General features: G+C 70.3%; 88 protein-coding genes, 3 rRNA genes, 5 pseudogenes and 1 riboswitch (1 of these 97 cut by a window edge). Of the genes and pseudogenes, 43 read left to right on the forward strand and 53 right to left on the reverse strand.

The features are described from left to right. Positions 1-5: 5 nt before the first annotated feature. Together OIE13_RS13800 and OIE13_RS13805 are read right to left on the reverse strand one after the other, a co-directional pair. Positions 6-1,025: an iron-siderophore ABC transporter substrate-binding protein gene (locus tag OIE13_RS13800; RefSeq protein ID WP_326639616.1), complete on the reverse strand. Its 1,020-nt coding sequence runs from the start codon at positions 1,023-1,025 to the stop codon at positions 6-8. Positions 1,026-1,172: 147 nt separating this feature from the next. Further along, positions 1,173-13,397: a non-ribosomal peptide synthetase gene (locus tag OIE13_RS13805; protein ID WP_326830100.1), complete on the reverse strand. Its 12,225-nt coding sequence runs from the start codon at positions 13,395-13,397 to the stop codon at positions 1,173-1,175. Between the two features lie 139 nt (positions 13,398-13,536). Here OIE13_RS13805 and OIE13_RS13810 point away from each other — a divergent pair, with 139 nt between their 5' ends. Next, positions 13,537-14,847 (forward strand): salicylate synthase, encoded by a 1,311-nt coding sequence (locus tag OIE13_RS13810; RefSeq protein ID WP_326639613.1) that lies wholly within the window; start codon positions 13,537-13,539, stop codon positions 14,845-14,847. A gap of 169 nt (positions 14,848-15,016) precedes the next feature. On the opposite strand, the gene panD is transcribed toward OIE13_RS13810, so the two are convergent. Continuing rightward, the gene (gene panD / locus OIE13_RS13815) at positions 15,017-15,424 is read right to left on the reverse strand and encodes an aspartate 1-decarboxylase (RefSeq protein ID WP_326639612.1); all 408 of its coding nucleotides are present in this window, start codon (positions 15,422-15,424) and stop codon (positions 15,017-15,019) included. A 79-nt stretch (positions 15,425-15,503) separates the two neighbouring features. On the opposite strand from panD, the gene entS reads away from it, so the two are divergent. Next, positions 15,504-16,745, forward strand: a complete 1,242-nt coding sequence (entS, locus tag OIE13_RS13820; RefSeq protein WP_326639609.1) for an enterobactin transporter EntS — start codon at positions 15,504-15,506, stop codon at positions 16,743-16,745. A 152-nt stretch (positions 16,746-16,897) separates the two neighbouring features. On the opposite strand, the gene OIE13_RS13825 is transcribed toward entS, so the two are convergent. The 5 genes from OIE13_RS13825 to OIE13_RS13845 all read right to left on the reverse strand — a co-directional run bounded on the left by OIE13_RS13825 (position 16,898) and on the right by OIE13_RS13845 (position 24,936). Further along, positions 16,898-17,905 carry a FecCD family ABC transporter permease gene (locus tag OIE13_RS13825; protein WP_326647084.1) on the reverse strand — a complete coding sequence of 336 codons (1,008 nt, stop codon included), beginning with the start codon at positions 17,903-17,905 and terminating at the stop codon, positions 16,898-16,900. Positions 17,906-17,907: 2 nt separating this feature from the next. Beyond that, complete coding sequence (locus tag OIE13_RS13830) at positions 17,908-18,924, reverse strand: FecCD family ABC transporter permease (RefSeq protein WP_326639607.1); 1,017 nt, start codon at positions 18,922-18,924, stop codon at positions 17,908-17,910. Positions 18,925-19,257: 333 nt separating this feature from the next. Beyond that, on the reverse strand, positions 19,258-20,649 hold the full coding sequence (locus OIE13_RS13835) for a helix-turn-helix transcriptional regulator (RefSeq protein ID WP_326639605.1): 1,392 nt from the start codon (positions 20,647-20,649) through the stop codon (positions 19,258-19,260). A 281-nt stretch (positions 20,650-20,930) separates the two neighbouring features. Then, on the reverse strand, positions 20,931-22,736 hold the full coding sequence (locus OIE13_RS13840; RefSeq protein ID WP_326639603.1) for a hypothetical protein: 1,806 nt from the start codon (positions 22,734-22,736) through the stop codon (positions 20,931-20,933). Positions 22,737-24,075: 1,339 nt separating this feature from the next. Beyond that, entirely contained in the window at positions 24,076-24,936 is an 861-nt protein-coding gene (locus OIE13_RS13845; RefSeq protein WP_326639601.1) for a DUF4132 domain-containing protein, read from the reverse strand. Positions 24,937-25,131: 195 nt separating this feature from the next. Here OIE13_RS13845 and OIE13_RS13850 point away from each other — a divergent pair, with 195 nt between their 5' ends. Together OIE13_RS13850 and OIE13_RS13855 are read left to right on the forward strand one after the other, a co-directional pair. Beyond that, positions 25,132-25,689 carry a hypothetical protein gene (locus OIE13_RS13850; protein WP_326639599.1) on the forward strand — a complete coding sequence of 186 codons (558 nt, stop codon included), beginning with the start codon at positions 25,132-25,134 and terminating at the stop codon, positions 25,687-25,689. Positions 25,690-25,958: 269 nt separating this feature from the next. Continuing rightward, positions 25,959-26,537, forward strand: coding sequence for an HAD-IA family hydrolase (locus OIE13_RS13855; protein WP_326639598.1), 579 nt, complete (start codon positions 25,959-25,961; stop codon positions 26,535-26,537). Between the two features lie 23 nt (positions 26,538-26,560). On the opposite strand, the gene cydB is transcribed toward OIE13_RS13855, so the two are convergent. Both cydB and OIE13_RS13865 read right to left on the reverse strand, forming a co-directional pair. Next, a complete protein-coding gene (gene cydB, locus OIE13_RS13860) occupies positions 26,561-27,556 on the reverse strand; it encodes a cytochrome d ubiquinol oxidase subunit II (RefSeq protein WP_326639596.1) in 996 nt (331 codons plus the stop codon). 21 nt (positions 27,557-27,577) lie between these two features. Next, positions 27,578-28,963: a cytochrome ubiquinol oxidase subunit I gene (locus OIE13_RS13865; protein ID WP_326639595.1), complete on the reverse strand. Its 1,386-nt coding sequence runs from the start codon at positions 28,961-28,963 to the stop codon at positions 27,578-27,580. A gap of 311 nt (positions 28,964-29,274) precedes the next feature. Between OIE13_RS13865 and OIE13_RS13870 the strand changes: the two genes are divergently transcribed. From OIE13_RS13870 to OIE13_RS13885, 4 genes and pseudogenes are all read left to right on the forward strand, one after another. Beyond that, positions 29,275-29,949, forward strand: coding sequence for a pyridoxamine 5'-phosphate oxidase family protein (locus tag OIE13_RS13870; protein ID WP_326639593.1), 675 nt, complete (start codon positions 29,275-29,277; stop codon positions 29,947-29,949). An 11-nt stretch (positions 29,950-29,960) separates the two neighbouring features. Then, positions 29,961-30,968 carry a zinc-binding alcohol dehydrogenase family protein gene (locus tag OIE13_RS13875; RefSeq protein ID WP_326639592.1) on the forward strand — a complete coding sequence of 336 codons (1,008 nt, stop codon included), beginning with the start codon at positions 29,961-29,963 and terminating at the stop codon, positions 30,966-30,968. 211 nt (positions 30,969-31,179) lie between these two features. After that, positions 31,180-31,743, forward strand: coding sequence for a hypothetical protein (locus OIE13_RS13880; protein WP_326639591.1), 564 nt, complete (start codon positions 31,180-31,182; stop codon positions 31,741-31,743). Between the two features lie 324 nt (positions 31,744-32,067). After that, positions 32,068-33,024 (forward strand): annotated as a pseudogene (locus OIE13_RS13885) (RNA polymerase sigma factor); the annotation flags it as partial. 120 nt (positions 33,025-33,144) lie between these two features. Here the strand turns inward: OIE13_RS13885 and OIE13_RS13890 are convergent. Further along, on the reverse strand, positions 33,145-34,317 hold the full coding sequence (locus OIE13_RS13890) for a UDP-N-acetylglucosamine--N-acetylmuramyl-(pentapeptide) pyrophosphoryl-undecaprenol N-acetylglucosamine transferase (protein ID WP_326639590.1): 1,173 nt from the start codon (positions 34,315-34,317) through the stop codon (positions 33,145-33,147). Between the two features lie 217 nt (positions 34,318-34,534). Here OIE13_RS13890 and OIE13_RS13895 point away from each other — a divergent pair, with 217 nt between their 5' ends. Next, complete coding sequence (locus OIE13_RS13895; RefSeq protein ID WP_326639587.1) at positions 34,535-35,749, forward strand: leucine-rich repeat domain-containing protein; 1,215 nt, start codon at positions 34,535-34,537, stop codon at positions 35,747-35,749. Between the two features lie 153 nt (positions 35,750-35,902). Here the strand turns inward: OIE13_RS13895 and OIE13_RS13900 are convergent, their stop codons facing one another. Continuing rightward, positions 35,903-37,003 (reverse strand): winged helix DNA-binding domain-containing protein, encoded by a 1,101-nt coding sequence (locus OIE13_RS13900; RefSeq protein WP_326639585.1) that lies wholly within the window; start codon positions 37,001-37,003, stop codon positions 35,903-35,905. A gap of 142 nt (positions 37,004-37,145) precedes the next feature. Continuing rightward, positions 37,146-37,943, reverse strand: coding sequence for a GNAT family N-acetyltransferase (locus tag OIE13_RS13905; RefSeq protein WP_326639583.1), 798 nt, complete (start codon positions 37,941-37,943; stop codon positions 37,146-37,148). A 187-nt stretch (positions 37,944-38,130) separates the two neighbouring features. Here OIE13_RS13905 and OIE13_RS13910 point away from each other — a divergent pair, with 187 nt between their 5' ends. The 4 genes from OIE13_RS13910 to OIE13_RS13925 all read left to right on the forward strand — a co-directional run bounded on the left by OIE13_RS13910 (position 38,131) and on the right by OIE13_RS13925 (position 42,712). Beyond that, positions 38,131-39,105: a tyrosine-type recombinase/integrase gene (locus OIE13_RS13910; protein ID WP_326639581.1), complete on the forward strand. Its 975-nt coding sequence runs from the start codon at positions 38,131-38,133 to the stop codon at positions 39,103-39,105. A gap of 114 nt (positions 39,106-39,219) precedes the next feature. After that, complete coding sequence (locus OIE13_RS13915; RefSeq protein WP_326639579.1) at positions 39,220-39,723, forward strand: hypothetical protein; 504 nt, start codon at positions 39,220-39,222, stop codon at positions 39,721-39,723. A 634-nt stretch (positions 39,724-40,357) separates the two neighbouring features. Continuing rightward, positions 40,358-41,008, forward strand: a complete 651-nt coding sequence (locus OIE13_RS13920) for a lysophospholipid acyltransferase family protein (protein ID WP_326639577.1) — start codon at positions 40,358-40,360, stop codon at positions 41,006-41,008. A gap of 72 nt (positions 41,009-41,080) precedes the next feature. After that, on the forward strand, positions 41,081-42,712 hold the full coding sequence (locus tag OIE13_RS13925) for a penicillin-binding transpeptidase domain-containing protein (protein WP_326639575.1): 1,632 nt from the start codon (positions 41,081-41,083) through the stop codon (positions 42,710-42,712). Positions 42,713-42,893: 181 nt separating this feature from the next. Here OIE13_RS13925 and OIE13_RS13930 read toward each other — a convergent pair whose 3' ends face one another. Next, the gene (locus OIE13_RS13930) at positions 42,894-43,184 is read right to left on the reverse strand and encodes a DUF3040 domain-containing protein (protein WP_326639573.1); all 291 of its coding nucleotides are present in this window, start codon (positions 43,182-43,184) and stop codon (positions 42,894-42,896) included. Positions 43,185-43,504: 320 nt separating this feature from the next. Further along, positions 43,505-43,666, reverse strand: coding sequence for a hypothetical protein (locus OIE13_RS13935; RefSeq protein WP_326830101.1), 162 nt, complete (start codon positions 43,664-43,666; stop codon positions 43,505-43,507). Between the two features lie 97 nt (positions 43,667-43,763). On the opposite strand from OIE13_RS13935, the gene OIE13_RS13940 reads away from it, so the two are divergent. Together OIE13_RS13940 and OIE13_RS13945 are read left to right on the forward strand one after the other, a co-directional pair. Next, entirely contained in the window at positions 43,764-43,943 is a 180-nt protein-coding gene (locus OIE13_RS13940; RefSeq protein ID WP_326639571.1) for a hypothetical protein, read from the forward strand. 70 nt (positions 43,944-44,013) lie between these two features. After that, complete coding sequence (locus tag OIE13_RS13945) at positions 44,014-47,238, forward strand: S41 family peptidase (protein ID WP_326639569.1); 3,225 nt, start codon at positions 44,014-44,016, stop codon at positions 47,236-47,238. A gap of 171 nt (positions 47,239-47,409) precedes the next feature. Here OIE13_RS13945 and OIE13_RS13950 read toward each other — a convergent pair. From OIE13_RS13950 to OIE13_RS13960, 3 genes and pseudogenes are all read right to left on the reverse strand, one after another. After that, a pseudogene (locus OIE13_RS13950) lies at positions 47,410-47,673 on the reverse strand (VOC family protein); the annotation flags it as partial. A gap of 22 nt (positions 47,674-47,695) precedes the next feature. Further along, positions 47,696-47,833, reverse strand: coding sequence for a hypothetical protein (locus OIE13_RS13955; RefSeq protein WP_326830344.1), 138 nt, complete (start codon positions 47,831-47,833; stop codon positions 47,696-47,698). Between the two features lie 21 nt (positions 47,834-47,854). Continuing rightward, the gene (locus OIE13_RS13960; protein WP_326639568.1) at positions 47,855-48,805 is read right to left on the reverse strand and encodes a helix-turn-helix transcriptional regulator; all 951 of its coding nucleotides are present in this window, start codon (positions 48,803-48,805) and stop codon (positions 47,855-47,857) included. Positions 48,806-48,888: 83 nt separating this feature from the next. On the opposite strand from OIE13_RS13960, the gene OIE13_RS13965 reads away from it, so the two are divergent. The 5 genes from OIE13_RS13965 (at position 48,889) to OIE13_RS13985 (ending at position 53,488) form a co-directional block, all read left to right on the forward strand. Beyond that, positions 48,889-49,635 (forward strand): alpha/beta fold hydrolase, encoded by a 747-nt coding sequence (locus tag OIE13_RS13965; protein WP_326639566.1) that lies wholly within the window; start codon positions 48,889-48,891, stop codon positions 49,633-49,635. A 286-nt stretch (positions 49,636-49,921) separates the two neighbouring features. Beyond that, positions 49,922-50,809 (forward strand): ABC transporter ATP-binding protein, encoded by an 888-nt coding sequence (locus tag OIE13_RS13970; RefSeq protein ID WP_326639565.1) that lies wholly within the window; start codon positions 49,922-49,924, stop codon positions 50,807-50,809. Further along, a complete protein-coding gene (locus OIE13_RS13975; RefSeq protein ID WP_326830102.1) occupies positions 50,809-51,534 on the forward strand; it encodes an ABC transporter permease in 726 nt (241 codons plus the stop codon). Before OIE13_RS13970 ends, OIE13_RS13975 begins: the two co-directional genes overlap by 1 nt. 100 nt (positions 51,535-51,634) lie before the next feature. Further along, positions 51,635-52,717 carry a sensor histidine kinase gene (locus OIE13_RS13980; protein ID WP_326639561.1) on the forward strand — a complete coding sequence of 361 codons (1,083 nt, stop codon included), beginning with the start codon at positions 51,635-51,637 and terminating at the stop codon, positions 52,715-52,717. Between the two features lie 165 nt (positions 52,718-52,882). Further along, on the forward strand, positions 52,883-53,488 hold the full coding sequence (locus OIE13_RS13985; protein ID WP_326639559.1) for a response regulator transcription factor: 606 nt from the start codon (positions 52,883-52,885) through the stop codon (positions 53,486-53,488). Positions 53,489-53,668: 180 nt separating this feature from the next. Here the strand turns inward: OIE13_RS13985 and OIE13_RS13990 are convergent, their stop codons facing one another. Beyond that, entirely contained in the window at positions 53,669-54,523 is an 855-nt protein-coding gene (locus OIE13_RS13990; RefSeq protein ID WP_326639557.1) for an SGNH/GDSL hydrolase family protein, read from the reverse strand. Positions 54,524-54,701: 178 nt separating this feature from the next. On the opposite strand from OIE13_RS13990, the gene OIE13_RS13995 reads away from it, so the two are divergent. From OIE13_RS13995 to OIE13_RS14015, 5 genes are all read left to right on the forward strand, one after another. Further along, positions 54,702-55,931, forward strand: a complete 1,230-nt coding sequence (locus OIE13_RS13995) for an isochorismate synthase (protein WP_326639555.1) — start codon at positions 54,702-54,704, stop codon at positions 55,929-55,931. A 200-nt stretch (positions 55,932-56,131) separates the two neighbouring features. Continuing rightward, positions 56,132-56,686: a GNAT family N-acetyltransferase gene (locus OIE13_RS14000; RefSeq protein WP_326639553.1), complete on the forward strand. Its 555-nt coding sequence runs from the start codon at positions 56,132-56,134 to the stop codon at positions 56,684-56,686. Positions 56,687-56,800: 114 nt separating this feature from the next. Continuing rightward, the gene (locus OIE13_RS14005) at positions 56,801-57,430 is read left to right on the forward strand and encodes a hypothetical protein (RefSeq protein WP_326830103.1); all 630 of its coding nucleotides are present in this window, start codon (positions 56,801-56,803) and stop codon (positions 57,428-57,430) included. A gap of 144 nt (positions 57,431-57,574) precedes the next feature. Continuing rightward, positions 57,575-57,805 carry a hypothetical protein gene (locus OIE13_RS14010; RefSeq protein ID WP_326830104.1) on the forward strand — a complete coding sequence of 77 codons (231 nt, stop codon included), beginning with the start codon at positions 57,575-57,577 and terminating at the stop codon, positions 57,803-57,805. Further along, a complete protein-coding gene (locus OIE13_RS14015) occupies positions 57,802-58,296 on the forward strand; it encodes an NUDIX domain-containing protein (protein WP_326639549.1) in 495 nt (164 codons plus the stop codon). Before OIE13_RS14010 ends, OIE13_RS14015 begins: the two co-directional genes overlap by 4 nt. Here the strand turns inward: OIE13_RS14015 and OIE13_RS14020 are convergent. The 4 genes from OIE13_RS14020 to OIE13_RS14035 form a co-directional block, all read right to left on the reverse strand. After that, complete coding sequence (locus OIE13_RS14020; protein ID WP_326639548.1) at positions 58,275-58,526, reverse strand: hypothetical protein; 252 nt, start codon at positions 58,524-58,526, stop codon at positions 58,275-58,277. The two genes, OIE13_RS14015 and OIE13_RS14020, sit on opposite strands and share 22 nt — an antisense overlap. 2 nt (positions 58,527-58,528) lie before the next feature. After that, entirely contained in the window at positions 58,529-59,164 is a 636-nt protein-coding gene (locus OIE13_RS14025; RefSeq protein WP_326639546.1) for a DedA family protein, read from the reverse strand. 347 nt (positions 59,165-59,511) lie between these two features. Then, positions 59,512-60,153, reverse strand: coding sequence for a YigZ family protein (locus OIE13_RS14030; protein WP_326639542.1), 642 nt, complete (start codon positions 60,151-60,153; stop codon positions 59,512-59,514). Continuing rightward, entirely contained in the window at positions 60,135-60,776 is a 642-nt protein-coding gene (locus OIE13_RS14035) for a glycosyl hydrolase (protein ID WP_326830105.1), read from the reverse strand. The genes OIE13_RS14030 and OIE13_RS14035 overlap by 19 nt, the downstream gene beginning before the upstream one ends. A 337-nt stretch (positions 60,777-61,113) precedes the next feature. On the opposite strand from OIE13_RS14035, the gene OIE13_RS14040 reads away from it, so the two are divergent. Further along, positions 61,114-62,106 (forward strand): sulfotransferase family protein, encoded by a 993-nt coding sequence (locus OIE13_RS14040; RefSeq protein ID WP_326639538.1) that lies wholly within the window; start codon positions 61,114-61,116, stop codon positions 62,104-62,106. 70 nt (positions 62,107-62,176) lie between these two features. Here OIE13_RS14040 and OIE13_RS14045 read toward each other — a convergent pair whose 3' ends face one another. Continuing rightward, positions 62,177-63,085, reverse strand: coding sequence for a hypothetical protein (locus tag OIE13_RS14045; protein ID WP_326830106.1), 909 nt, complete (start codon positions 63,083-63,085; stop codon positions 62,177-62,179). 235 nt (positions 63,086-63,320) lie between these two features. Next, positions 63,321-64,643, reverse strand: a complete 1,323-nt coding sequence (locus OIE13_RS14050; protein ID WP_326830107.1) for a lanthionine synthetase LanC family protein — start codon at positions 64,641-64,643, stop codon at positions 63,321-63,323. Between the two features lie 381 nt (positions 64,644-65,024). Here OIE13_RS14050 and OIE13_RS14055 point away from each other — a divergent pair, with 381 nt between their 5' ends. Continuing rightward, positions 65,025-67,316, forward strand: coding sequence for a helix-turn-helix transcriptional regulator (locus OIE13_RS14055; RefSeq protein ID WP_326639533.1), 2,292 nt, complete (start codon positions 65,025-65,027; stop codon positions 67,314-67,316). 136 nt (positions 67,317-67,452) lie between these two features. Here OIE13_RS14055 and clpB read toward each other — a convergent pair whose 3' ends face one another. The 8 genes from clpB to menB all read right to left on the reverse strand — a co-directional run bounded on the left by clpB (position 67,453) and on the right by menB (position 77,567). Then, positions 67,453-70,053 (reverse strand): ATP-dependent chaperone ClpB, encoded by a 2,601-nt coding sequence (clpB, locus tag OIE13_RS14060; RefSeq protein ID WP_326830289.1) that lies wholly within the window; start codon positions 70,051-70,053, stop codon positions 67,453-67,455. Further along, positions 70,050-70,484, reverse strand: coding sequence for a chaperone modulator CbpM (locus tag OIE13_RS14065; protein ID WP_326639531.1), 435 nt, complete (start codon positions 70,482-70,484; stop codon positions 70,050-70,052). The genes clpB and OIE13_RS14065 overlap by 4 nt, the downstream gene beginning before the upstream one ends. Next, positions 70,481-71,425, reverse strand: coding sequence for a DnaJ C-terminal domain-containing protein (locus OIE13_RS14070; RefSeq protein ID WP_326639529.1), 945 nt, complete (start codon positions 71,423-71,425; stop codon positions 70,481-70,483). The genes OIE13_RS14065 and OIE13_RS14070 overlap by 4 nt, the downstream gene beginning before the upstream one ends. Continuing rightward, positions 71,422-72,081, reverse strand: a complete 660-nt coding sequence (locus OIE13_RS14075; RefSeq protein ID WP_326639527.1) for a nucleotide exchange factor GrpE — start codon at positions 72,079-72,081, stop codon at positions 71,422-71,424. Before OIE13_RS14075 ends, OIE13_RS14070 begins: the two co-directional genes overlap by 4 nt. Then, positions 72,074-73,981, reverse strand: coding sequence for a molecular chaperone DnaK (gene dnaK, locus OIE13_RS14080; protein WP_326639525.1), 1,908 nt, complete (start codon positions 73,979-73,981; stop codon positions 72,074-72,076). Before dnaK ends, OIE13_RS14075 begins: the two co-directional genes overlap by 8 nt. A gap of 330 nt (positions 73,982-74,311) precedes the next feature. Next, a complete protein-coding gene (locus OIE13_RS14085) occupies positions 74,312-74,794 on the reverse strand; it encodes a general stress protein (protein WP_326639524.1) in 483 nt (160 codons plus the stop codon). Between the two features lie 142 nt (positions 74,795-74,936). After that, positions 74,937-76,595, reverse strand: coding sequence for a 2-succinyl-5-enolpyruvyl-6-hydroxy-3-cyclohexene-1-carboxylic-acid synthase (gene menD, locus OIE13_RS14090; protein WP_326639522.1), 1,659 nt, complete (start codon positions 76,593-76,595; stop codon positions 74,937-74,939). A gap of 117 nt (positions 76,596-76,712) precedes the next feature. Further along, positions 76,713-77,567, reverse strand: a complete 855-nt coding sequence (gene menB, locus OIE13_RS14095; RefSeq protein ID WP_326647082.1) for a 1,4-dihydroxy-2-naphthoyl-CoA synthase — start codon at positions 77,565-77,567, stop codon at positions 76,713-76,715. Positions 77,568-77,683: 116 nt separating this feature from the next. Between menB and OIE13_RS14100 the strand changes: the two genes are divergently transcribed. The 3 genes from OIE13_RS14100 to OIE13_RS14110 all read left to right on the forward strand — a co-directional run bounded on the left by OIE13_RS14100 (position 77,684) and on the right by OIE13_RS14110 (position 80,793). Beyond that, positions 77,684-78,859, forward strand: a complete 1,176-nt coding sequence (locus OIE13_RS14100; RefSeq protein ID WP_326647081.1) for an AMP-binding protein — start codon at positions 77,684-77,686, stop codon at positions 78,857-78,859. Between the two features lie 49 nt (positions 78,860-78,908). Further along, positions 78,909-79,259: a hypothetical protein gene (locus tag OIE13_RS14105; protein WP_326639520.1), complete on the forward strand. Its 351-nt coding sequence runs from the start codon at positions 78,909-78,911 to the stop codon at positions 79,257-79,259. Between the two features lie 190 nt (positions 79,260-79,449). Then, complete coding sequence (locus OIE13_RS14110) at positions 79,450-80,793, forward strand: RNA polymerase sigma factor (RefSeq protein WP_326639519.1); 1,344 nt, start codon at positions 79,450-79,452, stop codon at positions 80,791-80,793. 143 nt (positions 80,794-80,936) lie between these two features. Here the strand turns inward: OIE13_RS14110 and OIE13_RS14115 are convergent, their stop codons facing one another. Continuing rightward, positions 80,937-81,146 (reverse strand): MbtH family protein, encoded by a 210-nt coding sequence (locus OIE13_RS14115; protein ID WP_326639517.1) that lies wholly within the window; start codon positions 81,144-81,146, stop codon positions 80,937-80,939. Positions 81,147-81,518: 372 nt separating this feature from the next. On the opposite strand from OIE13_RS14115, the gene OIE13_RS14120 reads away from it, so the two are divergent. After that, positions 81,519-81,938, forward strand: coding sequence for an SDR family NAD(P)-dependent oxidoreductase (locus OIE13_RS14120; protein ID WP_326830108.1), 420 nt, complete (start codon positions 81,519-81,521; stop codon positions 81,936-81,938). A gap of 20 nt (positions 81,939-81,958) precedes the next feature. On the opposite strand, the gene OIE13_RS14125 is transcribed toward OIE13_RS14120, so the two are convergent. Then, positions 81,959-82,357, reverse strand: coding sequence for a hypothetical protein (locus OIE13_RS14125; RefSeq protein ID WP_326639514.1), 399 nt, complete (start codon positions 82,355-82,357; stop codon positions 81,959-81,961). 214 nt (positions 82,358-82,571) lie between these two features. Here OIE13_RS14125 and OIE13_RS14130 point away from each other — a divergent pair, with 214 nt between their 5' ends. Further along, on the forward strand, positions 82,572-83,159 hold the full coding sequence (locus OIE13_RS14130; protein WP_326639512.1) for a TetR/AcrR family transcriptional regulator C-terminal domain-containing protein: 588 nt from the start codon (positions 82,572-82,574) through the stop codon (positions 83,157-83,159). 406 nt (positions 83,160-83,565) lie between these two features. Further along, a complete protein-coding gene (locus OIE13_RS14135; protein WP_089209664.1) occupies positions 83,566-83,757 on the forward strand; it encodes a DUF5999 family protein in 192 nt (63 codons plus the stop codon). A 17-nt stretch (positions 83,758-83,774) separates the two neighbouring features. On the opposite strand, the gene OIE13_RS14140 is transcribed toward OIE13_RS14135, so the two are convergent. Next, entirely contained in the window at positions 83,775-84,407 is a 633-nt protein-coding gene (locus OIE13_RS14140) for an alpha/beta hydrolase family protein (RefSeq protein WP_326647080.1), read from the reverse strand. A gap of 73 nt (positions 84,408-84,480) precedes the next feature. On the opposite strand from OIE13_RS14140, the gene OIE13_RS14145 reads away from it, so the two are divergent. After that, positions 84,481-84,846 (forward strand): hypothetical protein, encoded by a 366-nt coding sequence (locus OIE13_RS14145; protein ID WP_326639507.1) that lies wholly within the window; start codon positions 84,481-84,483, stop codon positions 84,844-84,846. Between the two features lie 29 nt (positions 84,847-84,875). On the opposite strand, the gene OIE13_RS14150 is transcribed toward OIE13_RS14145, so the two are convergent. The 8 genes from OIE13_RS14150 to OIE13_RS14185 all read right to left on the reverse strand — a co-directional run bounded on the left by OIE13_RS14150 (position 84,876) and on the right by OIE13_RS14185 (position 94,750). Further along, positions 84,876-85,658, reverse strand: coding sequence for a tetratricopeptide repeat protein (locus OIE13_RS14150; RefSeq protein WP_326639506.1), 783 nt, complete (start codon positions 85,656-85,658; stop codon positions 84,876-84,878). Positions 85,659-85,773: 115 nt separating this feature from the next. After that, positions 85,774-88,629 carry an aminomethyl-transferring glycine dehydrogenase gene (gene gcvP / locus OIE13_RS14155; RefSeq protein ID WP_326639503.1) on the reverse strand — a complete coding sequence of 952 codons (2,856 nt, stop codon included), beginning with the start codon at positions 88,627-88,629 and terminating at the stop codon, positions 85,774-85,776. Between the two features lie 180 nt (positions 88,630-88,809). Beyond that, a riboswitch (glycine riboswitch) is annotated at positions 88,810-88,901 on the reverse strand. Between the two features lie 15 nt (positions 88,902-88,916). Further along, a complete protein-coding gene (locus tag OIE13_RS14160; RefSeq protein ID WP_442811584.1) occupies positions 88,917-89,537 on the reverse strand; it encodes a MerR family transcriptional regulator in 621 nt (206 codons plus the stop codon). A 144-nt stretch (positions 89,538-89,681) separates the two neighbouring features. After that, entirely contained in the window at positions 89,682-90,152 is a 471-nt protein-coding gene (locus OIE13_RS14165; RefSeq protein WP_326639501.1) for a bifunctional nuclease family protein, read from the reverse strand. 79 nt (positions 90,153-90,231) lie between these two features. Continuing rightward, entirely contained in the window at positions 90,232-90,882 is a 651-nt protein-coding gene (gene ftsR / locus OIE13_RS14170) for a transcriptional regulator FtsR (RefSeq protein ID WP_442811583.1), read from the reverse strand. Positions 90,883-90,908: 26 nt separating this feature from the next. Next, complete coding sequence (locus tag OIE13_RS14175; RefSeq protein ID WP_030915019.1) at positions 90,909-91,421, reverse strand: FHA domain-containing protein; 513 nt, start codon at positions 91,419-91,421, stop codon at positions 90,909-90,911. 227 nt (positions 91,422-91,648) lie between these two features. Beyond that, the gene (locus OIE13_RS14180; protein ID WP_326639499.1) at positions 91,649-94,150 is read right to left on the reverse strand and encodes a mannose-1-phosphate guanyltransferase; all 2,502 of its coding nucleotides are present in this window, start codon (positions 94,148-94,150) and stop codon (positions 91,649-91,651) included. 3 nt (positions 94,151-94,153) lie between these two features. Beyond that, positions 94,154-94,750, reverse strand: a complete 597-nt coding sequence (locus OIE13_RS14185; RefSeq protein ID WP_326639497.1) for a CDP-alcohol phosphatidyltransferase family protein — start codon at positions 94,748-94,750, stop codon at positions 94,154-94,156. Between the two features lie 272 nt (positions 94,751-95,022). Between OIE13_RS14185 and OIE13_RS14190 the strand changes: the two genes are divergently transcribed. From OIE13_RS14190 to OIE13_RS14200, 3 genes and pseudogenes are all read left to right on the forward strand, one after another. Then, complete coding sequence (locus tag OIE13_RS14190; protein ID WP_326639495.1) at positions 95,023-95,631, forward strand: class I SAM-dependent methyltransferase; 609 nt, start codon at positions 95,023-95,025, stop codon at positions 95,629-95,631. An 80-nt stretch (positions 95,632-95,711) separates the two neighbouring features. Continuing rightward, on the forward strand, positions 95,712-95,933 hold the full coding sequence (locus OIE13_RS14195) for a hypothetical protein (protein ID WP_326639494.1): 222 nt from the start codon (positions 95,712-95,714) through the stop codon (positions 95,931-95,933). 15 nt (positions 95,934-95,948) lie between these two features. Continuing rightward, a pseudogene (locus OIE13_RS14200) lies at positions 95,949-96,104 on the forward strand (acyl-CoA dehydrogenase family protein); the annotation flags it as partial. A 69-nt stretch (positions 96,105-96,173) separates the two neighbouring features. On the opposite strand, the gene OIE13_RS14205 reads toward OIE13_RS14200, so the two are convergent. Beyond that, positions 96,174-97,088 carry an alpha/beta hydrolase gene (locus OIE13_RS14205; protein WP_326830109.1) on the reverse strand — a complete coding sequence of 305 codons (915 nt, stop codon included), beginning with the start codon at positions 97,086-97,088 and terminating at the stop codon, positions 96,174-96,176. Between the two features lie 446 nt (positions 97,089-97,534). Here OIE13_RS14205 and OIE13_RS14210 point away from each other — a divergent pair, with 446 nt between their 5' ends. Beyond that, positions 97,535-98,650 (forward strand): globin domain-containing protein, encoded by a 1,116-nt coding sequence (locus tag OIE13_RS14210; protein ID WP_326639490.1) that lies wholly within the window; start codon positions 97,535-97,537, stop codon positions 98,648-98,650. Positions 98,651-98,994: 344 nt separating this feature from the next. After that, positions 98,995-99,324, forward strand: a complete 330-nt coding sequence (locus OIE13_RS14215; RefSeq protein WP_326639488.1) for a hypothetical protein — start codon at positions 98,995-98,997, stop codon at positions 99,322-99,324. Between the two features lie 206 nt (positions 99,325-99,530). Here OIE13_RS14215 and OIE13_RS14220 read toward each other — a convergent pair. The 4 genes and pseudogenes from OIE13_RS14220 to OIE13_RS14235 all read right to left on the reverse strand — a co-directional run bounded on the left by OIE13_RS14220 (position 99,531) and on the right by OIE13_RS14235 (position 105,722). After that, a pseudogene (locus tag OIE13_RS14220) lies at positions 99,531-101,101 on the reverse strand (IS1182 family transposase). A gap of 62 nt (positions 101,102-101,163) precedes the next feature. Continuing rightward, a complete protein-coding gene (gene thyX / locus OIE13_RS14225; RefSeq protein WP_326830110.1) occupies positions 101,164-101,895 on the reverse strand; it encodes an FAD-dependent thymidylate synthase in 732 nt (243 codons plus the stop codon). 88 nt (positions 101,896-101,983) lie between these two features. Beyond that, positions 101,984-103,309, reverse strand: a complete 1,326-nt coding sequence (locus OIE13_RS14230; protein ID WP_326639481.1) for an amidohydrolase — start codon at positions 103,307-103,309, stop codon at positions 101,984-101,986. A 271-nt stretch (positions 103,310-103,580) separates the two neighbouring features. Further along, positions 103,581-105,722, reverse strand: coding sequence for an anthranilate synthase component I (locus tag OIE13_RS14235; RefSeq protein WP_326830111.1), 2,142 nt, complete (start codon positions 105,720-105,722; stop codon positions 103,581-103,583). A 262-nt stretch (positions 105,723-105,984) separates the two neighbouring features. Here OIE13_RS14235 and OIE13_RS14240 point away from each other — a divergent pair. Further along, positions 105,985-106,122 (forward strand): annotated as a pseudogene (locus OIE13_RS14240) (HTH domain-containing protein); the annotation flags it as partial. Positions 106,123-106,225: 103 nt separating this feature from the next. On the opposite strand, the gene OIE13_RS14245 reads toward OIE13_RS14240, so the two are convergent. Beyond that, complete coding sequence (locus OIE13_RS14245) at positions 106,226-107,929, reverse strand: IS1634 family transposase (RefSeq protein WP_326639544.1); 1,704 nt, start codon at positions 107,927-107,929, stop codon at positions 106,226-106,228. 173 nt (positions 107,930-108,102) lie between these two features. Between OIE13_RS14245 and OIE13_RS14250 the strand changes: the two genes are divergently transcribed. After that, positions 108,103-108,360 (forward strand): hypothetical protein, encoded by a 258-nt coding sequence (locus OIE13_RS14250; protein ID WP_442816054.1) that lies wholly within the window; start codon positions 108,103-108,105, stop codon positions 108,358-108,360. A 161-nt stretch (positions 108,361-108,521) separates the two neighbouring features. Here the strand turns inward: OIE13_RS14250 and rrf are convergent. From rrf to OIE13_RS14265, 3 genes are all read right to left on the reverse strand, one after another. Continuing rightward, a 5S ribosomal RNA gene (gene rrf / locus OIE13_RS14255) occupies positions 108,522-108,638 on the reverse strand. A 71-nt stretch (positions 108,639-108,709) separates the two neighbouring features. Continuing rightward, a 23S ribosomal RNA gene (locus tag OIE13_RS14260) occupies positions 108,710-111,835 on the reverse strand. Positions 111,836-112,243: 408 nt separating this feature from the next. Further along, positions 112,244-113,767, reverse strand: a 16S ribosomal RNA gene (locus OIE13_RS14265). The 16S, 23S and 5S rRNA genes sit together here, the layout of an rRNA operon. A gap of 559 nt (positions 113,768-114,326) precedes the next feature. On the opposite strand from OIE13_RS14265, the gene OIE13_RS14270 reads away from it, so the two are divergent. Then, positions 114,327-114,542: an ATP-binding cassette domain-containing protein gene (locus OIE13_RS14270; protein WP_326639477.1), complete on the forward strand. Its 216-nt coding sequence runs from the start codon at positions 114,327-114,329 to the stop codon at positions 114,540-114,542. A 57-nt stretch (positions 114,543-114,599) separates the two neighbouring features. Next, positions 114,600-115,343 carry the 5' portion of a serine/threonine-protein kinase gene (locus OIE13_RS14275; RefSeq protein WP_326639475.1) on the forward strand. It continues 438 nt past the right edge of the window, so 744 of the gene's 1,182 nt are visible here — the first part of the coding sequence; the start codon lies at positions 114,600-114,602; its stop codon lies off the right edge, out of view.

Raw genomic sequence — 115,343 nt, forward strand, 5'->3', positions numbered from 1 at the left:
GTGTGTCAGGACGCGCCGACGGCCTTGGCCACCTCCGGCACGACCTGGTCGATCACGTAGGGGACCGCCAGCGGCGTCGGCGTGCGCAGCGGCCAGAACGCGGCGAGGTCCAGCGGCACGTAGGAGCCCCGCCTGACCACGTCGAGGCCGGCGAAGAGCTTGTTGGCCTCGATCTTCTTCTGGGTGGCGGCGTCGTCGTTGTAGTGGCTGAGCAGCAGGTCGACGTCGAGGACCTTGATCTTCTCCATGCTCAGCTCGGCCGCGAAGCCGTCACCGGGAAGCGTCCTGATCTCCTCGGGCAGTACCAGCCCGAACTGGTTGAAGAGCTGGACGCTGATGTCCGTGTCGGACTTCAGCACGCCGATGTTCCCCGAGGGGAAGACGCTGGTCAGCGCGAACTTCTTGCCGGCCAGCTCGGGGTAGGCGGTCTTGACCGAGTCGATCTTCGCTTCGACGTCGGTGACGAGCTTCTCGCCCTCGTCGGCCTTGCCGACCGCCTTGGCGACCTGGCGGGCCACCGTCTGCCACGAGTCCTCGGCGGGACCGGTCTCGTAGGCGGTGGTCGGTGCGAGCTGGGAGAGGTTGGCGTACTCCTTGTCGATGTAGTAGTCGCCGCCCGCGAGGATCAGGTCCGGCTTGAGTGCGGCGATCTGCTCCAGCGAGAAGCCCGACTCACCGGCCTTCAGCAGCGCCGGCTTGGCTCCGGAGATCCTGGGGGCGGTCCAGGGGGTGAGCCCGTCGGCCTGGATTCCGGTCAGCTCCGCCATGGCGACCGGCTGCACGCCCAGGGCGAGCAGGGTGTCCTGGTCGACCTCGCCGAGGGCGACGATGCGCTGAGGTGCGGATTCGATCGTGGTGGTGCCGAGTTTGTGCGTGATGGTGACCGGGAATCCGGAGGCGGCCTGGGTCGCCGAGGTGCTCGCGGCGGGTTGTTCGCCGTCACCGTCACCGGCGCACGCGCCCACCAGGCCGAGGCCCAGCAGCAGCGTTCCTGTCGCGGCCAGGCGGCGCATCGTGTCGCGCATAGATATGGATGTCCTCCCAGAGCCCCGAAGGGCACTAAATATTAGGTAAGCCTAACCTAACAATCTTTGCCGATTCTGTGAAGTCCCCCGTACGGGAATCCCGATCCGGGCGAGACCAGGTCCCCGGCTTCAGCCGTGGGGAGGAGGTCACTCCAGGCGGTTCACGAGTTCGGCGACGGTCTGGGCGGTCATGAGTGTCGCGATCCTCACTCCCGCACAGCCCGGTTCCCTCCGGATCCGGCGCACCAGCTCCATGGCGAGCAGCGAGTGGCCGCCCAGCTCGAAGAAGTTGTCGTGCGGCCCGACCGCGTCCACCTGGAGGACCTCGGCGAACGCCCGGCACAGCAGCGCCTCGCGATCGTCGTCGCGCCGGACGGCGTACCCGGTGCCGGCCTGAGTGACCGTACGGGCCTCAAGCGCCACCGGCAGGTCGCTCAGGCGCGTCTCCGGGTCGTCCGCGACGGTCTCCAGCACGTCCACGAGCGCGCGGAGCATCGTGTCGATCGTGGCCGGGTCGAACAGGTCCGCCGAGTAGTCGACGATGAGATGGAGCTCCTCAGCCCGCTCCCTGAAGATGAAGTCCAGGTCGAACTTCGCCGCGGGCGGGCTGAAGAGCGCCTCGCGCTGCCGCAGCCCGGGGAAGCGCACATCCCCCATGGCCTGGTTCTCGTAGCCGACCATCACCTGGAAGAGCGGGTTGCGGCCGGGCACCCGGGGTGGCCGCAGCGCCTCGACGAGCGCCTCGAACGGCAGGTCCTGGTTGGCCAGACCGGCCAGGTCGGTGTCGCGGACGCGGGCGAGCAGCTCGGCGAACGAAGGGTCACCCGAGGCGTCGGCGCGGAGCACGAGCGTGTTGACGAAGAAGCCGACCAGGTCACCGGCCGCCTCGTCGGTGCGGCCCGCGACGGGGCTGCCCAGCGGGATGTCCTCCCCCGCGCCCGCGCGGTGCAGCAGCGCGGCGACCGCGCTCTGGCAGACCATGAACATGCTCCCCTGGGCACCGCGCGCGAGCTCGCGGAGCCGTTCGGCCAGCGCCCCCGGCAGCTGCCTGGTCGCGGTCGCACCGCGCTGGCCGACGGTGGCCGGTCTGGGCCGGTCCACCGGCAGCGGGATCTCCGCCGGCATGCCCGACAGCGCCTTCGCCCAGTAGGCGAGCTGGCGGGCGTGCGGGCTGCCCGGGTCGGCGGGATCGCCGAGCAGCTCGCGCTGCCAGAGCGTGTAGTCGGCGTACTGCACCGCGGGGGGCTCGGTGGCCGGCGCCGCTCCCTCCAGCCGCGCGGCGTAGGCGCGCGCCACGTCCCTGGCGAACGGCCCGAAGGACCACTCGTCGAACGCGATGTGATGGAAGACCGCGAGCAGTAGGTGCTCGTTCTCCCCCTCGGGGATGAGCGCGACCCGCAGCGGGATCCGGGTGGCGAGGTCGAACGGGCGCGCGATCACCTCCTCGGGCGCGCAGGTCGCGATCTCCAGGACCGGGCGCGCCCGCTCCGGCGGCAGGACCCGCTGGTAGGGCACGCCCTCGTGCTCGGCGAAGACGGTCCGCAGGCTCTCGTGCCTGGCCGTCACGTCGCCGAGCGCGGCCTCCAGCGCGGCCAGGTCGATCTCACCGCTCAGGTGCACGGCCAGCGGCAGGTGGTACGCCTCGCGGGGGCCTTCGTCCTCGCGCAGGATCTGGTCGAGCAGCCAGAGCCGGCGCTGCGCGTACGACAGCGGGACGCGCTCGGGGCGCTGCCGGGGAGTCAGCGGGGGCCTGAGCGTGACACCGGCTCTGTCGTGCAGCCGGGTGGCGAGTTCGGCGACGTTCGGCGCCTCGAACAGGTCCCGGATCGCGAGCTCGACGCGCAGCACCGCGCGGACCCTGCCGACCAGCCGGGTCGCCAGCAGCGAGTGGCCGCCCAGCTCGAAGAAGTTGTCGTCGATGCCGACGCCGGCGATGTCGAGCACCTCGCCGAAGAGCGTGCACAGCAGCTGTTCCACGGCGGTCCTGGCGGCGCGGACACTGCCGCGCGGCCCCTGCCGGTCGGGGGCGGGCAGGGCCCGCCTGTCCAGCTTGCCGTTGACGGTCAGCGGGAGCGCGTCCAGCGTCATGACCGCGCTCGGCACCATGTAGCCGGGCAGCCGCCGCCTGAGCCCCTCGCGCACCCGGGCGGCGAGCACCCCGTGGTCGCGGGCGGCCGCCGGGTTGTTCGCGTACGACGCGGGCCCGCGGCCGGGGTCGGCCGGCAGGAAGGCTGCCCCGCCGCCGAATACGGCGTCGTAGTGGCCGATCTCGGCCGAGGGGGTGGTCACCACACCGGGGTCGAGCGCGTACAGCAGTTCGGGTTCGATGCCCTGCGGGGATGCCCGCAGCAGCTCGCGCGCCTCCCGCGCGGAGGCTCCGCCCTCGATCGCGCGCAGCGCGGCCAGCTCGGCCGAGAGCCTGGGGTCGGGGATGGCGCGCACCCTGAGCGGCCCGGGAAGGCGTCCGGCCAGGTCGTCGGGCCCGGCCCAGTCCACGATCGGGATCTCGGCGGCGAGCGATACGGCGGGCAGTGCTGCGAGCGATGCTGCGAGCGATACGGCGGGTGACTTCCGGAGCGTCACGTCGTAGCGGTGCCTGCTGAGCTCGTTGTGGTGGACGCCGCGCTTGGTACGGACCTCCACCCGTGCGTCCAGGTCGAGGGCGGCGAAGAACGCGGGGTCGAGGAGGAGCTCCTTCTCCATCCGCACCGCCCGGTCGATCGCCGCCGTACCGATGTCGCCGCCACCGGCGCCGCCGTCCCTGCCGAGCTGGATCGCCGTGTGCAGGCAGCGCACCGACCGCAGGTCGCGCACGTCGCCGACGAACAGCGCGCCGCCGGGGGCGAGCAGGTCCATCGCGGCGGCGATCACGCCGGCGAGGTATCCGGCACTCGGGAAGTACTGGATCACCGAGTTGATGACGACGGTGTCGAAGTAGCCGGCGGGCAGCCCGTCGGTATCGTGCGCGGGCCGGCAGCTCAGACGTACCGGCGAGTCGGGGCCGAGGTCGGCCTGGAGCTTGGCGATGACGGGGGCCGCGAAGTCGGTGCCCCAGTACTCCTCGCAACCGGGGGCCAGCCGCGACAGCAGCAGGCCGGTGCCGACGCCGATCTCCAGCACCCGCCGGGGGTTGAGGTCCCAGATCCGGGCCACCGTGGTGTCGCGCCACTCGCGCATGTGCTCCAGCGGGATGGGCAGCCCGTCGTAGCTGCTGTCCCAGCCCGCGAAGTCCTCGGTGTGGACCGCCGTGCCGATCTCGGTGTACTCGGCGTCGTAGATCTGCCGCCATTCGGCCAGGTGCTCGCGTTCGGCGTCGGGCCGCGCGGCGCCGTCGGGCACCACGTAGCCGATGAGACGCTTCACGCCGGGCACGTCGGTGCCGACCGCGATGACGGCCGCCTGCCCGACGCCGGGCTCGGCCGCCAGCGCGCTCTCGACCTCCTCCAGCTCGACCCGGTAGCCGCGGATCTTCACCTGCTCGTCGGTACGGCCCAGGAAGTCGATGTTGCCGTCCCGGCGGACCCGTACGAGGTCGCCGGTCCGGTACATCCGGCCGCCGCCGAACGGGTCGGCCACGAACCGTTCGGCGGTCAGGCCGGGCCGGTCGAGGTAGCCTCTGGCCAGGCCCGCGCCGGTGATGTAGAGCTCCCCCGGCGCGCCCGGCGGGACCGGCCGCAGCCAGCCGTCGAGCACGTAGCCCCGGGTGTTCCAGATCGGCCTGCCGACCGTGGGTGTGGCGCTGTCCTCGGTGCCGCCGCCCAGCGTGTTGATGGTGTACTCGGTCGGGCCGTAGAGGTTGTAGCCGAGCACCCCCTCGGCCTGCGCGAGCCGGTCCCAGACCGCCGCGGGGACGGCCTCGCCGCCCAGCAGCACGAGCGGCGGGCGGTGCTCCCCGTCGAGCAGCCCCTCCTCCAGGAGCTGCTGCGCGTACGTCGGCGTCACGTTGATCACGTCGATCCGGTGACGCCGCAGGTACTCGGTGAGCGCCTCGGCGTCGCGCCGCAGTTCCTCGTCGCAGACGTGCACCTCGTGGCCCTCGATGAGCCAGAGCAACTCCTCCCACGACATGTCGAAGGAGAACGACACGGTGTGCGCGATCCGCAGCCGGCGCCCGGCCGAGGCCACGACCGGGTCGAAGATGTTGGCCCGGTGGTTGAACTGCATGTTGGTCAGGCCCCGGTAGGGGGTGACCACGCCCTTGGGGCGCCCGGTGGAGCCGGAGGTGTAGATCACGTACGCCGGGTGGTCCAGCCGGCCCGGCACGTCCCTGCCGAAATCGGGCAGTTCCTCCCCCGCCAGTCCGGTGCCCGGCAGGGCTGCCAGCCTCTCCCGTACGGCCGGGTCGTCGAGCGGGATCGAGGCACCCGGGCAGGTCAGCCCGGCGGCGATGTCCCGGTGCGAGACGAGGCAGACGGGGGCGGCGTCGGCCAGCATGAAGTCGAGCCGCTCGGCCGGGTAGTCCAGCTCCAGGGGAAGGTAGGCGGCCCCCGTCTTGAGCACCGCGAACAGCGCGACGACCATCTCCGCCGACCGGGGCAATGCCAGGGCGACCACCCGCTCGGGGCCCGCTCCGTGTGCCCTGAGCAGCCTGGCCAGCCGGTTGGCCGCGGCGTCCAGCTCGGCGTAGCTGAGCCGCACGTCGGGCTGGGAGACCAGGGCGAGCTCGTGCGGAGTGCGCTCGGCCTGCTCGGCGAGCAGTTCGGCGATGGTGAGGCCGGGCACGGACCGTTCTGCCTCGGCCCAGTCGCGGCGCAGCCGGTCGTGCTCGTCCGGCAGGAGCAGGCCGAGCCGGTGGCAGGGGGTCTCGGGCACGGTGGCGAGGGTCTCCAGGACACGCACGTACCGGTCGGTGAGGCGTTCGGCCTCGGCCTCGGTGAAGGCGTCGCCCCGGTACATGACGCGCAGGCCCGCGCCGGGCTCGACGACCATGGTGATCGGGTAGTGGGTCGCGTCGCGGACCTGGCGGCCGAGCACCCGCACGTCGCCGGCGGGGCCGAAGCCTCGCTCGGTGGGCATGCCGGGGAAGTTCTGGAACACGAAGAGGGTGTCGAAGAGGGTCCCGAGGCCCGCCGCCCGCTGCACGTCGGCGAGCGCGACGTAGGAGTGGTCGAACAGCTCCGACTGGAAGGTCTGCGTCCGTTCCAGTACGGCGCGCAGCGGTTCTGCCGCACCGGCCCGCACCCGGACGGGGACCGTGTTGAACAGCAGCCCGACGACGGACTCGACGCCGTCGACGTCGGGGTGGCGGCCGGACACCGAGACGCCGAAGACCACGTCGTCGCGGCCGGTCAGGCCCGCCAGGAGCAGTCCCCAGGCGCTCTCGTACAGGGCGGCGAGGGTCAGGCCGGACTCCCGGGCGAGGGCGCCGAGCCGGTCGGCGAGGCCCTCGGGCAGCTCGCGGTGGATCTCCCCGGCACCGGCGAGGTCGGCGGGGCGGTCGGCCAGCTCGGGCCTGAGCAGGGTCGGCTCGTCGAGCCCGTCCAGAGCGCGGCCCCAGGACTTGATCGCGGCCTGCCGGTCCTGCCCGTTCACCCAGTCGAGGTAGGCGGGGAAACCGACCACGGGGCGGGCCCGCTCGGCGTCGGCGTCGGTGTAGAACTCCAGCAGCGAGGTGACCAGCAGGCCGCCCGACCAGCCGTCCAGCAGGATCAGCTCGGAGGTGAGCACCAGCCGGAAGTCGCCCTCGCCCACCCTGGCCAGCGCGAAGCGGATCAGCGGCGGGGAGTCGGGGACGAACGGCCGGGCGCGCTGGGCCTCGACGAACGCCTCCAGTGCCTCCGCCCCGCCGGTCTCGGCGTAGGTCCAGTCGACCTCGAACCGCTCCGGGACGAACTGCACGCTCCGGCCGGCGTCGGTGCGGAACCCGGCCCGCAGGTTGGGGAACTTCAGCAGCACCTGGCGCGCGGCCCCGGCGAGGCTGCCGGGGTCGACGGGCCCTGACAGGGTCACCACGGCCTGCTGGACGTAGACGTCCCGGTCCTCGCCGGCCAGCATCAGGTGGAAAAGCAGTCCTTCCTGCAGCGGCGAGAGCGGCAGCTCGGTCCGCGACTCGGATGCCCCGGCCGCCGCGACCTCGCCGGCCGGGCCGTCTGGACGGAGGCTCACGACCTCACCGGACAGCACGTCCGCGTGCTCGGCGGACAGCACGTCCGCGTGCTCGGCGGACAGCACGTCCGCGTGCTCGGCGGACAGCACGTCCGCGTGCTCGGCGGAGCCGGCCGTCTTGGCCTCGGCGGGCGGGGCCGCCGCGATCCGGGCCAGGGCCTCGACGGTACGTGACCGGAAGACGTCGCGGACCGTGAAGGAGAGGCCCGCGCGGCGGGCGCGTCCCACGAGCAGGGCCGCGCTGATGCTGTCGCCGCCGGTGCGGAAGAAGTCGTCGTCGGCGTTGACGCCGTCCCGCCCGAGGATCTCGGCGACGAGCCCGGCGAGGCCGCGCTCGGCGTCGGTCCGCGGCGCCCTGCCCTCGCGGGCGGCGGGCTCGGGCAGCGCCCTCCTGTCAAGCTTGCCGTTGGGAGTGAGCGGCAGCCGGTCGAGGCCGACCAGCACGGAGGGGACCAGATGGTCCGGCAGGATCTCGCCGAGCCGGTCGTGCAGCGCGTCGAGGTCGAGACCGATCTCACCCACGACGTAGCCGACGAGGCGCGGGCCCGAGCGAGCCGCCACGACCGCCTGCCGCACGCCGGGCTGGGCGGCGAGCACCGCCTCGACCTCACCGGGTTCGACCCGGAAGCCACGGATCTTGATCTGGTCGTCGGCCCTGCCCAGGAAGTCCAGGGCGCCGTCGCGGCGGCGGCGCACCCGGTCGCCGGTGCGGTAGAGCCGCGATCCCGGCGGGCCGAAGGGGTTGGCGACGAACCGCTCGGCGGTGCGGCCCTGGTCGCCGAGATACCCGCGCGCCAGGCCGTCTCCGGCGAGGTAGAGCTCGCCGACCGGCACCTCGCGGAGCCCGGCGTCCAGGACGTACGCGGCGGTGTTGGCGATCGGGACCAGGCCGCCGCCCTCGGCGATCAGGCTGTCCCCTGCCGCCTCGGAGCAGCCGTACAGGTTGACCAGCCGGGCGGGTACCCGCTCGGCCAGGGCTGCGGGCAGGGCCTCGCCGCTGCTCACCCAGGTGGTCACCGAGCCGAGCTCCCCGGTCTCCAGGAGCGCGGCCAGCAGGCTCGGCACGACCGTCACCAGGTTCACCCCGTGGCCACGGATCAGCTCGGCCAGGGCGAGCGCGTCGGTGGCCGTGTCGTCGTCCGCGACGACGACGGTGTCACCGGCGATGAGACCGCCGAGCAGTTCGGTGCTGCCGTCGATGAAGGCCGGTGAGCTCTTGGCCACCCGCACGCCGACCGCGGCGAGCTCGGCACCCCAGGCGAGCCGGTTGGCCAGCGCCCGCTGGGTCCCGACGACGGCCTTGGGTGTCCCGGTGGACCCCGAGGTGAAGATCACGTACGCGGGGTGGTCGGGGTGGAGCCGGGGCCGGGCGCGGGGCGGCGCGTCCAGCGGCGGCTCGTCCACGCCGACGACCAGCAGGGGCCGGGCGACCTGCAGCATCATCTCGACGCGGGAGCGGGGGTAGGTCGTGTCGACGGGCAGGTAGGCCGCGCCGGTCTTGAGCACCGCGAGCAGGGCCACGACGAACTCGGCCGAGCGGGGCAACGCGATCGCGACGATTTTCTCGGGACCCGCTCCCGCCGCGGCGAGCCGGTCGGCGAGGGCCTCGGCGCGCTCGTCCAGTTCGGCGTAGCCGAGCGCGGTGCCGCCGCTGACGACGGCCGTGGCGTGCGGCGTGCGCGCCGCCTGTGCCTCGATGTGCTCGGCGACGGTGAGCGGGGGGAACTCGCGGGCGGTGTCGGGCCGCGCGACCGGGGCGCCGAGCGACGACAGACGCCGCGCAGGTTCCTCGGTGACCCGCTCCAGCAGCTCGCCCAGGTCGGCGAGCAGGCCGGTGACGGTTTCGGCGTCGAAGAGGTCGGTGGCGTAGGCGACGAACCCCTCGATGCGCTCCTCGCCCTCGGCGAAGTAGATGTCCAGGTCGAATTTGACGCCGCCGGTCTCGGGCAGGAACGGCTCGGCGCGCACGCCGGGCAGCCGCAGCCGCACGTCCTCCAGCCTCTGATGGACGATCATCACCTGGAACAGCGGGCTGCGGGCGAGCGAGCGCTCCGGCGCGAGCCGCTCCACGACCTGCTCGAACGGCACGTCGGAGTTGGAGAACGCGGCCAGGTCGGTGTGGCGGACCCGCTCAAGTAGTTCGGTGAAGGCCGGGTCTCCCGACAGGTCGGTGCGGAGCACGACGAGGTTGACGAACACCCCGACCAGGTCCGCGAGGTCTGCGTCCGCCCGGCCCGCGATGGGCGAGCCGAGCGCCACGTCGTCGCCCGCGCCCGCCCGGTGCAGGAGCGCGGCCACGGCGGCGTGCAGGACCATGAACACGCTGGTGCCGGTCTCCAGGGCCAGCCTGCGCGCGCCGGCCAGCGGCAGCTCGAACGACGCCGGCCCGCCCCGGTGACTCACCTCGGCGGGCCGGGGCCGGTCGGTCGGCGGCGTGCTCTCCTCGGGAAGCTTGCGGAGCGTCCGCTCCCAGAAGGCGAGCTGGTCGGCGAACTCGGCGGTCCGGCTCTGCCAGACGGCGTAGTCGGCGTACTGCACGGGCAGCGGGACCCAGTCGGGCGCGGTGCCCGCGCCGCGGGCGGTGTAGGCGCGAGACAGGTCGGCGAGCAGCGGCGTGAACGACCACTCGTCGGCGGCGGCGTGGTGCTGGAGCACGACCAGCACGGACTCCTCGGCGGAGACACGCAGCAGGGTCGCCCGGATCGGCAGGTCGGCGCCGAGGTCGAAGACGTGCGAGGCGGCCCGCGTCTCGGCGGCGCGCAGCCGCTCCCCGGTCCAGCCCCGCGCGTCCACCACGTCGAACGCGACCTCGCCAACCTCACCGACCTCCAGGACACGCTGGACCGGCAACCCGTCGGGACCCTCTACCAGCAGGGTGCGCAACGCCTCGTGCCGGGCGACGACGTCGCCGAACGCGGCGCGCAGCGCGTCGACGTCGACCGGGCCGCGCAGGCGCAGACCGAGCGGGAGCCCGTCGGCGGCCGAGGGGCCGCGCAGGCGCTCCTCGAACCAGAAGCCACGCTGGGCCGCCGAGGCGGGGACGATCTCGGGTCTGGTCACGTCGCGCACCCTCGGCCGGGTGCCCCGCACCAGCCTGGGCGCCAGCGCGGCGACGGTGGGTGCCTCGAAGACGTCGGCGATGGTGAGTTCGGCGTCGAGCGCGGCGCGTACCCGGCCGGCGAGGCGGGTGGCCAGCAGGGAGTGGCCGCCCAGCGCGAAGAAGTCGTCGTCGATTCCCACGTCGATTCCCAGCGTGTCCAGGCCGAGCGTCTCGGCGAAGACCGCGCAGAGCGCCGCCTCTCGGTCGTCGCGCGGCCCCCGGCTCGACACCTGGACCTCGGGGGCGGGCAGCGCGGCCCGGTCGAGCTTGCCGTTGACGGTCCGCGGCAGCTCCGCAAGGGTGACCATCGCGCCGGGCAGCATGTATTCGGGCAGTGCCCTGGCCGCGGCGGCCCGCAGGTCCGCCTCCAGGAAGCCGGGGCGCGGCACGACGTAGGCGACGAGTCTCCCCTCGCCCGGCGTGTCCTCGCGGACCACGACCGCGACCCGCGCGACACCGGGGTGGGCGGCGAGCACGGCCTGCACCTCATCGGGTTCGATCCGGAACCCGCGGATCTTCACCTGGTCGTCGCCGCGCCCCAGGTACTCCAGCGACCCGTCCCGACTCCAGCGGGCCAGGTCCCCGGTGCGGTACATGCGCTCGCCCGGCGTGCCGAAGGGGTCTGCGACGAAGCGTTCCGCGGTCAGACCCGGGCGGCCTGCGTAGCCTCGGGCCAGCTGCTCGCCCGCGAGATAGAGCTCCCCGGGGACGCCGATGGGCGCGAGGCGCAGTGCGGGATCCAGGACGTAGGCGCGGGTGTTGGGGAAGGGACGGCCGATCCCGGCCGCCGGCAGGTCCGCGGAGGTCGCCCAGATCGTCGCCTCGGTCGGCCCGTACACGTTGACCGCCGACGCCGCCACCGAGTGGAGGGTCTCGGCGAGTGCGGCCGGCAGGGCCTCGCCGCCGACGAGCACCCGCAGCCCGGCGAGCGCGGCCGGCTCCAGCGAACCCAGCAGCGACGGGGTGCCCTGCACGATGGTCGCGCCGCTGAGCAGCGCGCCCAGTGCCGCCGGTTCGCGTACGGTCTCGCGTCCGGCCAGCACGACGGTCGCGCCGCTGATCAGCGGTACGTACAGCTCCAGTGCCGCGATGTCGAAGGCGATCGTGGTCACCGCGACGAGCCGGTCATCGGCGCCCAGAGCGAGGCGCTCTCGCATGGTGAGGAGGAAGGCGGTGAGCGCGGTGTGCGGGATGGCCACGCCCTTGGGGCGGCCGGTCGAGCCCGAGGTGTAGATGACGTACGCCAGGTCACCGCCGCTCGCCGGGTGCGACGGCCCATGCTCGGGCAGCACCCCGGACGGCGCCCCGGGCAGCACCCCGGATGGTGCCAGCACCGCGGTGCCCTCGGGGAGGAGGGCCGCGGTCTCCGGGGTCGCGATCACGCAGAGCGGGTCCGCGTCCTGGATCATGTAGGCCAGCCGGTCGGCCGGGTGGTCTGTGTCCAGTGGCAGATAGGCGGCGCCGGACTTCAGCACGGCCAGCAGCGCGACCACCAGGTCCGGGGTACGGGGCAGGGCCAGCGCGACGAGCCGGTCGGGGCCCGCGCCGCGCTCGCGCAGCAGCCGGGCGAGATCCGAGGCCCGCCGGTCCAACTCTGCGTAGGTGAGCGTGCCGGACTCGCCGTCGACGGCGACCGCGTCCGGGGTGCGCGCGGCCTGCTCCTCGAACAGGGAGGTCACCGTCGTGTCCTGGCGGGGGCATGCGGTGTCGTTCCACTTGGCCAGCAGGGCCGGCTCGTCCGCGCCGAGCAACTCCAGGTCGGCGATCCGCAGGTCCGGGCGGCTCACCGCGCTGTCCAGCAGCGTCTCCAGATGGGCCAGCAGCGCGTCGATCCGCTCGTCGTCGAACAGCTCTCGCCGGAAGGTGGCCTCGACGGTCATGCCCCGCGGCCTGACGAACGCCTCAAGCGACAGGTCGAAGTGAGTGGTGCCGTTGTGGATGTGCGTCCAGCTCGTGGTGACGCCCGGCAGGTCCAGCTCACCGATCTCCTGGGTGAGGAAGAGCAGCATGGTGTCGAAGAACGGCGACCTGCCGCGCTGCCGGGCGGGCCGCAGCTCCCGAACGATCGTGTCGTAGGGCAGCGTCCGGTGCGCGAACCCCTCGGTGCAGGTGTCGCGGACCCGGTGCAGGACCTCGCGGAAGGTGGGCGCGCCGGACAGGTCGGTGCGGAGCACGAGGGTGTTGCCGAAGTTGCCGGCCAGCCGCTCGATCTCGGCGTGCTCGCGGTTCATGACCGCCGAGCCGACCGCGATGTCGGTGGCGCCGGTGTAGCGGTGCAGCAGCACCGCGTGGGCGGCGAGCATCACCATGTACGGGGTGACGTTCTCGGCGACGGCCAGTTCCCGCATCCCCTCGGTGACCGCGTCGTCGAAACGGCGTGCCCGGCGTCCGCCCCGCTCGGAGACGGTCGCGCCACGCGGACGGTCGGCGGGCAGGTCGAGGGGTGCGGGCGGCGGGTCGAGGCGCCGCCGCCAGTAGTCCATCTCCTCGGGAGAGTGCGGGCGGCCCTGCTCCCAGGCGGCGAAGTCCGGATACTGGACGGTCGGCGTGGGAAGGCCGTCGGGCTCGCCCAGGACGGAGGCCCGGTACAGCGCCGACAGGTCACGCGAGAGCGAACCCCAGGTCATGCCGTCCCAGGCGATGTGGTGCACGACCAGGACGAGGGCGTACCTCCGCGTGCCGAGCCGGAGCAGTTCCAGCCGGATCGGCCTCTCGGCGCGCAGGTCGAAGGGGAGCGCCGCGACGTACCCGGCGCGCGCCTCGGCGTCGGTGCAGTCGAGCACCGGCAGGTCGAGGGAGTCGTCGGCGGCGACGTGCTGCACCGGGCCGCCGTCGTCAGGGGCGTCGTCGTCAGGGCCGCCGCCGTCAGGGGCGTCGCCGTAGGTGGTGCGCAGCACCGCGTGGCGGCGGATGAGAGCCCGCAGCGCCTCGCGCAGCGCCTCCGGGTCGAGCTCACCCGACATGCGCACCAGCAGGCACACGTTGTAGGCCGGGCTGGTGGGAAACGTCCGGTGGTGCAGCCACATGCTCTGCTGCGCGTAGGACAGCGGGGCGGGGTCCCCGGATCCGCGTGGGGCGATCCGGTCCCTGCCGGGGCCGAGCCCCGCCTCGGCCATCATTCGCCGCATCAGTTCGCGCCGCCGTGTGACGTCCTGCTGTTCCCGCACGCTCAACTCTTTCTTCGTGGGTCCGGGGGCCAGGCAGTCGCCCGCCTAAAGGTTAGGTTAGCCTTGCCTATTAAATCAACACAAGGTTAGCCTTACCTAAATTGATCGGACTTTCCGGTCCCTCAGAGGGGTGGGTCTTGTGTCCTTTGGCATCAGCACAGATGAGATGCGCGCGGAGGTGGTCGTCGACAGCACGGTCGACCCGCTGCACCTGGTCGCCCGTCTGGCCGGCTCAGGACTGTTCGACGACTACACCGTGTACGAAAGACCGGGCCTGTGGACCTTCGCGGGCGGGGTGTCGGGCGAGGTGATCCTCGAATCCGGAGTCGTGCGCAGCCGCTGGCTGGACGGCCCCTCCGTGGACGAGGCGTGGTCGGGCCGGCCGGCCGCGGCGCTGAAGGCGGTGTTCGGCGCGGCCCCGTGGCCGGCCTGGAACGCCTACGGCTGGATCGCGTTCGAGTTCGCCGCGACCGGCCCCGCGGGCCGGCTCGCCCATCTGGTCGTGCCACGCACCGAGGTGCACATCGAGGCGGGACGCGCGCTGGTGGTGAGCGCCGACACCGGCGAGGCCGAGCGGGTCGCCGAACTGCTGGCCGCCCCCGGCGCGCCCCGAATCGCGGCACCGTCACCCGTCGACGTGCGCTCCGACGGCGACCACTACCGGTCGCGGGTCGCCCAGGCGATCTCCGAGATCACCGCCGGGCTCTACCAGAAGGTCATCGTCTCCCGCCGGCTGCCGATCCCGTTCCCCGTCGACGTCGTCGCGACGTACGTGTGCGGCCGGGCCGCCAACACCCCGGCCCGCTCGTTCCTCCTCGACCTGGACGGCTTCCAGGCCACCGGGTTCAGCCCCGAGGTGCTGGTGGGCGTCGACGGGCGCGGCACGGTCACGACCCAGCCGCTGGCCGGCACGCGAGCCTTCGGCCGAGGGGAGAGCACGGACTCACGGACCCGTCACGAACTGGAGAGCGACCCCAAGGAGATCTTCGAGCACGCGGTCTCGGTGCGCACCTCGCAGCAGGAGCTGTATCAGGTGTGCGCGCCCGACACGGTCAGGGTCACCGGCTTCATGGCGGTGAAGGAGCGCGGCAGCGTGCAGCACCTGGGCTCCAGCGTCAGCGGCGAACTGGCACCCGGCCGCACCTGCTGGGACGCGCTCGACGCGCTGTTTCCCGGCGTGACCGCCTCCGGCATCCCCAAGCCGGAGGCGATCGACGCGATCACCCGGCTTGAGGAGCGCCGCGGGCTCTACTCCGGAGCCGTCCTGACCGTCTCGCGGGACGGGGCGATGGACGCCGCCCTGGTTCTGCGCGCCCTCTACAGCGAGAACGGCCGGGCGTGGCTGCGGGCCGGCGCCGGCATCGTGTCCGCCTCGACGCCCGAGCGCGAGTACGAGGAGACCTGCGAGAAGCTCTCCAGCATCGCCCCGTATGTGGTCCAGCGCGCGTGAGAGGCGCGCTTGCCCTCACGCACGCCTTTCGCGCGCGTGAGGGCGCTCGGACCTAAAGCCGGGCGACCCGCTCACCCCCGAGCCGGACGACCCGCTCGGACCTAAAGCCGGACGAGCCGCTCGGACCTAAAGCCGGACGGCCCGCTCGACCCCGGAGTCCGTCCGCCGGTCACCTCCCCGCTGTCTGGGCCGCCGCACCGGCGACCGGCTCGGCCGGATCGGCGCCGAGCGCGACGACGCGGTTGCCGCCGTCCACGTGCACGACCTTGGGCCGGTGCGCCTCCGCCTCCGCGGCGTCGAACGCCCCGTAGGAGATGATGATGACCAGGTGCCCGGGGTGGATCAGGTGGGCCGCCGCGCCGTTGACACCGATGACCCCGCTGCCGGCCTCCCCCGTGATCGCGTAGGTGACGAGCCGGGCACCGTTGTCGATGTCGACGACGTGGACCTGCTCGCCCTCGACGATATCGGCGGCGGCCATCAGCTCGGCGTCGATCGTCAGGGAACCCACATAGTGCAGGTCCGCCTGGGTCACGGTGGCACGGTGGATTTTTCCATTCATAAGGACCCGCTGCACTGCTTCTATCCCCTTTCCTTAAGGTCAACTAAGGTTAGCCTCACCTTACTGATTCTGCCCGCTGAGGAGAACCCCGAAGATGTTGCGCCATCTGGCCATGGACATCAGCCCACTGAGAACCAGCAGGGCCTTTCGCGACGTGTTCATCGCACGTACCGTGTCGGTCTTCGGCATCGGCATGCTCCTGGTCGCGGTGCCCGTACAGGTCTACGCGATGACCGGATCGACGGTACACGTCGGCGCCGTCTCCTCCGCCGAGGGGTTCGCCCTGCTCGCCGGGTTCCTGTGGGGCGGGGTGCTGGCCGACCGGCAAGACCGGCGCCGGTTGATGCTCCTGGCACGCGGCGCGGCCGGCCTGGGCTTCGCACTGCTGGCGCTGAACGCCTTCCTGCCCTCCCCCTCGCTCGCGGCGATCTACGTGCTCGCGGCCTGGGACGGGCTGGCGACCGGGGTCAGCGTCACCGCGCTGCTGGCCGCGACTCCCGCCCTGGTCCCCCCGGACAAGCTCGTCGCGGCGGGCGCGATCAACGCGCTGACCGTACGGCTCGGCTCGATGATCTCTCCCGCGCTCGGTGGCCTGACCATCTCGGCGTTCGGCGTCGGCTGGAACTACACGGTCGCGGCCTTCGGCACCCTGGTCACCCTCGGCCTGCTGACCAGGCTCCCCACCCTGAGACCGGCCGTCGTGGCCACCGAGAACCCGTTGAGGGCGATCGGCTCGGGGCTGCGGTTCGTGGCCTCGCACCGCGTCATCGGCTCGCTCATGCTGCTCGGCCTGCTGTTCATGGTGGCGGGCGGCATCCCGGTGCTCATGCCCGCGTTCGCGACCCTGCAACTGGACGGCGGCCCGGCCACGATCGGCCTGCTCTACACCGCACCGGCCTGCGGCGCGGTGCTCGGCTCGCTCACCAGCGGATGGGTCGTGCACTCGCGCGCGCCGGGCAGGGCGCTGCTCGTCGCGTCGGTCTGCGGCTTCGTGCTCCTGGCCTGCCTGGGACTGGCCCGGCATCCCGCGCTCGCGGTCGCGATCCTCTTCGGGTACGGTCTCGTCGCGTCCATCGAGGAGATCCTCCGCTACGGCCTCATCCAGGCGCACACCCCCGACGGCTACCTCGGCCGGGTGAACGCCCTGTGGGCCGCCCAGGAGACCGGGGGCGAGGCCGTCGGCGCGCTCGGCGCGGGCGCGCTCGGCCGCTACCTGGCGCCCGGCGCCGCGATCGTCGTGTACGGAGCGGCCAGCGCCGCGCTGGCGCTGACCCTGGCCCTCACGCTCACCGGCCTGCGCGGCGCGGCCCTGGAGACCGAGCCTCAGGACGCCTAGCCGCGCCGCCACGCGGTGATGACCTGTCAGTCGCCCCCTCCCGCGGCCGGCAGCCGCGGTGGCTCCATCACGCCGGCGGCCACCATGTCGACGTCCAGGTGCGGCCGCTCGTCTCCCACCGGCCGCGCGCCCCGCTCACGCCCCCGCCCCCCTCATCTGTCACTCGACAGCAACCAGACCAGGTAGAGGCCGCCCAGCACGCCGGTGACCACGCCGACCGGCGGCGTGACCGGCAGATGCAGCGTCACCAGGTCACTGAAGACGAGCAGCGCCGCGCCCATCAGTGCGGCCGGCACGGGCTGCGTGCCCGGCCGGCGGGTGAGCCTCCGCACCAGCTGCGGCGCGGCCAGCGCGACGAACGGGACCGGTCCCACCGCCGCGGTCGCCACCGCCACCAGCCCCACGCCTGTCACCACGAGCGCGGCCCGCGTCCGCTGGACCGGCACACCGAGCGCCTGGGCCGCGTCGTCCCCGAGCTCACCCATCCGCAGCCGGCGCCCGAACGCCAGCGCGACCGGAACGAGCACGGCCATGGCGACGGCCAGCGGCCACGCGTGCTGCCAGCCCCTGCCGGTCAGGCTGCCGGTGAGCCAGAACGCCGCCTCGTACGCCTCGCGCAGCTCGGCCCGGGTGACGAGGTAGACGTTGAACGACTCGAGCATCGCGGCCGCGGCGACCCCGACCAGCACCAGCCGGTAGCCGTGCACCCCGCCGCGGTAGGCGACCAGGTAGACGGCGAGCGCGGTCAGCACCGCGCCGAGGACGGAACTGGCCGCGATGGCTGCGGTGCCGCCGCCGACGACCAGGATCTGCAGTAGCGCGCCGGTGGCCGAACCCGTGGTGAACCCGATGAGGTCGGGGCTGCCCAGCGGGTTGCGCGTGATGCTCTGGAAGATCGCACCGCTCAGGCCCAGTGCCGCTCCGGCGAGCAGGCCGGTGATGGCCCTGGGCAGGCGCAACGTGAGCACGATGAACTCCGTCGCGCGCTCCCCCCGCCCGGTCAGCGCTCCCACCACCTCGGTGACGGAGATGGGGAAGTCTCCACTGCCGACCACGAGCAGCGCCGCTCCCAGTGCGATGCCCGCCAGCGCGACGCACACCGCGACGGCCCGCGGCCGCCACCGCACCGACATGGCCCCGACGCGCAGCACACGATTCATGCTCACAGCTGAGGAACCCTTCCACGACGGACCATCAGTGCCAGGAGGGGAGCGCCCAGGAAGGCGGTGACGATGCCCGTCTCCAGCTCACCGGGCGCCGCGACCACGCGACCGACGATGTCCGCGCCGAGCAGCAGCACCGGCGCCAGCAGCAACGAGTACGGCAGCACCCAGCGCTGGTCCGGGCCGACCAGCACCCGGACCACGAAGGGCACCGCCAGCCCGATGAAGGCGATCGGCCCCACCGCCGCCGTCGCGGCACCACACAGCACCACGACCGCCAGCGCCCCGAGCGCGCGGGTCCGGCCCGCGCGTACGCCCAGCGCCTGCCCCGTGTCCTCTCCCAGGGCCAGCGCGTTGAGCGGGCGCGCCAGGCAGAGCGCCAGCACCGTCCCCACCAGCAGGAACGGGCCGAGCTGCGCGAAGACTCCGAGGTCGCGTCCGGACAGCGAGCCCACCTGCCAGAACCGGAAGCCGTTGAAGCCACGCGGGCTGAGCAGCATCACCCCCGCCGTCAGCGAGCTGAACACCGCGTTGATCCCGGCCCCGGCCAGGACCAGCCGCGCGGGGGTGGCACCGGAACGGCCGCGCGCCCCGATCGCGTAGACCAACAGCGCCGCCCCGGCGGCCCCGAGAAACGCCGCCCACACATAGACGAGAACCTCGTCCACCCGGAACAGACCGATCACCGTCACGACCGCCATCGCCGCGCCGCCGTTGACGCCGAGCAGGCCGGGCTCGGCCAGAGGATTACGGGTCAGCGCCTGCATGAGCGCGCCGGCCAGGCCCAGGGCCGCCCCGACGGCCACACCCAGCAGTGTGCGCGGCAGCCGCAACTCCTGAATGATCAGCGCGTTCTCCGAGCCGTCGGGGGTGAACACGCCCAAGAGGACCTGGTTCAACGGGATCTGCTTGGCACCGATCGCGATGCCTGCCAGCACGGTGAGCAGCAGCAGGCCGCCGAGCAGACAGAGACCGGCCAGCCGTCTTTGGACATGGCTCTTTGCGGGGGGAGGCACAGAGATTAAGTTAGCCTAACCTAACAATAATGGCGACGGGCGGCCCTGAGGGCACGCACGAATTCCACCGGCCGAATTCCGCCGCCTACATCGGCATCTTCAAAGTCGTTCAACAATCCGGCATGCCCACCGCAGGGTCTCACCGGCACCTTCGACTGTTCGCCCTCTGCCCGCCGGAGGCGCTCCAGCAGCGCCCCGACAGCGCCCCGACAGTGCTCCGACCAACCCGCCCGGTGTGGCGAATCTCGACACCGAGGGCCGGAACGGGCCGCCACGACCGGCTCCGTCCCCGCTCGTCGCGTCGAGTGGGGAGGGAGCCGGCCCCGCGGGCGATCAGCCGGCCGTCGACCTGTGCGCAGCGCCGAGGTGCGCAGGAATAGCGGGAGTCACCACCTCACGCCATGCCGAACCGGGTGGCGTTTCCATACGCGAGCAGATCCCCACGGTTTCGAGCGCCCTGCGATAGGCGTTCGTCTGCCTCTCCGGCGATCCGGCCCGCCCCCAGAGGTCACCGATCTCGCGCCAGAGCCTGGCCGACTGCCGGTCGGTGAAGGAGGCCGGCGTGGCGACCGGATCGGCGAGCGACTCCTGCGCCAGAGCCAGAGCCGGGCCGCCGTCTTTGGAGCGTGCCAAGGCGAGCTCGGCCAGGACCAGGTACGCCATGGCCGGCACCGTCCCGCGCGCACCGGCGAGCAGGCCAAGAGCGCGGTCCGACAGGTCGGCGGCGGCGTCCACGTCGCCGGAGCGCAGCCGCACGCGGGAGAGCACGATCAGGCTCCGGGCGTGCTCGACCGTCCCCGGTGACAGGCGCGTGAGGACCTCGGCCGCGGAGGCGGCGAACTCGCCCGCCCGGTCAAGGCCGGCGCCCTCGGGGCTCGCAGCGGTGATCCACGCCCAGCACATCGCGCTCCGGACGTAGTCGGAGGCCATCCGCGTGGGCCGACCGACGGCGATGGCGTCCTCCGCGAGCCGCAGGGCGAGCGCGGAGTCCTTCTCCGCCGCGGCCATACCGACCTGCCAGAGGCTGAGAACCTCCGGACCACGGTCGACGGCGTCGGGCATGCCGGACGCCGACAGCACCCGCTCGGCATATGCCAGGTCGATCTCCGTCTCGGCGAGCACCACGGCGAGGTCGAGGGCCAGAGCCCCCTGGTCGAGCCCGAGCCGGACGGCCTGGGCCAGAGCCTCCAACCCGAGATCCCGGGCGCGTAGCATGTCACCGGCTCGGTGATAGCAACGGCAGAGTGCCACGACGAGCGGTAGGTCCGCGAGACGCTCGGGATGCGCCGCGGCCTCGCGGCGAAGCCGCTCGTAGGCCTCGACCGCCTGAGCCGTGTGCCCCTGGGCCTCCAGCGTGCGAGCCTGGCCGAACCTCGCCTGCGCGGCCAGGGCGGCATTGTCGTCACCCGCGGCCCTGACCGCTTCCGCGAAACGATCGGCCGCCACGGCCGGGTCCCCGTGACACAACTCCAGCTCGGCGTGACGCAGGGCGAGCCCGATGTCGACGCGCTGGTGCGGCTCGATCCCGTGGAGCAGGAACTCGATGCCGCAGCCGAGCCGCTCGGCGAGCAGGCGTGTGACGTTCGGGGTGGGATTCCGCTTCCCTGACTCGATGAGCGAGACATAACTGTCGGACAGGTCGGGCCCGGCCAACTGCGCCTGGGACATGTGCCTGCTCAACCGCAATCCGCGGATGCGGTCACCGATGCTTGCTTGACCGGCCATCACCACACCCGTTCCACCGGCGGCACGATGAGATCCACGCCCCACTCCTTACGCACGGTTTATTGTCAATTACAGTAGATCGTACTGCCCTCTGTGGCCAGCATTGTCGCGCTCCAAATAAGATCACGAACAGTTCACGACCCCATCAGGCCCCGACGGTGAGATCGAAGCCGGGCACACGACCACGACGGCCGCGACCCGGCTCTGACAACGCCGTGAGGCCCCGGTACGGGCGAGCGGTCACGGCCACTCCTGACCACTTCCTGGCGCCACCATCGATGTCATCCGGCCGGCTCTCCAAAAGCGCGGCGGACCTGGCCGTCGTGCCAGGACGCCCGGACCAGTGCCCGTTCCGTGGCCGTGAGATGGACGGCGGCGGCGAGCCACGTCCAGGCGTACAGGTCGCCGCCGGGGTCGGCCAGGCGGCCGAACACGTCGCGGGTGCGGCGGTCGGCCTCCGCGGTGAGCACACCGACGAGGTCGGCGGCGGTCTCGAAGCCGGCGCGGCGGAGCCCGGCCCGCTGGGCGAGGGAGTCTCCGCGCGCGGACTCGGCGACCGCCCGCCGCCCGCCGGAGACGGCCAGCTCCACCAGGTGGCGCACCCGCCACAGGGGGGAGGCCGCCACCAGGTCCGTACCGGCCTCGGTCGCCTCCTCCCAGGGGCGGCACTCCTCGCGGGACGGGAGGTATGAGCCTCGCAGGCGGTCGTACCCGAGATCGGCCCGGTCCATCCACTCGGCGGGCAGGCGCAACGTCGGACCGGCTCCGGGAACCGGACCGATCGCGAGCGGGCGCAGGGTGGCGGCCCTGTCGGGGTCCAACCTGCCGACCGCCCGTACCCGCAGCCCCGGCCTGGACGCGAGCTGTCGCAGGTTGGCGACATGGGCCAGATCGGGATGGGAGTCGGCGGGCGCGAGCCGGATCAGCGGTCCCGCCTCCCCCGAGACCACCGGTCCCGGGAGAGGACACGCGGCGCCGGAAGGCCCGGCGGGCGCGGGGAACGATCCGGCTCCACCGTCCTGCTCCTCACGTGGCGGCAGCTCGCGGGCGAGCACCCGGTCTCCCTCGGCGCCGACGATCACCAGATCGCATCCGACCGGCTGTCCCGTTCCTCCGCCGTCCTGCGGATCCTCCCAGGGGTTCCCGGAGAACGTCACGTCGGCGGTCTCGGCGAGCGGCCTGGCGAACAGGGCCGCCAGCGGCGAGGCCGACCAGGACAGACCGGCGACGGGATTGGCCCGTACGCCGCGGCCCGCCCCGAGACGCCCTTCGGGGGAGATCGTCGCACCGGAGATCAGCAGCCCCCCTCTGGCCAGCCGGGCGTGGTCGAGAGCCGCGGCGCCGAGCGCGACCGTGGCGGTGGCGGCACCGCGGGCACGTGCCGATCCCCCGGGCCTGACGTCCGCGACGGAGAACCAGCGGCCGTCCTCGGCGACGAGGTGGGTGACCACCCCTCCATAGCCGGTGGCGCTGATCACCGGTTCCCGGCAGACCCCGTACACCCTCAGTCCCTCGCCCTGCCGGTAGGCACGGCGAGCGGTTCCCACCAGGGCTGGATCGGGGTCGGCCGCGGCGAGCCTGCCCGCGGTCAGCAGGAGCTCCCGGAGCGCGGAGACCAGGTCGGCGAGGCGGTGGCCGTCATGGCGTGCGCGGGCGGCACGCAGGCCGCGCACGACGCGCAGGGCGGCGGCGAGGAACCCGGGCATGCTCAGCCTGCCGTCCGCCATGCCGGACGGGTCGTGCTCGCGCCAGTGCTCGACGTCGCCGTCCCATGTCCAGAACGAGGTTCCGTCCCCGATCAGCCGGCGCCTGCGGGGCACCGCGGTGTCACCCGGGTACAGCACACCGGCGCCCGTGACCCTCCCGCCGCCGGGCAGGGGCAGGGTGACCGTGTCGGCGCCCAGCATCCACCTGTTGTCCGTCCCCTCCAGCATCAGGATCGTGCCCGCCGAGGAGTGCCAGTATCCGCGCAGCTCGTCGCCCGCGCCGTAGGTGTGCCAGTAGACGAGCAACTCGCCGTCGACGTGGTGGAAGCCGGGATCTCCCCAGGTGCCGTCCGGGGCGGGGCGCAGGTCGTGGGTAAGCACGGTCCCTTCCGGGCCGATCACCCTGGCCTGGGAGGGACCCGAGACGATCAGGTTCGGCCAGGCGTCGGCGACCTCGATCCGGTTCAGGTCGTTCGGACCGACGAGGGCGGCGACCGCCTCGTCCCAGGCGGGCCAGCCCAGCTCGTCGAGGAGCCCGCCGCGCAGCGTCCTGGCGAGCTCGGCCGTCGGCGGGACGCTCCTGCTTGGGCACCTCCTCGCCTCCCAGCAGGCCCCCGGTGGCGCCCGACGCCTCCAGCACCTCCAGCCAGAGGGCGGGCATCTCGTCGTCGCCGTTGGCGGGCATCATGGTCAGCAGCGTCCCGCGGATCGCGGGCTCCCTCCGCGCGAGGGCCACCAGGGCGGGGCGATGCGTCTTCCACCAGCCCGGCGGCGCCCCGGAGGTGGCGGGCAGGCCGAGCAGATCCGCCAGGTACGCCTGCTCCTCGGTGTCCGCGTCGCGCCCGGCGGCCCTGGCCAGGCGGCGTAGCTCGGCGGCCATCTGTGCGGACGGCGACAATCCGGCCGCCGTGCGGCGCACGCACAACCGGTGGACCCTGCGCAGGGCCTCGTCGGCCGGCACCCGGCCAGCCAGCTCCTTCGCGTACGCCGACAGGGCCTTGACCGGCAGGGCTCCCGCCAGCGCGAACTCCAGGAACACCGCGGCGAGGCGGTCCTCGTCGACGGGCAGGCCGTGCTCGGTCTCGGCCCTGCGCGCCTGGGTGAACAGCTGCGCCGCATAGGCGGTGTTCTCCACCGAGAGGAACACCCGGCCCGCCTGTTCGAGGAACGTCGGCAGGAAGTGCGGGACGGCCCCGGCCAGCTGCGTTGCGAGCCGCTGGTAGGCGTCGAGGGCGGCCTTCGGCTTGGACTTCGCCTGCCTGCCCGCGCGGTCCAGCTCCGGTACCAGGGCGAGTGCGTGGTGACCGTCCCGCGGGTGATGCACGAGCACCCACTCGGGGAACCCGAGCGAGCGCCGCAGGCCCAGCCCGACGACGACCGGCTCTCCGTCCGGCTCCAGCCCGAGGAAGCGCGCCGCGGCATCCTCCGCGGCGCCCAGTTCCTCGGCGACCAGGCGCACCACCACCCGGTCCTCCAGCCCGGGGTGCCGGTAGGCGCGCGCGGTCAGCGGCACCGCCCGCTCGCCGCCCCCGCTCGTGCCGGACGGCAGAACCGCCCCGGCCTCCAGCAGCTCCCGCGCGGCGGCCACGACTCCCACCCGCTCCGGCTCCCCGGCCCCGTTCTCCGGCCCCGTTCTCCGGCCCGGACGGCTCGAACGGTCCCGCTTCCCGCGGGTCGTGAACCTCGGAGGTACTCGCCGACGCCGCCGACATGGTGTGACTCACGTGTTCGTTCCCTTCTCGACGTCCCGTCCGGCGTACAGCGCCGCGGCCATGCGCATTCCCTCCGACCAGGCCACCGGGCCGACCTCCCGCAGCGGCAGCCGCCTGCCCTCCCGGTCGTGCCAGGTCAGGTTGCCCGTCTTGGTCTCACCGTCCCAGTAGGGCTCTCCGATCCACACCGACGCCTCGGCGCTTCGCCCCGCGTCGCGCACCGCGCAGGTGGCGTAGCCGCCGGAAACGCGGTAGCCGAGCGAGGTCGCGCGGGCGGCGAGGCCGAACCGGGAGGCGAACCTCCCCCCGGCGAACTCCTTCACCTCGCCGGTCTTCTCCCCGGGATCGCCGGGCCTGGCCCAGGTCGCCCGGTGGATCTGCTCGACCCGCTGGATCACGCCCAGCTCCGCGGCGAACTCCCTCAGGTCCTCCAGGTCCGGCAGCAGCACCGGATGCGGCAGGGTCACCGTCTTTGAGGACAGCCGGACGGTCTCGCCGTCCAGATTCACCGACCGCAGCTCACCGGAGGCCGTGACGTCCCACAGGAAACCCACCTCGGCGTCGCCGACCACCACCAGATCGCGCAGCACCGACCGCCACGCCTCGTCCGGCCACAACCGGGCCACCAACTCGGTGGGGACCGGCAGGGATGACACCATCCAGGCGTCCACCCGTGCCACACAGGCGGCCTCGTGCCGGTCGAGCCACTCGGCCAGGCGGCGCAGCCGCTCGACCTCGGGATGCTCGCGCACCTGCTTGGGCAGCGACTTCAGCCGCCGTCCCGCCGCCCGGCCGGCGGTGGCCCTCGCCGCCACCCGGCCCTCCACAAGAGCGACCTCATACCCGTCGCCCGCCGCCAGCCAGCCCAAGGGATCCCGCCTCTCACCACGCACGGATTGCCGACGCCCGCGGGGATTTCCTCACCCGCGACCGTGATGCGCGGAACGTTGACGCCCCTGACCGACAAACCCGTACTCGGCGTCGAGTACGAGACCTGCCGGCCGCGGCGTCCAGCGGTGCGGCCGCGCGTTCCGCGGGCGGCACCCGCTCGATAGGTTGCCGAGATGGCGACGATCCCCGTGAACGGCCACGCGCCGCGGATAGCGGCTTGGCTGCGCGCCCGCCCCGCGCGGGCGGGGCGCACCCGCGTCCTGGCCGTCGAGGGGCGGTCGGGGTCGGGTAAGTCCACCCTCGCCACCGCCGTGGCCGCGGAACTGGCCGCTCCCGTCGTACGGATGGACGACCTCTACCCGGGGTGGGACGGCCTGCTGGGCGGGGTCGACGCGCTGGCCGAGTGGGTCCTGCGGCCGCTGAGCCTGGACCGGCCCGCGCGGTGGCGACGCTACGACTGGGGGGAGGGCGCCTACGCCGAGTGGCACGAGGTTCCGGGCACCGGGACCCTGGTCGTCGACGGCGCCGGCTCCGGCGCCCTCGCCGCCGCGCCGTACCTGAGCGGCCTGCTCTGGCTGGAGGCGGCGGACGAGGTGCGCAGGACCCGCGCGCTGGGGCGCGACGGCGATCTCTACGCCCCGCACTGGGAGCGCTGGGCGTCCCAGGAGGAGGATTTTCACGCCCGCGACGACGTCCGTGCCCGCGCCGATCTGACGATCGTCACCGGCTGAGGTGCCAGGCCGCCGAACGGCGGACGGGCGGGACGGTGGCGATGCCCTCGGTCTCGATGACAGGCCGGGACGGACGGTATGCACACTGATGTGATATTCCTCGGGGAAGGCCGCCCGGCAACCCCGGGCTCCAGGGCGCGCGTTCGCGACCACCCTTGAGGAGCCTGTCGAGAAATCCGATCCTGTCGGGCCTGGAGGGCCCCTCCAACCCGGCGCGGCGGGCAGGCTGTAGATGCGCGACCCATACCGCCCCATAGCAAGGAGAGCCTGTGACCACGTGGATGCTGCTTGACTACGGCGAGGTCATCTCCATGCCGCAGCCCGCCGAGGAGGTAGCGGTCATGGCGGAGCTCTCCGGCCAGGATCTCGCGACCTTCCGTGACCGCTACTGGCGCCACCGCGACGCCTACGACCTCGGCCAGGCCCCCCACTCGTACTGGAGCGAGGTCGTAGGCCGAAGGCTCGACGACGGCGATCCCCTCGTGGCCAGGCTCGACGCGGCCGACACCGCGAGCTGGTCCCACCTCGACCCCGAGACCCTGCGCGTGATCGAGGGGTTCGCCGGGAGCCACCGGCTCGCCCTGCTCTCCAACGCCCCCGAGTCGCTGGCGGCGGCCATCGACGACGCCCCGTGGTCCGCGGCGTTCGCCCATCGCTTCTACAGCTGCCGCCTGGCCCTGGCCAAGCCGGACGCCGCCATCTTCGAACGGGTCCTGCACCGGCTCGACGCCGCCCCCGGTGACGTCACCTTCCTCGACGACCGGGCGGTCAACGTCCGTGCCGCGGCGGCGCTCGGTATCAACGCCGTCCTTCACCCGGCTCGGCCGTCCTCCTGGCACGAGGGCTGACGGATCCGGGTTCGTCGCAGACGTCACGCCGCGCGGGCGTCTCCGTGGTCGGTGCGGGTCAGCCGGCGGCGGAACACCCAGTAGGTCCAGCCCTGGTAGGCGAGGACCAGCGGGGTGAAGACGACGGCGACCCACGTCATCACCGTGAGCGTGTACGGGGTGGAGGCGGCGTTGTCGACGTTCAGGCTGTTGGCCGGGTCCAGCGCGGGCATCACGTCGGGCCAGAGGTTACCGAAGAGGGTGACCGTGACGGCGATGACGGCGACCGCGTTGGCGGTGAAGGCCCAGCCGTCGCGGCCGCGCAGGGTGGCGAGCAGCGCGCCTGCGATCCCGGCGGCGGCCAGCGCCGCGCTCGCCCAGGTGGCGGGCCTGCCGTTCATGAGCTGGGTGGCGGTCAGGAAGGCTCCGCCCACGACCAGCGTGGCCACGGCGAGCCTCTTCGCCATGACGGCCGAGCGGGCGCGCAGGTCGCCATCGGTGCGCAGCGTCAGGAAGAGCGCGCCGTGCAGCACGAACAGCGAGAGCGTGGCCAGGCCGCCCAGCAGCGCGTACGGGTTGAGCAGGGTGAGCAGCGTCCCGGTGTACTCGTGGTCGGCGTCCAGCGGGACGCCCCGGACGATGTTGGCGAAGGCCACACCCCACAGGAAGGCGGGGAGCAGCGATCCGATGAACAGCGTACGGTCCCAGCCTCGGGAGCTGTCGCTCTTGTTGCGGTACTCGATGGCCACGCCGCGCAGGATGAGCGCGACGAGGATGAGGAACAGCGGCAGGTAGAAGCCGCTGAACAGGGTCGCGTACCACTCGGGGAAGGCGGCGAACGTCGCGCCTCCGGCGACCAGCAGCCAGACCTCGTTGCCGTCCCAGACCGGCCCGATGGTGGCCAGGACGGTCCTGCGGTCGGCCTCGTCCCTGCCCAGCAGCGGCAGCAGGACGCCGACCCCGAAGTCGAATCCCTCCAGGACGAAGTAGCCGGTCCACAACACGGCGATGAGCACGAACCAGACGGTGGTGAGTTCCATGGGGGTTCCTTGGTGGGTGCCTCAGTAGGAGAGCGCGGGGACGGCGTCGGCGGGTTTCTCGCCGGCTTCGTCCTCGGGACCGAGGCGGATGAACTTGAGGAGCAGCCGGACCTCGATCGCCGCGAGCACGGCGTACAGCAGGGTGAAACCGACCAGCGTGATCGCGACCTCGGTGATGTCGACGCCGGGTGAGACGGCGGCCGCGGTACGCATGAGCCCGAAGACGGTCCAGGGCTGGCGGCCCATCTCGGTGAAGATCCACCCCAGCGAGTTGGCCAGGAAGGGCAGGGCGATGCCGGCGATGGCGATCCGGTGGAACCACGGGCCGGCCGGGAGCCTGCGGCGCCGGGTGAGCCAGAGCCCGGCCAGGGCCGGCAGCGCGGCCAGCGCGCCGAAGCCGATCATCAGCCGGAAGGACCAGTAGGCGAGACCGACCACCGGCCGGTAGTCGCCGGGACCGTAGATGGCCTCGTAGCGGGCCTGGATGTCGTTGATCCCTTCCACCCGGCCGTCCAGCGTGTTGGTGGACAACAGGCTGAGCCCGTAGGGGACCTGTAGGTTGATGTGGTTTCGGCCGTTCTGGACGTCGCCGACGGCGAACAGCGAGAAGCCGGCGGAGGTCTCGTCCTCCCACAGCGCCTCGGCGGCGGCCATCTTCATCGGCTGCTGCTCGGTCATGATCTGCGCCTGCCAGTGCCCGGAGGCGGCCACCCCGACCGAGGCGACCAGGGTGACGGCCATGGCCACCCGCGCCGAGACGCGGAAGAGCTCCACGTGCCTCTTTCTGAGCAGCTGCCAGGCGCTCACCCCGGCGACGAACGTCCCGGCGGCGATGAACGCGCCGAACAGCACGTGCGGGAAGGTGACCAGGGTGGTGGAGTTGGTGAGCACCGCCCAGATATCGGTGAGCTCCGCGCGGCCGGTCTGCGGGTTGAGGCGGTAGCCGACCGGGTGCTGCATCCAGGAGTTGGCGGCGAGGATGAAGTAGGCCGACAGGTTGGTGCCGATCGCGGCGATCCAGATCGTGGCCAGGTGGACCCTGGGTGACAGCCTCTCCCAGCCGAAGATCCACAGTCCGAGGAAGGTGGACTCCAGGAAGAAGGCCATCAGTCCCTCCATCGCCAGCGGCGCGCCGAACACGTCACCGACGAAGCGAGAGTAGTCACTCCAGTTCATCCCGAACTGGAACTCCTGCACGATGCCGGTGACCACCCCCATCGCGAAGTTGATCAAGAATAGGCGTCCCCAGAACTTCGTCATCCGCAGGTAGGTGGGATTTCCCGTACGGTGCCAGGCGGTCTGGAATCCCGCAACGAGCACCGACAGGCCGATCGTCAGCGGCACGAACAGGAAGTGGTAGACCGTCGTAATCCCGAACTGCCAGCGCGACAGGTCCAAGACGTCCATTGATGCTCCGTCTCACGAGTGATATCTCGGCAAGAATCCCGATTCGGGAGGGTTACCGCGTAGGGCCGCCGGGCCCTGATCGCAAGGACCTTGGTCCCGTCGTCCCCGTACCGGTGACTTACGGCCCTCCCCGCGGAAGCTCACCGACGGCGGCGAGGTTTCCGCAGGTGATGACCACCGCTATGGCCTCGGGCCGCGACGGGTTAGGGGCGCGCGAGGGCGGGGAGGCCTCAGGTGATGCCGATCGGGGGCGCGGAGCCGGAGGAGCCCCGGACTCGCAGCGACATCGATCTTCTCAGTGGGAGAAACCCATGACCGGACGCATATCGGCGCCGGGCGACCTTGGCCGCCGGATCGCCAGACGACGCGAGGATCTCGGCCTCAGCCGGGAGGAGCTGGCGAGGCGGGCCGGAATCGATCCCGGTTATCTCGCCTACCTGGAGGAGTCCGTGGCCTCACCGAACACCGGCACTGTGAACCGCGTGGCCACCGCCCTGGACACCAGGCCCGAGGAACTGCTGGGCAGGTACACCGACCTGCCGCCCGGCCACGGCCGGGCGACAGGTCACACCGAGCTGGAGAAGCTCGACCGGGACGAGTGCCTGCGGCTCATCACCCCCGGCGGGGTGGGCAGGATCGCCTTCGAGGAGGCCGAGGGTCCGGTGATCCTGCCGGTCAACTACGCCCTGTACGGCAACTCGGTGATCTTCCGCACCGCCTTCGGCGGCCCGCTCGACGCCCCCCTGCGCACCGAGGTTCAGGGGGCCGAGTCCAAGGTCGCCTTCGAGGTCGACCGGATCGACGACGCCTGCCAGGAGGGCTGGAGCGTGCTGGTGCGCGGCGGGATCCACCGCGTCTCCTCCGAGGAGGACCGGGCCGCCCTGGCGGCGCTGGGCGTCCGGCCGTGGGCGGGAGGCGAACGGGAGCTGTACGTGCGGATCGCCGCCACCGAGGTCACCGGCCGACGCATCCGGCGCGGCGTGTGATCCCCGAGGAGATGGACGCCTGGGTCGTCGCCCACCCCGGGCCGATCCGCTCGCATCCCCTGCGGAGGGTCCGCGTTCCGGTTCCCGCCCCCGGGCCCGGTGAGGTGCTGGTCCGCGTCGAGGCCTGCGCGGTCTGCCGGACCGACCTGCACCTTGCCGAGGGCGATCTCCGGCCGCGCCGTCCGAGGATCACACCCGGTCACGAGGCTGTGGGCCGGGTGGTGGCCGCCGGCCCCGACGCCGGGCGGCTGTCGCCGGGCACCCGGGTGGGCGCGGCCTGGCTCCGCTCGACCTGCGGTCACTGCCGCTACTGCCTGCGGGGCTCGGAGAACCTCTGCCCCCACTCGGCCTACACCGGCTGGGACGCCGACGGCGGCTACGCCGAATACCTGACCGTCCCCGAGGACTTCGCCTACCCGCTTCCGCAGGAGACGCCGGCGGAGAAGCTGGCACCGCTGCTGTGCGCGGGGATCATCGGCTACCGCGCCCTGCTCCGCAGCGACCTTCCCTCCGGCGGGCGCCTGGGCATCTACGGCTTCGGCGCCTCCGCACACCTGACCGCGCAGATCGCCATCGCCCAGGGCGCGACGGTGCACGTGCTGACCCGCTCGGCCAGAGCCCGGGAACTGGCCATGACGCTTGGCGCGGCCTCGGCGGGCGACGCCGCGGACGCCCCGCCCGAGCCATTGGACTCGGCGATCCTGTTCGCCCCGGTGGGCGAGCTGGTACCGGTCGCACTGGCCGCGCTGGACCGGGGCGGAACCCTCGCGGTGGCGGGCATCCATCTCAGTGACATCCCGCCTCTGACCTACCGGCGCCACCTGTTCCAGGAGCGCACCCTGCGCAGCGTCACCGCCAACACCCGGGCCGACGGCCGGGCCTACCTGGAACTCACCGCGCTCCACCCGCCCCGGGTGACCACGCTGCCCTACCCTCTGGCCGAGGCCGACCGGGCCCTGGCCGATCTGGCCGCCGACCGCGTCGAAGGCGCCGCCGTCCTGACGCTCTCCTCCCCCTGACCGGATCCCGGCGAAGGTGAGGTCACGCCCGAATCCACCTGGAACGATCCAGGGTTTCACCTCCCCGTGACCACCGCCAGGGCATGCGGTACGGGCACCCCAAGCAGTCTCTTGCTCGCCAAAGGTTCCGACATCTTCGCAAAACCGGCGAAAAGACGCAGCAAATACGAATTATTTTGACCTGCCACCGAGGATTGGCCATATTTACGCAATGATCAATCTACGCCCCCTCGCCGGAGCGATCCTCACATCCGTTCTGCTGACCGGCTACGCCGCCGCCCCCGCGACCGCCTCGACCGCCTCGACCGCCTCGACCGCCTCGACCGCCTCGACCGCCTCGACCGCCTCGACCGCGAAGACCATCACGGTCTCCACCACTGAGGCGGCGGCACGACCGAGTAACGGAAAGATCCTCTACTCCCGCTACAGCCCCGGACAGGGCACCCTGAAGGTCAAGAACGGCAACCGGACGGATGCCGTCATCACCCTGGTCCGCGGCAGGTCCAAGGCGCTCAGCGTCTACGTCCGCGCACGGTCCACCGCCACCGTCAGGGTGGTCAGGGACGGCACCTACACCATCTTCTACACCTCCGGCTACAGGTTCAGCACCTCCAGCGGCAGGTTCACCCGCAACCCCTCCTACCAGCGCTTCGACAACCGGCTGAGGTTCGTCACGACCTCCAGCAGCTCGACCATCTGGACCCTCACCCTCACCCCCAGCAGGGGTGGCAACGCCCGCACCCGCGGCGTCTCCCCCGGCGACTTCCCGGCCTGATCCCGCGGGGCCTCGCCCCCCCGACCACCATCGCGACACCCGCAGCGTCACCGAAGGGCGGCCGGGGCGCCTTCCCACCCGGAAAGGCGGTCCGGCCGCCCACTCGGCGGCAGAACCCGACGACCGCCCCCATGAGAGCCCCGGCGGCGAAGGATCTCCGCTCCCGGCGAAGAACACGACGGCGAGCCAGGCGCCGCAGCACACCTTCGCGGGACGTACCTTGAACTGCACGGGTTGTTGTATCTGACCAGACCCGGGGAAGGTGTGAACGCCATGGAAGCCGCCACCGTGGAAGGCACCGTTGAGGAAGAAGACGAGATCGTCCTGACCGACGACGACGAGATGCCCGCAGCCCTGGAGGCGAGCGTCGGAGCGAGCACCGACCCGGTCAAGGACTATCTCAAACAGATCGGCAGGATTCCCCTGCTCAACGCCGAGCAGGAGGTCGAGCTCGCCAGGCGCATCGAGGCCGGCCTGTTCGCCACCGAACGGCTCAACGACAGCGACCGGCTCCAGCCCGACGTGCGCGCGGAGCTCGAATGGCTCGCCGAGGACGGCCACCGCGCCAAGAACCACCTTCTGGAGGCGAACCTGCGCCTGGTGGTGTCGCTGGCCAAGCGCCACACCGGCCGGGGCATGCTGTTCCTGGACCTGATCCAGGAGGGCAACCTGGGATTGATCCGCGCCGTGGAGAAGTTCGACTACACCAAGGGGTTCAAGTTCTCCACATACGCCACCTGGTGGATCAAGCAGGCGATCACCCGGGCACTCGCCGACCAGGCCCGCACCATCCGCATCCCCGTGCACATGGTCGAAGTGATCAACAAGCTGGCGCGCGTGCACCGGCAGATGACGACGGACCTGGGCCGCGAGCCCACCCCCGAGGAACTGGCCGTGGAGCTGGAGATGACCCCGGAGCGGGTCGTCGAGGTCCAGGGGTACGGTCGAGAGCCGATCTCCCTGCACAGCCCGCTGGGCACCGAGGGCGACAGCGAGTTCGGCGACCTCATCGAGGACTCCGAGGCGATCACCCCCGAGGACGCGGTGGCCGCCGCGCTGCTCCAGGAACAGCTGCACACGATCCTGGAGGCACTGTCGGAGCGTGAGGCCGGGGTGGTGGCGATGCGGTTCGGGCTCGGCGACGGACGGCCGAAGACCCTGGAGGAGATCGGCCGCGCCTACGGGGTCACCCGCGAGCGCATCCGGCAGATCGAGTCCAAGACCATGACGAAGCTGCGCCACCCCTCGCGTTCACGTGCCCTGCGCGACTACCTGACCTGACCGAACGAGCTCCACGGCCGCTCCCGCCCCTCCGAGGTCTTCGCCCGGCGCATCGCCGCTGACGGGGCCGCGCCGTGGACGGACTCGACGGGAATGTCCAGCGGCCGCGGCCCCGCCGGTTCAGCCGGCCCTGCCGTCCGCTCTCGCCTCCTCCAGAAGCACCAGGGCCAGGGCGTCGGCGGCGTCGACACGGCCGAGGGAGCCGGCGGCGCCGGCCATGGCGGCGCGGGCGCCCGGGTCCCGCAGGAGCGCGTCCAGCTCGGCCAGGAGCGCCTCGGCGGTGGGACCGTTCTCCAGGAGGGCCCGGGCGGCGCCCGCCTCGGCGAGGTAACGGGCGTTCTGACGCTGCTCGTCGGCCGCGGAGGGCACCAGAGGAATGAGGACGGACGCCTTGCCGACGGCGGTCAACTCGGCGACGGTGCCCGCGCCGCTGCGGGAGACCACGACGTCGGCGGCGGCGAACACGTCGGCCAGCTCCGCACCGACGTACGGCACGGGATGGTAACGATCGCGCAGCCGCTCGGGGAGCCCTGCGGCGGTACGGGTGAGCTGACCGATCCAGTCGGGGCCGCACTGGTGGAGCACCTGCGCCCGGGCGAGCAGCTCGGGCAGGATCGTCTCGACCATGGTGTTGATCTGGCGACTTCCCTGCGCGCCGCCGGTCACGTAGACCACGGGCAGGTCGGGTGAGAGCCCGAAGTGACGCCGCCCCGCGTCGACGTTGCCGCGCAACAGGTGGGGACGGACCGGGTTGCCGGTGACGACGGCCCGGTCGCGCACCCCGGGGGGCAGGTGCTCGATCGAGGAGGGGTGGGTCAGCGCGATCCGCCGGGCGAAGCGCGACAGGATGCGGTTGGCCAGCCCCAACGAGGTGATCTGCTCGTGCATGACCAGCGGGCGGCCGAGCACCCGGGAGGCGACGCCCAGCGGCACGCAGACGTACCCGCCGGTCGACAGCACCACGTCGGGGCGGTAGCGGGCGGCGATACCGAAGGCCTGGAGCACGCCGACGGGGATCCGGAACATGTCCGCGAGGTTGGTGGCCAGCTCACGCGGGTTGGGCGAGCGTCTGAGCTTCCCGGCCTTGATGGCCCGGAACGGGATGCCGTGCTCCGCCGCGATGCGGGCCTCCAGGCCGGTCGCCGTACCGACCCAGAGCACGTCCAGGTCGATCCCCCGCGCGCCGGCGTGGTCGCGCAGGGCCGCGACGGTGGTCAGCGCGGGGTAGGTGTGGCCACCGGTTCCGCCTCCGGTGACGAGCAACCGCAGGGTCCGGTGATTTCCGGCCTCCATATGTCTATCCATCCTTCCGATGTCACGATGATTCGTGTTCGCGAGGCGCACCGGAGTTCTCCGGGACCCCGGGCACGGTACCCGAGGTCCCGGCGAAGATCCATTTTGCCCTTCGCCGCCGGGTGGTCGCGCCCGGTGGTTTCTCCGACACGCCCGGCATCCGGGAGCGTCGCTCGAACGGCGCGCGGCATTCGTTGCGGTGAGTACCGTATGCGACATGGATTTGACGGAAGAGCATTTCTCCGAGGCGTCGGAGCGTCTTGGTGAGGCGCTGGCGGTGCTCCGACAGCGGGCCGGGGCCGGCTCGGAGGCGCTGGACTATTTCGGCGACGTCGCCGAAGAGCTGCATCCGATCGGATCCTGGCTACGGAGACCGGCCCAGGCCGGAGAGTGGCCGCACCACATCATGCCCCCCGTCTACGGCCTGCTGTTCGCTCAGGCGTGGTCGCTGACCTTTCCCGGCGAGGCACCTTCGGTCTTCCCCGACGGCACGGAGCGGACCGAGTCCGGGTGGACCGTGCACCGGGCCACCATCTGGTTCGGCGACACCTACGTTCCCGGGTGGCTGGATGTGAAGGCGCCGCTGATCGTGATCGGTTCACTGGTGGTGGAGGGACTCCTCGACGACGGCGACGTCTCGGAGAGCTACCTCGCGGTGACCGGCGACCTGCGGGCCCGCGCGATCCACAGCGCGGCGGACCACCTGGTACTCGGCACCGTCGCCGCGGGAGTGATCTTCTGTTCGGGCAACGACGGGTCCCTCGTCGCGGGCGGGGACATCGTGGCGGACCTGTTCGTGCCCGCCGAACACGCCTACGAGCACTACGGCCTGCTGCGGGCCGGGGTCGTCGGCGCCGGTGACCGCGCCGACATCGTGGCCGAGCGGCTGGCGCCGTGGCTGCCCTCGGGCTACGTCCGCCTCGGCGGGCCGGGCGAGCCGGTGGACCGCTGGCGTGTCCTGCAGGAGGCCGCCGCCGGGCGGTCACCGGTGCTCGCCCAGCCCCGGCCGGTGATACTCCCGCCTCCGGCGCTCCTGCTCTCGGCCCTCGCCGCACCGGCCGGGGTGACGGAGCTCGACCTGTCCGGCAACCGCCTGCACCGCGTCCCCGAGAACATCTCGGCCCTCACCTCGCTGACCCGCCTGGACCTGGAGCACACACCGCTGACCGGCCTGGACGGCATCGAGGGCCTGCGCACGCTGGAGCACCTGTCGATCAGGAACACACCCGTGCGATCGCTGGCCCCGCTCCAGGCGCTGAAGGGCCTCCGCCATCTCGACGTCTCCTATTGCGAGGACGTCCAGGACTGGGCCGTCCTCCTCGACCTGCCCTCGCTCGACACGCTCGTCGCACACGGCTGCGCCCTTCCCGCGCACGTACGCGCGCAGCTGGTCGCCAGGCTCGGCGACCGAATCATCGGCCAGGGGCTATGAGCTGCTGGTCGTCTCGTCAGCGTTCATCAGTTTTCCTGTGGATTCCTCTGCCCGGCGGGCTACGGCATGCCCCACAACCACTCAGAGGTTCCCCTGCCGTGCATGTCCGGGCTCCGCACCGGAGGGCGGCGAAACCTCACGGAAGCGGCGCGGTCAGGCTTCGCGAAAGCGGACGGCGCGAGATGACGCCTCAGGGGCGACGAAGTCGAGCAGGCGAGCTCCCTCCACCTCCAGCGCCGCCCGCTCCCCCTCACTCACCTGCGCGAACAGCTCCACCTCCAGGACCGCCCCGTCCCGCTTCCCCGTCACCTTCCAGATGCCCCGTACGAAGCCGTCGACCAGCACCGTCGCCTTGATGATGCCGTTGACCGTGAAGATCCGCCCCCGATACTCCTCCTCCGTGATCCGGGTCCTGGTCCGCGGGGCGAACGACAGCAGCATGTTGTCGAACTCCGACAGGTAGCGCACCGGGGCAGGGGTCTCGGCACCCGGACGCGGCGCCTCGGGCAGGTCGAACAGCTCCGCACCGTCCTCGGTCGCGAAGTTCCGCAGCCCCATCCCGCGGACGACCTCCCCCAGGCGGGTCATGCCCGACCACTGCTGGACGTCCATCACGGTGGCGGGACCGTAGGCGGCGAGGTAGCGGCGGATCACCTCCTCGGCGGAGGGCCGCTCGTCCTGAGGCCGGCCCAGCCATGCCTCCGCGGTGGTGTGGGTGGCCTGGCCGCCCACACCCCAGATGCCTCTCGGCGGGACCTGTACCAACGCCAGTGTGTTGCGCACCCCGGCGGCCAGAGCCTCGGCGGGGGAATCCGGCCACCGCTCCCGCAGCGCCGCCCCGAGCTCGCGGAAGGTCAGCGGACGTTCCTCCACCAGCTTGCGCCCGACGACGGCGAGCTCGTCCAGGTCCACACCGGCCAGACCCTTGCCGTGCGTACCCCGCAGACCCCGCGCCAGCAGCGGTCCCAGCATCGGGCGAAGCGCCAGGCAGTCGTCGGCGGTGACCAGATGGATGGTGGAGCGCATCAGCGCCAGCCTCACCACCAGGCGCTCGTTGATCAGCCGGGCGAGGTCGTCGTGGGTGAACCCGGCCAGGCGGGCCCAGAGCCCGATGTAGGGAGGGTTGGGGGCCTGTGCCTGCATGCCGTACAGGCGCCGGACCGCCTCCAGCGCGGGCAACTCGGCGCGGGCCAGCAGCAACTGCCGCCCCAGAGTGGCCCGGTTGAGCGCGCGCCGGCTGAGCACCTCGGGCATGCGTGTCCTCTCATCGCGAGTCGCGGCGTCACGGTCTCACCCTTGAGCCACGTCAAGTTACCAAAACGAAATAATTCATTCCATATTGCTCTCACTGGGAAAGACCGATGAGAGCACGGGACCGTCCGCGAGCGGTGCCAGGTCAAAGGGTCGGCGGTACCCACACGTACGGCGTCGTCGTCGTGATCGCCTCCAGGCCAAGCCTGGTCAGGATCGGGCGGCTGCCATCGGAGGCGTCCACCTGCAGCAGGCGGAAGCCCCGCGCCACCGCCAACCCCGCCCGGTACGACACCATCGCCCGGTAGACACCCCTGCCCCGCCACTCCTTCAGGGTCGAACCGCCCCACAGCGAGACGAAATCGGTGCCCTCGTGGAAACGCACCCACGCCGCGCACACCACCTGCCCGCACGCCTCGGCGATCACCACCGCGCACGGGTCCCCGGGACCGGCGAGCTCGCGCTCCAGCATGCCGGGCAGCCAGCCGTGGTCTGTGTCCCAGACCGTCTCCTCCAGCTCACGGATGCACTCCAGGTCATCCCGGCCCGCCACCTCGCGCAACCGCACCCCGGCGGGTGGCGCGTGGACACCGGCCAGCTCACCGGCCTCGCCGACGAGCACCGTCTCCCGCTCCCCCGCCTCGAACCCGGCCATCGCGAGCCGCTCGGGCAGGTCGGCGGGCAGGTCATAACCGTGGTACTTCCACTCGACCTCGCGTCCGACCCGGGTGAAGAAGTCCCGCTGGCGCACGATGAAGGCGTCCAGCTCGACTCCCTCCAAACCACCAAGGTCGCGATATGTCAGGAAACCCTGGCCATGGCCGTTCGACACGATCCTCAGCAGCGGACCGATCCTCTCGGCCGTGCGGCCCGGCATCGGCCGGGCCCGAAGCTGCTCGTCATATGCCCGAAGATAGGCGGAAGCCCGCGATGAGATGTCCATTGGAAACAGCCAACCACACACTTATCGCCTTCGGCACGGCGTTGTGGAGCCGGACACGGTCCAGGCGCCGTTGCGGGAGCGGTGGCCGCCCTTCTCTCCGGCGAGGTCGCCCTCCTTTTCGTCGGGGATGAAGCTCGCGCCCACGGCTTCACGATATAGATCCATGACACCCGATAGGGTCGGCACGGTGAGCGTGCCAGCCGTCCCCGCCTCGCCCGGCCCCTCCATCGAGCCCGCGCGAGACCCCTACCGGGTGTATCTCGACTCCCTGACCAGCGCCGAGTCCCGCCGCACCATGCGCGGCTGCCTCGACAGGCTAGCGGCGCTCGTCTCCGGCGACGAGGTCTCCAGCGGCGCGGGCCGGCCCTGGCACCTGCTGCGCTACGAGCACACGGTGCGCATCCGCGCCCTGATGACCGAGCGCGGCTGGTCCCCCTCGTACGTCAACAAGCACCTGGTCGCGCTGCGCAGGGTACTGCGCGAGGCCTGGCGGCTCGGCCTGATGACCGCCGAGGAGTACCAGCGCGCCGCCGACCTGCCGACGGTCGAGCACACCCGCCTGCCAACGGGCCAGCACGTCCCCCCGGAGGTGGTGGGTGCCGCGCTCGCCGCCTGCGACCGCGACGACTCCCCCGCGGGGGTCCGCGACGCCGCCCTGCTGGCGGCGCTCTACTCCACCGGCTGCCGCCGCGCCGAGATCGCCGGGCTCTCGCTGGGCGACTACGACCCCGGCTCCCGCTCGCTGCGGGTGCGCGGCAAGCGCGACAAGGAGCGGATGGTCTACCTCACCACCGCGGCCATGGCCAGAATGGAGCGCTGGCTGGCCGTACGGGGCCGCCCCGCAGGTGCCCTGTTCTGCCCCATCAGCAAGCTCGGCCGACTGCGGACCAGGGACGGCGGGCCCGCGCCCATGACGGGCCAGGCCGTCGCCGACATCCTGGCCAGACGCCTGGCCGAGGCCGGGGCCGGGGCACGCACCCCGCACGACTTCAGGCGCACCTTCATCGGCGAGCTGCTCGACGCCGGGGTGGACCTGGCCACCGCGCAGGCCCTCGTCGGCCACTCCTCCCCCGCGACCACGGCCCGCTACGACCGCCGCCCCGAACGACGCCGCCGCGAGGCCGTCGACAGGATCACCCTGCCCGCCCCCAGACCGCTCTGACCGCCGGCGCGGAACCGGCCACCGTCCGAGATCGATACCGGCGGCCCCCTGATCGAAGCCCGATCTCGCCACGATTCACCAGCCACACCGTAACTGTCGGTGGCGCCCCCTACTATGAGCCACCTCAAGGAGGGAGAACCGCTCATGGTCAACGCGCTGAGGGTTTCGCTGCTGGTCACGACCGACCTGCCACCGGATACCGACCTGACGGAGTTCGGGCGGTTGCTGGTTGATTCGGTGCGCACGCTCCAGCGGGACGAGGTGACATATCCCGGGTTCCTGCGTGGCGGGGTGTTCTGGCTGGACCGCCCTCTGCCGCCCTCCGACGACGGGATCGCCCGCGCGGCGGCCGAGGAGCTGCGGTTCGCGGCGCTGCTGGGCCATCTGTCGGCCGGTCATCCGCCGGGCTCCTCAAGGGAGACGGTCGCCGACGCGTGCCGGGCGATCACCGCTGCCGTCGCCGCCAGGTACGGCGACCTGGGCAGCCCACCCGCCGTGATGGCGATCCGCAGCGAGGACGTGCGCGAACGCACCCCCTCCTCGGCCGTCCTCGTCGGACCGGCCACGGCGGCGGAGCCGCTCCCCCGAGCGGTGCCGTCCCTGAGCGTTCCCGGCTGAGGCCCACGACGCCGTGGTTCTCACGGCGCTCATGCTCGCTCCCCCACCGGTCGCATGCCCTCTTTCCCGCCGATCACGAGCCCCTCCCTGTCGCCGCTGACATGACGCTCTCCTCTGTGGCCCGCTCGCGCGGGATCTCTGCCCCTGGCCCCTCGATCGTGATCCACGCCCACCGGGGGCAATCCCTTGGCAGTTCACCGAGACACTTCCGGAAGGCCGTGACCTGCGGTTCTCCTGGGTCGCGCAGCCACAGGGGACACGCCGGTGACCCCGAAGCGGAATAACCAATGACGGACGTCGGTTAGAGTGATCGTGCCGATGTGGTTTGTGTCCCCCGGGCCGCAAATTACCGCCTTCACGGAATACCGTTCGGCTGGAGCCGTGTTGTGCCTCTCGCCGAGGAGGCGACCGCCACATCGGCACCAAAACACCGCGTCCCGCGAGCCCCCCAGGCTCGCGGGACGCTTCTTTTTCGTCGGCCCCGGCCGGAGGATTTCGTCGGGCTCGCCCCGGAAAAGAGCCACGCTGTTGGAGGAGGGCTACAAACCCGGGAACTCCGCTTGTGCGGGTGCGTACAACCGTCGGCTGTCGGGCCACCACCTAGTGTGGTGAACCCGTCTCATGAGGAGAGTCCGTGCTCTATCGCCTGACCAAGACCGTCAGCGCTCCGCTCCTGCATCTGCTCTGGCCGACCACGGTCACCGGGCACGAGCACGTTCCCGTCACGGGTCCGGCCATCATGGCCTCCAACCATCTGTCGATCCTCGACTCGACCTTCCTGCCGCTGGTGCTCAAGCGTCAGGTGCGCTTCGTCGCCAAGGCCGAGTACTTCACCGGCAACCCCGTCACCGCGATGTGGATGCGCACCACCGGCCAGATCAGCATCGACCGGCAGAGCCCCACCTCGGCCCAGGACATGCTCGACGCGGCGGCGAAGGTGCTCGGAAACGGCGAGCTGTTCGGCATCTACCCCGAGGGCACCCGCTCTCCCGACGGCCGCCTCTACCGGGGCAAGGTCGGCGTCGCCTGGCTGGCCCTGGCCACCGGTGCGCCGGTGGTCCCGGTGGCGATGGCGGGCACCGACAAGGTGCTGCCGATCGGCGCCGCGAGGCCCAGACTGGGCCGGGTGAACGTCCGCATCGGCAAGCCGATGACCTTCACCGGCTCCGAGACGAGCGCGCGCGACCGACGTAGTGTGACCGACGAGATCATGGCCGCGATCCGGGAGCTGTCCGGGCAGGACTACGTGACGAGCTACGCGCCAAGCCGCACACAGGGCAAATGATCATTTATCGGGATATCTCGCGCAGGTCACGCTAGGCTGCGGCCCTGTGGCACCGAGAGCTGGGGGGATCACGTGGCACGGGGCAGAACGATCGCGATCACATCGGCCGCCGTCGTGCTGGTGGCGGGGGCCGCCGGCGGCGGCGCCTGGTGGTACCTGCACACCAGGGGCACGCCCCAGGAGACCGCACAGCGATTCGTCAGCGCCTGGCAGAGCGGCGACCTGGCGGGCATGCGCGCCGAGCTGGGAGCGCCGGACCCGGCGTTCGCCACGGTGTACGACAACATGCGCAAGGCCCTGGCCGTGGAGAACACCGTCGTACGGCTCGACGAGGTACGCGAGACCGGGGACGGCACCGGCCAGGCCTCCTACACCGCGACGCTGAGGCTGAAAGACGTCGGCGAGTGGAATTACTCCGGCAGCGTCGACCTCGCGGTCGTCGACCGGCACTGGCGGGTCAGGTGGTCGCCCGCTGCCGTCCACCCCGACCTGACCGCGACCACCGCCTTCGCACTGAGGACGAAGTGGCCGGAGCGTGCCGCGATCACCTCCGCCGACGGCGCCCGCATCGACGGCGCCGACGTGGGCGGCTCGGTGCAGCAGCTCGTCGGCTACCTGGAGAAGGCCACGGCGAAGAGCGTCGCGAAACTGGGGGTCCCCTACAAGGTGGGTGACGCGGTCGGCGCGAGCGGATTGCAGAGCACCTTCCAGAAGCGCCTGGCCGGCACCCCCGACACCGAGGTCGAACTCGTCGGCGGGGACAAGAAGACCGTCGAGACGCTCGGCAAGGTCGAGGGCGAGGCCGGCGAGAACCTGGAGACCAGCTTGGACATGCGGGTCCAGCGGGCCGCGGTCGAGGCGGTCCGCGACCTGAAGAAGACCACCGCACTGGTCGCGGTCAGGCCCTCGACGGGTGAGATCCTTTCGGTGGTGAACAACCAGGGCGGCTTCAACCGGGCGCTGGACGGCAACTACCCTCCCGGCTCGACCTTCAAGGCGGTCACCGCCATGGGCCTGCTGGCCGAGGGGATGAGGCCGGGCGATCGGGTCACCTGCCCCAAGGACGTCAAGGTCGGCGGCCTGCCGATCCGCAACTCCGACCACGCCGCCTACGGTTCGGTGTCGCTGTCCGACTCCTTCGCCCACTCCTGCAACACCACCTTCGCGCCCCTGGCCAAGGAACGGCTCGGCGCCGACAAGTTGCTGAGCACCGCGGAGCTGTTCGGCTTCAACAAGCCGCTCAGCATCGGTGTCCCGGCTGCCAAGGGCAGCTTCCCCAGGGCCGAGAGTGACGCCGAACTGGCCGCGGAGTCCTTCGGCCAAGGCCGGATCACCGCCAGCCCGCTGATGATGGCCTCGGTCGCCGCCGCGCTGGCCGACGGCACCTGGCGCCCGCCGACCCTGGTCCCCTCGATCAAGCAGAAGTCGGAGCCTCAGGCGCTCCCCGAGGCCGTCATGTCCGGCATGCACAAGATGATGTCCGCGGTGGTCACCAAGGGCACCGCCAAGGACGCGGGCCTGCCCCAGGGCACCCGGGGCAAGACGGGGACCGCCGAGTACGGCGCACAGGGCAACCTGCAGACCCACGCCTGGTTCATCGGCTTCCGCGGCGACCTGGCCTTCGCAGTGATCGTCGAGGAGGGCTCGGGCGGCGGGGCGGTCGCCGCCCCGGTGGCCGCCGACTTCCTGCGCGCCCTGGGCTGACCTCCGCGGCTCGGGGCATGAGCGCATGACCCTGCCCAGGCCATGAACGCACGACCCTGCGGCCCATGCCCACCTTCACCTCGACGGCCGCACCGACGGCAGTGGAGACGGCGGCGGTGGCAGCTGAGACGGCGGCGGCGGTCGCCGTCTCAGCCGGTGGCGACGGTGACGACGGTGACGATCACAGCGGGAACGCCGCGGCCGCCTCATGGCGCAGGACCAAGATGAGGAGCGTGGCGATCAGCGTCGCGATCAGCAACCAGCTGAACATGATGATGACCGTCGAACGTCGCAGGCGCCTGGAGGAACGCCCCCGCTCCCTCTTGGTGCCGCGTTTGCGGCCACCGCCACCCTCCTTGCGCTGGACACGCTCGTTGAACGACTCCAGCCGCGCTGCGAGCCGCGGATCCTCGTCGACGAGATGGCGCTCGATCTGCAGCAGCATGCGCTCCTCGTCTTGTGACCAGGCCATGCATCACCTCCCCGGAACGCAAGCCGTGTGCCGACGTTCTGCCCAATCGTGAAGATCATTATCCGTTCCGAGGGCTGCGATTTACCTCTTCTTTTCGTGAGCGCAATCCAAGCACGCGATCATGCCCTCGCACGGGGCCGGAAGGGCCGCGGCTCAAGTGTCGGGCGATTCCCAGCCTTCTCCGCGATCTCGACATTCCCGCACCCCGGGTCACTCCCGTCACCCGGCCCAGAAGGTTCGAGGGCGGCGCCCCCGACGGTGAGGACCGCACATGAGCGGGAGCATCCCGACCGCCGGACACCCATGGCGGAGAACGAGGCTCAGCGCCTGCTCGCCTCCATCGCTCCGGCGGGCAGCGAGGGGGCGCAGCAGCCGGAACCGCCCTCGATGACCGGCGTGCGGGGCTTCGAGATGCCGACCGGCGCCCGCTGGACCCGCCGCGCCGTGCGCCGCCACCCATTGATCACGCAACGCGTCCACATCTACACAGACTGTGGATGGTTGATGCTCGTAAAGGGTATTAAACCCCCCTGAGTGCCTAATCAAGGGCGTCGTCCATCAAGCACAACGAGGGAAACGATGACGGACACCAAGAACACCAAGGACAGTAAGAACAAGGCGGCGAAAAGCTCGGGTAAGAGCAAGAAGGCTGCCATAAAAGCGACACGCTCCGCCAAACAGGCGAAGAAACAGGCCGGACAGCCCGAGGTCAAGTTGCCCGAGACGGGGCCCGCCCACCCAGGTGGACGAGTCTCCTAGCCGGCGAGGGCGTGAAATCATGATCGGGTGACCGGCATGAAACCCGGTCGCCCGATCATGGAGTGACACGATGCCCGCCTACCTTCGATTTCCGACGATCTTCGGCAACATGGTGGTCTTCGCCGCCGAGGACGACCTGTGGATGGTCACCGCCGGCGGCGGGCGGGCCTTCCGGCTGACCGCCGGGGTGGCCGAGGCGGGATACCCGCGTTTCTCCCCCGATGGCGACCGGCTCGCCTTCGTCGGCCGCGAGGAGGGGCCCGAGGAGGTCTACGTGATGCCCGCCGACGGTGGCGCGGCCCGACGGGTGACCTACCACGGGGCCCGCTCCAGCGTCACCGGCTGGGATCCCGGCGGCGGCATCGTCTACGCCAGCGACCAGAGCCAGCCTTTCGACGGCCGCAGCCGGTTGCACCGGGTGGAACCTGATGGAATGCCCGAGCTTCTGCCGTACGGCCCGGCCAACACCATCTCCTACGGCCCGCGGATCGTGCTCGGCCGCAACACCGCCGACCCCGCCAGGTGGAAGCGCTACCGGGGCGGCACCGTGGGCGATCTGTGGATCGAGACCGGCGACGACGGGCGGTTCCGGCGGCTCACCGCGCTTCCCGGCAATCTCGCCTCACCCTGCTGGGTCGGGGACCGGGTCTACTTCATCTCCGACCACGAGGGCGTGGGCAACGTCTACTCCTGCGACGCGGACGGCGGCGACCTGCGCAGGCACTCCGACCACGCCGACTACTACGCCCGCAACCTGTCGGGCGACGGCCACAGGCTGGTCTACCACGCCGGGGCCGAGCTCTACCTGGTGGAGGACGGCGAGTCACGCCCCATCGAGGTGCGGCTACGTAGCTCGCGCACCCAGCTCAACCGCCGCTTCGCCTCGGCCGAGGACTTCCTGGACGGCGCCACGCTCAGCCCCGACGGCAGCGGCCTGGCCATCACCACCCGGGGCAAGGCGTTCTCCTTCGCCGCCTGGGAGGGTCCGGTACGCCAGCACGGGGCGCTGTACGGGGTGCGCTACCGGCTGCTGAACTGGCTCAACGACGGTGAGCGGCTCGTGGCGGCGGCCAGCGACGAGGCCGAGCGCGAGGTGCTGGTGGTGCTCACCGCCGACGGCTCCGCCGAACCCGTCAGGCTCGACCACCTCGAGGTCGGCCGCGCCACCGCGCTGGAGGTCTCCCCCACGGCCGATCTGGTCGCGGTGGCCAACCACCGCAACGAGCTGATCCTGGTCGACCTCACACCGGAGAAGTCCTCCAGAGCCTCCAGGCGGAAAAAGGGGCCGGCACGGGGCAGGACCGTCGACTCCAGCCGGTTCGGCGCGATCGAGGACCTGGCCTGGTCCCCCGACGGCCGCTGGCTCGCGTACGCCTGCCGTGACACCGCGCAGACGACGGCGGTGAAACTGTGCCGGGTCGAAACAGGCGAGACGTTCTTCGCCACCCGGCCGGTGCTGTGGGACGCCTGTCCCGCCTTCGACCCGGGCGGCGACTACCTCTACTTCATCGGCAGGCGCGTCTTCAATCCCGTCTACGACGAACTCCATTTCGATCTGGGCTTCCCGCTGGGCTCCCGCCCCTACGCGATCGCGCTCCGCGCCGACGTCGCGTCCCCCTTCGTCCCCAAGCCCCGGCCGCTCACGGACGACGACGATGACGGGGATGCCGACGACGAGAACGAGGGCGAGGAGGTGCCCGAGGTGCTCATCGATCTCGACGGCATCGAGGACCGGATCGTCGGCTTCCCCGTCCCCGAGGGCCGCTACGAGGGCATCGCCGGTATCAAGGGCAAGGCCGTCTACCTGAACTTCCCCGTCGAGGGCAGCCTCGGTGACGACTACGCCGACTCCTCCGAAGGCACCCTGCACGTCTACGACTTCGCCAAGCAGAAGCAGGAGACCCTGGTCGGGGACGTGTCGGAGTTCCGGCTGGGCCGGGACCGGAGCACGCTGCTCTACCAGGCGGGCAGGCGACTGCGGGTGGTCAAGGCGGGCGAGGAGCCCGAGAGCGACGAGACCCCGGGCCGGACGAGCGGATGGGTGGACCTGTCCCGGGTCAAGGTGTCCATCCGCCCCGAGGCCGAGTGGCGGCAGATGTTCAGGGAGGCCTGGCGGCTGCAGCGGGAGAACTTCTGGACCGAGGACATGGCCGGGCTCGACTGGGACGGCGTCTACCTGCGCTACCTGCCGCTGGTCGACCGGGTCACCACCCGAGGGGAGTTCTCCGACCTGTTGTGGGAGCTCCTCGGTGAGCTGGGCACCTCGCACGCCTACGAGAGCGGCGGCGCCTACCGGCCCCGGCCGCACTACCGGCAGGGCAAGCTGGGCGTCGACTGGGCCTTCGAGGAGGGCGTCCACCGGATCGCGAAGATCGTCGGTGGTGACCGGTGGGACCCCGAGGCGACCTCGCCGCTCAACCGCCTCGGGGTGGACGTACGGCCGGGTGACGTGGTGCTGGCCGTCAACGGCCAGCCCGTCGGCGCGGAGGTGAGCCCCGACGAGCTGCTGGTCAACCAGGCCGACCAGGAGGTGCAGCTCACCATCCAGCGCGGGGACGAAAGGCGGACCGTCACCGTCAAGGCCATCGACGACGAGCAGCCGGGCCGCTACCGCGACTGGGTGGAGGCCAACCGGGCCCGTTGCCACGAGCTCAGCGGCGGCCGGATCGGCTACCTGCACATCCCCGACATGGGCCCGGAGGGCTACGCCGAGTTCCACCGCGGCTTCCTGACCGAGTACGACCGGGAGGCCCTCGTGGTGGACGTCCGCTTCAACGGCGGCGGTCACGTGTCGTCGCTGCTGCTTGAGAAGCTGGCCCGGCGCCGCCTGGGCTACAACTTCCCCCGCTGGGGCGTGCCCGAGCCCTACCCCGAGGAGTCGCCGCGCGGCCCGATGGTGGCGATCACCAACGAGTGGGCGGGCTCCGACGGCGACATCTTCAGCCACACCTTCAAGCTGCTGGGCCTGGGCCCGCTGATCGGCAAGCGCACCTGGGGCGGGGTGATCGGCATCTGGCCCCGGCACCACCTGGCCGACGGGACGGTCACCACCCAGCCGGAGTTCTCCTTCGCCTTCGACGACGTGGGCTGGCGGGTGGAGAACTACGGCACCGACCCCGACATCGAGGTCGACATCACCCCGCAGGACTACGCCGCGGGCGTGGACACCCAGCTGGACCGGGCGATCGAGGTCGCCCTGGAACGCCTGGTCCTGCAGCCGCCGCACACCCCGAATCCGGCGGCCCGGCCCCGGCTCGTGGTGCCGCGCCTGCCACCCCGCCGGCGTTCCCGCTGACCTCGGAGCCGGATCGGCCCTCGGGCGCCGCTGAGGCCCGTGTCGCCGGCGGCCACCCGCCTTGCCCGGTTCGACCTGCGCCGCCTCCTGGTCGGTGCCCTGTTGTGGATGCCGGTCAGCGTCATCCCACTCGGCGTCGGGCTGCTGTCGCGGTGGCCCGTGATGGCGGAATCAGGCGAGGTTCAGCTGCCAGGAGACGCCGAAGCGGTCGTTGGTCCAGCCGAAGCGCTTGCTGAAGCCGTAGGAGCCGATCGGCATCAGCGGCTCGCCGTTCTCCGACAGCGTCGCGTACAGGCGCTCGATCTCCGCCTCCGACTCGCACTGCACGTACAGCGAGACCGACGGGGTGAAGGTGAACGCGTGCGACACGTTGCTGTCGATGGCCATGTACTCCTGTCCCGCCAGCGTGAACGTGGCGTGCTGCACACTGCCCTCCGCTCCGCGCCGCCTCGCGGCCCTACTCCTGCTCGGCGGCCGGGCTTGTCGCCTGAGGGCCGGTACCGGCCACCGACAGCTCGGGCCGCGAGGCCAGGTGGAACGGTCGCCTCTGGATCGGCATACTCGGCCAGCCACCCGCCTCCGTGTTGGCGGCCAAGCTGGAACGCTTACCTGGTGGTCAGGCACGCGAAGCCGAGGCGAGGAGGCGGGCGGCGAGGGCTCTGATCTCGTCGCGTAGTTCGGCGGGGGTGATGACGGTGAACGGCCAGCCGAGGCCGGCGAGCATCTGGGCCATCCCGTCCAGCCGGTCGGCCCTGGTGGCCAGCAGCACCCCGGCGGGGGTCTCGGCCAGGGTCGCCGTGGCGGCGGGGATCCGGGCGGCGGCCTCCTCCAGCGTGGCCTCCAGCAGCACCCTGACCTCGTAGCGGTAGGGCACCGCCGACAGCGATCCGACCACGTGTGCGACCGGGTCGAAGTCGTCCGGGGCCGAGAACCTCCGCTCGGTGCGCGCGGCGCTCGCCACCCGGTCCACCCGGAAGGTCCTGATCTCCCCGCTGTCGTGGTCGAGGCCCGCGACGTACCAGCGGCCGGAGTGGAAGACGATGCCGTACGGGTCCAGGTCGCGCGTCGAGGCGTCGCCGCGCCAGGAGCGGTAGGCCAGCCGGACGGTGATCCGGCGGCGGGCGGCGTCGGCGAGGGCGAGCAGCGGGCCCGCCTTCGGAGCGGGTGCCCGGGTCGCGGCGCCGGTGTGGCCCAGCGTTTCCGAGATCGCGTCGACGCGCTCACGCAGCGGCCCGGGGAGCACCCGCTGGATCTTGGCCAGGGCGCTCTCGGTGGCCGTCTCCCCCACCGCCAGCCCGGTCCGCCGGCCGGCCAGCAGCCCCAGCACCACCGCGGTGGCCTCGTCGTCGGTGAGCATCAGCGGCGGCAGCTTGTAGCCGGGCAGCAGCCGGTAGCCGCCGTGGCGGCCCCTCTCGGCCGAGACCGGCACGCCGAGCTCCGACAGCCGCACCGCGTAGCGGCGCACCGTGCGCTCGTCCACCTCCAGCCTGGCGGCGAGATCGGGGCCGGTCAGGCCGGGGGCGGCCTGCAGCAGTTCCAGCAGCGCGAGGACCCTCGCGGCGGTCATTCGAATTCTCCTCAAAAATCAGGACTGATACTGTCCGGATTCGATTCTAGGGTGAAACCAGGCGAACGAAGGAGAGCAGAAATATGAGCACTTACCTGCTGGTTCCCGGTTTCTGGCTGGGCGCGTGGGCCTGGGAGAAGGTCACCCGGCCGCTGCGCGAGGCCGGGCACGAGGTCCACCCGGTCACGCTCACCGGGCTCGGCGACAGAGCGCACCTGGCAGGTCCCGGGGTCGATCTGGAGACCCACATCCAGGACATCGTGAACACGGTCGTCTTCGCGGACCTGAACGAGGTGATCCTCGTCGCCCACAGCGGGGCCGGCGCGCCGGTCACCGGCGCGGCCGACCGGATTCCCGAGCGCGTCGCCCGGATCGTCTACCTCGACAGCGGTCCGCTGGCCGATGGCATGACCCAGTTGGACACCAACGAGCCCGAGTGGCGGGCGTTCATCGAGAAGCGGGTCGCCGAGCAGGGCGACGGGGTGGGCTACCCACTCCCCTCCTGGGAGGAGCAGGAGCGGGCCGGGGCCGGCCTGGAGGGGCTGGGAGAGACCGAGCGTGAGTGGTTCGCCTCCCGCGCGACCCCGCAGCCGTACGGGACGATGACTCAGCCCCTGGCGCTCAAGGGCGGCACGGACGCGCTGCCCAAGACTCTCATCGCGTGCTCGTTCCCGCTGGAGCAGGTGCACACCATGATCGCCGCCGGTCACCCGTTCTTCGCGGCGCTCGCCGGGCCCGAGTGGAGCTTCGCCTCGGTGCCCACCGGCCACTGGCCGATGTTCTCCAAGCCGGAGGAGACCGCGGCCGCGCTCGCCGCACTGGCGGTCTGAGACGAAAGCCTGACGGGGCGGGGCGGGGCGGGGCGGGAAGAGAAACGGGCGGGTGAGGTTGAGGGCGGTTCGCACGCTCCCGCCCCGATGGCCCCCACGACAGGTCCACCGGAGGCGCCGGCCCTGGCAGGGCCGGCGGAGGCCTGCCGTGAACATCGGGGCCTCCACGCTGCGGTTCCGGTGACGAGCCCGGAATTCCGCGAGCACCGAGAGGTGACATTTGTCCCGGGCAGCCCTGGATCGATGGATCTACCTGGGATCCCGCGCCCTCCGTAGCGTCTTTCGCATGACGAATGACGCGGTGTCACTCAAGAACGTGACCAAACGTTTCGGGGCGGTACGCGCCGTGGACGACCTCAGCCTCGACATCCCCGCCGGGCAGACCGTCGCCCTGCTCGGCCCCAACGGCGCGGGCAAGTCGACCGGTATCGGGCTGCTGCTCGGGCTGCTGGCCCCCGACTCCGGGACGGTACGCGTGTTCGGGGGCGCCCCGGAGGCCGCGATCCGGGGCGGGCGGCTGGCGGCGATGCCCCAGGAGGGCGGCCTCGTCTCCCGGACCACGGTCGGCGAGTTGCTCGGTTTCGTCTCCGGGACCTACCGGGCGCCGCTCCCGCTACGGGAGGTGCTGGCCGTCGCGGGGCTGGAGGAACTGGCCGGCCGCAGGGTGGAACGGCTGTCGGGCGGCCAGGCGCAGCGCCTCCGCTTCGCGCTGGCGCTGGCCGGGGACCCTGAGCTGATCCTGCTGGACGAGCCGACCGCGGCGCTGGACGTCCGGGCCAGGCGGGAGTTCTGGGAGAGCATGCGCGCCTTCGCCGCGCGCGGCAGGACCGTGCTGTTCTCCACCCACTACCTGGAGGAGGCCGACGAGTACGCCGACCGGGTAGTGGTGATCGACAGGGGCCGGATCGTGGCCGACGGCACCAGCCGGGAGATCAAGCGCCTGGTGTCGCTGACCACGGTCAGCGTCACCGCCCCCGCCGAGGACGTCGCACTGCTGGAACGCCTTCCCGGGGTCACCTCCGTGGAGATCCGCGGGAACCGCGCCCACCTGCGCACCCGCGACGCCGACGCCACGGTCCTGGCGCTGGCCGAGGCCGGAGCCGTACGAGACCTTGAGGTGGCTCCCGCCGCGCTCGAGGACGCCTTCATCGCACTGACGGGAGTGGACGCCTGATGCTCGGCTACATCCGCCTGGAGATCGCCAGAAGCCGCCGAGACCCGGGATACGTGATCCTGGGTTTCACAATGCCCGTGGTGATGTACCTGATCTTCACCAACCTCGGCATAGCGGGCGACGACCGTACCTGGGCCGCCCTGCACGTGATGGTCAGCATGGCCGCCTTCGGCGCGATCGGCTCGGCTTTCAACAACGGCACCGGCATCGCCGAGGACAGGACGGCGGGCTGGCTGCGGCAGCTGCGCATCACTCCCCTGGCGCCGGTACGGGTGATCGCCGGCAAGGCGGGCACCGGCATGCTCGTGGTGCTGCCCGCGATCGCCGGCGTGTGCCTGTCGGCGGCGTTGCTCAACGGGGTGCGGCTGGAGATCTGGCAGTGGGCCTCGATCGTGCTCCTGCTCTGGGCGGGTTCCCTGCCCTTCACCCTGCTCGGCCTGGCCATCGGCTACCGGTTCAGCGGCCAGACCGCCGCCGTGCTCAACATCGCGGCCAACATGGCGCTGGCGATCGTCGGAGGTCTGTGGCTGCCCACCGAGGGCTTCCCCTCCTGGCTGAAGACGCTCGCGGAGTGGACACCGAGCTTCACCTACGCCGACCTGGCACGAAAGGTCGCCTTCGGCCAGGCACCCGAGGCCGGCGTGGCACTGATCCTGACCGGCTGGCTGGTCGCCTTCGGGATCCTGGCGGTGTACGGCTACCGCCGGGCCGGGCGCGTGGTGTGAGTCGCGTGATAGGAGTGGCCGGATGAGCGGAGAGCCGGAGGGAGCGGGGGTGACGGAGCGAGAGAGGCCGGAAGGGCCGAGAAAGGCGAAACCAAAACGGATGGAAGCGGCCAGACGGAAATGGTCGGGGAGGGGGAGAAGGCAGGAGCCTGGGGAGCTCGCCTTCTATCCGTGGCTGCTGATCGCCTATCCCCCGATCAGCGACCTCGTGGCAGGGCACGTACGGCCGGCGGCGCCGGCCGCACTGGGCGTCGTCGCCTTCGCCGCCCTGTACATGCTCTGCATCCGGCTGTCCTTCCACGGCCGGCGACGAGCGGCGACCGTGGCCCTGGCCGGGCTGCTGGTGGTGATCTTCCTGCTGCTGGCGGGGCCGGCGCAGAACTGGTTCTACCTCGCACCGCTGATGACGATCGCCTGCGGGGTCGTGCTGCGTGGCAGGTCCGTCTACCTCCTGCTCACCGTACTGACGCTCGCGCTGACCGTGGTGATGTGGCGCGCGGGAGCGAGCTGGGAGAGCATCTCCCTGGCCACCTGGGGAACGACCACCGGCGGCCTGGTGGTCAGCGTCGTGCTGAAGCTGTTCTCCGTGATCACCGAGCTCCAGGAGACCCGTGAGGAACTGGCCCGGGTCGCGGTGGCCGAGGAGCGGCTGCGCTTCTCCCGCGACCTGCACGACCTGCTCGGGCACACCCTGTCGGTGATGGTGGTCAAGGCCGAGGCCGTACGGCGGCTGGCCCCCCGCGACGCGGAGGCGGCGGTGCGGCAGGCGGTGGACATCGAGGCGGTCGGCCGGGAGGCGCTGACCGAGGTGAGGGCCGCGGTCAGCGGCTACCGGGGGCGCGGGCTGGCCGCCGAGCTGGCCTCGGCGCGCACGGTACTGGCCGACGCGGGCATCGCCGCCACGGTCACCGTCTCCGAGGGCCGCCCCGCGCCGGAGGCCGACGCCCTGCTGGGCTGGGCCGTACGGGAGGGCGTGACCAATGTCGTCCGCCACAGCGCCGCCCGCACCTGCGCGATCACCCTGGAGGGCACGGTGCTGGAGATCCGCGACGACGGCCGGGGAGCCGAAGCGGACGCCTCCGGCAACGGCCTGCGCGGCCTGGCCGAGCGGGTCGTCGCGCTCGGCGGCACGCTGGAGACCGTCGGCCGCGACGGCTTCCTGCTGCGGGTGACGCTCCCGTGATCGGCGACTTCCGGCTCAGAGACGCTCCCACTGCCGACGGTCTCCCTGGGAACGCTCCGATGATCGGCGGTTTCCCACCGGGGAGGAGTCTTCCATGATCACCTGCTTGCCGCCGAGGTCGGCGCTCATGCGATCGCTGGTTTTCCGTCGAGGAGGAACACTTCCATGATCAGGGTGCTGCTGGCGGAGGATCAGGGCATGATGCGCAGCGCGCTGGCCCTGCTTCTCGGCCTGGAGGACGACATCGAGGTCGTCGCCACGGTCACCGGGGGCGACGAGGTCGTGGCCGCCGCGCTCGACACGCGTCCCGACATCGCCCTGCTGGACGTCGAGATGCCGGGGATCAGCGGCCTGGAGGCCGCGGCAGGGCTCCGGGACCACCTGCCCGGCTGCCGGGTGCTGATCCTGACCACGTTCGGCAGGCCCGGCTACCTGCGCCGGGCGATGGAGGCGGGCGCCGCCGGATTCCTCGTCAAGGACAGCCCTGTCGAGGATCTCGCCGCGGCGATCCGCCGGGTCCTGGCGGGCGAGAAGGTGATCGACCCCGCGCTGGCCGCCGCCGCGCTGAGCACCGGCGCCAGCCCGCTGACCGACCGTGAGCGGGACGTGCTGGCCGCGGGGGCCGACGGCGCGACAATCGCCGACATCTCGCGGCGGCTGCACCTGTCGGAGAGCACCGTCCGCAACTACCTGTCCGCCGCGATCGGCAAGACCGGCACCCGCAACCGCATCGAGGCCGCCCGCACCGCCCGGCACAACGGCTGGCTATGAAAATCCGAAAAGGGGACAGATGCCCGGTTCGTCCCGCCCGCGGCGGGCGGGCACGCGGGACTTGAGGGAGGCCGGTCTCCCACGCGCCGTCACCGGCCACTCCGGGGAGTGGCCGGTCTCCCGCGCGCCGTCACCGGCCACTCTGGGCGGTACGGAACGCGGAAGCGCGCGCCGTCCGGCTCAGGGGGCGAGGACGGGTTCCCGGTCGTCCTCGGCGAGCCAGTCGCGCATCGCGCCGTAGGTCTTCTCCGCGATCAGCCGCTGGCCCGCGGCGTTGGGATGGAAGAAGTCCCACATGCTGATGTGGCTCAGCGTGAACGCCTGCCTGAACACCTCGTTGCCGTCGAACCGGCAGTTCGGGCCGTACACCGCGCAGACCCTGGCGAGTGCGGCGTTGAACCCGATCACCCGGGCGCGCACACGGTCACGGCGGGCCTGGTCGGCCGCCGAGGTCGAGGTGGGGTGCGCCAGCACGGTGGGACAGATCCGGCCCACCGCCCAGAACCCGCGTGCCACCAGGTTGTTCCTGCCGGCCTGCCAGAGCCGTCTGAGGTCGGGGATGCTCGCCACGAACACCCGGGCGTCGGGCCTGGCCGTCCGCAACAGCGCCAGGGCCCCGGCCACCCGGCTCTCGTAGACGGCCACGGAGGTCATCAGCCGCTCCTCGGACGCACAGGCGTCCTGGGCGCCGACCAGGACCGTCACGTAGTCGGCGCGGCGGTCGATCGCCTGCTTCACCTGCCCGGCCAGGTCGGCACTGGTGGAGCCGGGGACGGCGAGGTTCACATTGTGCCCCGCGAGTGCCACATCCGCCTCGCGTAGCCTCAGGTAGTGGCTCCTGACATCGCGATGATCACCGGTCGACCAGGAGTGCGAGGCGCAGGTGACGTACCACCCGCAGGCGTTGAACCCCGCGCTGATGGAGTCTCCGAGTGCGGCCATGACCACCGGCCGCCAGGGTTGCCCCGCCTGTGTCGCCCCGGCCGGAGCGGCCTGGGCGACCACAAGGGCGGCCAGCCCTGTGAGTACTGTCACAGTCCTGCGAAGCATGACACCTCCGCTGAGAGATCGCGTCTGCTTCGGATGTATCACCGCAGGCCAGGACGGCGGGGTCCGTTGACCGAGTGCCTTGGTTTTCTTGACACCGCGTGGCGCCCGTGCTGGCGGGAAACCGTCGTCGAACATGTTCAGTTTCCGGCATAGAGTGGCGGGGGTGAGTGTAGCGCTCGGATCAATCCGTCCTCTCGTGGTGAGAACCACCTCCGTCGACGACCCCGGCGACCTGTTCGCACGACTGCCGGAGACCGCGCCCTACGCCTGGGTCAGGCGCGGGGAGGGCCTCGTGGCCTGGGGTGAGGCCCTGCGCCTGGAGGTGCCGCCCGGCCCCCGGCGTTTCGACTGGGCCCGCGACCTGCTGTCGGACCTCTTCGGCGAGGCGGACGTCGACGACGACGTGACGACCCCCGGCTCGGGTCCCGTCGCCTTCGGCTCGTTCACCTTCGACCCGGAGTCGCGCGGGTCGGTCCTCCTCGTCCCCCGGACCATCCTCGCCCGCCGCGACGGCCGCGCCTGGCTGACCACCGTCGGCGAGCAGCGGCTCGACGCCGTCACCCCGCTCCGCGACCCGGGCAGGATCCGGTACGGCGACGGCAGTCTGAGCGCGCCGGAGTGGGAGCACGCCGTGGCCCGCGCCGTCCGGCGGATCAGATCGGGCCAGCTGGAGAAGACGGTGCTCGCCCGCGACCTGACCGCCGTCGCGGAACGGGCGATCGACGTCCGCCTGCTGCTGACCCGCCTGGCCGACCGCTACCCGGAGTGCTATACCTTCTCCTGCGCGGGGCTGGTCGGTGCCACCCCCGAGCTGCTGGTCCGGCGTACCGGGGAGACCGTCGAGTCCCTGGTGCTGGCCGGTACGATCGCGCGGGGCAGCGACAGGGCGGACGACATGGCGCGCGGCGCGGCCCTGTTCTCCTCGGAGAAGGACCGCCACGAGCACGCCTGCGCGGTCACGTCGGTACGGGAGGCGCTCGACCCGCTCTGCGCCGAGCTGAAGATCCCCGAGGAGCCCGAACTCCTGGTGCTCCCCAACGTCCAGCACCTGGCCAGCCCGGTGACCGGACGGCTGTCGGTGGGGGCCTCGGTCCTGGACGTGGTGGCGGCCATGCACCCGACCGCCGCCGTCGGCGGCACCCCGACCGGGGTGGCGCTCGGCGTCATCCGTGAGCTCGAGGGCATGGACCGCGCCGGTTACGCCGGTCCTGTCGGCTGGATCGACGCGCGGGGGGACGGCGAGTGGGGGATCGCGCTGCGCTGCGCCCAGATCGAGGGCCCCCGGGCCCGGCTGTTCGCCGGCTGCGGCATCATGGGCGACTCCGATCCCGCGTCCGAGCTCGCCGAGGCGCAGGCCAAGCTCCGGGTGATGCAGTACGCCCTGGAGGGCTGATCACCGCTGCGAAGGGCGTCGGCCGGGGCGACAAGTCGCTGACCAGGTAATTCCCCCCCGGCCTGGTCGTCCGCGGCCAGATGGGCGTACCCTCACAAGGGCAACACATCGGACATTTCCGGCAAGAAAACGATACTTTCTTCTGCTCGCTGTTCTCTCGTCGCCGCACGGCCGGCTTGCCCGCCGGGGAGAGGAAGACCATGGCGTTACTGACCACCGCCCGCCTCACGGTACGCGACTGGAGTCCCGAGGACTCCCGCGATGCTCTGGCCATCTACGGCACACCGGAGGTCACCCGGTGGCTGTCCCCGGCGATGAACCGGCTCGACGGCGAGCATGCCATGCGGACCACACTGGAGGCATGGCAACGTAACCGTGACACCCTGACGCCCCCGCTCGGCCGCTGGGCGATCGTCCGCAACTCCGACCAGCGGATCATCGGCGGCCTCTCCCTGAGATACCTGCCGCCCGACGAGGAGGACATCGAGATCGGCTGGCAGCTCGCCCCCGACTTCTGGGGCCACGGCTACGCCACCGAGGCCGGCCGGGCCCTGGCCGGGTGGGCCTTCTCCATCGGCGCCCACGAACTCGTCGCGGTCGTGCGGGTGAACAACGAGCGCGCCGCCGGCACGGCCAGGCGCATCGGCATGCAGTGGGTCGGTGAGACGGACAAGTACTACGAGACGCGTCTCAACGTCTACCGGCTCTGGCCCAGCGACCTCACCTCGGCCCAGGAGGACGAGCTCCGGCTCTGACCGGCGGGCGTCCCGGGGCGACCGTGGTCCCGGCCAGGGAGCTGCCGCACCACCTCGGGTGGGAAATACGGGAACTTCCGAGGCGCACGATGCCGCTGTTACTACGCTGGCTCGATGACCGATCAAACGATCTCTGCGGGTGGACCGGCGACGAGCCTCGACCTTGAGGCCATCATGGCTGCGGGGTGGGCCGTCCCCGAGTCCTTCACCGCTGAGGAGTTCAGCCGAGCCGAAGCGTTCTGGCAGGCACGGCGCGCGGAGGATGAGCGGCTCCTGCGGGTCCGCGCCAAGGCGGCCCACCTTGTCGAGTCCTGGACGGGACACACTCCGCGCGACGTCGGTTCCTTCGGGATCCAGCTCAATCTGGAGACCAGCGATCTGGACCTGGGGATCGGCTACCCGGTCGCCGGTCGCGAGGAGCTGATGGCGGCGCTCGCCCCGCACGCGGCGTTCAAGGGCGAGCGCCACACCCGTTTCACCACCACCAGGCTGGTGTTCTCCTTCGAGGTCGACGGCGTCGAGATCGACCTGTCGGTGCTGACCGAGGAGGACTTCGCGGTCGCGTGCCGCATGCTCGACGAGATCGACACCGGCATGACCCGGGAGGAGCGGGTCGCCCACACCTGGGTCAAACATCTCCTGCGCGCCACCGGCCGGATGGAGCAGTACGCGGCCTGGAAGCTGGCCACATACTCCCGCTACTGCCCGGAGTTCAACTGGGTTCCGATCTCCGAGCCTGCCTGACCTACAGCGGGTCAGGTCCCACACGGATCAGCCGCATTGATCAATTTCCAGCCTGTCGCGGCCGCCCACCGAGTGTGCTCGTAAAGGAGCCGGTCGGCGGCCTGCGGCGGCAGCGCCGCGACAACCCCTGGCACGGTGGCGTCCATGCGGCCCCGGAGCACCCCGAACTGTTCCTCCAGCGCGGCACCGATCAGCGGCTCCATCTACCGGTTCGACGACGAGATGCTGGTCAATGTCCACGTCTACGGGATTCTGGCGGCGTACACACCAACGCTGCACATTCGCCGCATCGACGGCGCCTACTACAACACGTACTTGGAGTCCTACGAGCGGGTATGGGCGGGTGCACGGCCCATCGAGGAGGATGACCTGTGAGCAAGCGCAGCCGCCGGATCGACTACTGGCAAGATCCTGACGCTCCCAAGCCGACCAGCCGCAAGCCGTCGGCGAGCGTGTTCGTCCGCAATGACGAAGGCGCCGTGCTGCTGCTGAAGCGCACCGACAACGACCTGTGGACCATCCCCACGGGCGGCCTCGAGAAAGGCGAGACCGTCGCGCAGTGCGCCATCCGCGAGTGCGAGGAGGAGACCGGCCTGAAAGTCGAGATCACCGGTCTCGTCGGGGTCTTCTCCTCTCCGGACCACGTGATCGTCTACATGCACGAGAACAAGGTCGACGAGGTGCGGCAACCGGTCAATGTCTGCCTGCGGGCCCGCGTGGTCGGAGGCACGATAGAGCCAGACCCCCGCGAAGCGCAGGAGGTGCGCTGGGTGGCTCCCACTGACCTGGGCGACCATCCCGTTCATCCCGCCCTGCAGCGCCGCATCGAGATCGGCCTGAGCGATCAAGCGCCGTACCTGGAGTAGCGCAGTGCCCGCCGCCCGTCGTACCCGGACACCCGCGCTCCGCCGAGCAGCCGCAGCCGGGAGACCTCGGCGTCCGCCAGCCGGACGGCCCCCGCCAGCACGCGCGGGCGTATCCGCGCCACGAACAGGAACGGGCCCGCCAGCAGGAGGAAGACCGGAGCGGCCGGGGCCGAGAGGGCCCCGAGCGCGAGACCGGCCAGCGCCCGGCAGGCCCTGATCAGCGGGTCCACGGTCAGGCGTGGTGCTTGCCCTTGCGCCTGTCGGACAGCCTGACCACCAGGAAGACCACCACGGCGAGGATCACGATGCCCAGCACGGTCTTCGAGACGATCCCCATGTACTGCTCGACCAGATCCCACTGCTCACCGAGCAGGAACCCCGCCATCACGAAGGTCGTGTTCCAGATGAGGCTGCCCAGGGTGGTGAGGAGGGTGAAGATCATAATGGGCATGCGCTCGACCCCCGCCGGGATCGAGATGAGGCTCCGGAAGATGGGGATCATCCGGCCGAAGAAGACGGTCTTCCTTCCGTGCTTGGCGAACCACGCCTCGGTCTTCTCAATGTCGGAGACGCTGACCAGCGGCAGCTTGGAGGCGATGAACACCACGCGTTCGCGGCCCAGCAGGGCCCCGACCCCGTACAGCGCCAGCGCGCCGATCACCGATCCCAGGGTCGTCCAGAGCACGGCGTCGAACAGCCCCATGTTCCCCTTGCTCGCGGTGAATCCGGCCAGCGGCAGGATCACCTCGCTGGGCAGCGGCGGGAACAGGTTCTCGAGTGCGATCGCCAGCCCCGCCCCTGGCGCACCCAGGGTTTCCATAAGGTTGATCGCCCATCCGGCGACCCCGTCGACATTCGGTGAACTCATAGGGACAAGGCTACGGAGAGTTGGGTAGGGCGTGGATGAGGAATGCGCCCGCTCTTGCCTCGTATGCGCCACAGGGCTCGGCTGTGGAAAACCGCAGCCGTCTGGGTCACGACCGTGACGATCACGAAATATCCGAGGTTCTCGCACGTCAGGTGGCGTATTGGCCGGTCTGGCGAGCGCGGTGGGGATGCGGGCGGAAGCCCTTGGCTGCCGGGGAAAGGGGGGCCGCACCCGTCTTCCGGCCGGGATCGCCGCAGCCAACTGTGACCTATCCCACATTGACCATCGTCGGAAGATGGTGGGGACCCGTGTGGGCGGCGTCCCGGCCACTACGGTCGAGCACCGTTTCAGCTGTTTCTGAAGCTGTTTCTGAGATGGACCGTCTCGCCCTGCTCGATCCTGGCGTGGCCCGCGGTCAGTGTGGCGACCCAGCCGGGGAAGGCCGCCAGGTCCCGCTCGCGTACCGCGACGCGGAAGCCGACCTCCGCGCCGTAGACGACCTCCCTGACCTCGTACGGCGAGATGTGCAGGTCGTTCTCCAACCGCCCGGCCCGCACGTGGTCCACGGTCACGGTCATGACCCTGGCGGGCACCATCTCGACCAGCGGCGTGAGATCCAGCGTCTTGCCGACCGACGAGCCGTACGCGCGGACCAGGCCCCCCGCGCCGAGCTTCACACCGCCGAAGTATCGGGTGACCACCGCCACCACGTCGGCGACGCCCCTGCGAAGGAGGGTCTCCAGCATCGGGGTGCCCGCGGTGCCGCCGGGCTCGCCGTCGTCGTCGGCCCGCTGGACGTGGCGGTCCCCGCCGATCACGTAGGCCGAGCAGTTGTGCGTGGCGTCACCGTGAAGCCGCCTGCGCCCGGCGACGAACTCCCTCGCGGCCTCCTCCGAGGAGACCGGGCCGACCGCGCACAGGAACCGGGATCGCTTGATCTCGATCTCGTGTTCTGTGGTGTCCTGCGGGGTCAGGTACGGGTCGGGCACCTGGCAAGGCTACCGGCGCGGGGCCGGCACGACGGTCCCGCGCGAAGGAGCGGCGGGTCAGAGGAAAGGAGCCCGGGGCTGGGCTGAGGCCGTACGACCTCGGCGCTCAGATCCCGCTGCCCCGGCCGCACGGGGAGGGAGCGGTCGGGGGGGCAGCGGGCCGCCTGGAAGGCGCGGCCCGCCCGGGTCGCGGTCCCGTCGCCGCGGAACAGCCCGCTGCCCGGTTCGGTCTCGGAGGAGGGCAGACCGAACCAGGCGTAGCGTCGCACGTACGGCAGGGAGGCCGGCATCCTGGTGGAGGCGGTGACGAAGGCGGCCTGCTGGGCGTCGGTGGCGTAGCGGGTGCCGTTGGAGAAGTCGATCAGGGCGTACTCGGTGAGCCGGATCGGCTTGCGGTAGCGCTTGTACACCGCCTGGACGTAGGACTTGAGCTGGCCGACCGCGGCCTGGGTGCGGAAAGTCGCCGCCGTACCAGTGCAGCGCGATGAAGTCGACGCGGTAGCCGCGGCCATGGAGAAGGCCCACAGCGACCAGCTCGCCCGGCTGGAGCCGTGACAGGCGTCACGCGCGCCCGGCGTCACGGGACCCCGGCGCTGCCGTTCGCCCGGCGGGCGCACCCGCACCTGGTGCTCGCCCTGCTCTACGCCGGAGCCACCGCGGCGACCGCGAGACCGGGAGGCGCGGAGACCTCAGAGGAACATCGGACTCGAAATACGGCACGGGTATCGTGTTTATTCATAACACGACAAAACTCCCACATAGCACCGAAATAGCAGAAAAGAACTCAGTGCTCATTGAACGGGACGGCAGCGCTCACGTCCACGACCCGGGGATAGGCGTCGGCGGCGGGAAACCCTCGACCGGGAAGCCCCCCGGGTCACGACGATCCCACGGCCAGGCGCTTGCCTTCGCCAGAAAAGGGGCTATATTTACCAATAATAATAGTAGGGATTAAGGGTAATGACGATGCCCCTGCCGAATTTCCTCACAATCGGTGCCCCTAAATCCGGGACCACCGCCCTGCACACCGCATTGGCCCGGCACCCGGGGCTGTTCATGTCCCCGGTGAAGGAGCCGAAGTTCTTCCTCAGCGACGGCCCCCCTCCCACCGGGGGAGGCCCGGGCGACGCCCAGACCTACCGCGAGCACGTCTGGCGACGCGAGGACTACGAAGCCCTGTTCGACGCGGCACCGCCGGGAACGCTCACCGGCGAGTCCACCCCGTTCTACCTCTACGATCTGGCGGCACAGCGGCGCATCAGAAAGACCATCCCCGACGTCAGGCTCATCGTGGTGCTGCGCGACCCGGTGGAGCGCGCCCACTCCAACTGGACACATCTGTGGTCGGCCGGACTGGAGCCGATCGGCGACGTACTGGAGGCCTGCGCCGAGGAGAGCCGAAGGGTCACGGCCGGCTGGGCGCCGTTCTGGCACTACCTCGGGCTCGGCAAGTACGGCAGGCAGCTCGAACATCTGTTCACCCTGTTCCCCCGCGACCAGGTGCTCGTCTACCGCTACCGCGACCTGGTCGACCGCCCCGTCGACACCCTGGACCGGATCTGCCGCTTCCTCGGTGTGGAGACCGGCGTCGTCACCGAGGTCCCCCGGGAGAACGTGACCGCCCACCCGGAGCCGACCCGCGGGCACCGGATGCTGTCGCGGGCGTTACGCATGGGATCGTCCGTGGGGCGGTTCCTGCCGTCGCGGGTGAGCGTGGCGCTGACCGATCCACTGGAGCGCAAGCTGCAGCGGCAGGCCCGCTCCCGCCAGCCGCTGACCTGGGACCAGCGGGAGAGGCTGATCCCCCACTTCTCCCAGGACGTGGCGCTGCTGCAGAGCGTGACCGGTGAGAACTTCAGCGACTGGCTGCGCCCCCGCGAGCGCTCCGGCGGCCTGGTGGGCGTCCGCCCCAACGGCCAGCGCCAGGCACGCAACGGCCGCCCTCAGGTTTGACACTCCCTCGCACGTGGCGGCACGGCCGGGGCGTGATCGGCATGGCCCGCGCAGGTCGGCGCGGCCGGGGTCAGCGCAGCTCGGTGCGGAGCTCGTGCGCCCCGTCCGCGCGGGTGTACTCGTAGTAGAGCCGCCGCCCGCCACCCGGCAGGTCCACGATGTCCAGGTAGCGCAGGCCACCGCCCACGTGCGGCGAGAGGGCGGCGGGCACGGTGCCGACCGGGGTCAGCTCCGCCGGGTCGGTACCGATCGCGACACCGGTCTTCTCCTCGTAGTTCTCCGCCGCGGTGGCCCTGCCGTCGTAGAAGGCCACCACCCTCTCACCGAGGAAGCGGACCGCCGCCACCCGTGTCCCCCGGGCGTCCCAGGTTCCGGGACGGCCGCTGAGCGCGGTGCCCTGCCAGGTCCACTCGATGCCGTCGGCGCTGGTGGCGTAGTCGGTCACCATCTGGTCGGCCTCGTCGGCATCGGCCAGGGGGTGGCAGGAGGCCCACAGGTGCCACACGTCGCCCTGCCGCACGATCACCGGGTCCTTGACGCCGGTCTTCGGGTCGCCGGGCAGCACCACCTGCCGCTGCGCGGCGCGGAACCCGGACGGATCGTCGGCCTGGAGCACCTCGACCCGCCAGTGCTTGGTGTCGTAGGTGGCGCAGCTGAGATAGAGCCGCCAGCGCCCCTCGGGCGTGCGGATCAGGGTGGGCCGCTCCAGTGACTCGGTGTCCATTTCCTGTCTGCCGATGGTGAGCAGGGTCTCGAACCGCTCACCGTCGGTGGAACGGGCGACGACGACGGCGTAGCCTCGGCCCTCGCCGACGGGGCGGCGCAACCGGTAGGCGAGGTAGATCAGCCCGTCGCTCTCCACCGCGCTCGGTGCACCGGCCCAGTGGCCCGCGCCCGGCCGGACCGGCTCGATCGCGACTGTGGAACGGCCGGGATCGGGAAGGAGGTCGTCGACCGTCACGACACCGGGATCAGGCAAGCCCTGGGTAGTACTCACGAAGAATCACCAATCATGTTGACCTCCACTCGGCCCTTCAGGGACCGAGATTCCCCCACACCCTCACCGAGAATACGGGCATACTCGAAGACTTCTCGGCCAATCGGTCGGCGGCCGAAGGGTATGTCTTCCTTTTCGCACCGCCCAGGCCCGGCGGCTCCGGAACGCGCCTCCGCGATGACCGGCCGGCTCGCGGACGACGTGCCTTCCAGGATCTTCAGGACCGGCGGAGCGTCGCGCTCGGCAGCGGGATGGCGGGGAACGGGTTGTCCGGCGGCAGGATGAGCCGCCGCGCCTCCTGCGGACGTGAGGTGGCGTCCAGGTGCAGGAGCGCGGCCCCGATGCCCGCGGCGCCGACCATGTAGCCGGTGTCGGCGGTGACCTCCCAGGGGCGCAGCCGCCGGTAGGCCTGATACCAGCGGGCGCCCCGGCCGTCGTGCCCGGTGGCCAGGCCGGTCAGGTTCTCCCCCAGAGCGCGGGCGAACTCCAGGTGCTGCGGGCGTCCGGTCGCCGCCCAGAGCCCGACGAACAGCTCCACCAGCCCGGCGGTGCCGCAGCACTGGCAGGCCGAGTTCCAGTAACCACCACTCCGGTCGGCGGGGGCACCGCTGCTGACGATCCCCCTGGCCAGCCGCTCGACCCAGTCGAGGTCTCCGGCGTCGCCCGACACCCGGTGCAGCTCGTAGAACGTCCGGGCGACGCCCGCGGAACCGGAGCAGAAGCCCAGGTAGTGCAGGTCGCGGCCCTGCGGGATGTGGTGCGGCACCAGTGCGCACCGCTCGGTCACGGCGCTGACCGCGCGGACGAAGTCGGCACCCCTGCGGGAGCCGTCGAGAAAGCGGCTCTCGCCGGTCACGCCGTACAGGCGGGCCAGCAGGAAGGCGGTGCCGGCCGTACCGGACAGGAACCCCGGGGTGACCGCGTCCAGCGGCAGGTCGGCACAGGCGCCCTCGCCGAAGCGGTGGCCGGGGACGGCGAGCGCGGCGATGCGGGCGCCGGCCTCGACGGCGATCTCCTGGTAGGCGGGCACCCCCAGGATGCCCCCGGCGTGCAGCAGGCCGAGGATGATCCCGCCGTCGCCGCGCTGGGCGGGGTCACCGGTCCAGCCCAGGCCGCCGTCGACAGGGCGGGCGGCGCGCACGATACGGTCGGCGACCGCGCCGGCCTCGACCTCGAATTCCCGCTCCCCGGTGGCCCATCCGGCCTCGGCGAGGGCGAACATCACCCCGGCCAGGCCGTGGTGGAGGGAGAGGTCGGCCTGTTCCCGCCAGGTGGCGGCGAGATAGCGGGCCCCGGCCCCGGCATCGTCGAGGTAGCCCTCGTCACCTGTGGCGGTGGCGAGCTCCAGGAAGAACAGGATGATCCCGGCCGCCCCCGAGTACAGCGACAGGGGGTGGTCCGGCATGGCGGCCTGGCCCCGGGGATCGGGGTTGGCCTGCCAGTGCCGTCCCCGTTCGTCGTCCACGGCCGCCGAACGGATCCAGCGCGCGGTCTCGATCACGGTGGCCAGCGGGCTCGTGTCCCCCGGCTCCAGGCTCATGGCGGCTCCTTCGTACGGCGAGACAATCATGTTACCTGTATTTCCTACAGGATAAATAGGTAATGCGATGGCGCCCACCTGACGGACCAGCAGCGACCCCGCCGCCACGCCCCATGGACTGACCCTACTGCCGTAGGCGACGTCCGCCCACCCTCCCGCGACATGGGCCGGCTTGAGCGCCGTGCTGCCCGGAGATCACGCTCGTCGAGCATCGGCTAGATCGACAGAACGGATGGAAGCATTGGTTAAAGGTCAAATCTGCACCAAACAACCAGGAGCCGGGAGCGCCCACCGCATGGCGTTTCGTCCGGTGGGGATGTCATAGCAGGTAATCACCGCTAAGGAAGCTCTGGCGTATGACCCCAGATCCGAGACAAGATCATGCACGGCCGGAGAGATGAGCAGGCGGCGGTCCTCGCCCTGCTGGGAGGCATCGCGTCCCCGACGGTGAACGTCATGCTCGTCGAGGGCGAGCCGGGGATAGGCAAGACGCTGCTGCTCGGCGAGGCAGCCGGCCTCGCCGCCGCACAAGGGACGGCGGTCGCGAGCGGGCGGGCCGACGAGCTGGGACGGCTGACACCACTGGGACCGCTGCTGTCGGCTCTGGAGGAGTCGCCGGCGCCCATGACCGTGACCAGGAACGCCTTCCCCGACGGCCCCGGCCTGCTGCTCTGGCTGGCCGAGCAGGTCAGGACCTCGCTGGAGAGAAGGCTGGGCGCGGGGCCACTGCTGGTGACCCTGGACGATCTCCAGTGGGCCGATCCCGCCACGCTCATGGCCCTGCGCACCCTGCCCTCGCGACTGGCCGAACGGCCCGTGGCATGGCTGCTGGCCTGCCGCAGCACCCCGGCGCGCGGCGACGCCAGACGGCTGTTCGACCTGCTTGAGGAGGAGGGGGCCACCCGGACCGTACTGCGCCCGCTCGGAGAGGGCGCGGTCACCGAGGTCTCCACCGACATTCTGGGCGCGATCCCCGGGAAGGGCCTGGCGGCGCTGGCCGCCCAGGCCGGCGGCAACCCGCTCCTGCTGTCCGAATACCTCACCGGACTGCGCGAGGAGGGCGCCGTCCTCGTGGAGGACGGCGTCGCCCGGCTGGCCGAGACCGCCCCCGCCGGGGCGGAGCTGCCCCTGCGGGTGCACACCGCCGTCCGGCGACGGCTGAACGAGCTCGGCACCAGGACCCGGTACCTCCTGGAGGCCACGGCGGTGCTCGGGCGCTCGTTCTCGCCGGCGTACGCGGCCGAGATGCTCGGCGAGACCCCGGCTGCGCTGCTTCCCGCGCTGGAGGAGGCCCTGGCGGCCGGTGTTCTCGTCACCACCCCCGACGAACTGGCGTTCAGGCACGAACTGCTGTGGCGGTCGGTCGTCGAGAGGGTGCCCCAACCGGTGCGGCGGGCGCTGCGCGAGCAGGTCGAGCGCGCCGCCCGGGCGCGCCCGGCCCATCTGACCGGGGGCGGCGGCGCCGAGACGCTGACGGACCTGGCCCTGCTCGCCTGGGACGAGGGCAGGCTCTCGCACGGGCTGGACCTGGCGCGCGAGGCCGTGGGGAAACCGGCCGGCGGGCGGTGGCAGCCCCGGGCCGTGCTGGCCTCGATGCTGATCGACCTCTGGCTGCTGGACGAGGCGGAGGCCACAACGGAGAGCGCCGCGGCCGAGGCCGAGGGCGAGCCCGCGTGGGCCGCGGAGATCCCCGTCCTGCGCGCCCGCCTGCACCTGGCCGCGGGCCGGCTCGGCAGCGCGATCGAGCACGCGGAGGCCGGTCTGACCACCGCCGGGACTCTGGACGCCCCGCTCCTGGCCTCCTCGGCCCTGTCGGTACTCGGCACCGCGGCGCTGCGGGCGGGCGACCTGCCGAGGGCCATCAGATACATGGAGGGAGACTTCGCCAGGTCGGCGCGGTGCCTGCCCCCGTACACGCGGTTGCGTTCGGAGCTGGTGGCCGGGCGGATCAACGAGGCACGTGACGGGGCGGCGGGCGGGATGAGCTCGCTCGGCGTGCTGTACGACGCGCTGCCCCGGCACACGGGGGCGCTGACCAGCGAGCCCACCGCCGCGGCATGGCTGGTACGGATGGCGATGGCCGCGGGCCAGCGGCACAGGGCCGACACCGTGGTCGACGCGGCCGAGGGCATCGCCTGGCGCAACCCCGGCCTGCCCAACCCGTCGGTGGCCGCCGACCACGCCCGTGGCCTGCGGGAGGGCGACCCCGAGGCGCTGGGCCGCGCGGCGGCCGGGCACCGCGATCCGTGGGCCAGGGGCTCGGCCGCGGAGGATCTGGGCGTGCTGCTCGGCACGGGCGGCGGCTGCCGGGATCTGGCCGTGGAGAACCTCAAGGTCGCGCTCGCCTGCTACGGCGCGGTGGAGGCCACCCGTGATGCCGCGCGGGTGCGGGGCAGGCTGCGGCTGCTGGGCGAGCGGCGCCGCCACTGGGTCAGGACCACCCATCCCACCTCGGGGTGGGCCAGCCTGACCGGCACCGAGCAGGCCGTCTGCGACCTGGTCTCCCAGGGGTTGACGAACCGGAACGCCGCCGAGCAGATGTTCATCAGCGAGCACACGGTGGCCTTCCACCTGCGGCAGGTCTTCCGCAAGCTGGGCATCCACTCACGGGTCGAGCTGGCCAGGCTCTCCGCCGAGGAGGGCGCCCACCAGGGTCACCGGGCTCCTCGCTAGTGGCCCCACACCGAACGTTGACCGGGAAACCCGCAGCGGGGAACAGACGTTCCGGCCCGGAAAAGCCCGGTCAGGGTTCGGAGACGCCCCACCAGTTCCGGCATTGCGCGATATTTGGTGATATTGCCAATTCTCCTCATCCGTAGGTGACGGAGAGCTCGTCCTCGGCGAGGTCGACCCGGACCACAGCCCCCTCGTGCGCCTCCCCGGACAGCAACGCGCGGCCGATTCGCGTCTCGATCTCCCTGGAGATGAACCGGCGCAGCGGGCGGGCACCGTACACCGGGTCGTAGCCCCGCTCGGCGATGTACCTGAGCGCGGCCTCGGTGACGTCCAGCCGGATGCCCCGCTGTTCGAGACGGGTCCGCAGCTCGACGAACATCAGGCCGACGATGCGCTCGATCTCCTCCAAGGTGAGCGGCTTGAAGATCACGATGTCGTCGACGCGGTTGAGGAACTCGGGGCGGAAGTGCGCACGAAGCTCGGCCATCACCCGCTGCTTGGCGTCCTGCTCGATCTCCCCGCTGGGCGTGACGCCGTCGAGGAGGTAGACGGAGCCGATGTTGGAGGTCATGATCAGGACGGTGTTGCGGAAGTCGACGGTCCTGCCCTGCGCGTCGGTGAGCCGCCCGTCGTCGAGCACCTGCAGCAGCGTGTTGAAGACATCGGCGTGCGCCTTCTCCACCTCGTCGAAGAGCACCACGGAGTACGGCTTGCGCCGCACGGCCTCGGTCAGCTGGCCGCCCTCCTCGTACCCCACGTAGCCGGGGGGCGCGCCGACGAGGCGGCTGACCGTGTGCCGCTCCTGGTACTCGCTCATGTCGATGCGGATCATGTTGTCCTCGGTGTCGAAGAGCGCCTCCGCGAGCGCCTTGGCCAGCTCGGTCTTGCCGACACCTGTCGGTCCCAGGAAGATGAACGACCCGATCGGGCGGCGCGGGTCTTTGATGCCGGAACGGGCCCGGATGACGGCATCGGCCACCAGCTGCACCGCCTCGTCCTGGCCGATCACCCGCTCGTGCAGGATCTGGTCGAGCCGCAGGAGCTTCTCCCGCTCGCCCTCCTGCAGGCGGCTCACCGGGATGCCCGTCCACCGGGAGACGATCATCGAGATCTCGTCGTCGGTGACGACCTCGCGCAGCAGGCGCGCCGTCCCCTGCTTGGAGAGCAGACGCTCCTCCTCCGCCTCCAGCCGCCGCTCCAGATCGGGCAGCTTGCCGTGCCGCAGCTCCGCGGCGCGGTTGAGGTCGTAGTCGCGTTCGGCCCGCTCGGCCTCCGCGCGTACGTGCTCGATCTCCTCGCGCAGGCTCTGGACGGCGCGTAGCGCGTGCCGCTCGGCCTCCCACTGCGCCCGCATGGCGTCGGCCTCGGCACGCACGTCGGCGAGCTCGGCGCGCAGTTCCTTCAGGCGGACCCCGCTCGCGAGGTCCTCCTCCTTGGCGAGCGCGGCCTCCTCGATCTCCAGGCGCATCAACCTGCGGGTGAGCTCGTCGAGCGCGGCGGGCATCGAGTCGATCTCCGTACGGAGCATCGCGCACGCCTCGTCCACCAGGTCGATGGCCTTGTCCGGCAGGAAGCGGTCGGAGATGTAGCGGTGGCTCAGCACAACGGCCGCCACCAGCGCACTGTCCTGGATCTTCACCCCATGGAAGATCTCCAGGCGCTCGCGCAGGCCGCGCAGGATGGAGATGGCGTCCTCGACCGAGGGCTCGTCGACCATCACCGGCTGGAACCTGCGCTCCAGGGCGGCGTCCTTCTCGATGTGCTTGCGGTACTCGCTGAGGGTCGTCGCCCCGATCATGTGCAGCTCGCCGCGGGCCAGCATGGGCTTGAGCATGTTGCCCGCGTCCATGGCGCCCTCGGCCGCTCCGGCGCCCACCACGGTGTGCATCTCGTCGACGAAGAGCAGGATCCGCCCCTCGGCGGCCTTGACCTCGTTGAGCACCGCCTTGAGGCGCTCCTCGAACTCGCCCCGGTACTTGGCCCCCGCCACCAGCGAGCCCATGTCGAGGCTGAAGACCGTCTTGCCCTTGAGTCCCTCCGGCACGTCCCCGTGGCTGATCCGCTGCGCGAGTCCCTCCACGATGGCGGTCTTGCCGACGCCGGGGTCACCGACGAGGACAGGGTTGTTCTTCGTCTTGCGAGACAGGATCTGGACGACGCGGCGGATCTCGGCGTCGCGCCCGATGACCGGGTCGAGCTTGCCCGACAGGGCATCGGCCACCAGGTCGCGCCCGTACTTCTCCAGCGCCTCGTACGCCACCTCGGGCATCGCGGACGTCACCCGCTGATTGCCGCGGACCGCGGTGAGCGCCTTGAGGAAGCCGTCCCTGGTCAGCCCCTGATCGTGCAGCAGCCTCCCGGCGGAGCTCGAACTGCCCTCCTCAAGCAGGGCGATGAGCAGGTGCTCCACCGACACGTACTCGTCCTTGAGCCGGTCGGCCTCCCGCTTGGCCGTCTCCAGCAGGCGGGAGAGCCGCTGCGTCACGTAGATCTGGCCAGGCTCGGCACCGGGGCCGCTCACATGGGGGCGGCGGGCCAGCTCGGCCTCCAGGTCGCTCCTGAGCCTGTCGGTGTCGACGTTCGCGTACGAGAGCAGGCGTGGTATCAACCCCTCCGGCTGGTCGAGCAGCGCCAGCAGCAGGTGCTCGCCGTCCACCTCGGTGTTCCCGAAGCGCAGGGCCTTGGTCTGCGCGTCGTGCAGCGCCTCCTGCGACTTCTGGGTCAGCTGGTTCATGTCCACGGCGAGCCTCCGGTGAGTCGGGAACGGTCACGTTGGGCGGCCTCCAACTGGGCGATGCGGTCCAACAGGTCCAGTACGAGGCCGAGCGCGGCATAGTTGATCGAGAACCCGGCCCGCAGCCGCCGGATCCGCGCCATGGTGAGCAGCTCGGAGGGCGAGAACCACAGGTGCCCCGCGGAGTCGGTCCCGGCGTCGAGCACGCCCAGCGTGACAAGACGCCGCACCAGCTCGGGGTGGGTCCCCGCCGCGTGAGCGAACGTCTCCAGATCCAGGCGCTCGGGCCTGGCGAGCTGGTAGGTCCGCTCCGCTTCCCGAGGGGCTCTCAGCAGGCGGGAGGCGGAGCCCCCGGCCGAGGCCGCCCCCCGAGGGCCGGAGGGTCGCGGGCCCGGGTGGGGCGACCTGCGCTCCGGGAAGGGGTGGGTCATCGCTGCCTCCTCGGATCGAACGTGGAGACCGCGGCGAGCTGCTCGAACAACCGCCGCTCCTCCTCCGGCAGCCGGGCCGGAACCATGATCCGCACCTCGGCGTACAGATCACCCGCCTTGTTCCGAGGGCTCGGCATCCCCCGGCCGCGCAGCCGCAGCCGCTTGCCGCTGGAGGTGCCCGACGGCACCTTGACCTTGGCCTCACCCGCGGGGGTGTCGACCGCGACGGAGGCACCGAGCGCCGCCTCCCACGGGGTGACCGGGAGCAGGACGTGAATGTCCCGCCCCTCGACCCGGTACCGGGGGTGCGGCGCGATCCTGACGACCAGGTAGAGGTCGCCGGCGGGAGCCCCGTCGCCGCCCTTTCCGCCCTGCCCGGCCAGCCTGACGCGCTGCCCGTTGGAGACGCCCGCGGGAATCTCGACCTGCAGCCTGCGCGAGCCGACGGTGAGCGAGCGGCGGCCGCCCCGGTATGCCTCCTCGACGGTCAGCTCGATCTCGGCCTCCTGGTCGGCGCCGGGGATCGGCCCCCAGCCTCCGCCGGCCCTGCCTCCTCGTCCGGTGAACAGCCCTTCGAGGAGGTCGTCGAGGTTGATCCCCTCCTCGAAGCCGGCCTGGCCGCCGGCCCTGCCCCGGCCCGCACGGCCCGCACCCGCACGCGTACGGCGGCCTTGCGCGCGCGCCCACGTCTCGGGGTCCACGTCCTCGGGCACCTGGCGGAAATTCGCCCCGAACGCGTCATAACGGCGCCGGGTCGCGGGGTCGGACAGCACGCTGTATGCCTCGGAGACCTCCTTGAAGCGATCCTCGGCGGCCGGGTCCCTGTTGACGTCGGGATGGTTGGCCCGCGCCAGCTTGCGGTAGGCGCGCTGGATCTCCTCCTGTCCAGCGCCCCTCTGCACTCCGAGGATCTCGTAGAAGTCGCGGTCAGGGGGCATCATGCCCCCTTGGCCACCACGACCAGCGCGGGCCGCAGCTGTTGTTCGCCGTCCCCGTAGCCGGGCCGCACCACCTGCAGGACCGTGCCGTCGGGCACGCCCTCCTGCGGGAGCACGGCCACCGCCTCGTGCCTGGCCGGGTCGAACGCGGTGCCGACCTCGTCGCGGCGCGGGTAGCCGAGGCGAGAGAGCACCTCCTGCGCCTGGTCCCTGATCGCCCGCATCCCGTCCACGATGGAGGCGGGATCGGTCTCCGCGTGCTCCAGCGCGCGGTCCAGGTTGTCCAGCACGGGCAGCCACTCGCCGGCGGCCCGCGCCCGCTCCTCGTCGCGCACCCGCCCGGTGTCCCTGCTGACGCGCTTGCGCAGATTGTCGAGGTCGGCGAGGGCGCGCCGCCAGCGGTCCTGCAGGTCGGTCACCAGGGCCTGGAGCTCGTCGACGCGGGCCTGGAGGTCGGCCGGGGCGGCCCCGGCCTCCCCGTGCACCTCCTTACCGTGCGCCTCCTTGCCATGCGCCTTCTGACCATGCGCATCCTTGCCTCGCGCCCCCTGCTCGCGGGCTTCCCTACCGTGCGGCTCCTTACCGTGCGCTTCCCGGCCCCCGTGTTCCTCCTGGCCCCCGTGCCGGTTCTGGCCCCCGTGCCCGGCTGCCTCACTCATCGGTCGTGAACTCCGCGTCGATGACGTCGTCGTCCCTGCCGCCACCCGCCTGGCCGCCTGGTGCCCCGGACGCGCCCGCCCCCGGACCCCCCGTACCGGAAGCGCCGGAGGCCGACGCGCCAAGGCTGTGGTAGACCTGCTGGAGCTCGGCGGTGAGCGAGCGGACCCGGTCGAGCGGGGCCTCCTGCTTGATCGCGTCGCGGGCGTCGTTCACCAGCATCTCGCCCCGCGCCTTCTCATGGACCGGCACCGACTCACCCAGTTCCGCCAGGCGGTGCTCCACCTGGTAGGCGGCGCTGTCGAGCTCGTTACGCGCGTCGATGACCTGACGCATTCGCCGGTCCTCCTCGCGATGCCGCTCGGAGTCGGCGACCATCCGCTCGACCTCGCCGGCGTCCAGGTTCGAGCTCTCGCTGATCGTGATGCGCTGCTCGGCACCGGTGTCCTTGTCCTTGGCGGAGACGTTCAGGATCCCGTTGGCGTCGATGTCGAAGGTCACGTCGACCTGCGGCACGCCGCGCGGAGCGGGCCGGATGTTCTCCAGCCGGAACCGGCCGAGGGAACGGTTGTCGGCGGCGCGCTCGCGCTCGCCCTGCAGCACGACGACGTCCACCGCGGTCTGGTTGTCCTCCGCGGTGCTGAACACCTCGGACCGGCGGGCCGGAATGGTGGTGTTGCGCTCGATGACCTTCGTCATGACCCCGCCGAGCGTCTCGATGCCGAGGGAGAGCGGCGTCACGTCCAGCAGCACGACGTCCTTCAGCTCGCCCTTGATGACGGCGGCCTGGACCGCCGCGCCCAGCGCCACGACCTCGTCGGGGTTGACCGTCATGTTCGGGTCCTTGCCACCCGTCATGCGGCGTACCAGGTTCTGGACCGCGGGCATCCTGGTCGAGCCGCCCACCAGGATCACCTCGTCGATGTCGTCGGCGGTGAGCTTGGCGTCGGCCATGGCCTGCCGGATGGGGGGCCTGCACCGTTCGAGCAGGTCGGCGGTGATCTCCTCGAAGGTCGAGCGCCGCAGTGTGCTGTTCAGGTGCTTGGGACCGGAGGCGTCCGCCGTGATGAAGGGCAGGCTGACCTGTGTCTGGGTGACCGCCGACAGTTCGACCTTGGCCTTCTCCGCGGCCTCGAAGAGCCGCTGCAGGGCTTGGGGGTCCTGGCGCAGGTCGATGCCGTTGTCACGCTGGAACTCGTCGGCGAGGTGGTCGACGATACGCCGGTCGAAGTCGTCGCCGCCCAGATGGGTGTCGCCCGCGGTCGCCCGTACCTCGACGACGCCGTCGCCGATGGCGAGGATGCTGACGTCGAAGGTGCCGCCGCCCAGGTCGAAGACGAGCACGGTCTCGTTCTCCTTGCGGTCGAGGCCGTAGGCGAGGGCCGCCGCGGTCGGCTCGTTGACGATCCGCAGGACCTCCAGGCCGGCGATCTTCCCCGCGTCCTTGGTGGCCTGGCGCTGGGAGTCGTTGAAGTACGCGGGCACGGTGATGACCGCCTCGGTGATCTTCTCTCCCAGGAACTTCGAGGCGTCGTCCACCAGCTTGCGCAGGACGGCCGCGGCGATCTCCTCCGGCGCGTACAGCTTCTCGTGGATCTTGAAACGGACGGCCCCGTCCGGGCCGGGGACGACGTCGAACGACACGGCGTTCATCTCGCTGGTGACCTCGTCGTAACGACGGCCGATGAAGCGCTTGGCCGAGTAGATCGTTCCCTTGGGGTTCAGGATCGCCTGGCGGCGGGCAAGCTGCCCGACCAGGCGCTCACCGTTCTCGGTGAACGCCACGACCGACGGCGTCGTCCGCACCCCCTCGGCGTTGGGGATCACCGTGGGCTTGTCGCCCTCCATTGTGGCGATCACCGAGTTAGTGGTGCCAAGGTCGATTCCAACTGTTTTAGGCATGCTGGTCTCCTGTGCGATATGACGACAGCGGCACTCGCCGGACGGCATGGCATCTCCGCCCCGCTCCTCGGACCTGGTCGCTCCGCGCCCCGGTGATCCCGGTGATCCCGGTGATCCCGGTGGCGGGCATGGGAGCCCGCCGCGGGCGAAGATCGCCTGCGGCGCCCGGCGCGGGCCCTGTTCAGCCCAATTCGTCCCAGTTCTGCCCTGTTCGGCCCTATTCAGGAAGCGCCGATGTTCAGGAAGCGCCGATGTTGCCGATGTTCAGGAAGCGCCGATGTTGCCGATGTTCAGGAAGCGCCGATGTTGCCGATGTTCAGGAAGCGCCGATCAGCTCTGCTGGGGCATCTGCGGGGACATGCCCACGTTGAGCAGCCTGCGTGCCTCGGCCGCGTACGAGCTCGCGACCAGCACCTCGTAGCGGTCGGCGGCGATCGAACTCGACGAGAGGAAGTCGCGTTTGCCCGCGGTGAGCGCGTGGCCGATCAGTCCGAAGATCGCTCCGGCCACGGCACCCCAGATCAGGCCCCACAGGACCAGGACGAAGGGGAAGCGGCCCGGAGTGAAGATCGCGAAGAACAGGCCGATCAGCAGGCCGATCCAGGCACCGCCCCCGGCTCCCATCAACGCGGCGCGAAGGTAGGTCAGCCGCCCGAGCACCTTCTCGACGAGCCGGAGCCCGACTCCGACGATCATGGTGTGCTCGACCGGGAACTTCTGGTCGGAGAGCTGGTCCACGGCACGCTGAGCCTCGGCGTAGGTGCCGAAACCCGCCACCATCTCATAGCCGTGCAAGTTGACATCGGATGGCATGGCACTTCCCTTCAACGGGCACCCACGAAGTGGATCCGTACCCGCTCACCATGCCTTTCGCGATGACGCCCGCACATCCCCAGATCTGACAGTCATCTCCACCATGAGCCGACGCGGGCGCGACCGCCTTGGCTGGGGCGCGTCACGACATGACATCGCGGACGGCGGCGTGGGCCGCGTCACGCATCATGCCGTGCAGCACCGCGTTGGACTCCCGTTCCGTCCGCACCTCGACGATGCGCAATCCCTCACCGCGTAGCGCCTTCACCAGCTGGCCCGGCTCGTTCACGAAGGTGTACGGCGTGCCGGTGGCGGCTGCCACATAGCCCAGGTCCACTCCGTGCGCGGTGCCGAAGATCCGCTCGAAGGGGTCGCGGAGCGCGGCCTGGGGAAGCAGCGAGAAGATCCCGCCGCCGTCGTTGTTCACCACGACCAGGCAGAGGTCGGGGCGGGGCTCGCGGGGACTGAGGACCAGCCCGTTCTGGTCGTGCAGGAAGGTCAGGTCGCCCATCAGGGCGTAGGAAGGACCGTTGTGGGCCAGGGCCGCGCCCATCGCGGCCGACACGACGCCGTCGATTCCCGCCGCTCCCCGGTTGGCCAGGATCCGCAGCCCCCGCCGGGAGCGCATCGCCTGGTCGAGGTCACGGATCGGCATGGAGGAGCCGGAGAACAGCAGCGATCCGTTGGGCAGCGCGTCCACCAGGTCGCGGGCCAGGCGCGGCTCGCTGAGCCCGGTCCCGTCCAGCACGTCGTCGATCGCGGTCCTGGCCGCCGCCTCTGCGCGGCGCCAGGAGTGCAGCCACGTGTCGTCGCCCGCCGGGATCGGGATCTCCACCACCTGGGCGACCTGGGTGGCCGAGCGGGTCGGGTCGGGCCAGCGGGTCATGTCGGCGGCGACCACGATGTGCTCACCGGCGTGCTTCAGCCAGTCGAGCAGCGGCCGCGACAGCCCGGGGCGGCCCAGGGTGACCACCACGTCCGGCCGATGCCGGTCGGCGAACTCCGGGGTGCCGAGGAGGAAGTGGTAGGTCGACATCGCGTGGTCGCCGTAGCGGGCGCCGCCGTTGGGCTCCGACAGAACGGGCCACCCGGCCATGCCCGCCGCCGCCACGTATCGGCGCACGTTGGTCGCGCCGTCACCGACGACGAGCACACCCCGCCGGGTCGGCGGCAGGTGCAGCGCCACCGACGGGGAGCCCACCCTGGCGCGGATCCACGGCCCCGGCGCGTCGCTCTCCAGGGACTCGCACCAGGAGAGGTCACCGTCAGAGATCAGCGGCTCGCGGAAGGCCACGTTGAGATGGACCGGTCCCGGGTCGTACGGGCCCAGCGCGCGCTGGTAGGCGCGGCAGGCCAACGACCGCCAGTAGGCGACCTGCCCCGGCCGATCCTCGGGCACGCCGACCTCGCTGAACCAGCGGACGGCCGTGCCGTACAGCTTGATCTGGTCGACGGTCTGGCTCGCGCCGGTGTCGCGCAGCTCGGATGGGCGGTCGGCGGTGAGCACCAGCAGCGGCACCCCCGACTCGTGCGCCTCGATGACGGCCGGATGGAAGTTGGCCGCCGCGGTGCCGGAGGTACAAATCAGGACGACCGGGCGCTCGCTGCGGCGGGCCAGCCCCACCGCGAGAAAGGAGGCCGAGCGCTCGTCCACCCGCACGTGCAGCCGGATACGGCTGTCGGCGTGCACGGCGAGGGCGAGCGGCGCCGAGCGCGATCCCGGCGCGAGCACCACGTCCGTGACACCGCAGCGGGCGAGCTCGTCGACCAGCACGGTCGCGAGCACGGTCGCGGGATTCACCGCATCGCCTCCTTAACTTCACACCTGGGGGGGTAAGCCCATCCCGAGGCGCGCGAAACCGACCTCACCTACACGGGACGGCACACCTCTGGACCGAACCCGTTCGGATCGCTGCCCCTAGGGACGGCGCGGGAACCTGCCGAAGTCGGGGGCGCGCTTCTCCTTGAACGCGTCGCGGCCCTCCTGCGCCTCCTCGCTCATGTAGTAGAGCAGGGTGGCGTCGCCGGCGAACTGCTGCATTCCCGCGGCACCGTCGGTCACCGCGTTCAGCGCGCCCTTGAGCATGCGCAGTGCCAGCGGCGACTTCTCCAGCATCTCCCTGGCCCACCTGACCGTCTCGGCCTCAAGCTCGGCGAGCGGCACGACCGCGTTGACGAGGCCCCAGTCCAGGGCGGTCTGCGCGTCGTACTGGCGGCAGAGGTACCAGATCTCACGGGCCCGCTTCAGGCCGACGGTCTCGGCCAGCAGCCAGGAGCCGTAGCCGCCGTCGAAGGAGCCGACCTTGGGACCGGTCTGGCCGAAGACCGCGTTGTCGGCGGCGATGGACAGGTCGCAGCACACGTGCAGCACGTGGCCGCCGCCGATGGCGTAACCGGCGATCATCGCGATGACCGGCTTGGGGCAGCGGCGGATCTGGACCTGCAGGTCCAGCACATTGAGCCTGCCGACGTGCGGAGTGGACTTGTCGACGTAGCCGTCGTCACCGCGGATCTTCTGGTCGCCCCCGGAGCAGAAGGCCCTGTCGCCCGCACCGGTAAAGATGATCACGCCGACCTCGGAGTCCTCCTGAGCGGCGTTGAAGGCCTCTTTGAGCTCGAAAAGCGTCGTCGGGCGGAACGCGTTGTGCCGCTCCGGACGGTTGATCGTGATCTTGGCGATGCCCTCGCCGGTCTCGTAGACGATGTCCTCGTACTGGCCGGACCTCTTCCAGCCGACCGCATCGTCCCGCTCGGGAGTCGTCTCCGCCGCCACCTGCTCGTTCGCGCCAGGCTCGACTCTCTCCGTGCCCACGATTGCTTCGCCCCTTCCGCTGCGCCGGGACCGTCCCCGGCCGTTGTCCGGCTTTCGGCACTAACCTTACGACCGTGATGACCATTCCTGTGCACGAGGAGTGGCTTTCCGTGCAACGAGAACTGCACGCCGTGGTGTCGGCGGCCGGTCCGGAACTGTTCCGGGCCGTCGGTTCGGCACTGGACGGCCGCGGCCCCGCCGTGCTGCCCCTTTCCCCCGCCTTGCCCGCCCCCGCGCTGCGGGCGACGCTGGAGGCGCTGCGCCCGACCCACGTCGACGGGGTCCGGCGCGCGGACGGCGTCGGTGTGCCCGCCGAGGTGGCGGTGGTCATCGCCACCAGCGGTTCGACCGGCACTCCCAAAGGCGTGCAACTGTCGGCCGAGGCCCTGAGGGCTTCGGCGTCGGCCTCGCTGCGGCGCATGGACGCCGGGGCGGGCGAGCGCTGGCTCTGCTGCCTGCCCCCCTCCCACGTGTCCGGCCTGCAGGTCCTGGTGAGGTCGCTACTGGGCGGGACCGACCCGATCGTGCACGGGGGTTTCTCCCCCGAGGCGGTGCTCGCCAGCGGCGCGGACCACGTCTCGCTGGTGCCCACCCAGCTGCGCCGACTGCTCCATGCGGATCTGTCGGTATTCAAAACGATCCTGCTCGGCGGCGCCGCCGCTCCCCCCGACCTGCTCGACGCGGCCCGCGCGGCCGGCGCACGGGTGATCACCACGTACGGCATGAGCGAGACCTGTGGCGGGTGCGTCTATGACGGCGAGCCTCTCGACGGGGTGGGGGTCGGCATCGGCGGCGACGGCCGGATCCGCCTGAGCGGACCCGTGCTGTTCTCCGGCTACCGGCTCCGGCCCGGCCTCACCGAGGCCGTGCGCGACGGTGACTGGTTCCTCACCTCCGATCTGGGCGCCCTGGAAGGCGGGCGGCTGCGCGTGCTGGGGCGGGCCGACGATGTCATCAACACCGGGGGCGAGAAGGTCGTCGCCGCGGCGGTGGCCGCCGTGGTGGCCGAGCATCCCGCGATCATCGACGTCGCCGTGGTCGGCCGCCCCGATCCCGAGTGGGGCGAGCGGGTGGTGGCCTTCGTCGTTTCGCAGGCCCCTCCGTCCCTGACCGAGCTGCGCGCCTTCGTCAAGGAGCGGCTACCTGCCTACGCGGCCCCCGCCGAGCTGATCGTCATGGCCGAAATGCCACTTTTGGCCAACGGCAAGCCGGATCTGGAAACTCTTCGTTATGGTCGTGACCGGGAACCGTGAAGGCGCTGTCACACGTCCAAGGGATAGCCGAAGCAGGAGGACAATCTCGATGAACGTCACCCGGAAGACATGGGTCTCGGCTGGAATCGTGAGCCTGGTCCTGGCCGGCGGCATCTCCGTCACGGCGGCCGCCGCCTCGGGAGGCATCGGGAAGACCGGGAAACCGTCGGGCGAGCCGGTGCCGGTCGCTCCGCACGACCCCGCCCCGTCCTCGGACGGCCCGTACTCGCAGGAGCCGTCGCCGACCGCGTCGCCCCCGCCCGCGGAGGAACACGTGATCTCCGAGAAGATCAACCCTGACCCGGAGAAGGTCATCGGCTACTGGACGGAGCACCGCATGGAAGAGGCCGAGCCCTTCCCGATGCCCATGGTCGAGGGTCCTCTGGACGTGACCGAGTAGGCCGTAGCAGGCGCCCATACGCGGGTGGATCGCCGAGAAGGGCGATCCATCCATCATATTTTCCGCGTCAAGTCGGGAACAGAAAGTTCTTGACTGTGGTTATTGGTACTGGTGCGCCGAGCGGCCCCATGACCGCCCCACCCGACTGAAAATCGTAGTCAGACGACTCCGTGATGGAGGAGGTGTCCTCATGCCCCCAACCGCCGTGGCGGCCTCATCTGCAGCCCCGACGACCCTCGAACAGCTCATTGACCGAGGGCGAGTTCAGGGCCACCTTTCACTCGCGGAGCTGCGCCTCGCCTTCGCCGAGGCAGGCATCAGCCCCACCGAGGGCAGGTCGATCCTGCGGGAGCTCACCGAGGCCGGCGTCAACCTGGCCGCCGAGAACGAGCCCGTGCTCTCCGCGGCCACCGCCAAGGCGGCGAAGACCACCCGAAAGACCGCCACCCGCAAGGCGAAGCCCGCACCCGTGAAGAAGACGTCGGCCAGGACAGAGACCGCGGCCAAGGGCCAGGACACCACCAAGGACGCCGCAGCGGAGACGGACGACGAGTGGAACCCCCCGGAGGAGACGGAGACAGAGGTGGAGGCGGAGCCGATCTTCGACCTGGACGACCAGTCCTCCGTCATGGGCGACTCCGTGCACACCTACCTGAAGTCGATCGGCCGTCGCACCCTGCTCACCGCCGCGCAGGAGGTCGAGCTGGCCAAGCGGATCGAGGCCGGCCTGTACGCCGAGTCCAAGCTGGAGTCCGAGCCGGGCCTGTCCGCGGTCGTGCGCGACGATCTGGAGTGGATCGCCGAGGACGGCCGCCGGGCCAAGGACCACATGCTGGAGGCCAACCTCCGCCTGGTCGTCTCCGTGGCGAAGAAGTACACGGACCGGGGCATGGCCCTGCTCGACGTGGTCCAGGAGGGCAACCTCGGCCTGATCCGCGCGGTGGAGAAGTTCGACTACACCAAGGGCTACAAGTTCTCCACCTACGCCATGTGGTGGATCCGCCAGGCCATCCAGCGTGGCTTCGCCGACTCGGCCCGCACCATCAGGCTGCCGGTGCACGTGCTGGAGATGCTCTCCAAGCTGTCGCGCATCGAGCGTGACATGCACCAGCGCCTGGGCCGCGAGCCCACGCCGGACGAGCTGGCCGTTGAGCTGGACAAGACCCCCGACCAGATCGAGGAGTTGCTGCGCACCAGCCGCCAGCCGATCAGCCTCAACGCCACCATCGGCGAGGACGGCGAGACCACCATCGGCGACCTCATCGAGGACGTCGACTCGCCCGAGGCCTCGGAGGTCGTCGACCGTCAGCTGCTGGGTGAGCAGTTGCGCGGCGTGCTCGGCAACCTCTCCCCCAGGGAGGCCAAGATCATGGCCCTGCGCTTCGGCCTCGTCGACGGTAAGCCACACACTCTCGACGAGATCGGCAAGCACCTTGGCCTGACGCGCGAGCGCATCCGCCAGCTGGAGAAGGAGTCGCTCTCCAAGCTCCGCCACCCCAGCAACACGCGCCCGCTGCTCGACTGGGCCAGCTGACCTGCCTCGAAGGGCGCCCCGCGAGACCTCCCGGTCCGCGGCGGCGCCCTTCGCCGTCTCCGGATCGCCACGGAGGCCCTCCCCGGAGGGACCGGGCCTCCGCGGCCCCTGAAGATCACCCGGCCCCGCGGAGGCCCGGCCGGTCAGCCGCCCATCTTGTCGACGAGGCTCCTGGGGCGCATGTCGGTCCAGGAGCCTTCGACGTAGGCCAGGCACCCGGCACGGGAGTCCTCACCGTGGGCGACCTCCCAGCCCGCTGGGACGTCGGCGAACGCGGGCCACAGCGAGTGCTGTCCCTCCGCGTTCACCAGCACCAGGAAGGGCGCACTCTCGTCGTCGAACGGATTGGTCATCGGATACCTCCAGCGGGAACACCCCGGGCACCTGGCCCGGAGATCGGAATCGTGTGGCCCTCTCACGGATGTCACCCACCGGGCGGGCCGGGTGAGAACCGTCGTCCCCCAGATCCGGAGATCCTCCGAGGGCGCAGACGAAGGATCACTCGGCACCCTCGGAGGAAGACCTGGCCACGACACCGAACGAGTGGCCGGAGAGGCCCCTGAGACAGGTTTTACTTAGGCAAGGCTCACCTAAGATCTCCCTTATTGACGCCGACGTCAAGGGGCTTATCATCATGACCAGATCACATTCCACGCCCGCCTGGCGAATCCCTGACACTCAATGCAAGCGAGGCAAGCCTAACCTAAATTTTTAGTGAGGTATATGTGACCAACAGGCAAGACCATCCCGGCCTCCCCGGAACGGTGGCTCTCGTCACGGGCGCCGCGAGAGGCATCGGAGCCGCCGTCGCGACAGCCCTCGGCCGGGTCGGGATGATCATGACCGGAGTCGACGTGCGCGACGAGCCATGGGAGGGCCGGGCAGAGCCGATCACCCGCCACCTGGCCGACGTCAGGGATCCCGGCCAGGTCGACGCCGTCGTCGGCCGGATCGAGAACGAGCTGGGACCGATCGGCGTCCTGGTCAACGTCGCGGGCGTGCTGCGTACCGACGGGGTGGCCGACTTCTCCGCCGAGCACCACAGGATGGCCCAGACCTACGCGGCCGAGCGGTGCGCGGCGATGCTGGCCGCCGTCCGCGTCCGGCGGCTGCTCACCGCCTCCGCCGCACACGCCGCACGCTGAGCGGGGCGGCACCTCCCGGCTCAGCGGGCGGCGGCGACCGGGCGCGGGACCCGGGGGATACCGGTCAGGCGGTTCTGCTCACGCAGGGTGCGCAGGCGGTTGACCTCGGCGGTCCACTCGGCGCCCTTCGGAGTGGCCCGGCCCTTGCGGCGGCGGATCCGGTCGTCGTACGACTTGATCCCGAACGTCGCGCGCTGGTTGGCCTCGGCCGCGCGCAGGGCCTCGGTCAGCGCCCTGTCGAAAGCCAGCCCGGCGGCCCGCAGTTCCTGCACGGGAGCCAGATCGGCCTGCGCCCGGCGCAGGTCGGCCTCGGCCGCACGCGCCTTCTCCAGAAGCCCGGGGAAGCCCTTCCCGACCTCCTGGTCAGCGTGGTAGCGAACCTCCGCCTCCCGGCTCACGCTCGGTCGGAAAAACGCCATCTTCTACCCTCTCTCACCGGTCGCCGGGTCGCCTCCGGCAGGTCACCGGTCGTAGCCTACGCCGTTCGCCCCCACCTCAGGTACTCGGGCATCAGCCGTACCCGGGACCGGCTCGGGGTACCGGTCGCGGGCGGAGTGGTCGCGCGCGAAACGGAGCGATCTCCCCGGCGCGCCTTCCTTTACGTAGTAAGGTCAACGGTGGCAGGATGCCCCCATGCCTGCCAAGCGACCACCCGTCCCGCTCTCCAGGGAGCGCATCATCGACGCCGCCCTCCACATCGCCGACGGCCAGGGGCTCCGGCGCCTGACCATGCGACGGCTGGGCGACGCGCTCCAGGTGGAGGCGATGGCCATCTACCACCACCTGCCGCGCGGCAAGGACGCCCTCATGGACGCGCTGGCCGAGCATGTCACCACGGTCCACGCCGAGCCCGGCGAGAGCTGGCAGGAGAGCGCGAAGGCCTGGTGCCGGGCGAGCCGCGCCGCACTCAGGGAGCACCCCGGGGTGCTGGCGCTGGCCCTGACCAAGCCCCCGAGGGGCCGGGCCGCGATCGCGATCAGGGAGCAGACCGACCAGCTGGCCGACGCGGGGCTGGCCGACGCGGCGGGAGCGGTCAGGGCGCTGCGGGCCTACGTCTTCGGCGCGGTGGCGGTGGAGGTGCAGCAGTCGGGCTGGGCCGAGCCTTCCGGCGACGAGGACGAGCCCTGGCGCCCGCCTTCGAGGGGAGGCGGCAGCCCAGGGGCGGACGCCGATTTCGAGCACGGACTGGGCGCACTCCTGGCCGGCCTGGGCGCGCGATAGACGGCAAGGGCGAGAGAGCCGTATCGGCGCACGTCAGAAAGCCGTAACCGATCGTTTACCCGACGCGCGGCGTGTCGCCCTTGGTCGAATATCCTTATATGAGGCATGCTGTGTTATAGGTCACATCCCCTGATAAAGCCCTGACGGACTGGTCCTCTACCAGTTCGTAAACAGTCCTAACGGGCTATGTCGCCGAGGTGCGATCGATCGCACACTTGACCTGCTTGATATGCGATCCTGGCTCCGCCAGAGCCCGCATGGCCACATGTCAACATTCAGATGCTCGTCCCCCCGTCATGCGTGGGAACGGAAACCCATCGGTGACGGTGCCCGCCGGATGCCCGATGCCCGCCCCGTGCCCGGCGTGACAAGGGCGAGCCGACACGAGAGATCCGGAGGCACGCCGATGTGCCCGCACGAGCCGTCCTGTCCGTCCGCTGACGCGCTGGACCGCGAAGCCGCCCGCACCATGGCGGCCCACCCCGAGCAGGGCTGGAGCCTGCTCTGCAACGGTGTGGTGCTGTTCGAAGACACCGGCGAGCTCCTCCCCGACGGCGCCGTCATCGAGCCACACCGGCCACTGGCCGGCGTCGCCTGACGGCACTCACGCCGAACTCACATCGGACCCGGCCGCATCCTCGCGTCGAGCCATTCGGCGACCACCTCGCCCACCCTGGCGGGGTCCTTTCCGAGGTCGTGGCCCTGCCCCGGCAGCACCACCAGGCGCGCGGCATCCGCCGCTTCGGGCACGCCGAACGGGTCACGGTCTCCGTTCACCACCAGCACATCCACACCCGCCGCGCGCAGCTCCCCGGCGCGTGACCGCTCCGGCTTGCCCGGCGGGTGCAGCGGGAAGGCCAGCGCGACGACCGCGCGGGCCTCGACCCGCCGGGCCGTACGGCAGGCGACCCTGGCCCCGTTACTCCTCCCGCCCTGTACCAACGGCAGCCCCGGGTAGCGCTCACGCAGGGCGGCCACCAGCGTCTCCCACGCCTCGTCCTGCCTGGCCGCCGAGCCCGGCGCGCGGGCGCCGCGCATCCTGAACGGCTGGAGCACCCGCGCGACGGTCCCGCCGATCGCCGTCGCGGCGTCCCGTACGGCCAGCAGGTCGGGGGCGTCCACTCCCCCGGCCGAGCCGTGGGTGAGCACCAGCAGGAAGCGCGGCGAGGCCACCTCGTCGATCTCCACCAGGGCCGGACCGTGCGGAGTCGCGATCTCCAGGGGCGGAACGGCGCCCGCGAGGGGCATGGGCTTGGAGACGGACACGGATCTCGTCCTAACGACTGATGCCGGGCGGCCGGCGGAGGAGAACAATCGAGGGGTGCAGGATTACCAAGATATCCGCCAGGACATGCGCGCCACCGTCGAGGCCCGCCGTGATCTCGGCCCGGATTACGAGACCGCCCTCATCGAGTCGTTCGTGTCGCGCCTCGACGCGACCATCGCCCAACGGGTGCGCGCCGAGATGTACGCCGCCGGGGGGCACGTCGCCGAGATGCCTCGGACGCGGCCCCGCAGGACCGGGAACCCCTCGATCCCGATCGCGCTCGGTTCGATGGGCATCGGCATCCCGCTGACCGCCATCGCAGCGGCCGAGGCGGGCACCGCCGGGCTGCTGCTGGCCTGGGGAGGCATCATCGCGATCAACTTCGCCCACGCCCTGAGCCGCTGGCGAGAGCGCGACTGACGCCCGTCCCCGCCCGCGCTCCACGGGGTTCAGACGTCACGGCCCCGGCGGAGGCGGACCTCAGCGGCGAGGTCGGCGTCGGCGCTGTCAAGGCCGTAGCGCCACACGCGCTCGGCGTCCTCGACGCGCCCTCTGAGCGGGAACGTGCGGGCCAGCAGCTCGATGGCCAGCGCGCCGGTCTCGACGTCGCCGCCCTCCTCGATCGCGCCGGAGAACTCGGCGCACGCCAGCTCCAGGTGAGCGATGCCGAGCATCACCCGTAGCCTCGGCACCTCGGCCACGTCCGGTACCGAGAGCGCCTCCAGCAGCACCTGGGCGGCCTCTTCGGGCTCCCCCTCCTCGATGAACGCCTCCGCCAGCCGCTGAGCGGCACGTGGGGCGATCTCCGGGTCGCCGGTGGCCAGCGCGTCACGCAACGACCGCTCGGCCTCCTCCGCGCCCGTGGCGAGCCTGGCGAGGGCCATGTGCGCCGACGGGACGTAGGCGGGGTGGCCGACGCCCAGCGCGGCCTGCCAGGCGGCGCGGGCCTGGTCGGCCAGCCCCTCCCTTTCGAAGCTCCCCGCGAGCAGGCAGGCGGCCTGGGCGGCGAACTCCGGGTGCCCCGTCGCCAGCGCGGTGCGCGCGGCCGCGCGGGAGCCCGGCACGTCTCCGCGCTCCTGTCGCACCACGGCGAGGCCCACCGCCGCCTGTGCCCGATCGGGCTCGTCGGGGTCGGCGGCCAGCTCCGCGAAGATCACGGCGGCGCCGTCGAGGTCGCCGGACTCGGCCAGTCTTCGCGCGGTGTCCAAGGGACGGGTGTCCACCTCAGGCATGCAGGGTCCTTCCCGGATACGGAGACGCCCCGAGCCTAACCACTCGGGGCGCCGTCCGTCCTCCCGCATTCCCTACGGATACGCGGTTCTCGCGAGATGCGGGCCGCGGAGAGAATCAGTCCTCGTAGGCCTCCAGGGGAGGGCAGGAGCACACCAGGTTGCGGTCGCCGTAGGCCTGGTCGATGCGGCGGACCGGCGACCAGTACTTGCCCTCGCGCACCGAGGGCAGCGGGTAGGCCGCCTCGGTACGGGTGTAGGGATGCCCCCACTCGTCGGTGACGAGGCTGCCGGCCGTGTGCGGGGCGTTGCTCAGCGGGTTGTCGCCCCTGTCGTAGACGCCGGAGGCGACCTTCTCGATCTCACCGCGAATCGCGATCATCGCCTCGCAGAACCGGTCGAGTTCGGCCAGGTCCTCGCTCTCGGTCGGCTCGATCATCAGCGTGCCGGCCACCGGGAAGGACATGGTCGGCGCGTGGAAACCGTAGTCGATGAGGCGCTTGGCCACGTCGTCGACCGTCACACCGGTCTCCTTGGTGATCTGTCGCAGATCGATGATGCACTCGTGGGCGACGAGGCCGCCGCGGCCGGTGTAGAGGACCGGGTAGTGGGGGTCGAGCCTGCGCGCCAGGTAATTGGCCGACAGGATGGCCTGCTCGGTGGCCGCCTTCAGCCCGTCGGCGCCCATCATCCTGATGTAGGCCCAGGAGATGGGCAGGATGCCCGCGGAGCCGTACGGGGCGGCCGAGACCGGGCCGACCGCCGAGCCGCCGCGCAGCGGGTGGCCGGGCAGGTAGTCGGCCAGGTGGGCGCGGACCGCGACCGGGCCGACACCGGGGCCGCCGCCGCCGTGCGGGATGCAGAAGGTCTTGTGCAGGTTGAGATGGGAGACGTCCGCCCCGAACTCACCCGGCCTGGCCAGGCCGACCAGCGCGTTGAGGTTGGCGCCGTCGACGTAGACCTGCCCGCCGGCCTCGTGCACCAGCGCGCAGACGTCGACGATCGTCTCCTCGTACACGCCGTGCGTGGACGGGTAGGTCACCATGATCGCGGCAAGCCGGTCACGGTGCTTTTCGATCTTCGCGACGAGGTCGTCGAGGTCCACGTTGCCGTTGTCGTCGCAGGCGACCACGGCAACGCGCATGCCCGCCATGACGGCACTGGCGGCGTTGGTACCGTGTGCGGACGAGGGGATCAGGCAGACGTCACGGCCCGACTCGCCGCGTGCCGTGTGGTAGGCGCGGATCGCCAGGAGACCGGCGAACTCGCCCTGGGAGCCGGCGTTCGGCTGGATCGACACGGCGTCGTAACCGGTGACCTCGGCCAGCCAGCGCTCCAGTTCCCCGATCAGCTCGACGTAGCCCGCGGCCTGGTCCTCGGGCGCGTACGGGTGCAGCCCGGCGAACTCCGGCCAGGTGATCGGCTCCATCTCGGTGGTCGCGTTGAGCTTCATGGTGCAGGAGCCCAGCGGGATCATCGAGCGGTCCAGCGCGATGTCCTTGTCCTGGAGCCTGCGCAGGTAGCGCAGCATGGCCGTCTCGGAGCGGTGGCTGTGGAAGACCGGGTGGGTGAGGTAGTCGCTGACGCGCGCCAGCGCGCCGGGCAGCGCGTCGTGCGCGGCGGCGTCCAGGTCTGCCAGCACCGTGCCGCTGACCTCGAAGGCGGCCAGGACCTGCTCCAGGTGGAGGACCTCGGTCCTCTCGTCGCAGGTGACGCCCACGTGGTCGGCGTCGACCAGGCGCAGGTTGACCCCGTTCTCCCGGGCCGCGGCGACGACCTCGGCGGCACGCCCGGGCACGTGGGCGAGCACGGTGTCGAAGAAGGTGTCGTGTACCACCTCGACGCCGCCCTGGCGCAGGCCCTCGGCGAGCACGACGGCGTACCGGTGGATGCGGCGGCCGATCCTGCGCAGGCCCTCGGGGCCGTGGTAGACGGCGTACATGCCGGCGATCACGGCGAGCAGCACCTGCGCGGTGCAGATGTTGCTGGTGGCCTTCTCGCGACGGATGTGCTGCTCGCGGGTCTGGAGCGCGAGCCGGTAGGCGGGACGCCCCTCGACGTCCTGGGAGACGCCGACCAGGCGGCCGGGCAGCTGGCGCTGGAGACCTTCGCGGACCGCCATGTAGGCGGCGTGGGGGCCGCCGAAGCCGAGGGGGACGCCGAAGCGCTGCGAGGAGCCGACCGCGATGTCGGCGCCGAGCTCGCCCGGCGCGGCCAGGAGGGTGAGGGCGAGCAGGTCGGCGGCGGCGACCACCTGGGCACCTCGTGCGTGGGCGGCGTCGGCGATGGCGCGGAAGTCGCGGACCCTGCCGCTGGCGCCGGGGTACTGCACGAGCACTCCGAAGCACTCGGGGAGCCCCCCGGTGAAGTCGCTCTCGACCAGCTCTATGCCGAGCGGCTCGGCACGGGTGCGCAGCACCGCCTTGGTCTGCGGCAGCGCGTCGGCGTCGACCACGAACACCTTCGACGGGGTGCGGCCCGCGCGGCGGGCCAGGGTCATCGCCTCGGCCGCGGCGGTGGCCTCGTCCAGCAGGGAGGCCCCCGCGACGTCGAGGGCGGTCAGGTCGGAGACGACGGTCTGGAAGTTGATCAGGGCCTCCAGCCGGCCCTGGGAGATCTCCGGCTGGTAGGGCGTGTACGCGGTGTACCAGCCCGGGTTCTCCAGGAGGTTGCGGCGGATGACACCCGGGGTGATCGTGTCGTGGTAGCCCAGGCCGATCATCGAGGTGAGGACGGTGTTGCGCCCGGCGAGGACCCGCAGCTCGGCGAGAGCCTCGGACTCCCCCGCCGCCGGGGGCAGGCCCAGCCGGGTGAAGGAGCGGATCGCCTCGGGCACGGCCACCGCGACCAGATCGGCGACGGAGGCGAATCCGACCGCCTCCAGCATGCGGGTCTGGCCGGCGTCGTCGGGTCCGATGTGACGGGTCGCGAACGGCGGGGGGACGAGCTCGCTGAGCGATGGCAGATCGGTCATGGGAAGCCTCTCAGGGCGGGGTGGAGACCGGCGCTGGGCGCGGGCGTATGCCGGGTCTCCCCCTCTGTCATCACGACTGTCATCACGTGGTCGCGACCTGAGAGCTTCACCTGCCCTTGCCGGGAGGCTTGCACCGTCGGTGAGACGCACCTGGCGGGCGCGCCTGCTTTCCAGAGTTGCCTCGTCCGTGCGGTACAGGGTGCCTGAGAGATTCCGGGGAGGTTGCTCCTTCGGCGCCCCGATCGTGCCGGGGTCTCTCCCGCACAGGGTCAGTGGCGAGTCCGAGTTTACCCGGTTCGTCGTACTCGGCGACGGCGGGCCAACTCATCGGCCTGATGATCGTCTAAAGGGCCCCCGCCCAACTCCGCGCGTTCGCCGGGAAGATCCGCAAGAGAGCCCTCCACCTCCTGCCACACCCGTCCCAGCGCGATACCGAAGACTCCCTGGCCACCCTGGAGCAGATCGATGACCTCGTCGGGCGAGGTGCACTCGTAGACGCTCACCCCGTCGCTCATCAGGGTGATCTGGGCCAGATCGTTGACACCCCGCTCCCGCAGGTGCTGCACGGCGATGCGGATCTGCTGAAGGGAGACGCCGGTGTCGAGAAGGCGCTTGACAACCTTGAGGACCAGAATGTCACGGAAGCCGTACAGCCGCTGGGAACCGGAGCCGTGGGCCGCTCTCACGGTGGGTTCGACCAGGCCGGTGCGCGCCCAGTAGTCGAGTTGCCGGTAGGTGATTCCGGCCGCCGAACAGGCCGTCGGCCCCCTGTAGCCGATGTCGGCGGGCACTTTCACCGGTTGCCCGTCGAACAGCAGACCCTCTTCACCCGCGCGCTGACGTGCCGACTGGCGCCGTTCCGGGTCATCCTGGTCGGCGTTTCTACCCTCGCCGCTGCTGACCGCCACGCGGACCTCCGGCTTTCTCTCATCCCACGGCCTGATCTGGGGGTTTACGCATGACCGCGGGTTTCACTTGCACCGTAGGACTGGGGCCAAGTCCAGTCAACGACCCCACCCGGCGCGTCGTGAAGCGTAAATGCACCGAAATTCCTACCCCGCGCGGCCGAAGTCCTCGGGCGTGATCGTGTCAAGGAACTCCCTGAACTTCTCCACCTCGTCCTCCTGGTCGTCGGGGATGATGACCCCCGCCTCCCGGACCACATCCTCACTCGCGAAGATACGTGCGCCGGTACGAAGTGCCAAGGCGATCGAGTCGGAAGGCCGCGCGCTCACCTCGACCCCGTTCGAGAACACGAGATCCGCGAAGAAGATGCCATCGCGTAAAGCGACGATGTTGACAGTGCTCAACCTGACTCCGAGTCCTTCGAGCACGTCCCGGAACAGGTCATGGGTGAGTGGCCGAGGTGGTGGTTCCTCGGCCTGGGCCATGGCGATCGCCGTGGCTTCCGTCATGCCGATCCAGATAGGTAGGTAACGCTCCCCATGCGTCTCTTTCAACAAGACGATCGGCTGGTTGGAGGGCATCTCAACTCGAACGCCCACGACCTCCATCTGCAACACGGGCTGCTCCGTCTTCGCTGGATTCCGACCGGTTTGTTCAACGTAACACCCGTAGAGGTACGAGTGCCTGGTCAGGCTCTCACCGGCCCAGTGCCCCACGGACTCCGGAACGCAACAGTGAGGCGTGCAATTCCAGCATCAGGCCGGAAATCTCCCTCGCCGTCTCGTCTGCCTGGTCGATCGCGCCGGGGCCGCGACGGCGCAGCAGCGGGGCGACGGCCTGCTCCACCAGCCCCGCCTCGCGTTCCGCGGCGGCCTTGACCGCCCGCAGGTGGCGGGCGCGCAAGCCGAAGGCGGCCAGGGCTCCGACGCTGCGGGCCACGATCAGCGCCTCGGCGTCGTAGTAGCGGGCCACGGCGGCCAGGAGACCGTAGTCCTCCAGCTCCGTGAGGGTCTCCTCGTCGAGCTCGGCGGCGGCGAGGAACTCCTCACGGGTGAGGCGGACCTCGGGGGGCGCGTCGTCGGGGACGGCGCGTGGCCGGGCGGCCGGACGCTCCTCCCGGTCGGCCGCCTCCAGATGATCCTTGATCACGCGCAGCGGCAGGTAGCGATCACGCTGCTCGCTGAGGATGTAGCGGAGCCGCTCGACGTCGGCGTAGCTGAACTTGCGGTAGCCGGAGGGACTGCGTTCCGGCTCGATCAGCCCCTCGCCCTCCAGGAAGCGAATCTTGGAGATGCTGACATCGGGGAACTCGCCCTGCAGGAGAGCGAGCACCTCCCCGATGCTCATGTGCGCACGAGCGGCCTGCGAGCTCATCATCCTCCAGCGGCACCGCGGGTGAGGAAGACGAGGCGGAACTTGCCGATCTGCACCTCGTCCCCGCCGTACAGCGGGACCTCCTCTATGCGCTCACGATTGACGTACGTGCCGTTCAGGCTACCGACGTCACGGACCGTGAAGACCCCGCCGCCGCGCCGGTAGAACTCCACGTGGCGGCGCGAGACCGTGATGTCGTCGAGGAAGATGTCGCTCTCGGGGTGGCGGCCCACGGTGGTGAGGTCGCTGTCGAGCAGGAACCGGCTGCCGGCGTTGGGGCCGCGCATCGCGACCAGCAACGCGCTACCGGCCGGCAACTGCTCGACGGCCTGCCGCTCGGCGAGAAGCGTCTCACCGGTCTCCGCCTCGTAGGCCTCGATCCCGGAGAGGGAGATTGTCGATGTGCTGTCTCCGGGGGTGTCGGACCTGGTAAGCGGCGACCCGCATCGTGAACAGAAACGGGCATCCTCAGGATTGGCATGACCGCACTGCGTGCAGTAGACGCTCGGCATCGATCGGCTCGGCCTCCTACCGCGAAGACGCGGCAACGGTGCTCAGTGATGCGCGCCTCGCTTCTTCGCTTCTCAAGTGTTTTCTCGGACTGCGAATGCCGCAACATACAGCGATGAGGCGCGAAGGTCAAGGTTGACGCTGAACCGCGGGTACGGTCGGTGACAAAGTTACAGGGGACGCTGCCCCTGGTCCATGGCGCCGCGCTGTATTTGTCGCACAGGCCGCCTCAACCGCCGGCGGCCTCCTCCACCACCCGCGCCCAGCGCTCGATCAGGGTCTGCGCGGAGTCGACGTCGAACCCCTCGGCCCACAGGTGGGTGACCGCCTCGGTCGGATCGGGCAGCACCAGGGTCCAGCTGCCGTCCTCCGCGACGACCCGCACCCCGTCGGTGGTATCGATGCGGTGATGCTCGGCGGCCTCGATGACCGAGCGCATCACCGCCCCCTTGGCCGCCCACGGGGTCGGCACGGTACGGCGCAGCAGCTTGGCCTCGGGGATCCTGGCGTCGATCTGGCTGAGCGAGAGCCGGGTCCTGGCGACCAGGCCGAGCAGGCGCAGGAACACCGCCAGGCCGTCCACCGTGGGGCCGAACTCGGGCACGATGAAACCGCCGCGCCCGTCGGCCGCAAAGATCATCTCTGGACCCCTGGCGGAGGCGGTGAGCGCGTCGATCGCGGTGGACGTCCACTCGGCCTGAACCCCGTGGAACCTGCAGACCTGCTCGGCCACCCGGGTGGTGGTGACCGGCAGTGCCACCCTGCCGCCGCGGCGCTCGGCCGCGACCAGGTCGAGCACCACCAGCAGGGCGCGCTCCTCGCTGATCAGCTGGCCCATCTCGTCCACCAGCGCGACCCGCTCCCCCACCGGGTCGAAGCGCACGCCGAAGGCCGCCCTGGAGGAGCTGACGAGCTCGGACAGGCGCTGCAGGTCGCGGCGGCGCTCGGCGAGGGTCTCGGTGGGCGAGGCGTCGTCCAGCCGGTTGTTGACGGTCAGCACGTCCACCCCGACCCGGCCGAGCAGGCTGGGCAGCACCAGCGAGGAGGTGCCTCCCGCGCAGTCGACCACGACCTTCATGTCGGCGTCGCGGACCCCGCTGATGTCGATCAGGCGTAGCAGTTCGTGCGTGTAGTCCTCCACCGCCCTGGCGGGGAAGCTCAGCTCGGCGATCTCACCGGGGAAGGCGCGGCGGAACTCCTGCCGGGAGAAGACCCGGTCCAGCTTGCGCTGGGCCGGCGGTGACAGGTCCGCGCCGTGCTCGTCCATGAAGACGATGTCGACGCTCTGCGGGTCACCGGGGGTGGTGCGCAGCGCGATGCCGCCGACGGCGTTCTCCCTGGCGGTGTGGAAGCGCGCCACGGGGAGCGGGGACGCCTCCAGGTCGAGCACGTTGATCGCGCTGGCGTTGAGGGCGCTGATCACGGCCCGTTTCAGCGCCCGCGCGGCGCGGGAGGAGTCGCGGGAGGTGATGACCGAGGCCCCCTTCTTCAGGGTGGTGGCGTAGGCGCTGGCGAGCCGCACGCACAGCTCGGGGGTGATCTCCACGTTGACCAGCCCCGAGACTCCTCGGGGACCGAACAGGTTGCGCTGGGCACGCGGCTCCCAGATGACGCTGTTGTTGATCACCGCCCCGGCCTCGATGGTCTTGAACGGGTAGATCTTGACCCCGGAGGAGATGTACGCCTCGGCCTCGATGATGCACTCGTCGCCGATGACGGCGCCCTCCTCGACCCTGGCCGCCGTCATCAGGTCGGTGTTCTTGCCGATCACGCAGCCGCGCAGGTGGGCGCCGGGCCCGACGTACACGTTGTCGTGGACGACCGCGCGGTGCAGGAAGGCTCCCTCCCTGACCACCGCGTTGCTGCCCAGCACGGTGTACTCGCGCAGCTCGGCCCCCGCCTCGACCTTGGCGTAGTCGCCGACGTAGAGGGGGCCCTTGAGGATGGCGTCGGCGTCGACCGAGGCCCCCTCGGCCACCCAGACGCCCGGCGAGACCTCGAAGGCGTCGATGTCGACCTTGACCCGGCCCGACAGGACGTCGGCCTGGGCCTTGAGGTAGCTCTCGTGGTTGCCGACGTCCTCCCAGTAGCCGTCGGCCACGTACCCGTACAGCGGGGCTCCGCGCTCCAGCAGCCGGGGGAACACATCTCCCGACCAGTCGACGGACTCCCCCGCCGCGATCTCGTCGAGTACCTCGGGTTCCATCACGTAGATGCCGGTGTTGACGGTGTCGGAGAAGACCTGGCCCCAGGTGGGTTTCTCCAGGAAGCGCTCCACCCGCCCGTGGTCGTCGACGATGACGATCCCGAACTCCAGCGGGTTGGGGACGCGCTTGAGCCCGATGGTGACCATCGCGCCGCTCTCGCGGTGGAAGCGGATCATGTCGCTCAGGTCGATGTCCGTCAGCGCGTCGCCGGAGATGACCAGGAAGCGGTCGTCGCGGAGCCTGTCCGCCGCGTTCTTGACGCTGCCCGCGGTGCCGAGCGGCGTGTCCTCGGTGGCGTAGTACAGGCTCATGCCGAGCTCGTCGCCGTCACCGAAGTAATTGCGGACCAGCGCCGCCAGGAACTGCACGGTGACCACCGTCTCGGTGAAACCGTGCCGTTTCAGGAGGCGCAGTACGTGCTCCATGATCGGCCGATTGATCACAGGCAGGAGAGGCTTGGGCTGGTTCGCGGTCATCGGCCGGAGCCGTGTCCCTTCCCCGCCCGCCATGACGACGGCCTTCACAGATCACCTCTTAAGGCGTTTGGCCTCGCTTGTCAGCTGACGCACCTGTACCCAATACAGCACTCCGGACCACCAGTACAGGCCTGTGCCCCAGATGGCCAGGGACCAGCCGACGATCCGGGCGGGATCGGCGTACCAGGCGTCGTGGTGAGCGAGGAAGAGCAGGGGGAAGGCGTAGAGGAGGTTGGCGGTGGCGGCCTTGCCGAGGAAGTGCACGGGCAACGCGGGGCCGTACCCGAGACGGCGCAGGATGAGCGGGATGCCCAGCAGCATCACGTCGCGCAGCGGGATGGCCAGCGCCAGCCACCAGGGGATGATCTCACGCATGGCGAGGCCGAACAGGGTGGCCAGGATGTAGAGCCGGTCGGCCAGCGGGTCGAGCAGGCGGCCGAGCCGGCTGGTCTGGTTCCACGCGCGTGCGATCTTGCCGTCGAGCCAGTCGGAGAACCCGGCCAGCATCAGCAGCGCGACGGCCCAGCCGTCGGCCCTCGGGCCCAGCACCAGCCACAGGAAGACCGGCACCCCCAGGAGCCTGGCCAGACTCAACGCGTTGGGAACCGTCCAGATTCGATCTTCGGTTCCCGATGCTTCCGGATTCACCGGTCTGTCTCCCTCCCCCGCGCCTGATGCCGACCCTACCCGTGCGGAGCTCACACGGGCCGTACGGGCACCCGGCGGCACACGGGCCGCCGGGACATCGGGCATGGGACCGGGGGCGCCCAGGGCCGCAGCAGGGGCGGGCGAGGGGAACGGTGCCACGCGGGTCGCGCGGCACCCGGCCGTTCCCCCAGGGCACCGAGGCTTCCCACCTGGCCGAAACCCGTATCGGCTGACGTGCCCGCAGCACCGGCGCACCCCTTACGCTTCACAATATGACCAATGACACCACGCTCTTTCTTGGGCAGTGGATTCGCTCGCCGGGCACCGTCGGAGCGGTGGCGCCGAGCTCGCGGCGGCTTGCCGAGGCGGTGGCCTCGCCGGTCCCCCACCGAGGGGATCCGGTGATCGTCGAGCTCGGCCCCGGCACCGGCGTGTTCACCGCGGAGATCCAGCGTCGGCTGGGGGGCCGGGGGCACCACATGGCCGTCGAGATCAACCCCAGGCTGGCCGACTTCCTCGCCACCAGGAACCCGGGGGTGGACGTCGTGGCCGACGACGCGGCACGGCTGCCCGAACTGCTGCGGGAGCGCGGTCTCTCCAAGGCCGACGCGATCGTGAGCGGGCTCCCCTGGGCCTCGTTCTCCGCGGAGACACAGGGCCGCCTGCTGGACGCGGTCACCGCGATCATGGGTCCGCACACGGCCTTCACCACCTTCGCCTACAGCTTCGCCAAGCGCCTTCCTCCCGCGCGGCGTTTCAGGAAGCGCCTGATCGACACCTTCGAGGAGGTCGTCACGGGCCGCACGGTGTGGGGCAACGTGCCGCCCGCCTTCGTCTACCACACGCGCAGGCCGCGCCTGGATGCCGTCCAGCAGAACTGATCCCCGTGTCCCGGTGACCCTGGAGGCTTACCGAACTTCGTTCTACGATTGCGCGCGCAACCAGAATGGAGTTGGTCACCGTGGACTTCACACTTCCGGAGAGCGCCCTCGCCGTCCAACGCGGCGTCGGCGACATCTGCGCGCGCTACGACCTGGACTACTGGCAGCGGTGCGAGAGCGAGAAACGCTGGCCGGAGGAGGTCTGGCAGGATCTGGCCAAGGGCGGCTGGCTGTTCGACAGGCAGTTGCCCTGCGGCACCGAGGCCAATATCGCCAAGCTGACCGCCTCCCAGGCTGCCTAGGAGACGGCCGACCACGCGTTCCAGACGCACGGCGGCATGGCCTACTCGCTGGAGTACCCGGTGGCCCGTCTGCTGGCCGACGCCCGCATCGGCAAGGTCGCCTCCGTCACCGAGGAGCTCCTGCTCAACTACCTGGCCACCCAGGTGCTCGGACTTCCCAGGAGCTTCTGACCGGATCGCCGGATGCGCCCGCTCGGCTGAAGCCGGGCGGGACGCCTCCCTGGTCCCGCCCGTACCCGCTCAGCTGAAAGCCTCAGCGAGACGGGCCGCGGCGTACTCGCGCGCCTCGGTCGCCTGGTCGAAGAAGCCCGGCAAGCCGAAGAAGCCATGGATCGCTCCCTCGTACCTTCTGACCTCGACCGGCACCCCGGCCGCGGCGAGCTGGGCCGCGTAGTCCTCACCCTCGTCGCAGAGCGGGTCGCACTCGGCGGTGATCACTGTCGCCGGGGCCAGACCGGCCTTGTCTGCCAGCTGGACGGGAGCCAGCCTGGGGTCGGCCGGGTCCCCTCCGTACTGCGCGACGAACCAGGCCATCTCGTCGGCGTCGAGCCCGAAGCCGTTGGCGTAGGCGCGGTAGCTCCCGGTCTCCATGGCCACGTCGGCTATCGGGTAGACGAGCAGTTGGTGGACCAGTTCGAGCCCGGCGTCCCTGGCCTGCCAGGCGGCCACGGCGGCGAGGTTGCCCCCGGCGCTGTCGCCGCAGACCGCGACGCGCTCGGGGTCGGCCCCGTAGGCGCCGGGGTGAGCGAAGACGTCCTGGACGACGCTCCAGGCGTCGTCCGCGGCCGCGGGGAAGGGGTGATCAGGCGCGAGCCGGTAGTCGACCGAGATCACGACCGCCCCGTTGCGCACCGCGAGGTCACGCCCGAGGGCGTCGTTGCGGTCGACGCTTCCGAAGACCCAGCCTCCACCGTGAAAGTAGACGATCGCGGGGAGGGGACGGTCGCCCTCCTCGGGCCGGTAGACGCGGACCGGTACGCCCGCGGCGACGTCATCTCTGACCAGCGGGAGCGGGGTGATCGGACCACGCTGCTCGGCGAAGGCGTCGAGGGTCCGCATCGCGGCGATCGTCTCGGGTGTGAGCGTGGAGCGCGGGACTCCGAGGTCTGTCGGGAAGGTCTTCAGGTAGGCCTCGGCCTGCGGGTGCAACGGCATGACCGGCACTTTACCCGCCGGGTCCGGTCAGCCGCGGAAGGCACTGCGGCGTCGGTCTCGCCTCACCGGAAGCGCCCGCCCCCAGCGCGGGAATACGAGAAGAGTCGTACCCCCCGGCAACCCGAACCCCCTGGCAACCCGAAACTCCGGAATGCCGGAAAATCTCTCGAAGGGTGGGACCGTGACTCAGGACGAACGTGATTATTATTCGCTTATTTTACTCGGAGCGGATTGCCTGGTCGCGCACAATAGCCCGCCAATTACGGATAGTTAGATTTCCCACCATATTGCCGAGAAACGGTTGTGACGCCTACACGGTGATGGAAGACTTGAATTTGAGCGACTCGGTGAGCCGGGGCCAACCGGTCGCTCGTCACCCGGAACCGTCAGGGAGGTGGATCTGCGTGATCGGACTTTGAGCCGGTCAATTAGGGTGGGTTCGTTAAATGTCTTTGAATCCGCGTCTCGTCAAGGAAAGTTTCGCCGTCGTCGAACCCGTCGCGGACAAGGCCGCGGCATACTTCTACGGCCGCCTGTTCGCCGAGAATCCGCACCTGCGGACGATGTTCCCTCCGGCGATGGACGTCCAGCGCGACCGCCTGTTCGGCGCGCTGACCAGGATCGTCTGGAGCCTGGACAGTCCCGACAGCCTGGCCTCGTTCCTGGGACAACTCGGCCGCGACCACCGAAAGTACGGCGTGGTCGCCGAGCACTACACCGCGATCGGCAACGCGCTCCTGGCCACGGTCAGGCGCTTCGCCGCCGAGATCTGGAACACCGAGATAGAGGCGGCGTGGACCGCCGCCTACACCGCCGCCGCCAATCTCATGATCGAATCGGCCGAGTCCGACGCGGGGGTGTCGCCCGCCTGGTGGCTGGCCGAGGTGGTCGACCACGAACTCCGCACTCCGGACATCGCGGTGATCACCTTACGGCTCGACCGGGACCTGCCCTACCTCCCCGGCCAGTACGTCAGCGTGCAGACCGCACGCTGGCCGCGCGTCTGGCGCACGTTCTCCATCGCGAACGCACCCCGGGACGACAACACGGTCCGCCTGCACGTCCGCGCGATCTCCGGCGGCTGGGTCTCCACCACGCTGGTCCAGCGCACCCGGATCGGCGACACCCTGATGGTGGGGCCCCCGATCGGCACCATGGTTCCCACCGACTCCGGACGCGACATCCTGTGCGTGGCCGGCGGCACCGGCCTGGCACCGATCAAGGCCATCCTGGAGCATGTGATCGGCTCCGGACGTCGCCCGAACATCCACCTGCTCCACGGCGCCCGCACCACCGAGGAGCTCTACGACCTGGCCGACCTGCTCCGGATGGCGTCGGCCTTCCCGCGGCTGCGGGTGCTGCCGGTGGTCTCCGGACAACCGGGGTACGACGGCATGCGGGGCCAGGTGGCCGAGGTGATGGAGCGGTTCCACTCCTGGGCCGGCCACGAGGCCTACGTCTGCGGTCCGATCGCCATGGTCAACGAGACGGTCCACAGGCTCCAGCGGGGCGGAGTGCCCCTGGCCGACATCCGCCGGGACATCGTGCAGGGCGAGCCCTGAACGACAATCAGGATTAATCCCCCAAAATGATTACGCAAATTCCATAGAGCCCGGCGGGACACGGCATGGCGTGGCAGCATGAGGCCCAATCCGAAAGGAGATGGTCATGCACGACTGCCCCCCTCACAGCCCGTGCCCCCCTCTCGACCGCCGCCCCCGTTCCCCGCACGGCCCCTCGGCCGGAGCCGTCCATCCGTACGAATCCGCCCCCGGCCCCCTCCACCGGCGGCTCCTCCGAGGCCAGGGCCACACCCGCCGCCGGCACGCGGCCACCCCCGGCCGCGGCACCCGCCCGTCGGGTCCACCGGTCGTGCCCACCCCGCGCCGCGCGGCGCTCTGAACCGATGGCCAGACCCGTCACGCTCGTGACCTTCATGCTTCCCAGCGCCCTGCGGCACTGGGCCGGCGAGAGCACCGAGGTCCGCGTCTTCGCCGTCGCCGACCGCGAGGACGGCGACCCCACGCTGGGCTCCGCTCTCGACATGCTCCGCCGCATGCACCCGTCGCTGGAGCAGCGGCTCCGCGACGACTACGGGAGCATCCGCCGGCACATCAGCATGTTCGTCTGCGGCGAGAACGCCCGGCATCTCGGCGGCCTCGACTGCGCGCTGCCCCCGGGGGCCGAGATCCTCGTCCTGCCCACCCTCTCACGCCGCCAGGAGACCACGAGCTGACCGCCCGCGCCCGCACCGCCCTGGACGCCCCGGCCATCTGGGCGCTGCGCAACCCGTACGAGCCGGTGGAGCCGTGGCCGGTGGAGCAGTTCGAGGCCACGCTCCACGCGCTGCCCGAGGCCGACAGATTCGGAACCTCTCGTCTAGAAGTGCACTGAAGATCTTGGTTTGAGTGGATATCGGCGCGGAGCAGGCGCCCCGGCGGCTTATGCAGTGGCGGGGTTCAGTGCCCAGGCGCCGCCTGTGTGGGTGAGTCCGAGGTTGATGAGGCGGCGGAGGTTGAGTGCGGCAGCGCGGTTGTGGAGCCAGATGTTGTTCTTGAGGACGCCGCGGTAGGGAACGCGACGGTTGCCTTTGGCGACCAGCCAGGCGATGGCGCGTTCGACGGGTGGTCGCCAGCGGCGGTACTCCTGCTGCCATCGCTGACTGGTGGCGGCCTGCTGCCGGGCGGTTTTGAGGAGGTCATAGTGGGGGTGGACGTTGAAGGTGCGTCCGGTCTTGGACGTGGTGCAGCGTTCGCGCAGTGGGCAGGTGCGGCACAGGATCTTGAACTGGGCCTGGCGGTTACCACCTGCCAGCGGGCGGCCGAGGGTTTTGGTGTGGCCTGCCGGGCAGGTGACGCGGCCGGTTTGGGTGTCGACCTGGAAATCGTCGGTGGTGAAGCCGCCGGGGACGGCTTGGCGTAGCGGCGGCGGCTTGATCACCAGGGTGTGGCCGTCGGCTTGGAGGGTCTGTCGCAGGTCGCCGGTGCCGTAGGCGGTGTCGCCCAGTACCGTCAGGGCATCGTCGTCGCCGGCGAGGAGGCTTCGGGCGACGGCGGCCTCGTGGTTGTCCGCGCCGCTGCCCGCGGTGAGGGCGACCTCGGTGAACAGCCCCGCCTCGGGCTCGAACGCGGCATGTGCGCGAAAGCCGTCCTGGTGGCGGGTGCGGTTCTTGTGGATGTGGCGGGCCTCGGGGTCGACCGTGGACACGATGCGGTCGTGGGCGGTGCGCCGGGCGATCCGCCATCGGCCGTCGGAGCCGTCGGCGGGCTCGACGTCTTGTCCTGCGACCAGTGCCAGCAGTCCGAGGGCGCCTGCCGCCGTCTCGCCGAGCGGTTGGCCGGGCACGTGAGCGATGAGATTAAGGGCGTCGGTGACCAGGGCGTCGACCAGTGTGTCCCGCGCCTGCTGGTCGTTCCAGGCAATCTTCGGCTTGCCGGGGTCGGTGTAGTCGTGGGCGGTGCACCACTGGGCGGCGACCGGCTCGGCGCCGGGGACGTCGCGGATGACCCGGCGGATCGCGGCGATGAGCTGGGTGACGGTGTCCTGGGTGGCGACCGCGTCGTCCAGCACGGTGGAGTCCAACGCCCGGCGCTGCCTGCCTTTGAGGACGCCGGTGGCCGCGACGACTTCCTGACCTTGGTGAACAGCCGGTTCGGATCGGCCGAGCGCTGCAGGCGCCGTCGGAAGTAGGTCAACAGCGACGGGTCGAACGCGGTGTCGTACAGACCCAGGCCGCAGGCGGCCTTCCACCTCAGGTCACAACGCAGTTCCTGAACCGTCTCGAAGTCCGACAGCCCGTGCAGGCTCTGCAGGACGATCACTGTGGCGAGCACCTGCGGCGGCATGCTCGGCCGCCCGTTCGCCGAGGGATACATGTCCGTGAACATGTCTGCTGGGAACAGCGTCTGCCGATGTTCGGCCAGGAACGCGAAAACGCTCCCGGCTGGGATCAGCTCCCGGCAGGTCTGCCACACATCCGGCCCTACCGGTTCTCCAGCCCATTCACCCTGCACGCAACGAGTCTGGCCCCGAATCATCCGAGGCGGGACCAGAACGCAAGATTTTCAGTGCACTTCTAGGGCGCGACCCTGCCGCCGGCCACGAAGGCCTCGTGCGTGAGGGGCATCAGCGTCGCCCAGGCGGCCTCCATCTTCTCCGCCACCATCTCGATCTCGCGCTGCGGGAACGAGGGCACCTTGGCCTGCTCGTTCTTGGTTCGCAGGGAGAGGAAGTGCATGAGCGAACGGGCGTTGCAGGTGGCGTACATCGAGGAGAACAGCCCGACGGGCAGCACCGCCCTGGCCACCTCGCGGGCGATGCCGGCCTCCAGCATCTCCCGGTAGGCGGCGTAGGACTGCCGGTAGGACGCCTCCATCGCCTCGGTAACGATCTTGTGCTGCTCGGCACTGCCCTCGGCGAAGACGTACTTACCCGGCCGGCCTTCCTGAACCAGCTTCCGTTCCGTCCCCGGAACATAGAAGTTGGGCTGAAGCTCGCGGTAACGCCCGCTTTCTTCGTTATATGACCATCCGACCCTATGGCGGTGAAATTCACGGAAAACGAAGATCGGCGCACTGACGAGGAAGGTCATCGAGTTGTGCTCGAAAGGGCTGCCGTGCCGGTCGCGCATCAGGAAGTTGATCAGACCTCTGGACCGCGCGGGATCCTTGCCGATCTCCTCCAGGGACTGCTCCCCCGCGGTCGAGACCCGTGCCGCCCAGAGCACGTCCGAGTCGGAGGCGCTGTGCTTGATCAACTCCACGGTCACGTCGTCAAGAAAACGTGCCCCTGCCTCATCGCCCGTCAACTGGCTCCCCCTCGTCGCGTCGTCGGTCGCGCAACATCGTAGACCGTAACGGCGCGGGGAGCCCGGCCGCCCCGAAGACCGGCACCGTTCACAGCCGGTAGATCCTGCGGGCGTTGCCGGAGCCGATCATCTGGGCCACCCGGACGGCGTCCGAGGTGCTCCACTCTCCGTCTGCCAGTCGCGCGGCGAGCGCCCCGGCCAGCCCTCGCCGGTAGTGCAGGGCCCCAAGGTGACAGGTCTCCGCCACGCCGTGGCCACCGGAGCCGAACAACTGCTTGTGGAACGGTGCCAGCTCAAGCAGTTCCGCCATGACCGCGGCCGAACCAGTGGCGCTGCGGGTCAGCGCCGCTCCCACGTCGACGTAGACGTTCGGAAGCGCACCGGCGAGGTAGGCCGCCCGGCGGTGGAACGGGTGACAGTGCAGCAGGACGACGGGCACACCCACCGGCTGCACGGCCACGATGAAGCCGGTCATCGTCGCCGGACCCGCGCCGTACGGGCCGGGGCCCGCACGGCCTTCGAAGGCGCCGGAACCTCCGAAACCGGCGCCCCCCGCGGAACCGCTGTGAGCATCGCGACCGCCGTAGACCGTACGGCCGCCGCGACCGGCATGAACCCCCTGACGCGCGCCGCCGCCGTAACGGGTGTGACCGGTGTGGAACTGCAGCGGCCGTCCGTACTCCCTGGCCACGTCGACGGCCGTCCAGAGCAGGTGGCGCAGGAGCACCTGATCGACGAGCCTCTCGCCCGGGCAGGCCAGCCGCCGGGTGGCCGCCGCGATCACCGCTCCCCGGCTCGGCCTGGCCGGGTCGAGATGGAGCCCGGACCTGTGGGCCGTGACCGACTTCAGGGCGACGGCGCGGACGGCCCGCGCGGCGAGGCTCTGGGCGAGGGCCGAGATGTAGGAGACCCCCGAGACCGCGGTCCTGGCCACCCCCTCCTCGGCCCGCTCGATGTGGACGACCCGAGCGGTGTCGGCGCCACCCGCGTGGCCCATCTCGGCCGGCGGCAGCACCTCGGGCCCGTCGAGGTCCCCGTCCAGCCCGTCCAGCCCGTCGAAGCGGTCGAAGCCGTCGAACAGGAAGGTGGCGATCCCCGCGGCGCCCAGCAGTCGCCGGTTCACCTCGGCGGCGCCCAACTCCGCCCTGCGGGCCAGGTACACGGCCGGCGGCACGTGCGGGGCGAGACCGAGGACGGGCGCGCACCAGCGGCGGACCGCGGTGCCGACGGGGGTGTCGAAGTGGGTGGTACCCGGGGGCGCCGGAGTTCCCGCGTCGCTGAGCAGCGTCTCGAACCGGGCCCTGGTCAGGTCGTCACGGCGCACGCCGTGACAGTTCTGGTCGACCAGCGGCGCCAGCAGCGCCTCCCGTACGGCGTCGGGCAGCTCGACGGGCAGCACACCGTCCGACCTCATGCCCACTCCTCCCCCGGTCGCGGGGGCGGCGGCCAGATCCGGCCGTCACCCCTGCGATCCTTGCGACGGGGAGACCCCTGTGACTCCTCCGCTCCCCGAAGGGAGCGGTTTCTCGTCTCCCTCGGCCGAGGTGGGCGACGGCCAGGCCCTGACCGTTTCGATCCCAAGAACCGTAACGGAGCAGCGATTCACCTGCCGGATGAACCCGGCAATCCCCTCGCTGAACATGATGGTCACCCGAGGTGAGTGCCGGGTTCGAAATACCGGTTCTTTACCCGGACGTGCGGCAGAGCCGGAGAACGTTGGCGATGACCTTCGCTCCCGCTCCCCCCTCGGCGGTGAGGATCGACTCGGGGTGGAACTGCACGGCGAAGCGGCGCCGCTCCACGTCCTCGATCGCCATCACCGCGCCGTCGGGGGTGAGCGCGGTGGTGGTGAAGCCGGCGACACCCGTCCGCTTGGCGTGGACCGAGTGGTAGCGCGCGGCGGTGAACTCCTCGGGGAGCCCGTCGAGCAGCGCGCTGTCGCCCAGCCGCCGGACCCGGCCACGCTTGCCGTGCTCGGGATAGGACAGCAACTCCAGCGTGCCGCCCGCCTGCTCCACCATGCCCTGCAGGCCGAGGCAGACGCCGAACACCGGCAGGTCGCGCTCATAGAGGGCGCCGATCAGGGCCAGGAGGCCGAAGTCGGAGGGCCAGCCGGGTCCTGGCGACAGCACCACCAGGGACGGCGCGATCTCATCGATCATCGAGACGGGGAAGCCGTGCCGGAGCGTGACGACCTCGGCGCCCTGCTGACGGAAGTAGTCGGCGAGGGTGTTGACGAAGGAGTCCTCATGGTCGACGAGCAGGACCTTCATCCCGCTTCCCTGCGGCGTCGCGGCCACCTGGGGCTCGGTCTGCTCCTGCGGGGCCACGCCGACCGCCGCCAGAGCCCCCAGCAGGGCGCTGGCCTTGAGCTCGGTCTCCCGCTCCTCGGAGGCGGGGTCGGAATCGAACAGCAGCGTGGCCCCGGCCCTGACGGTGGCGACCCCGCCGCGGATCTGCGCGGTGCGCAGGGTCAGACCGGTGTTCATCGAGCCGTCGAAACCGATGTAGCCGACCGCTCCGCCGTACCAGCGGCGAGTGGTGGCCTCATGATCCTCGATGAACTGCATGGCCCAGGTCTTGGGTGCACCGGTGACGGTGACGGCCCACATGTGGGTGAGGAAGGCGTCGAGCGCGTCGAACTCCGGCCGCAGCCTGCCCTCGATGTGGTCGACGGTGTGGATCAGCCTGGAGTACATCTCGATCTGGCGCCGGCCGATCACCTGGACCGTCCCCGGCACGCAGATGCGCGACTTGTCGTTGCGGTCCACGTCCGTGCACATGGTCAGCTCCGACTCCTCCTTGACGCTGGACAGAAGGGTGCGGATCGCGTCGGCGTCCTCGACCGGGTTGCTCCCCCGGGCGATGGTGCCGGAGATGGGGCAGGTCTCGACGCGGTCGCCGCTGACCCGGACGTACATCTCCGGGGAGGCGCCGACCAGGTGCTCGCCCTCGCCGAGGTTGAACAGGAACTCGTACGGCGCTGGGTTGATCTTGCGCAGCTCCCGGTAGAAGGCCGCCGGGTCGGCGCAGGGCGCGTGGAAGACCTGACCTGGAACGACCTCGAACAGGTCGCCGCGGACGAACTTCTCCTTGGCCGCGGCCACCACCTGGGCGTAGGAGCCCTTCTCGGGGTCGGCCGGGAGCTCGGAGGGCGCGGGGGGCAGCGGCACGACCTCTCCCTCGCGGGCGAGCCCGTGGGTGGAGAGACCGTCCACCGTGAACTCGTAGCGGAACTCCTTGCTGGTCTCCCGCTTGCGGTCGATCACCATCACCCGGTCGGGCAGGTGGAGCACGAGGTCACGCTGGTCGGCGCCCCGCGGCAGGACCTGCCTGATCGGCTCGAACTGGAAGGCCAGGTCGTAGCCGAAGGAGCCGTACAGGCCCAGGTGCTCGTCCTCGCCCTTGAACACGGCGATGACCTCGCGAATCGCGGTGAAGACCGTGGGGCGGCGGCTGCGCATCTCCTCGGGGAGGATGTCCTCGGACTCCGCCACGTGGACCTCGACGAAATCGCCCGTCGGCTCCTCGACGGGCTTGCCCGCCGCGAGCAGGCAGGACACGACGGCGGGCAGCACCACCCTGCCGCGGGCGTTCAGCGCGCGGGCGGAGATCCTGCGCCCCCTGGCCACGATCTCCAGGCAGGGATCGACGTAGGCGAGGTGCCATCGGCTGTAGCGGCCGGGATACTCCATCCCGGAGGAGAGCACTCCACCACGACGCTCACCGAGCGTCGTGACGACGTCCTCAAGCACCGTCTCCGGCACGTCGGACGCGGTGACCTCGATCCCTACGCCGCCGGCGGTGGTATATCGGCTCGTCTCCACTGCGTTATCGCCCCTTTGATTTCCCTGATGCCCAGAGGGAGCGGACACAGAAAAGGCCGCCTCCCTGGGCGGCCGTCTGTCTGCTCGCGAATGCGAAACCTGCGCCGCCTAGAAGCGGCGCCACCACCGAAGGGCAACCGGGTATCGCATGTCGCCACAGTACCGGCGACAACCGTGATCATGCAACGTGGCCACGCGACGTACCCGCCCTGACCGACCACAGTGAGCAAAAGATCTACAGGACAGGGTCTAGGGTCGGGGTGTGCGCGCGGCCAGGTTGATGTCGTTGGTGCTGCTGCTCCAGGCGCGGGGCCGGATGACCGCGGTGGAGCTCTCCCGGGAGCTGGAGGTCTCCGAGCGGACCGTCCACCGTGACGTGCTCGCCCTGTCCGGGGTTCCGCAGTTGATGTAGCGGGATAGTCCGCGAATCTGGGGATTGACATGCGGAAACATGCCGTCTGCTGGCGGGACGGCGTGTATCTAGGGGCTGGGGTTCGGCCTGGTCAGCGGCTGGGCGGGGTGAGCTGGTAGATCCTGGGCGGGGCATCGATTTTGAGGGCGTGGAGCAGATCGCGCTGGGCTTTGGTGATCTCGGTGCGTTGCCGGAAGGTGCCGGCGGGGCCGGTGAAGGTGCCCAGAGTGATCCGGTCGAGCTCGCGGCGCAGGGCGGGCCAGGTCTGCCCGGTGGAGGTCTCGGCGATCCGGGCCAGCAGCAGCGCCAGCCAGCAGAGCAGGACGTGCGCGCGGATGCGCTGCTCCTTGCGGTGGAAGACCGGCCGCAGATCGATGATCTGCTTCATGTCGCGCCAGCCCCGCTCAACCTCGAGGAGCTGCTTGTAGCCGAGCGCGATGTCCTCAGGAGTCATCTTCGGGTCCGAGGTGCGCAGCAGGTACTTGCCGTCGAGGTTCTCCTCGGCCTTGATTCTCGCGGCGTCGATGCGCAGCAGCCCGCCGGGCGTGGTCCGCAGGTACCGGTTCAGGCCGGGCTTGGTGGAGATCACCCCGCGCAGCTCCGCACGTTTGGTCGCGTTCAGCCGATCGGTGCCCTCGATCAAGGTCGCGAGCTGGGCGAGCAGTCGTTCCCGGACCTTCTCGTCCCGCTGCGCGGCCTCGGGGTTGAAGCAGATGATGAACCGCTCGTCCTCGCGGATCCGAACCTCCTTGACCCGCAGGTTGTCGCGGATCTCCTGGTAGCGGCCCTGACGGGCGAGTGCTTCGGTGGCCTCGGCCGATCCGGAGCGGAGCTTCTCTCCGATGATGTAGTGGTGGTCGCCCTTGCGCAGGTGCAGCCGGTTGCGCTCGGAGGCGAAGCCGCGGTCGGCGACCCACACGATCCGCGACAACGTCCAGTCCCGCATATCGTCCTTGACCTGCCGGATCAGCGCGGAGTCGCCGGTCGCGCCGGGCCAGGACCACACCCGGACGGGGATGCCGGTGCGGGTGACGGCCATCCCGATCACGACCTGCGGCAGGTCATCGCGGTGGTCCTTGGACTTGCCGAACGACCGGAACCCCTTGCGCTTGTGATCGTCGGTGGCGTCCTGCTCGGGCACGACCTGGCCGAACGCGTCGCGAGGCACGGCTTCGTCGGCGTCTTCGGTCTCGAAGTAGGTCGAGGTGGTGTCGAAGAACAGCAGATCGACCTCGAGGTTGAGGAGGTTTGCGACCTGGTGGAACACCTCTTCCTCGAGCTTTCCGGAGATCTCGATCAGCCAGTCCATCGCCCGGTAGCAGGCGTCGTCGCTGGTCGCGGGCAGCAGGCCGTCGATCGCCACGTCCTCGTTCACCCAGCGGGCCGCCGCGAGCTTGGAGCAGGGGGCCAGGGCCCGGTTGGCGACCAGCGCGAACAGCACCCGCTCCGCGGCCGGGTCGAGCCGGCGGCCCTTGAGCAGCCGTTTCATCACCTTGCCGATCTCCAACTGCCGCCAGAGGGCATCCAGCACCCATGTGCCGCCCAGAGGTCGGGACTCGGTGAACGCCAGCCCGTCGGTCGCCGCCGACAAGGCGGCGTCGGGATCGAGGAACCGGGTGACCGAGGCGATCAGGCGCTGCAAGGCTTCCCGGTTCGCGGCATCCTCGCGGCCGAAGTTGTAGACGACCTGCACCTTCGACCGCTTCAACACCGGATCCCACACGTTGTGCGCGAGCTGCAGGTATCGGACTTCCGTCCCGTCCTTGTTCCGGCGAGGCGTCGACCGCAGATACATGGACTAGACGATAACGCCATAACCCTTGGCAGGCCTAGGAAACGGCGAATATGCGTGTATCTAGGCAGAATCGAGAATCCGACCAGTCCCCACCCCTCTGACCAGCATCTACACCTTCAGCCGTGGCCCAGAACCCTGATTAGCTGCGGAACCCAGGCCTGTCGGAGGCCGGCATGCCGGTCTACGCCGACCGGGGGCGGGGCGGCGGCTACCGGCTGCTGGACGGATACCGCACCCGCCTCACCGGGCTGGACCGCGCCGAGGCCGAGGCACTGTTCCTGTTGGGCGTGCCGGAGGCGCTGCGGGAGATGGGACTGGGCGAAGTGGCCGCCACGGCGCGCCTGAAGGCCTCGGCCGCGCTCTCTCCCGGCCTGCGCGACGCCCCCCGATCTCCGTGCCCGCGTCGCCGGTGCCGCCACCCGCCTGCATGACCTGTACGGCTCCTCGGGCGACATCGGCACGCCGGCCCGGTAACCGCTCACGACGGCCTCGGCGCCGGTCAGCGGTAGCCGGTGGCGTCGGCGGTGCGGGTTCCCGGCAGAAAACACGAAGGCCCCCACCACGAATGGTGAGGGCCCTCACATGAAAAATTGTCCGGCGGCGACCTACTCTCCCACACCGTCCCCGGTGCAGTACCATCGGCGCTGAAGAGCTTAACTTCCGGGTTCGGAATGTAACCGGGTGTTTCCCCTTCGCCATAACCGCCGTAACACTATGAAACACACAAACCACCGTTTGCTGTCTCAGAATTGCCTAGTGGACGCGAGCAAGAATTGCTTTGAGGTCAAGTCCTCGGCCTATTAGTACTGGTCAGCTCCACACATTACTGCGCTTCCACTTCCAGCCTATCAACCCGGTCGTCTACCGGGAGCCTTACCCCCTCACAGGGTGGGAGACCTCATCTCAAGGCGAGCTTCCCGCTTAGATGCTTTCAGCGGTTATCCCTTCCGAACGTAGCCAACCAGCCGTGCTCCTGGCGGAACAACTGGCACACCAGAGGTTCGTCCGTCCCGGTCCTCTCGTACTAGGGACAGCTCCTTTCAAGTCTCCTGCGCGCGCAGCGGATAGGGACCGAACTGTCTCGCGACGTTCTAAACCCAGCTCGCGTGCCGCTTTAATGGGCGAACAGCCCAACCCTTGGGACCTACTCCAGCCCCAGGATGCGACGAGCCGACATCGAGGTGCCAAACCATCCCGTCGATATGGACTCTTGGGGAAGATCAGCCTGTTATCCCCGGGGTACCTTTTAGCCGTTGAGCGACGGCGCTTCCACATGCCACCGCCGGATCACTAGTCCCAGCTTTCGCTCCTGCTCGACCCGTCGGTCTCACAGTCAAGCTCCCTTGTGCACTTACACTCGACACCTGATTGCCAACCAGGCTGAGGGAACCTTTGGGCGCCTCCGTTACTCTTTAGGAGGCAACCGCCCCAGTTAAACTACCCACCAGACACTGTCCCTGATCCGGATCACGGACCGAAGTTAGACGTTCAAAACGACCAGAGTGGTATTTCACCAATGACTCCACCACCACTAGCGTGATAGCTTCACCGTCTCCCACCTATCCTACACAAGACGTTCCAAACGCCAATGTCAAGCTATAGTGAAGGTCCCGGGGTCTTTCCGTCCTGCTGCGCGTAACGAGCATCTTTACTCGTAGTGCAATTTCGCCGGGTCTGCGGTTGAGACAGCGGGGAAGTCGTTACGCCATTCGTGCAGGTCGGAACTTACCCGACAAGGAATTTCGCTACCTTAGGATGGTTATAGTTACCACCGCCGTTTACTGGCGCTTAAGTTCTCAGCTTCGCCACACACGTGCGACTAACCGGTCCCCTTAACGTTCCAGCACCGGGCAGGCGTCAGTCCGTATACATCGTCTTACGACTTCGCACGGACCTGTGTTTTTAGTAAACAGTCGCTTCCCCCTGGCCTCTGCGACCCCCACCAGCTCAGAGTGCAAAACTCATCACCAGCGAAGGCCCCCCTTCTCCCGAAGTTACGGGGGCAATTTGCCGAGTTCCTTAACCACAGTTCACCCGATCGCCTTAGTATTCTCTACCTGACCACCTGAGTCGGTTTAGGGTACGGGCCGCCACGACACTCACTAGAGGCTTTTCTCGGCAGCATAGGATCACCCACTTCGCCACAATCGGCTCGGCATCACATCTCAGACTTAATGTGCTGCGGATTTGCCTACAACACGTCCTACATGCTTACCCCAGGACTACCATCGCCTGGGCTGGGCTACCTTCCTGCGTCACCCCATCGCTTACCTACTACCAATTCAGGCCAGGCGTTCACCCTCACCCCAAACCCGAAGGCTCGGAGGGGTTAAGGACCCTTAGTATCACTGGATTCAGTATTGGCGCATCGTAGCGGGTACGGGAATATCAACCCGTTGTCCATCGACTACGCCTGTCGGCCTCGCCTTAGGTCCCGACTTACCCTGGGCGGATTAGCCTGCCCCAGGAACCCTTGGTCATCCGGCGCAGAAGTTTCTCACTTCTGATTCGCTACTCATGCCTGCATTCTCACTCGCACAGCCTCCACAGCTGGATCACTCCGCTGCTTCACCGGCCGCACGACGCTCCCCTACCCATCCACACACCTAAACCACAAAGGCTCAGTATACGTGTGAATGCCACGACTTCGGCGGTGTACTTGAGCCCCGCTACATTGTCGGCGCAGAATCACTTGACCAGTGAGCTATTACGCACTCTTTCAAGGATGGCTGCTTCTAAGCCAACCTCCTGGTTGTCACTGCGACTCCACATCCTTTCCCACTTAGCACACGCTTAGGGGCCTTAGTCGGTGGTCTGGGCTGTTTCCCTCTCGACTACGGAGCTTATCCCCCGCAGTCTCACTGCTGCGCTCTCACTTACCGGCATTCGGAGTTTGGCTGACGTCAGTAACCTTGTCGGGCCCATTAGCCATCCAGTGCTCTACCTCCGGCAAGAAACACGCAACGCTGCACCTAAATGCATTTCGGGGAGAACCAGCTATCACGGAGTTTGATTGGCCTTTCACCCCTAAACACAGGTCATCCCCCAGGTTTTCAACCCTGGTGGGTTCGGTCCTCCACGCGGTCTTACCCGCGCTTCAACCTGCCCATGCCTAGATCACTCCGCTTCGGGTCTACAGCATGCGACTCAAACGCCCTATTCAGACTCGCTTTCGCTACGGCTCCCCCACACGGGTTAACCTCGCCACACACCATAACTCGCAGGCTCATTCTTCAAAAGGCACGCAGTCACATCACAAACACTCCGAAGAATGTTTACGCTCCTACGGCTTGTAGGCACACGGTTTCAGGTACTATTTCACGACCCCTCACCGGGGCGCTTTTCACCTTTCCCTCACGGTACTTGTTCACTATCGGTCATCAGGGAGTATTTAGGCTTACCAGGTGGTCCTGGCAGATTCACACAGGATTTCTCGGGCCCCGTGCTACTTGGGATCCCCTCCAACAGTCCAACCGATTTCGCCTACCCGACTCTCACGGTCTACGGCGCCACTTCCCAGAAGCTTCGGCTATCGAAAGGATTTCTTACTGTCCGGAGGAACGGCAGCCCCTCCCAGAGGGTCCCACAACCCCGTAAACGCAACGCCTGCCGGCTATCACACGCCTACGGTTTAGCCTGATCCGCTTTCGCTCACCACTACTCACGGAATCACTATTTGTTTTCTCTTCCTACGGGTACTGAGATGTTTCACTTCCCCGCGTTACCACCAACCGCCCTATACATTCAGGCGGAGGCAACACCACATGACTGGTGCTAGGTTTCCCCATTCGGACATCCCCGGATCAAAGTCTGGTTGGCGACTCCCCGGGGCTTAACGCAGCCTCCCACGTCCTTCATCGGCTCCTGATGCCAAGGCATCCACCGTGTGCCCTAAAAAACTTGGCCACAAAGATGCTCGCGTCCACTATGCAAATCTCAAACAACAAACAGCGACCAGACCAGACCCGCCACCAACACCCACCCGGGTCGCACCCACGGTGCGCCACGAACGAGCCGGTATGACAGATGATCGGTCCCGCATGAGGCCCAAACAGACAGCAAGCCCGCCGCAAGCGGGCCCACCTCAAAGTCCGTTTCCTCAGGACCCAACAGTGTGTTCACCCCAGCGAAACCCCGCAACCGCCGTTCCCACTCCCCGGCTCCGAAGAACCAAGGCGGTACTAACCGATCAGCGATCCCGCCGAACCGAATAGCCAGCGCTCCACTAATGAGCGCGCCGTGTGCAGAACATACGCCTGCAGACACGACCTGAACCACGACCACCCGAAGACGACCGCAGCCGATGCTCCTTAGAAAGGAGGTGATCCAGCCGCACCTTCCGGTACGGCTACCTTGTTACGACTTCGTCCCAATCGCCAGCCCCACCTTCGACCGCTCCCCCCAGACAAGCTGGTTGGGCCACGGGCTTCGGGTGTTGCCGACTTTCGTGACGTGACGGGCGGTGTGTACAAGGCCCGGGAACGTATTCACCGCAGCGTTGCTGATCTGCGATTACTAGCGACTCCGACTTCATGGGGTCGAGTTGCAGACCCCAATCCGAACTGAGACCGGCTTTTAGGGATTCGCTCCACCTCACGGTATCGCAACCCTCTGTACCGGCCATTGTAGCATGTTTGCAGCCCAAGACATAAGGGGCATGATGACTTGACGTCATCCCCACCTTCCTCCGAGTTGACCCCGGCAGTCTCCAATGAGTCCCCACCACCCCCGAAGGAGCGTGCTGGCAACATTGAACAAGGGTTGCGCTCGTTGCGGGACTTAACCCAACATCTCACGACACGAGCTGACGACAGCCATGCACCACCTGTCACCCAGTCCGAAGAGGCACCCATCTCTGAGTGTTTCCGGGCGATGTCAAGCCTTGGTAAGGTTCTTCGCGTTGCGTCGAATTAAGCAACATGCTCCGCCGCTTGTGCGGGCCCCCGTCAATTCCTTTGAGTTTTAGCCTTGCGGCCGTACTCCCCAGGCGGGGCGCTTAATGCGTTAGCTACGGCGCGGAAACCGTGGAAGGTCCCCACACCTAGCGCCCAACGTTTACAGCGTGGACTACCAGGGTATCTAATCCTGTTCGCTCCCCACGCTTTCGCTCCTCAGCGTCAGGTAAGGCCCAGAGAACCGCCTTCGCCACCGGTGTTCCTCCTGATATCTGCGCATTTCACCGCTACACCAGGAATTCCGTTCTCCCCTACCTACCTCTAGCCAGCCCGTATCGAATGCAGACCTGGAGTTAAGCCCCAAGCTTTCACACCCGACGTGACAAGCCACCTACGAGCTCTTTACGCCCAATAATTCCGGACAACGCTTGCGCCCTACGTATTACCGCGGCTGCTGGCACGTAGTTAGCCGGCGCTTCTTCTGCAGGTACACGTCAACTTCGTCCCTGCTGAAAGAGGTTTACAACCCGAAGGCCGTCATCCCCCACGCGGCGTCGCTGCGTCAGGCTTTCGCCCATTGCGCAATATTCCCCACTGCTGCCTCCCGTAGGAGTCTGGGCCGTGTCTCAGTCCCAGTGTGGCCGGTCGCCCTCTCAGGCCGGCTACCCGTCGTCGCCTTGGTAGGCCGTTACCCCACCAACAAGCTGATAGGCCGCGAGTCCATCCCCAACCGAAAAACTTTCCACACCCACCCGATGCCGGGAGGTGTCGTATCCGGTATTAGACCCAGTTTCCCGGGCTTATCCCAGAGTCAGGGGCAGGTTACTCACGTGTTACTCACCCGTTCGCCGCTCGAGTACCCCGAAGGGCCTTTCCGCTCGACTTGCATGTGTTAAGCACGCCGCCAGCGTTCGTCCTGAGCCAGGATCAAACTCTCCAAACAATGTCTGAACAGTTGCTCCCGGCTGAAAGCACCCATCTCACATGATGGATGTTCAACCAAAGGAATCCGTCCTCCCACCCCAAAGGGCAGGTCGGACAGGGTTGTGCTTCATGCACTGGCTTTTAACACACTGTTGAGTTCTCAAGAAACGGACGCGTACACCGTCGTCCCGACCGGACTCGATCGGAGAACCAGGGGCGGTTCGTTTTATTCTGTTCTTTCGTTGTGCCGTTATTCTTTCAGGCCCGCTTTTCCGTGTCAAACCGGCTCGTTTTGAAGCGATTGACTTGATCTTGCAGGTCTTGCTGGAATTCGACGACCCCGTTTCCGGAGCAACCCTTCTAACTTACTCGACCACCTGATTCATGTCGAATCAGGCTCCTTTGGAGACAAATATCCCCTTGGAGTGAAGATCGCTAGAGAGGTTCCCGAGACCCCGGCGCCACCGCCGTCTCCCTCGGGTCTGGTGAACTGTACGAACCTCGTCCCGCATCGTCAAATCGACCTACGCCACCGGAGAAAACCGACTGCCCGGGAGACCGATGGATCACACGCTTACGTGGCGGTGATTCTCGAGGCTGTGGCGCTGGCGAAGAGGTTCGGTTCGGCGACCGCTGTCCGGAAGGTGAGTCTTACCGTCAAGGCCGGCCAGATCGTCGGACTGCTCGGCCCCAACGGCGCCGGCAAGTCGACGACCCTGCACATGCTCCTCGGCTTGATCACGCCCGGCACCGGGAGCAGGCGTGCCGGTGGTGAGCTTCGACTGCCCGGATAACACGCGGTTCGCGGGTGAAACTCCGGTAATCTGCCGCTGGTCTTCAGGAGGTGGCAGGTGGCCGGAGCGGGTGCCGTCGCCGTACCGGGCTACGAGGTGTCCGGGGTGCTCGGCCAGGGTGGTTTCGGGATCGTCTACCGGGCCAGGCAGCTGGCGGTGGAGCGCGAGGTCGCGCTCAAGGTGGACAACCGGGTGCTGGTCTCGGAACGGGACCGGCGCCGTTTCATGCGCGAGGTGACCTCGGCGGGCGCCCTCTCCGGCCACCCGCACGTCGCCCATGTCTATGACGCCGGGGTCCTGCCCGACGGCCGGCCGTACATGGTCCTGGAGCTGTGCCCTGGCGGGTCGCTGCTGGACCGGATGCGCGCCGAGGGGCGGCTGCCGCCGGCCGAGGTCACCGACATCGGCATCCGGATCGCCGACGCGCTGTCGGCGGCGCACGCCGCCGGGGTGCTGCACCGCGACATCAAGCCCGCCAACATCCTGATCAACCGATACGGCAATGCGGTGCTCTCCGACTTCGGCCTGGCCACCATGCCCTCGTCGGGCAGCGAGGCATCGGTGACCAGGGAGTCCCTTACTCCGGCCTATGCTCCACCCGAGGCGTTCGAGCTGACCGAACCCGCCCCCGCGGGCGACGTCTACTCCCTCGCCGCCACGCTGTACGCGCTGCTCTCCGGGCGCCCCCCGCGCTTCCCGGAGAGCGGCGTGGTCAACATCGCGGTCATCATGGCCCTGCACCGCCTGCCCGTCCCCGAGATCCCGGGGGTGCCGCCGGAACTGACCGCCGTGCTCAGGGAT

The organism is Streptosporangium sp. NBC_01810 (genome assembly GCF_035917355.1).
GTDB lineage: Bacteria > Actinomycetota > Actinomycetes > Streptosporangiales > Streptosporangiaceae > Streptosporangium.

What these genes read in the sequence shown, in the direction of transcription:
- OIE13_RS13800 (WP_326639616.1), bottom strand. Translation starts at nt 1,025, where the DNA reads ATGCGCGACACGATGCGCCGCCTGGCCGCGACAGGAACGCTGCTGCTG.
- entS (WP_326639609.1), top strand. Translation starts at nt 15,504, where the DNA reads ATGTTGCGCCATCTGGCCATGGACATCAGCCCACTGAGAACCAGCAGG.
- OIE13_RS13825 (WP_326647084.1), bottom strand. Translation starts at nt 17,905, where the DNA reads ATGAATCGTGTGCTGCGCGTCGGGGCCATGTCGGTGCGGTGGCGGCCG.
- OIE13_RS13835 (WP_326639605.1), bottom strand. Translation starts at nt 20,649, where the DNA reads ATGGCCGGTCAAGCAAGCATCGGTGACCGCATCCGCGGATTGCGGTTG.
- OIE13_RS13850 (WP_326639599.1), top strand. Translation starts at nt 25,132, where the DNA reads ATGGCGACGATCCCCGTGAACGGCCACGCGCCGCGGATAGCGGCTTGG.
- cydB (WP_326639596.1), bottom strand. Translation starts at nt 27,556, where the DNA reads ATGGAACTCACCACCGTCTGGTTCGTGCTCATCGCCGTGTTGTGGACC.
- OIE13_RS13865 (WP_326639595.1), bottom strand. Translation starts at nt 28,963, where the DNA reads ATGGACGTCTTGGACCTGTCGCGCTGGCAGTTCGGGATTACGACGGTC.
- OIE13_RS13870 (WP_326639593.1), top strand. Translation starts at nt 29,275, where the DNA reads ATGACCGGACGCATATCGGCGCCGGGCGACCTTGGCCGCCGGATCGCC.
- OIE13_RS13875 (WP_326639592.1), top strand. Translation starts at nt 29,961, where the DNA reads ATGGACGCCTGGGTCGTCGCCCACCCCGGGCCGATCCGCTCGCATCCC.
- OIE13_RS13880 (WP_326639591.1), top strand. Translation starts at nt 31,180, where the DNA reads ATGATCAATCTACGCCCCCTCGCCGGAGCGATCCTCACATCCGTTCTG.
- OIE13_RS13890 (WP_326639590.1), bottom strand. Translation starts at nt 34,317, where the DNA reads ATGGAGGCCGGAAATCACCGGACCCTGCGGTTGCTCGTCACCGGAGGC.
- OIE13_RS13895 (WP_326639587.1), top strand. Translation starts at nt 34,535, where the DNA reads ATGGATTTGACGGAAGAGCATTTCTCCGAGGCGTCGGAGCGTCTTGGT.
- OIE13_RS13900 (WP_326639585.1), bottom strand. Translation starts at nt 37,003, where the DNA reads ATGCCCGAGGTGCTCAGCCGGCGCGCGCTCAACCGGGCCACTCTGGGG.
- OIE13_RS13905 (WP_326639583.1), bottom strand. Translation starts at nt 37,943, where the DNA reads ATGGACATCTCATCGCGGGCTTCCGCCTATCTTCGGGCATATGACGAG.
- OIE13_RS13915 (WP_326639579.1), top strand. Translation starts at nt 39,220, where the DNA reads ATGAGCCACCTCAAGGAGGGAGAACCGCTCATGGTCAACGCGCTGAGG.
- OIE13_RS13930 (WP_326639573.1), bottom strand. Translation starts at nt 43,184, where the DNA reads ATGGCCTGGTCACAAGACGAGGAGCGCATGCTGCTGCAGATCGAGCGC.
- OIE13_RS13935 (WP_326830101.1), bottom strand. Translation starts at nt 43,666, where the DNA reads ATGTGGACGCGTTGCGTGATCAATGGGTGGCGGCGCACGGCGCGGCGG.
- OIE13_RS13940 (WP_326639571.1), top strand. Translation starts at nt 43,764, where the DNA reads ATGACGGACACCAAGAACACCAAGGACAGTAAGAACAAGGCGGCGAAA.
- OIE13_RS13945 (WP_326639569.1), top strand. Translation starts at nt 44,014, where the DNA reads ATGCCCGCCTACCTTCGATTTCCGACGATCTTCGGCAACATGGTGGTC.
- OIE13_RS13960 (WP_326639568.1), bottom strand. Translation starts at nt 48,805, where the DNA reads ATGACCGCCGCGAGGGTCCTCGCGCTGCTGGAACTGCTGCAGGCCGCC.
- OIE13_RS13965 (WP_326639566.1), top strand. Translation starts at nt 48,889, where the DNA reads ATGAGCACTTACCTGCTGGTTCCCGGTTTCTGGCTGGGCGCGTGGGCC.
- OIE13_RS13970 (WP_326639565.1), top strand. Translation starts at nt 49,922, where the DNA reads ATGACGAATGACGCGGTGTCACTCAAGAACGTGACCAAACGTTTCGGG.
- OIE13_RS13975 (WP_326830102.1), top strand. Translation starts at nt 50,809, where the DNA reads ATGCTCGGCTACATCCGCCTGGAGATCGCCAGAAGCCGCCGAGACCCG.
- OIE13_RS13980 (WP_326639561.1), top strand. Translation starts at nt 51,635, where the DNA reads ATGGAAGCGGCCAGACGGAAATGGTCGGGGAGGGGGAGAAGGCAGGAG.
- OIE13_RS13985 (WP_326639559.1), top strand. Translation starts at nt 52,883, where the DNA reads ATGATCAGGGTGCTGCTGGCGGAGGATCAGGGCATGATGCGCAGCGCG.
- OIE13_RS14000 (WP_326639553.1), top strand. Translation starts at nt 56,132, where the DNA reads ATGGCGTTACTGACCACCGCCCGCCTCACGGTACGCGACTGGAGTCCC.
- OIE13_RS14005 (WP_326830103.1), top strand. Translation starts at nt 56,801, where the DNA reads ATGACCGATCAAACGATCTCTGCGGGTGGACCGGCGACGAGCCTCGAC.
- OIE13_RS14010 (WP_326830104.1), top strand. Translation starts at nt 57,575, where the DNA reads ATGCGGCCCCGGAGCACCCCGAACTGTTCCTCCAGCGCGGCACCGATC.
- OIE13_RS14025 (WP_326639546.1), bottom strand. Translation starts at nt 59,164, where the DNA reads ATGAGTTCACCGAATGTCGACGGGGTCGCCGGATGGGCGATCAACCTT.
- OIE13_RS14040 (WP_326639538.1), top strand. Translation starts at nt 61,114, where the DNA reads ATGACGATGCCCCTGCCGAATTTCCTCACAATCGGTGCCCCTAAATCC.
- OIE13_RS14050 (WP_326830107.1), bottom strand. Translation starts at nt 64,643, where the DNA reads ATGAGCCTGGAGCCGGGGGACACGAGCCCGCTGGCCACCGTGATCGAG.
- OIE13_RS14055 (WP_326639533.1), top strand. Translation starts at nt 65,025, where the DNA reads ATGCACGGCCGGAGAGATGAGCAGGCGGCGGTCCTCGCCCTGCTGGGA.
- clpB (WP_326830289.1), bottom strand. Translation starts at nt 70,053, where the DNA reads ATGAACCAGCTGACCCAGAAGTCGCAGGAGGCGCTGCACGACGCGCAG.
- OIE13_RS14065 (WP_326639531.1), bottom strand. Translation starts at nt 70,484, where the DNA reads ATGACCCACCCCTTCCCGGAGCGCAGGTCGCCCCACCCGGGCCCGCGA.
- OIE13_RS14070 (WP_326639529.1), bottom strand. Translation starts at nt 71,425, where the DNA reads ATGATGCCCCCTGACCGCGACTTCTACGAGATCCTCGGAGTGCAGAGG.
- OIE13_RS14075 (WP_326639527.1), bottom strand. Translation starts at nt 72,081, where the DNA reads ATGAGTGAGGCAGCCGGGCACGGGGGCCAGAACCGGCACGGGGGCCAG.
- dnaK (WP_326639525.1), bottom strand. Translation starts at nt 73,981, where the DNA reads ATGCCTAAAACAGTTGGAATCGACCTTGGCACCACTAACTCGGTGATC.
- OIE13_RS14085 (WP_326639524.1), bottom strand. Translation starts at nt 74,794, where the DNA reads ATGCCATCCGATGTCAACTTGCACGGCTATGAGATGGTGGCGGGTTTC.
- OIE13_RS14100 (WP_326647081.1), top strand. Translation starts at nt 77,684, where the DNA reads ATGACCATTCCTGTGCACGAGGAGTGGCTTTCCGTGCAACGAGAACTG.
- OIE13_RS14105 (WP_326639520.1), top strand. Translation starts at nt 78,909, where the DNA reads ATGAACGTCACCCGGAAGACATGGGTCTCGGCTGGAATCGTGAGCCTG.
- OIE13_RS14110 (WP_326639519.1), top strand. Translation starts at nt 79,450, where the DNA reads ATGCCCCCAACCGCCGTGGCGGCCTCATCTGCAGCCCCGACGACCCTC.
- OIE13_RS14115 (WP_326639517.1), bottom strand. Translation starts at nt 81,146, where the DNA reads ATGACCAATCCGTTCGACGACGAGAGTGCGCCCTTCCTGGTGCTGGTG.
- OIE13_RS14125 (WP_326639514.1), bottom strand. Translation starts at nt 82,357, where the DNA reads ATGGCGTTTTTCCGACCGAGCGTGAGCCGGGAGGCGGAGGTTCGCTAC.
- OIE13_RS14130 (WP_326639512.1), top strand. Translation starts at nt 82,572, where the DNA reads ATGCCTGCCAAGCGACCACCCGTCCCGCTCTCCAGGGAGCGCATCATC.
- OIE13_RS14135 (WP_089209664.1), top strand. Translation starts at nt 83,566, where the DNA reads ATGTGCCCGCACGAGCCGTCCTGTCCGTCCGCTGACGCGCTGGACCGC.
- OIE13_RS14140 (WP_326647080.1), bottom strand. Translation starts at nt 84,407, where the DNA reads ATGCCCCTCGCGGGCGCCGTTCCGCCCCTGGAGATCGCGACTCCGCAC.
- OIE13_RS14150 (WP_326639506.1), bottom strand. Translation starts at nt 85,658, where the DNA reads ATGCCTGAGGTGGACACCCGTCCCTTGGACACCGCGCGAAGACTGGCC.
- gcvP (WP_326639503.1), bottom strand. Translation starts at nt 88,629, where the DNA reads ATGACCGATCTGCCATCGCTCAGCGAGCTCGTCCCCCCGCCGTTCGCG.
- ftsR (WP_442811583.1), bottom strand. Translation starts at nt 90,882, where the DNA reads ATGAGCATCGGGGAGGTGCTCGCTCTCCTGCAGGGCGAGTTCCCCGAT.
- OIE13_RS14175 (WP_030915019.1), bottom strand. Translation starts at nt 91,421, where the DNA reads ATGCCGAGCGTCTACTGCACGCAGTGCGGTCATGCCAATCCTGAGGAT.
- OIE13_RS14190 (WP_326639495.1), top strand. Translation starts at nt 95,023, where the DNA reads ATGACCAATGACACCACGCTCTTTCTTGGGCAGTGGATTCGCTCGCCG.
- OIE13_RS14205 (WP_326830109.1), bottom strand. Translation starts at nt 97,088, where the DNA reads ATGCCGTTGCACCCGCAGGCCGAGGCCTACCTGAAGACCTTCCCGACA.
- OIE13_RS14210 (WP_326639490.1), top strand. Translation starts at nt 97,535, where the DNA reads ATGTCTTTGAATCCGCGTCTCGTCAAGGAAAGTTTCGCCGTCGTCGAA.
- OIE13_RS14215 (WP_326639488.1), top strand. Translation starts at nt 98,995, where the DNA reads ATGGCCAGACCCGTCACGCTCGTGACCTTCATGCTTCCCAGCGCCCTG.
- OIE13_RS14230 (WP_326639481.1), bottom strand. Translation starts at nt 103,309, where the DNA reads ATGAGGTCGGACGGTGTGCTGCCCGTCGAGCTGCCCGACGCCGTACGG.
- OIE13_RS14245 (WP_326639544.1), bottom strand. Translation starts at nt 107,929, where the DNA reads ATGTATCTGCGGTCGACGCCTCGCCGGAACAAGGACGGGACGGAAGTC.
- OIE13_RS14250 (WP_442816054.1), top strand. Translation starts at nt 108,103, where the DNA reads ATGCCGGTCTACGCCGACCGGGGGCGGGGCGGCGGCTACCGGCTGCTG.